This is a genomic window from Pseudomonas sp. MDV22-iso1 (assembly GCF_058145095.1).
The window spans coordinates 1-105931 of the sequence record NZ_JBYVMF010000023.1; the positions used below are offsets into that span (position 1 = coordinate 1).

A 105931-nucleotide genomic window follows, 5' to 3' on the forward strand; every position below is an offset into this window, starting at 1 on the left:
GCACCGCACGCGATGGTGATGAACAGGAACGGGAACAGACCGCCCTTCCACACCGGCCCGGTGCCGTCGATGAACTGGGTCAGGGCTGGCATTTTCAGGTCTGGCATGGTCACCAGGATGCCGATTGCCAGGGCAATGATGGTGCCGATTTTCAAGAAGGTCGACAGGTAGTCACGGGGCGCCAGGATCAGCCACACCGGCAGCACAGCGGCCACAAAACCATAACCGATCAGCATCCAGGTGATCTGGATCCCGGTAAAGGTGAAGGCTTTGGCCCACACCGGATCAGCGGCGATCTGCCCGCCGAGCCAGATCGAGCCCAGCAGCAACAGCACGCCAATGACGGAAATTTCACCGATGCGGCCCGGGCGGATGTAGCGCATGTAAATGCCCATGAACATCGCAATCGGGATGGTCGCCATCACGGTGAAAATGCCCCAAGGGCTTTCGGCCAGCGCTTTAACCACGATCAACGCCAGCACCGCGAGGATGATGATCATGATCAGGAAGCAGCCAAACAGCGCGATGGTGCCAGGAATACGGCCCATTTCCTCACGGACCATGTCGCCCAATGAGCGGCCGTTGCGACGAGTGGACAAGAACAGGATCATGAAGTCCTGAACCGCGCCCGCCAGCACCACACCGGCAATCAGCCACAGCGTGCCGGGCAGGTAACCCATCTGCGCCGCCAACACCGGACCGACCAGAGGCCCCGCGCCAGCGATGGCAGCGAAGTGGTGACCGAAGAGAATGTGTTTGTTGGTTGGAACATAGTCCAGACCATCATTGTTGAGTACGGCGGGGGTGGCCCGTCGCGGGTCGAGTTGCATCACATTGTTAGCGATGAACAGACTGTAGTAGCGGTACGCCACCAGATAGATGGCCACTGCCGCGACCACAATCCACAAGGCGTTGATCGCCTCGCCTCGGCGCAATGCCACTACGCCCAGGGCGCACGCTCCTACGATTGCCAGCAGCAGCCAGGGTAGATGGCGTAGCAGGCTATTATTATTTTTCATTTTATGATTCCAGCCAGGGTGGACAAGAAAGACAGCCACCCCGAGTTTAGCTCTCCTGACGGCAAAGACCATACCCCGACATTGGTCTAGAGGCCTGTCCGTGCTGGCGGCCTAAGACAATGCGGGTCTATAGTCAGCGAACATTTCGAGGATTGCCCCATGAGCGACCACGCTGCCGATCGCCGCCGCTTCAAACGAATCGCGTTCGATGCAAAAACCGAGCTGGGCCAAGGGGAAATGATCTGGCCCGTGAAGCTGATCGATCTTTCACTGAAAGGGTTGTTGATCGAACGACCAGTGCCGTGGCTTGGGGATCAAGCGAAGGATTTCTTCGTGAATATTCATCTGACCGATGACATCGACATCGCCATGGACGTACAGCTGACCCACCAAGAAAACGGTCAGCTTGGTTTCGTCTGCCGACACATCAGCCTTGAATCCATTGAACGCCTTCGGCGGTTGATCGAGTTCAACCTGGGAGATCCGCAGGAGCTGGAGCGGGAGTTGGGGGCACTGATCGAAGTTTGACCGCTTCCTGTAGGAGCTGCCGCAGGCTGCGATCTTTTGATCTTGTTCCTGAACAACAAGATCAAAAGATCGCAGCCTGCGGCAGCTCCTACAGGGAGATTGTATTCACTCAAATAGAGCGTCGAGGGCCTGCTCCAGACGCGTCACGGCAATGATCTGCAATCCGGCCGGCGCTTCCTTCGGCGCATTGCCCTTGGGCACGATGGCGCGCTTGAACCCGTGCTTGGCTGCTTCCTTCAAGCGTTCCTGACCGCTGGGTACCGGCCGCACTTCACCTGACAAGCCCACTTCACCGAACACCAGCAGATCGTGGGGCAACGGCCGATTACGCAAACTGGACATGACCGCCGCCATCAGCGCCAGGTCGGAAGCAGTCTCCAACACCTTCACGCCGCCCACCACGTTGAGGAACACATCCTGATCGTGGGTCGGAATGCCGCCGTGACGGTGCAGCACCGCCAACAACATTGCCAGGCGGTTCTGATCCAGCCCCAACGTGACCCGGCGCGGGTTGGCGAGATGACTGTCATCCACCAGGGCCTGGACTTCCACCAGCATCGGCCGGGTCCCCTCCCACGTGGCCATGACCACACTGCCAGGTACTTCTTCCTGCGCGCGCGTCAGAAAAATCGCCGAAGGGTTGGAGACTTCTTTAAGCCCCTTGTCGGTCATGCCGAACACACCCAGTTCGTTAACCGCCCCAAAACGGTTTTTCACCGCACGCAGCAAGCGCAACCGCCCATCCGACTCGCCTTCGAAATACAGTACGGTGTCCACCATGTGCTCCAGCACACGAGGGCCGGCAAGCGCGCCTTCCTTGGTGACATGACCGACCAGAAAAATGGCCGTGCCACTCTGCTTGGCATAGCGCACCAGCAATGCCGCACTTTCCCGGACCTGGGAGACACCGCCGGGAGCCGATTGCAGCTGTTCAGTGAAGATGGTCTGGATGGAGTCGATCACCATGACTTTGGGCTTTTCGACCCGCGCCGTGGCGATGATTGTTTCGATGCAGGTTTCAGTCATCACCCGCAGCTGATCCTGAGGCAGTCCCAGGCGCCGGGCCCGCATCGCCACCTGCTGCTGGGACTCCTCGCCGGTCACGTACAGCGCAGGCATGGTTTTGGCGAGGTTGCATAAGGTTTGCAACAGAATGGTCGATTTGCCGATGCCCGGATCACCGCCGATCAACACCACCGAGCCGTCCACCAGACCACCGCCCAGCACCCGATCGAGTTCGCTGGAGGCCGTGGAGAAGCGCGGGATTTCTTCAACGCTGACTTCGGCCAACGTCCTGATCTGCGCCTGCTGGCCAGTCCACCCGGTGCGACCGCTGGGAGGCGCGGCGCCGCCACTCTCGACCATGGTTTCGGTCAGGGTGTTCCAGGCACCACACTCGCCACACTGGCCGGCCCACTTGGGGAAGGTCGAGCCGCACTCGGTGCAGCCGTACATGCGCTTGGCCTTGGCCATTTTAACTCCCGACAAAAAAACGCGATGATAGCGCAGTTGAGCCGGATCAGTTGCCAATGGGTTTGAGCACTTGCCTGATCGAACGACGAGGTTTTATTCACGCAGTGGCTATTAAGAAAAACCTGTACAAACTAATAAACAGATCGGCACTGTACTCAACAATTAATACACAAACCCTGTACAGCTCTTTATCGAACAAAACAACCTTGTACAACTTCAATTAACATCGATATTAGAATGCCACCAATCGTCATTATTGATACACATCTGACATGCCGACTATCACAGCATTTGCTAATCGTTATCAAACTTACCCTGTGAAAGTACGACTTTAATCCAAGCCATTCGACTTCCTTCCGGCAGCTGTTTTTCCGCCGGATAATAATGGCATCAGTCCTCCCAACTCCTCGCAGGCGAGCATCACATCATTCCGCGAAACGATCGCAGATCGCACAGCGGTGATGGCCTTTTATAAACTTTTTCCGGCTAGCCCGGTCGATAGCAGGTAAGCTCTGTAAGCAGTTGTTTCGGGCAGAACGCACTCTGCTGATTTACACTGCCTTCACCAACCTCATCTGTAACAAGGAAAAAACCTATGGGCGTGATCAGTGAGTTCAAGGCCTTCGCGGTCAAAGGGAACGTGATCGACATGGCAGTCGGTATCATTATCGGCGCCGCGTTCGGCAAAATCGTGTCATCGTTCGTCGGCGACGTCATCATGCCGCCAATCGGTTTGCTGATTGGCGGAGTGGATTTCAGTGATCTGGCGATTACGCTCAAGGCAGCGAACGGCGATATCCCTGCGGTGGTGATGGCTTACGGTAAATTCATCCAGACCATCATTGACTTCGTCATCGTCGCTTTCGCGATCTTCATGGGCGTCAAAGCCATCAATCGTCTGAAGCGCGAGGAAGCCGCGGCGCCAACACTGCCGCCGGTTCCGACCAAGGAAGAAGTGCTGCTGGGCGAGATTCGCGATCTGCTCAAAGCCCGGAACGATCGACCCGGAACGCAGGATTGAAAACAGAAACGGCGCCTTCCCGGCGCCGTTTTTTTTCACCAGTACGTTTCTACTGCCACCTGTCCGGGCCGTCGACTGAGGCTCAGGTTCATGTCGCGCAGCTTCAATACCTTTCGGGTGTCATCGATCATCTGCGGATTGCCGCAAAGCATGACCCGCGAATGCTCCGGCGTAAGCGCCACACCCGCTGCGCGCTCCAGTTCACCGTTCTCGATGAGCGTGGTGATTCGCCCGTTCAACGCTCCGGGGTAAGACTCGCGGGTGACGGTGGGGACAAACTGCAGCTTGTGAGCGAATTCAACCAGGTAGTCACGCCGAGCAAGCCCCTCAATCAAATCCCGATAAGCCAGCTCCCGGGCTTCGCGCACGCTGTAAACCAGGATGATGCGCTCGAATTTCTCCCATACTTCGAAGTCCTGCAGGATCGACAAAAACGGTGCCAGGCCGGTGCCGGTGGCGAGCAGCCAGAGATCACGCCCATCAACGAACCGATCAAGGGTCAGGTAACCGAAGGCTTGGCGGTCGACCAGCAGCGTATCGCCAACTTCAAGCCGACTCAGCTCACTGGTGAACTCGCCACCCGGCACAACAATCGAAAAAAATTCGAGAAACTCGTCATGAGGTGACGAAACCATCGAATACGCGCGCCATACGGTGCTGCCGTCCGCCTTGGTGACCCCCAGCCGAGCGAATTGGCCTGCACGAAAACGAAAGCCGGGATCCCTCGTAGTCCGTAATGTGAACAGACTCGGAGTCAACGAATGGACGTCGAGCAGGGTTTGGCGAGTGAATTTTTCTGCACTGGCGGTCATGGGGCGCTCCGATCAACAGGTACCCCAGTGTCCCGCAAAGCACAAAAATTAAACACCGACGGTTTGTAATGACTTTAACTTATTCGGCCTGTATTAACCGACTAGTTCAAACTTCTCACAGAGTAAAATTAAAGATGACATTCAATAAATCAAACTCACTCCATACTGTATTAGAACCGAATCTTCACTTCTAAAGCACTAACAACAGCCAAATAATAACTACCCATCTGAAGGAAATATCCTACACTTTTCGGGGTGCAGGATCTTGGATCCACTACGCACCCCCTCGTGTACCCGCAGCCGTAACTGGAGCTTCACTATGGACCAGTGGAAAGAAACACAAATGAAACAGTTGTCTGCTACGACGGACATTCAAAACGCGTACCAGATTTCGCTGACTTTTGCCAAGAATACCGGTTTCAAATTTTGTGCCTTTTCAACTGGTTACTTGGACAAAATAACGACTTCCAGCGTGATTCAGTTCGACAACTATCCAGGCGAATTGAACGCGAAGTATAAGCAAAAAGTCCTGGGTGCACTTAACCCGATAGTGGCGCATTGCAATCAATCGATGTTTCCGATTCTCTGGTCGCAGGAGCTGTTTTCCGAAGCCACCTGGATCTGGGACGCACTCGAGCAGCATGGTTCGCAGTACGGGTGGTCTCAATCGTTCCACGATGAAAGAAGTGGTCTGTGCAGCATCTTGAGCCTGGCCCGAAGCCATCAACCGATCACGACGTATGAGCTTTACGATAATCTGGGTTTTTCGGTGTTCATCGGGCGCCATCTGCACGCGCTGGCCGTAGAAACGTTGCCCAAACAGGTCGCCGATCACGAAGTACCGCACTTGTCGGAACGTGAAATCGATGTCTTGAAGCTGGCAGCAGCGGGCAAGACGGCGGGAGAAAGCGCCAAAATTCTCAACGTCACCCCGCGCACCGTCAATTTCCATGTGCAAAGCGCAATTATGAAATTCGGCGTCAATAACAAAATTTCAGCAGTGATTGCGGCTGCCAAGGTCGGAATCCTCACCAACACCTTGGGCCGCTGACAAAACCTGCGAGTAATTCAATAGAAAAAATCGTACCATTTGCAGCCTTTCCGAGTGTTGACCTGTAAACCTCTACAGCGCAGTACACTCGGCCGGATTCGCCCGCAACAATGCCCCTGGCGGCGAGAATTCGTTGATTACCAAGAGCCCCTCGCCCATGCCTTTGCTTGAAACCCCCTTTGCCCAACTCGATCTGATCCGCCAGCCCGAGCAGCCGAACGAGCCGCTACAAGCATTCGATGCTGCAGACGAGTATCTGCTTAACTACCTGGCCGAACAGCAACCCACCGTGCAAACCCGGGTGCTGGTGCTCAACGACAGCTTCGGAGCATTGGCCGCAAGCCTGGTCGGCAAAACTCAAGTCACCAGCAGCGGCGACTCGTTCCTGGCGTTTCAGGGGCTGGAAAAGAACCTGCTGCGTAACGACCATGCATTTGATGCCGTGCCGAGGGTGCCCGCCAACCAGCCATTCACCGGGCCGTTTGACCGGGTACTGATCAGGGTGCCAAAGACCCTGGCCTTGCTCGAAGAGCAACTGATACGCCTTCAGGGACAATTGGCACCGGGCGCACAAGTGGTCGCCGCCGCCATGATCAAGCACCTGCCCCGCGCAGCCGGCGACCTGCTTGAGCGTTACATCGGCCCGGTCCATGCCTCGCTGGCCGTCAAGAAGGCACGTCTACTGATCGCGACCGCTGAAGCCAGGGTCGCAGCGGTATCGCCCTACCCGACCCGTTATCAGCTCGACACTCCCGCTATCGAACTGCTCAACCACGCCAACGTGTTCTGCCGTGAAGGCCTGGATATCGGCACCCGAGCGTTCCTGCCGCATCTGCCAATGAACCTGGGCGCCGCTCGTGTCGCGGATCTTGGCTGTGGCAACGGCGTTCTTGCCATTGCCAGCGCCCTGCAAAATCCTGACGCGCAGTACACGCTGGTCGACGAGTCGTTCATGGCGGTGCAATCGGCTGCAGAAAATTGGCGTGCAGCGCTGGGTGACAGGGATGTGATCGTGCGGGCCGGTGATGGCCTGGCCGAACAGGAATCACAATCGCTGGACGTGGTGCTGTGCAATCCACCGTTCCACCAACAGCAAGTCGTGGGCGATTTCCTCGCCTGGCGCATGTTCCAGCAAGCCCGGGAGGCGCTCGTGGTGGGCGGTGCGCTGTACATCGTGGGCAACCGTCATCTGGGTTATCACAGCAAACTGGCCCGGCTGTTCCGTGGCGTCGAGCAAGTGGCGGCCACGCCCAAGTTCGTGATCCTCAAAGCCCGCAAGTAAATCGCAGGCAAAAAAAACCTCCATACGCTGGAGGTTTTTTATTGAGGGGCTGCAGCACCTCAATGTGTGCTCAGCCCTGCTGCGTTCATGAACATGCGCATCAGGCTCGCGACGATAAACAGCGCGCCCACGCTACCCACCCAGATCATCGCCAGCCATCCGAGTCGCTGCCACAGAGGCTTTTTCTCTGCGGCTTCAATTTCCTCCAATGAATGCTTACCAGTCATGGCTTTAAACCCTCCTCTTCAAGGTTGACGGCGTCTGTCTCGACGCCATCGCGAGCAAGCTTTGCGCCCACAGGCCGTGCGCTAGTGGTAGCCATCTTCATGGGTGACCTTGCCGCGGAACACGTAGTAGCTCCAGAAGGTGTAGCCCAGGATGAATGGGATGATAAACAGTGTGCCCACCAGCATGAAGCCTTGGCTTTGCGGCGGTGCGGCGGCGTCCCAGATCGAAATCGACGGCGGCACGATGTTCGGCCACAGGCTGATGCCCAGACCGCTGTAGCCCAGTAAGATCAACACCAGGGTCAACAGGAATGGCGTGTAGTTCGCATTGCGCGCCACGGCCCGGATCAAACCGTACATGGTGACCAGCACCAGGATCGGCACCGGCAGGAACCAGAACAGATTCGGTAAGGTGAACCAGCGCGAGGCGATCTCAGGATGAGCCAGCGGCGTCCACAGGCTGACAATACCGATCACCGCCAACACCACGAACGCCAATGGCCGCGCGAGGTTGTGCATCTGTTCCTGCAATTTGCCTTCGGTTTTCATGATCAGCCAGGTGCAACCCAGCAGCGCATACGCCACCACCAAAGCAACACCACAGAACAGAGTGAACGGCGTCAGCCAGTCCAGCGAACCACCGGCGAATTGACGGTTGACCACCGGTAGCCCATCAATGAATGCGCCCAGTGCCACACCCTGGAAAAACGTTGCAGCCACCGAACCACCAATGAACGCTTTGTCCCACAGGTGACGCTTGTCGTCTTTGGCCTTGAAACGGAACTCGAAAGCCACGCCGCGAAAAATCAGCCCGATCAGCATGAAGATCAGCGGCAGATACAGCGCCGACAGCACGACCGAATAGGCCAGCGGGAAGGCGCCGAACAATGCCGCGCCCCCGAGTACCAACCAGGTTTCGTTGCCGTCCCAGACGGGCGCGACGGTGTTCATCATCACGTCCCGATCCGTCTTGCCCTTGATGAACGGGAAGAGAATCCCGATACCCAGGTCGAAACCGTCCATGACCACGTACATCATGATGCCGAAGATGATGATCACGGCCCAGATCAGCGGAAGATCAATACCCATGATTCAAATCTCCTTGGTCAGGCTGTGGTCGGCGTCAGCGTCAGCATCGTCGTCCGCTGCGGACAGCGGACGGGCGGGTGTACGTTTCTTGCCAGGACCGCCATCGTTGGTTTCCTTGCCTTCGTCGATCTTCGGTCCTTTGCGCACCAGACGCATCATGTAGCCCAGACCGGCACCGAACAGCGCGAAATACACCACGACGAACATGATCAGGGTGATGCTCATCTGCAGGAAGCTATGGTTGGAGGACGCATCCGCCGTTCGCATCAAGCCGTAAACCACCCAGGGCTGGCGACCGATTTCAGTCGTGAACCACCCGGCGAGGATTGCGATCAGCCCCGAAGGCCCCATCCACAATGCCAGGTAAAGGAACGGACGCGAGGTGTACAGCTTGTCGCTCTTGCGCAGCCACAGGCTCCACAGACCGGTGAAGATCATCAGGAAACCCAGGCCAACCATGACCCGGAACGACCAGAACACGATGGTCGAATTGGGCCTGTCTTCAGGCGGGAAATCCTTCAGCGCCGGGACCTGTTTGTCCAGCGAGTGCGTGAGAATCAAGCTGCCGAGGTACGGAATTTCGACGGCGTACTTGGTTTTTTCGGCCTTCATGTCTGGCCAGCCAAAGAGGATCAACGGGGTCGGTTCATCACCGACGTTTTCCCAGTGCCCTTCAATTGCAGCGATTTTCGCTGGCTGATGTTCGAGCGTATTAAGGCCGTGGAAGTCGCCTATGACCGCCTGAATCGGCGCAACAATCAATGCCATCCACATGGCCATCGAGAGCATGGTACGGATCGCCGGATTGTCCTTGCCGCGGAGCAAATGCCAGGCCGCCGAGGAGCCGACGAAGAAGGCGGTCGCGACGAACGCAGCGGTTGCCATGTGCGCCAGGCGGTACGGGAACGACGGATTGAAAATCACCGCCAGCCAGTCAACCGGAATCACCTGCCCATTGATGATTTCGTAACCTTGCGGGGTTTGCATCCAGCTGTTGGAGGCGAGAATCCAGAAGGTCGAGATCAGGGTGCCGATGGCAACCATGACCGTCGAGAAGAAGTGCAGGTTGCGCCCGACCTTGTTCCAGCCGAACAACATGACGCCCAGGAAGCCGGCTTCCAGGAAGAATGCAGTCAGGACTTCATAGGTGAGTAACGGACCTGTCACGGCACCGGCGAAGTCCGAGAAACGGCTCCAGTTCGTGCCGAACTGATAAGCCATCACCAGGCCGGATACCACACCCATGCCGAAGTTGACGGCAAAGATCTTCGACCAGAAGTGGTACAGGTCGCGGTAGGTATCGTTATTGGTTTTCAGCCACAGGCCTTCGAGCACCGCCAGGTAACTCGCCAGGCCAATGGTGATGGCCGGGAACAGAATGTGGAATGAGATGGTGAACGCGAACTGAATTCGGGCGAGATCAAGCGCCTCCAAACCGAACATAAGTCTTCCTCTGTCAGGTAATACCGGCTGTAGGCCTGCGGCCTGCACCCACTGCCCCCACGGATATGGAGTGTGGCGAATTCAAATTCGTTCTTTTTTTACAATCATCACAGCGTAGGGAGTCTGGCCATCTGGCCGCCGGATCATTTCCACAAAAGGTTTTGATCTGGATCAAGCATGGTTGAAAGAGTAGTCCCATTTTTGAGGGGGACCCGTGTGGTCTTTTGCCGCGTGACAGGTTGCCTCATGGCTCTGCACGGTCCCTTGTAGCAGCTGGCGAAGCCTGCGTTCGGCTGCGCAGCAGTCGTGAATTCAGGTTGGACGGTATGACTGATACATCGAGAGCGCCCATTTACGACTGCTTCGCAGCCGAACGCAGGCTTCGCCAGCTGCTACACAGGGCGAGCGCGAGATCGGTGTCTTGCTAACTAAATTTGCCGTGGTCGCAACTTCCAGTTACAGGTTGGTGATAATCTCGGGACTACCCCGCTCAAGATTCGCCTCAGATGCCCAGCCAAGCGCCCCTGCTGTTACGTCATCACCGCCCTTTCATCGCGTTCTGGCTGGCCCGTGTATTCACGGCCAGCGGCTTTCAGATGCTCACCGTCGCCATCGGCTGGAATCTGTATCAACTGACTGGAAATGTGCTCGATCTCGGTCTCGTGGGCCTGGTGGAATTTGCGCCAAGGGTGCTGTTCATGTTGCACACCGGTCATGTGGCGGACCGTTATGACCGACGCAAAGTTGCGGCGATCTGTCAGTCACTGCAAGCGCTGATCGCGCTGTCACTGGCTATCGGCAGCGCCACCGATCATGTCACCCGGGAGATGATCTTCATCCTCGCGTTCCTGCTGGGGGCCGCGCGTTCCTTTGAAATGCCGACCACTCAAGCGTTGCTGCCCAGCATTGTGCCCAGCGCCCTGTTTCCCCGGGCGGTTGCCGCCGCACAGTCTGCCCAGCAATCGGCCACCATCGTCGCCCCGGCCCTCGGCGGTTTGCTCTACGCCTTCGGCAGCGTCTGGGTCTATGGTCCGACGGTCATTCTCTACCTCATTGCCTGCGCACTGATGCTCAACCTGCCGGCACGCCAGACACCGTTGAACAAGGGTAAAGCCACGCTGGACTCGCTGTTGGCCGGCATCCGTTTCATTCGCAGTCGCCCGGATATCCTCGGGGCGATTTCTCTGGATCTGTTCGCGGTTTTACTGGGGGGCGCGACGGCGTTGCTGCCGGTGTTCGCCAAAGACATTCTGCTGACGGGGCCGTGGGGGCTGGGCCTGTTGCGTTCTGCACCCGCTGTGGGCGCATTGATGATGTCGCTTTGGCTCGCACGGTTCTCCGTGGACCGCAAGGTCGGGCGAGTCATGTTCACTGCCGTGGGCGTGTTCGGTGTCGCGACGATCGCGTTCGGCCTGTCGACTTCATTCTGGTTTTCCCTCGCGGTACTGGTGGTGCTGGGCGCGGCGGACATGATCAGCATGGTGATTCGCGCCTCCTTCGTGCAACTGGAGACCCCGGACGAAATGCGTGGCCGGGTGAGCGCCGTGAACGGACTGTTCATCGGCGCTTCGAACCAGTTAGGCGAATTTGAATCCGGCCTGACCGCTCACTGGTTCGGCACCGTACCGGCCGTTGTGATGGGCGGTATTGGCACCCTCGTGGTGACCGGCGTCTGGATCAAACTATTCCCGACCCTGGCCAACCGCGATCGCATGCATGTGCCTGTCGAAGAAGCCAAGGTCTAAAGCAGTTTGTCGAGGGTGACGGGAAAGTCCCGCACCCGCTTGCCGGTGGCGTGATAGATCGCGTTGGCCACCGCCGCGGCCACGCCAACGATGCCGATCTCACCCACGCCTTTCGAACCGAGGGCGTTGACGATCTCGTCGTGTTCTTCGACGAACAGCACTTCAATGTCACCGATATCGGCATTCACCGGGATGTGATACTCGGCCAGGCTGTGGTTCATGTGACGGCCCAGCGCATGATCGGTTTGCGTCTCTTCGTGCAGCGCCATTCCGATTCCCCACACCACGCCGCCGAGAATCTGGCTGCGCGCCATTTTCGGGTTAACCACCCTGCCTGCCGCGATGGCGCTGACCACGCGATTGACCTTCACCGTTCCCAGGTCCTCATCGACAAACACCTCGACGAACACTGCCGAGTGAGTCGCCGTCGCATACGCCTCGCGTTTTTTGTCCGGCTCGGCATCCACCTGGACCTCCAGCGTGGCTTCGCCACTGTCCTGGACAAGTTCAGCCAGTGACACCTTCGCCTCACCGAACACTAACTGTCCGTCTTCGAAAACCGCCTGCTCCGTCGTCACTGCACTGAACGCCGGGTGCGTCTGCCGCGCCACGGCGAGCAGTTTTTCCTTCAACGCCTCGCAAGACTGTTGCACAGCAGTACCCACCGACGAGACGGTGAACGAACCACCCTGCAACGGCGCCGTGGGCAATGAGGAGTCGCCGAGGATAAACGTGACGTCCTTCACCGAAACGCCTGACGCTTGCGCGGCAATTTGCGTCATCACGGTGTAGGTTCCGGTGCCAATGTCCGTCGTCGCGCTGCTGACGGTTAAATGGCCCGTGTGGTCCAGGCTGGCCTTGGCACTGGCTTTCTGCTGCATCGCCTCCCAGACACCGCCGGCCATCCCCCAGCCCACCAATTGGCGGCCATGGCGCATGCTGCGTGGTTCGGGGTTACGCGCATCCCAACCAAAACGCTCGGCACCCTGTGCATAACAGGCGCGTAATTCCTTACTGGAATACGGCTTGTCTTCGTTCTGATTGCGTTCCGAATAGTTGATCAAACGCAGCTGCACCGGGTCGATCGCCAGCGCGCACGCCAGCTCGTCCATGGCGCACTCGAGACCGATCAGTCCGAGCGCGGCCCCGGGTGCTCGCATGTCCAGCGGGGTGAACACGTCGAGAGGGACTAACTTGTAAGTCAGTTGCACGTTGTCGCAGTGGTAGAGCATGCCGCTCCACTCCACGACATGTTCGGTAAAGTCCTCGAAGTGCGAGGTCTGGCCAATTGCAGTGTGCGCGACCGCCAGCAAGCGCCCGTTGGCTGCCGCGCCCAATTGCAGTCGTTGCAACGTGCGAGGCCGATAACCGAAGGTGAACATCTGCTGACGGGTCAACGTCACGCGCACCGAGCGCTTCAGTTTGAGCGCGGCCATGACGGCGAGTGGCAGTTGATATTGAGGGCGCAAGCCCGAGCCGAACGCACCGCCGACATAGGCCGCGAAAATCCTGACCTGCTCTTTCTCGAGGCCGAAGACTTTTTGCACGTAGGACTGACAGTTTTGCGGCCCTTGAGTCTTGTCATGAATGTGCAGGCTGCCATCGGACTGGTACAGCACCGTGCTGGCGTGCGGCTCCATCGGATTGTGATGTTCAATCGGGGTGCTGTAATTCAGATCCAGGCTGATAGCCGCACCGGCGAACTCGGCCTGAAAATTCCCACGGGGCTTGGGCAGTTCGGCGGGCGCGGGATGCGCTTCTTCCTGCGTCGACAACAGATCGGTCTGATGGGCTTCGCTTTCGTATTCGATCACCACCAGGAAACCGGCATGGCGCGCCAGTTCAAGGTTGTCCGCCACCACCAGCGCAAGTGGCTGGCCACTGTAGAGCACCCGGTCGTTGTACAGCGGACGAAACGGTGAGCCTTCGGCGGAGTCGGCGTCGTCGTAATCCTTGTCGTAACTGGCGATCTTCGGCCGGCTCACATGATCGATCACCGCGATGACACCGGGCAGTGCCAGTGCTTTCGAGGCATCAATGCTGATCACCCGACCACGGGCGATGCGGCTGGAAACAACACTGCCATGCAGCAGGCCTTCCTCTGGATACTCACCGGCGTAACGCGCTTGCCCCGTGACTTTGAGTTTGCCGTCAACACGGTCCAGCGGTTGGCCCATGGGTTGAGTAAAAGTAGTCATCAGGCTTGCCCTCCCAGCGCGGCATCGCTCAGGGCGCGGACGATTGCCCGACGCGCCAGTTTGACCTTGAAAGCGTTGTGTTCCAGGGGTTCTGCGTGTTGCAGCAAGGCATCGGCGGCGGCGCTGAAGGTCTCGCGGCTGACGGCTTTGCCCACCAGAAAACTTTCCACGGCCTTGTCGCGCCAGGGTTTGTGCGCCACGCCACCGAGTACCAGACGCGCCTCGCGGATGATCGGCCCGGTCATATCGAGTGCCGCAGCCACCGAGACCAGTGCAAAGGCATAGGACGCACGATCGCGGATCTTCAGGTAATGGCTGTACTGGGCAAAACCGGCCGCTGGCAACTCGATGGCGGTGATTAACTCGTCATCGGCCAACTGGTTGTCACGCTCCGGCGACTCGCCTGGCAGGCGGTGGAAGTCGGCGAACTCGATGACTCGCGAGCCTGCGCGTCCTTGAACGTGGACCAGCGCCTCCAGTGCGGCCAGCGCGACACACATGTCCGAAGGATGAGTGGCGACGCACTGCACGCTGGCGCCGAAGATGGCATGAATGCGGTTCAATCCGTCCTTCGCCGGGCAACCGCTGCCGGGTTCGCGTTTGTTGCACGGCACGCTGGCGTCGTAGAAGTAGTAGCAGCGCGTGCGTTGCAACAGGTTGCCGCCCGTGCTGGCCATGTTGCGCAGCTGCGGCGAGGCGCCCGCCAGTATGGCCTGGGACAACAGCGGGTAACGCTGTTCGATCAGGGGATGCCAGGCCAGGTCGGCATTGCTGACCAGGGCGCCGATCATCAACCCGCCCGTCTCGGTTTCGCGGACCTCTCGCAGGGGCAGCCCGGTGATATCGATCAGGTGCTCAGGACGGGTGACGTTTTCCTTCATCAAGTCCAGCAGATTGGTACCGCCGGCAATGAACCGTGACGCGGGACCGGCGAGATGAACGGCGTCCTGCACCGAATCGGGCTTGCTGTAATGAAAGGGGTTCATTGGCCACCTCCTTGCCCGTCTTGCTGGCGACAGGCGGGAAGCGCCTCTTCGATGGCATCGCGAATGTTGCTGTACGCGCCACAGCGGCAGAGATTGCCACTCATCAGTTCCTGGATTTGTTCCGTGGTCTGCGCCCGACCTTCGTTGGCCATTCCCACGGCAGAGCAGATCTGCCCCGGCGTGCAGTAACCGCACTGGAAAGCGTCGTGCTTGATGAAGGCCTGCTGCATCGGATGCAGTTGATCGCCGTCGGCCAAACCTTCGATGGTGGTCAGTTCGGCACCGTCGCACATGACGGCCAGCGTCAGGCAGGCATTCACGCGCTTGCCGTTGAGCAACACCGTACAGGCGCCGCACTGGCCGTGGTCGCAGCCCTTTTTCGTGCCAATCAGGTCCAGCTGTTCACGCAGCAAATCCAGCAGCGTGGTCCAGGGCAGCACATCAAGCTCACGCCTTTGACCATTGAGGGTGATGCGCAACGGATATCGGGCAAAGGCCGGCTGCGCTGCGTCGGGAGTGGTCGCGCTCATATACACCTCACGGTTGATCGTACGTTCGCGGCGTTTTGGCAAACCGCCGTCATAAGGGGTACGACTTCAGGGGGTGCGGAGCGTTCAAGGAAGTTGATCTGTGGCGCGTGCTCGACTGCACAGCCTGATCAGGCCAGCGGGAGCAAGCTCCCTCGCCACAGGATCGGTTCTAAATGACTAACTCCACGGCCACAGATGCACGCGTGGCTTTGCCGCAGAGTTGTTCCACAAGCGCCAGGGCAAATGGTAGCGCAGCGCCCGAACCTTGCGCGGTGATGCAATTACCGTCGATCACTACCGGTTGATCGACGAAGTTGCAGCCTGACAATTGGTGGCTGGCCGAAGGCAGGCAGGTCATGCGTCGCTGACGCAGGACACCAAAGGCCTGCAATGCCACCGCAGGGGCCTCGGCAATACCGGCAAACAGTCGGCCGGCAGACGCCTGGTCCTTGATCAGTTGTTGCAACGGTTGATGCGCCGCCAGGTGCTGCGCCCCGACTGAGCCGCCGGGCAGCGCGATCAGGTCAAACGTCTGGGCGAGCAAGTCAACGAGCATGGCATCGGCCGTCAGGCGAGTGCCGCGCGCACAGGTGAGCATGCGCCGTCCCTCGATGCTGGCCACCACCACTTCGACTTTGGCGCGGCGCAGCACATCGATCAGGGTCACGGTTTGCAGATCGTCGATGCCCTCGGCGAGGGTAATCAGGGCTCTAAAGGTCATGAAGGGCGTTCCACAGAATGATCTCTAAAGCGTAGTCAGCTTTCTCGAGCCCTGTTCTGGCTGGCCGTTACTTGATGTAAAGCTGGGTCGACATCGTGTTGCCCGGTGCATTGATCGAGGTGTTGCTGAAGGTGAAAGTACCCTCCTGCTTGCCGGCCAGATCAAACACGTACAGATAGCCGACCGTTTTTTTTCCGACGGTGCATTCCGTCAGGTTGCCGTTATCAAACGCGCAGATGGGGGTTCGGGTGCCGTTCACTTCGAAACCATCCAGACCGACTTGAGCCGTACGCCCGTAGCCGACTTCCAGCACATACACCTTGATACTCGGCCCACTGTGATTGCAGCGCGTCTGTTCCTGCCCCTGTGCAATGTCTTCAAAGCCGCAGGCCGGCGATTCGACCTTGAGTACCTTCACCTGGCTCAAGGGGGGCGCCGATGCCGCCGACACCGTTTGTGCCCCAAGGAACACGGCCAAAGCCGTTCCAGACACTCTAAACAGATGCTTTTTCATGCAGCCCTCATGTCACCGCAAATTCAGCGCGCAGTATGGCTCACTTGGCTTTAACGCAAAACATCGACGACGATCGCAGCCATAAGCAGCCACAGCCCCACGCTGCTGGTATGATGCGCGGCTTTTTCCGACCCACAGAAAATTACCAGGCGCCTGCAGCGGTCTGTGCTTTGCTGTTGAGGTCGATACATTCACGGCGCCGGGCGCGCCACGGGGAGCAGACATGCTGGAAAGGCTGTTTCAACTCAAGGCACACAACACCAACGTGCGGACCGAGATTCTTGCGGGCGTAACGACCTTTTTGGCCATGGCCTACATTCTGTTCGTCAACCCGAGCATCCTCGGCGAGACCGGCATGGACAAGGGTGCGGTGTTTGTCGCAACGTGTCTGGCAGCGGCCATTGGCTCGACGGTCATGGGCCTGATCGCCAACTACCCGATCGCGCTGGCACCGGGCATGGGCCTGAACGCCTTCTTCACCTACACCGTGGTCCTGCACATGGGCCACACCTGGCAAGTGGCGCTGGGCGCGGTGTTCATCTCGGCAGTGCTGTTCTTCCTGCTGTCGATCTTCCGCATTCGTGAATGGATCATCAACAGTATCCCGCTGCCGCTGCGTTCGGCGATTGCGGCCGGTATCGGCCTGTTCCTGGCACTGATTGCCCTGCACAACGCCGGCATCGTGGTCAGCAACCCGGCAACAATGGTCGGCCTCGGCGACTTGAAGCAACCGGCTCCGATCCTCGCGACCCTCGGCTTTGCGCTGATCGTGGCCCTCGAAGCCATGAAGATACGCGGCGCTGTGCTGATCGGCATTCTGGTGGTGACCATCGCCTCCATTGCGCTGGGCTTTACCCCGTTCGGTGGCGTGATGTCGATGCCGCCGTCCCTGGCCCCGACGTTCCTGCAACTCGATATCAAAGGCGCGCTGGACATCGGTCTGGTCAGCGTGATTTTTGCCTTCCTGTTCGTAGATCTGTTCGACAACTCCGGCACATTGATTGGCGTTGCCAAGCGTGCCGGGCTGATGGGCAAGGACGGCCACATGCCGAAAATGGGTCGCGCGCTCATCGCCGACAGCACGGCGGCCATGGCCGGTTCGCTGCTGGGCACATCGACGACGACCAGCTACATCGAATCCGCCGCCGGCGTGAGCGCGGGGGGCCGCACAGGCCTGACCGCGGTGGTGGTGGCGATCCTGTTCCTGCTGGCGCTGTTCTTCTCGCCACTGGCCGCCAGCGTTCCGGCGTTCGCGACTGCACCGGCCCTGCTGTTCGTCGCGGTATTGATGACATCCGGCCTGGCCGAAATAGACTGGGACGACATCACCGTTGCCGCGCCGGTCGTTGTCACCGCCCTGGCAATGCCATTCACGTACTCCATCGCCAACGGCATCGCCTTCGGTTTCATTTCCTGGACCGTGATCAAGCTGCTGTCCGGCCGCGCCCGTGAGTTGAATCCGGCGCTGGTGATTCTGTCGATTCTGTTCGTGATCAAGTTGGGTTGGTTCAACGCATGACTTTTGATTCCCAGGCTTACGCCACTCAGCTCGAAGAAAAGGTCACGCGCCTGCGCGACCTGCTGGCCCCGTTCGACGCGCCCGAGCCGACCGTGTTCGACTCGCCTTTGAAGAACTTTCGCCTGCGTGCGGAATTTCGCCTGTGGCGCGAAGGCGGCGAGCGTCACTACGCGATGTTTTCCCAGGAAGACAAACGCACGCCGATCCTGATCGAAGAGTTCCCGATCGCCAGCCTGCGCATCAACCAGTTGATGCCGCAGCTCAAGGCGGCGTGGAAGGCCAGTGCGGCACTGAGCCACAAACTGTTTCAGGTGGAGTTCCTGACCACCCTGGCCGGCGACGCGATGATCACCCTGTGTTATCACCGCCCGCTGGACGAGCATTGGCACACCGCCGCGTCGAAACTGGCAGCCGACCTTAACGTCAGCGTGATCGGTCGCTCCAAGGGCAGACGCGAAGTCATCGGTCACGATTATGTGGTCGAGAAGCTTGAAGTGGGCGGTCGCACCTTCAGCTATCGCCAACCGGAAGGCGCGTTCACTCAGCCCAACGGCACCGTGAATCAGAAGATGCTCAACTGGGCGTACGACTCACTGGGCGATCGTGCGGATGATTTGTTGGAGCTGTATTGCGGCAACGGCAACTTCACCCTGCCCCTCGCCACCCGCGTGCGCAAAGTGCTGGCCACCGAAATCAGCAAGGCTTCGGTCAATGCGGCCTTGAGCAACCTCAGCGAAAACGCTGTGGATAACGTCACCCTGGTGCGTTTGTCCGCCGAAGAACTGACCCAAGCGCTGAACGAAGTGCGTCCGTTCCGTCGTCTGCAAGGCATTGATCTGAAGCGCTACGAATTCGGCAGCGTCTTCGTCGATCCGCCTCGCGCCGGCATGGACCCGGACACCTGCGAACTGACCCGGCGCTTTGACAACATCCTCTACATTTCCTGTAATCCGGAAACACTGGCGGCCAACATCGCCCAGTTGCACGACACGCACCGCATCACCCGCTGCGCGATGTTCGACCAGTTCCCGTGGACGCATCACATGGAATCCGGAGTGATGCTGACCCGTCGCTGATTGCAGCAGCCATAAACAGAAAAGCCGTCTTCACGACGGCTTTTTTGTGGGTGCTCAGTGGGGGACATCGGCTTTGCGCGGCCGGCCACCCTTACGACCATTCGCCCGCGCAGCTTCGGACTTTGCCGCACTGCTCTGACTACCATTGCGCGAGGCGATAACCGAGGCAGCCATATGCATCAGCGACTCGCTCGACGAAATCATCCCCGCGATAGAGACGTGCCGATCCTTGCCTTCATGGCATAACGCACTTCCGGAAAAGCCGACTTTCAACTCGGCGAAGTCCTCGGTGTCGAAATCATCAAACTCCGGATAGTTCCGAACGGGCAGCAGCACGCCACTGCCATCAACGAAACTGAGCGCCAGGCACGGATTCATAAAGGTCACCGACGCCACTTGCAAACCACTTTTATGGCGTAGCTGCCCACGCTGGACGGCGTCATCCAGCACAGCGTCGGTAACAGGCTGATCGGGCAGCATTCCTGCCTTTAACGTTTTCATAGCTGAATCTCCACGCCCTCCGGGATGCCCATGAGCGCCAGCAGGGTCTTGTTCGTCTCGGGCTCATAGCAAGCCGAATGGATCATGCAAGTCGTACTCGCGATCTTTTGTACCACCACGACTTCGTTTGTCTGCCAATTCCATATCTGCCGGTTGAGGCAGACCGTGCGCAGCTTTTCCCACCAAATTGCCCGGGCTCTGCGCAGGTGGGCGGGTTGTCTGAGTGCATGACGCAGGCCTTCCAGCACTGCTGAAGGCGGCCGTTTTGCGTGTGCAACCACGTCCCGCAGTTCGACACTGTTGTGCCAAAAGCTGAATTTAAAACGCGCACTCCAACTTCCACCATCCACATGCGCGTGTGCCGGGCAATGCTCATCGCGCAGCATGATCACCACCGAAATCCCTTTGTAGCGGAACAATTTCATAGTAACCCATCCGTTAGGTTATTGAGCTGATTGGCTGGACAATCCTTGAAAAACCGATAGCCGGCTCCCATCGTCAGACGAGAGTCCTGGTTTCAGCCTAGTGCTTGAACTCGTTCCGGACGCAGCAGCCACCCTGCAAATGAGTAAGCAATGCTTTCACCGCACCCTATGAAATCGTCCGATCACCGCACACAAACGTCTGCGATCCCGCCTCTTCAATTGACCAAACTAACCATCTAGTACAATTTATCTCCACAGGCTGAAAAATCGGCCAATGCTAAAAATAATAAGTGGAGAGACCCCATGCCCCCTATCGTTCTGGTGCTGAACGGCCCGAACCTGAACCTGCTTGGTACCCGTGAACCGGCCACTTACGGGCACGAAACCCTGGCGGATATCTCAGCGCTGTGTGGACGTACCGCTGAAGAATTCGGCCTCACCGTGGAATTTCGCCAGACCAATCATGAAGGCGAGCTGCTCGACTGGATTCATGCCGCTCGCAAGCGTTGCGCCGGCATCGTCATCAATCCGGCCGCCTGGACACACACCTCGGTTGCGATTCGTGATGCATTGGTTGCCAGTGAGCTGCCGGTTATTGAAGTGCACCTGTCCAACGTTCACGCCCGTGAGCCTTTTCGCCACCACTCGTTCGTATCGGCTGTGGCGACAGCGGTAATGGCCGGTTTTGGCAGCCATGGTTATCGCCTGGCGCTGGAGCATTTCAGTCTGCGTTTGAAGGGGTGAGCAGCATGGACCAGCACAACGTGGTACTGGCCGGCCTGATCGGCGCTGGCATTCAGGCGTCACGCACTCCGGCGCTGCACGAGCATGAAGGCGATGCGCAGGGCATGCGGTATCTCTATCGCCTGATCGATCTCGACCAGTTGAAACTCGATAGCGCTGCCCTGCCCGAGCTGCTGATGGCAGCCGAGTGCATGAACTTCACCGGCCTCAACATCACATTTCCCTGCAAGCAGACAATTATCCCGTTACTCGACGAATTGTCTCCGGAGGCCCGTGGCATTGGGGCGGTCAATACGGTGGTGCTTAGAGACGGTAAACGAATCGGCCACAACACCGATTGCCTGGGTTTTGCCGAAGGATTTCGGCGTGGCTTGCAGGACGTTTCCGTTGAACACGTCGTACAAATGGGCGCGGGGGGTGCCGGCGCGGCGGTCGCCCATGCGCTATTGAGCGAAGGCGTACAACGGCTGAGCATTTTCGATATGGAAATCAGCCGCGCGGAAGCCTTGGCGCAGAATCTCAACCAACACTTCGGCGCCCGTCGTGCGGTGGCCGGGCATGATTTGCCGAGTGCGCTGGCTCAGGCGAACGGGCTGGTCAATACCACGCCCATGGGCATGAAGAAACTGCCGGGCATGCCTGTTCCCGTGGAACTGCTTCGCAAGGAGCTATGGGTGGCAGAGATCGTCTACTTTCCGCTGGAAACCGAACTGCTGCGCAACGCCCGCGCCTTGGGCTGCCGGACGCTGGATGGCGGCAACATGGCGGTGTTTCAAGCGGTAAAGGCGTTTGAGCTGTTCAGCGGCGTGGTGCCGGATGCGCAGCGAATGCTCGCGCATTTTCAAAGCATGAACGGGTAAAGATCAAAAAATCGCAGCCGGCGGCAATGCCTGCAGGCTGCGATCTCAAGGGTGAGATCAAGCCTGCAGATAGCGCAAAACCGACTCGCAGATCATTTCCCGATGACGCTGCTTGATGCGCTCGTTCGGCAAATCGATCTGGAACATTTCACTGAGCGTGTGGCGGTTCGATACGCGATAGAAGCAGAACGAGCTCATCAGCAAATGCACATCCAGCGGATCGAGGCCGGGGCGGAACACACCTTCGTCTGCACCCCGTCGCAGGGTCACGCCCAATGCGTCGAGAACGGTGTTGTTCATTGCCTTGATGGCATCTGAACGCTTCACGTACTCGGCGTTGTGGATATTCTCGATGCTGACGATACGCACGAAGTCGACGTTGCGGTCATGGTGATCGAAGGTAAATTCCACCAGGCGGCGAATCGCGTCCACGGGCGCCAGCTCGGACAGGTTCAAACGGTTTTCAGTGTTGCGGATGTCACCGTACAGCTTTTCCAGAACCTCGACGTAGAGCTGCTCTTTACTGCCGAAGTAGTAATAGATCATGCGCTTCGAGGTGTGGATCCGGTCAGCGATCGCGTCGACGCGAGCGCCGGAAAGCCCCTGCTGGACGAACTCGACAATGGCCTCTTGAAGAATATTCTCGCGGGTCTTTTCCGGATTGTTCTTGCGACTCTTGCGCGGCCCCGCCACGGGTTCGTCGGGCACTACGGAGAGTTCTTGAGATATTGTCATTGCGGGCTCACGGCCATCACTGAACAGGCTGGCGATTATGAGCCGCGCCGCACGGCGAAGGAAGCTGTGCGGTAGCGGTTTAACCTCGCGCTTACCAATTTCCTACAACTTTGCCTGACGGACGGCGCCAATACGTGATTTGGCCATCGCCGCCAGCCGTACCGCTACGTTGGCAGCACCGTAACCTGCGTAGCCGTCCTTACGCTGGATGATTTCAAAGAAGAAACGCCCTTCGAACGGCTCGGTGTAGACGTGAAACAGCTCGCCGCCCTGGGAATCCCGGTCGTAAAGCACATTGTAATAGGCCAGTTCGCTGAGGAATTCGTCGTCAAAATCGAAGCGCGCCGCAAGGTCGTCGTAATAATTGAGCGGGATGTCCAGCAGCGGTACGCCCGCCTCTTTGGCGCGACTGACTTCAGCGAAGATGTCGTCACAATCGAAGGCGATGTGATGCACGCCCGAGCCGCGATAGCTCGACAGTGCGTGTGAAATCGCGGTGTTACGGTTCTCGGAGATGTTCAACGGCAAGCGGATCGAACTGTCACGACTGCGCAGGGCCCGGCTCTTCACCAGACCATACGGGTCAGGAAGCACCACTTCATCGTCGGCTTCGAAGTCCAGCAGGCTTTTGTAAAAAAGCACCCAGCTGTCGAGGCTGTCGGCGGGCAATGCAATGGCCATATGGTCGATGCGTTTGAGGCCGCCGCGAGCCACCGCATCGGGGCGCACATTGAAATCGGTCCCGTAGACATCGGCGTCCTGATCCACCAGATAGATCAGGCTGCCATCCGGTGCGCGCACGGCGGCCAGCTCCAGCTCGTTCGGGCCTACCAGCCCGCGATAGGGTTGACCTTTATAGGCGACGGCGCGGGCCAGCGCACTGCTGCTGTCCTTGACCCGCACGGCCATGGCGCACAGTGAAGGACCGTGAGCTTCGAAAAAGCTGTTGGCGAAGGAGTAAGGCTCGCAATTGAGGATCAGGTTGATATCACCCTGTCGCAGCAAGCTCACGCTCTTGGAGCGATGTTGCCCCGCCTTCACGAACCCCAGGCGTTCCAGCCAGTTGGAAAGCTTCGCGCCCAGGCTTTCGTCCACCGCGAATTCGAGAAACTCGATCCCGTTGTACTCGCTGGCCTTGGGGGTCTCGAACAGAATCTCGGGATTAACCGCTGGCTTGGCTTCCTGCGCCAGCCGTTCACGGGTTTTCTCTTCCAGGTACAGCAGCGAACGCAACCCGTCAGCGGCGTTGGCTCGAGGCGGTGCGGCGCGGAAGCCATCGTTGAAGATCTCAAGCGACAGCGGTCCGGTGTAACCGCTCTTGATGATGGGTGCGAGGAAACCGGCCAGATCGAATTCGCCCTGCCCCGGGAAACAGCGGAAGTGCCGGCTCCACTCCAGCACGTCCATGGCCAGGATCGGAGCGTCAGCCATTTGGACGAAGAAAATCTTGTCGCCGGGAATATCGGCGATTGCGCTGGGATCGCCCTTGAGCGACAGGGTGTGAAAACTGTCCAGCAGCACGCCGAGACTCGGGTGATCAGCCTGGCGGACGATGTTCCACACCTGTTGCCACGTGTTGACATGCCGGCCCCACGCCAGCGCTTCATAACCGATACGCAGGCCACGCGCCCCGGCGTGCTCGGCGAGCAGACGCAAATCGTCGACCAGAATCTGTTCGTCACCGATGGCATCGGCAGAGGCGTTGCTGCACACCAGCACGAGGTCAGTGCCCAGTTCCTGCATCAGGTCAAACTTGCGTTCGGCCCGTTCCAGGTTGCGTGGCAAGCGATCGCGGCGGCAGCCCTCGAAATCCCGGAAAGGCTGAAACAGGGTGATCGCGATCCCGAGATCGGCGCACATCTGTTTGATTTCCCGTGGACTACCGTCGAAGTAGAGCAGGTCATTTTCGAAAATCTCCACCCCGTCAAAGCCGGCGGCGGCAATGGCTTCGAGTTTTTCCGGCAGGGTACCGCTCAAGGAAACGGTGGCAATGGAACGCTGCATATTCAGACTCCCGGTGGTGGAGACAATCTTGTTATCGACATCGCGGTAACCGCATTTGTAGCAGCTGGCGAAGCCTGCGTCCGGCTGCGAAGCAGTCGTGAAATCAGCCGAAGCGCTGTATCAGGAAAACCTTACATTCAGCTTTTACGACTGCTTCGCAGTCGGACGGGGATAAATCCCCTCACCACAGGCTTCGCCAGCTGCTACAGAGGTTGCATTGAGCAACGAGTGATGATTTGACGCTGGATGAATTATTGGCCGAGCACCTCCACACAGCAATCCAAAGTGTACTACCCGGTTAGTTTTTCGTTCGATTATCGAACACTATGGCCGTTGGTGAATTGACGATTTTTTGTCCACTGCGCAACATCAACTGCACATTGAGTCCGGTCATGAACCACCGGGTTCGGTAACCAACGACACAGCACACCCTATAAAAACAATCGGTGGCCTACATGATTCCTTCTCAGAGCTCTTCCATGGAGCGTCCCTCCATGACCCCTGCCAGCAGTGGTGTCGGCGACAAGATCCGCGGTGCCATGGCGGTCGGCAAGACCCGCTGGGGCATGCTGGCGCTGGTGTTTTTCGCCACCACCCTGAACTACATCGACCGTGCAGCACTGGGCGTGATGCAGCCGATCCTGGCCAAGGAAATGAGCTGGACGGCGATGGATTACGCCAACATCAATTTCTGGTTCCAGGTCGGTTACGCCATCGGCTTCGTGCTGCAAGGTCGATTGATCGACAAAGTCGGTGTGAAGCGCGTGTTCTTCTGCGCGGTGTTGCTCTGGAGCCTGGCCACCGGCGCTCATGGTCTGGCCACTTCGGCGGTCGGCTTCATGGTCTGCCGGTTCATTCTCGGACTGACCGAAGCCGCTAACTACCCGGCCTGTGTCAAAACCACGCGGCTGTGGTTTCCGGCCGGCGAACGCGCTGTGGCCACGGGGATTTTCAACGCAGGTACCAACGTCGGCGCGATGTTCACCCCGATGCTGTTGCCGCTGATCCTCCACGTGTGGGGATGGCAGGCCGCGTTCCTGTGCATGTCGGCATTGGGTGGGATCTGGCTGTTGTTCTGGGGTTTGAAGTATTTCAACCCGGAAGATCATCCGAGCGTTAAACAAACGGAACTCGACTACATCCAGAATGAAGTCGAGCCGGAACAAACCCGCGTACCTTTTTCGAAAATCCTGCGCATGCGCGGCACGTGGGCATTTGCCCTCGCTTATTCGATGACCGCACCGGTGTTCTGGTTTTACCTTTACTGGCTGCCGCCCTTCCTCAACCAGCAATACAACCTGGGAATCAACGTCACCCAGATGGGTATCCCGTTGATCATCATCTACGTGACCGCTGACTTCGGCAGCGTGGGTGGCGGGATCCTGTCCTCGTTCCTGATCGGTCGCGGCATGAATTCCATCAAGGCACGCCTGTTGTCCATGTTCCTGTTCGCCTGCTGCATCGTCGGCGTGATCATGGCAGCGGGGTCCAGCAATCTGTGGGTCGCCGTGTTCGCGATCTCGCTGGCCATCGGTGCGCATCAAGCCTGGACCGCGAACATCTGGAGCCTGGTGATGGACTACACGCCCAAGCACATGATGAGCACCGTGTTCGGCTTTGGTGGCATGTGCGCCGCCATTGGCGGGATGTTCATGACCCAGTTGGTGGGCCATATCCTGACAGTGACGAACAACAACTACACCGTGCTGTTTACCATGATCCCGGCGATGTACTTCATCGCGCTGATCTGGATGTACTTCATGGCACCGCGCAAGATTCCTACCGTCACTGACTGATATTCCTTCCTCTTGCGGGCCTGATTCCAGGCTCGCTTTTCTACGTCACCGCTTGCGCTGCTGCCACACCGCGGCCAACCCGCTGCAGCAGATCACCGCGATCCCGACCACCGTGGTCAGGGTCGGCGTGTGAGAAAACAGCAGCCATCCCAACAAGCCTGCAAAGACGATCTGGCAATAGCCGAAAGGTGCCAACAAGGCCGGTGCGGCGTATCGGAATGCCTGGGTCAGCAACAGGTGAGCCGTCATCCCGCAGGCCCCGAGCGCCACCATCAAACACCCATGAAACAACGTGGGCACCTGCCAGAAAAACGGTACCAGCGCGCTCATCACCAAGGTGTTGCACAGACCGGCGAAAAAGTTACTGGTCGTCGGGCTGTCGATTTCACTGAGCTTGCGCGTGAGCAACTGATAGAAGCAGAAGAACAGCGCCGAACACAAAGGCAGCAACACCGCCGGCGTGAACAACTCCCCACCGGGATGGACAATGATCAATACACCGATGAACCCGCAGATGACCGCGATCCATTGGCCACGGGTCACATGCTCTTTCAACAACGGCACCGACAGCGCAGTCACCAGCACCGGGGCGAGAAAGTTGACAGCCGTGGCTTCGGCCAAGGGGATGTATTGCAAGCCGGTGGTGAAAAACAGACTGGTGCCCAGCAGGCACAACGCCCTGACCAGCTGCAGCATCGGTCGCTTGGTACGCAGGACACGCAACCCCGATTGCGGCAGGAAAATACCCGCCATCAGCAAGGTATGAACCACATAGCGGGCCCAGACCACCATGACGATCGGATAGAAACCCGACAGGTACTTCGACAAGGCGTCATGGCTCGAGAAGAGAAAGGTGGCGATGACGATCAGCAAAATCCCTTTCAAGGGATGGTTAACGCCGGAGAGCGGTGTGCTGACGGTCATGAATATCCCTTACGTCCTGAAATCAAAAACATCGTCGTATCGTCCTCTCGTGATTATCGTCAGGATAGATCCATCTCGACAATTTAGAACCTGATTCCATTTTCCTTCATGGACGTACGACGAAACTGTGCGAACAACGCACAGCTTTTTCCTCGCATCAGTCTAGCTAAACAACTCGGAGGCCAGACTCGCCGCCGACAACTCCTCTGTAAATCTCAGCAAGACCGGCGCCAATTCATGCAACCGCGCTCCCGGCATCCGCGCGCTGGGGCCGGCGATGCTCAATACACCAATGACTCGCCCATCACCGGGATGGCGCACCACCGCCGCAATCGCCGACGTGCCCACGGCCGAGCTTTCCTCGACCCACGCATACCCTTGTTCCCGCGCCAGACGCAAGCGCTCCAGCAGTTCAATGTTGGAACGCGGCGCGTTCGGACCGAGATCCTTGGGTTGTTCCGCGCCTTGACGCTCGACCAGTGACAAGGCTTCGGCATCGCTCATGCACGCCAGCCACGCATGCCCGGAAGCCGTGTAAAACAGCGGCGCATCACGGCCCATGTCGGGGTCATAGCGCAGCCCGGACCGAGCGCCCTGGGCTTTGGCAATCCAGGTCTGGCGCTCGCCTTCGATCACGCCCAGGCGCACCAGTTCACCGGTTTCCTGGGCGAGACGATCAAGCACAGGCTGAACGATATCGGCACCGCTGCTCGACAGATAACGAAACCCCATCGCCACCAGTTTGGTCGACAGCTGATAGCGCAGGTTCTCCGGGTTTTGCCGGACGTAACCCAATCGAATCAGTTCGGCGAGCAAGCGGTGCGTCGCACTTTTCGGGATGTCCAATTGCTCCGCGAGCAGCTGCAGGGGTACGCCGCGGGGGTCACTGGTGAGGCTCTCCAGGACGCTGAAAACTCGTTCGATCTGACTGCCGGCCATGGGGGGGGTCCACAAAAATTTGATCGATTCTAAAAGACAACGATGTTTATGCAAAATCTGGAACACCCTCCCCGTCAAGCCTACCCACATCCGCTGCGCCAGCTGCTACAAAGAGCGTGTTTCGTCCCCTTACACATTCAGCCCGCACGCCCGGGCCGATGCGGTTATTCATGGACAGGGCGATTACCCGCCTTCATCAATCCATGAGAGACCACAACCATGTTATGGAACAAGGCAAGACGCAGCACCAACGTTAACGACACTCGCGAGGGCAAGGATGCCCGTAAACCTACAGGGTTAGTACTCGGCGCAGGACTGGCGTTCGCACTCACAGGCGCCGGCGTGTACACGGCGCTGAGTCCAACACAAGAAACGCCATCCGAGCAAAACACCTCGAGGTTCCCCGTACCCGCCGTCGACCCGCAATTGACGTTCGTTCAGGCCGTGCTGGGCGATACCGAAGACACCTGGAAGGACCTCTTTGCCCAAAAAGGGAAACACTACCCCGAACCGACATTGATCCTGTTCGGCAACGGCGTGAATTCGGGATGCGGTTACGTCGGTTCCGGGGGCGGCCCGTTTTATTGCCCCACAAACAAACAGGTTTACCTCGATCTCGAATTTTTCCGAATTATGGCCGAACGCTATTCGGTGGCGGGCGATTTTGCCCAGGCCTACATCATCGCTCACGAGGTTGGTCATCATGTGCAGCTTGAGCTGGGCCTGTCCGAGCCCTTGGAGAAAGCCCTCAACGAAGACCGGCCCGTGATAGGTGACGGTGGCCTCGAGGTTCGCGGCGAACTGCAAGCCGACTGCCTGGCAGGAGTCTGGGCGCACCATGCACAAAAACGGCACGAGTGGCTGGAACCGGGGGATATCGACGTCGCGCTGAACGCCGCGTCAACCTTCGGCGACGACTACCTGCAGGCGCTGAGTAAAGGCAACGTGTTGCCTGAGACGTTCAGCCACGGCACCTCGCAGCAGCGCCAGCACTGGTTCACCCAAGGTTTTACCGTGGGTGCCGTAGACGCCTGCGACACCTTTACTGCCGAGACCCTGTAATCCCCTTCGTCAGCTCAAATCGCTGATATCACCCCAGGCACAGAACCGCCGCGCCATAAGGCTGTCAGACGACCGGACTGGCGCGGCACCTGCTCACCAGCAACACTCATCACCACGCTTCTTCATCACGCAAGGAAAGAGGGTTCCCACATGCTATGGAAAAAAGGCCGACGCAGCGACAACGTGGTAGATGCCCGTGGAGATAATGTCGGCGGTGGTGGCGGTGGGATGCGCTTTGGTGGCGGCAAAGGTTTGAGCCTGACGGCAATCATCTTGATTGTCGGCATCGGCTGGATTACGGGACAGGATCCCTTGCAGATACTCGGGCAACTGACCGGGCAGATGAGTGAGCAATCGGCACCGGCGACCACCCAGACGCGCAAGGCGCCACCGGCCAATGATGAGAGTGCCGAGTTCGTGCGCTCGATTCTGGGTGATACCGAAGATACGTGGGGCCAGATTTTTCAGCAGGCGGGACGGCAGTATAAAAACCCGGCGTTGGTATTGTTCAGCAACCGCGTCAACTCGGCGTGTGGTTTGGCGACATCGGCGACCGGCCCGTTTTATTGCCCGGCAGACCAGAAAGTTTACCTGGACATGAGTTTCTTCCAGGAAATGTCCCAACGCTTTTCCGCAGCCGGCGACTTTGCTCAGGCTTATGTGATCGCTCACGAAGTCGGGCACCACGTTCAGACGTTGCTCGGGGTGTCGGCGAAAATTCAGGCTGCGCGCCAGCAAGGTCGACAGATGGAAGGTGACGGCGGCTTATTGGTCCGTCAGGAGCTTCAGGCCGATTGCCTGGCCGGTGTCTGGGCGAACAATGCACAGAACCGCCTGAACTGGCTCGAGCCAGGTGATATCGAAGAAGCCTTGAACGCCGCCAACGCCATCGGCGACGACCGCTTGCAACAGCAAGGCCAGGGTCGCGTGGTGCCAGACTCGTTTACCCATGGCACGTCAGCGCAAAGGGTGCGCTGGTTTAAAACCGGATTTGCACAAGGCCAGGTTGGCCAGTGCGATACCTTTGCGGCGAAAAATCTGTAAATGAAAAATTGGCTGTTGATGCTGTTGTTTACCTGCGCAAGTACCCTGGCCGCCGAGCATGGCGTGAAAGAAATCAGCCCCGGGCGGTTGTTGTTGAAAGAGGGTGAGATGGCCGTCGGCATTGGCCCGGCGCCCGCGAAGATCGAACGCGTACTGATCATCCTGCATGGTCGGTTACGCAATGCTGAAACCTATCGCCAGAGCGGCGAACACGCAGCCGAACTGGCCGGACAAACGTCCACCACGCTGGTGGTCGCCCCCCAGTTCCTCAACGAAACAGACCTCGCCCTGCACCCATTGCCCGACACCGTGTTGCGTTGGCAGGGCAATGAGTGGATGGCGGGCGGTTTATCCACCGCGCCGTTTCCTCTCAGTTCCTACGCAGCGCTCGACCAAATCGTCGGCCGGTTTGCCGACCGTCGACAGTTCCCAGACGTGAAGGAAATCATTATTGCCGGGCACTCCGGCGGTGCTCAGGTGGTGCAACGGTATGCCTTGCTGAGCAGCGATCAACCGGACCTGGAAGCGGCCGGCGTGCACGTGCGTTACGTGATCGCCAATCCTTCTTCCTATGCGTATTTCGATGAGCGACGGCCCGTGGCGTTCAACCATGCGGGCTGCCCTGGTTTCAATCGCTGGAAGTATGGGCTCGCGGATTTGCCTGCTTACGCACAAGCACAAACCCCCGCGGCGCTTGCGCAGCAATACGCCAAACGAGACATCGTTTACCTGTTGGGCCAGCAGGACACTGATCCGAATCATCCGGCGCTGGACAAGGGGTGTGAGGCGAAAGCTCAGGGCCCGAATCGGCTGATGCGCGGGCGCAATTATTTCGAGTACTTGAAGCGCGAGCATCCTGAGGGGCTGAACCAGCAGCTGATCGAGGTGCCCGGGGTTGGGCATGATGGGGATGGGATGTTTACGTCACCGGAGGGGCTGAAGGTGTTGTTTGGTCAATAAACAATGGCGCCCAGGTTGACGCCATCGCTAGCAGGTCGAATCGTCGCACCGTAGCTCCCACAGGGTTCTGTGTTGAATGACAGACCTGAGGTTGACCCAGTCAATGTGGGAGCGGGCTTGCCCGCGAAAGCGGTGGCAGCGACGACCCATCACTTAAACTGAAAGCATCTGCCTGAGTTCAACACAATCCGCCGCATGCCAGTCCGTCAACTCCGGCCACGGATTGTCCGGCAGGTTCACCAACACCGTCCGCGCCCCCGCAGCCCGGCCGCAATCCAGATCAAAGCGGTAATCGCCCACCATCACCATCTCGCTGGCCGGCACGTTCCAGGCTTCAGCCAGTTTCAGCAACCCGCCCGGATGAGGTTTCGGTGGTGCTTCATCGCGCCCCAGCACATCCTCCACCGCGAAACAGTCCGCCAGGCCGATGGCCTCCAGCGTTACGTGCGCCAGTTCCCGCGCGTTACGCGTAAGGATACCCAGACGGTAGCCGCGTCCTGCCAGTTCACGCACCAGTTCCACCGCGCCCGGCGCTGGTGTTGAACCTAGCGCCAGATCACGTTCGTGCTCCAGCAGCCACGCATGTTTCGTGGCCGCTTCCTCAGCCGGCAGCGCGGCGAGGTGGGTCAGGATGTCGTCCTCGGCCGGGATCGACAGCGCCACACGAATCGCCGCGAAGTCGTGCACGGCCACGGTCAGGGTGCCGTCCATGTCGAACACCCAGTGCCGCACCTCGCCCAGACTCATGCCCAATCCTTGCGGTAGCGAATCAGGCCTTCCTGCGTGACCGACGCCACCAGTTGCCCGGCGCGATTGAACACGCTGCCACGGGTAAATCCACGGGAATTACCGGCCCACGGGCTGTCCATCGCGTACAGCAACCAGTCATCGGCGCGCAGATCCGCGTGGAACCACAGCGCGTGGTCCAGGCTGGCGACCTGCATGTCCTTGTGCCAGACCGATTTGCCATGGGGCTGCATCGAGGTGGTCAACAAGCCGAAATCCGACGCGTAGGCCAACAGGTATTTATGCAATGCCGGCGAATCGGCCAAGGCACCGTCGGCGCGAAACCAGACGTACTTGATCGGATCCGACGGTGTCGGGTTGTAGGGGTCTTTCTCGGTAATCGGCCGGAATTCGATGGGCTTGGGGCACAACAGTTTTTCGCGCATGTGTTCCGGGATCAGGTGCGCACGCTGCTGGGCCAATTCGAGTTCTGAAGGCAAGTTTTCCGGGCCGACCACGACCGGCATCTCGGCCTGGTGCTGGAAGCCTTCTTCGTCATATTGAAACGACGCGCTGCAGGTGAAGATCGGGTTGCCCTTCTGAATCGCCGTCACCCGGCGCGTACTGAAACTGCCACCGTCACGCACCCGGTCCACCTGGTAAACCACTGGCAGCGCGGAATCGCCCGGACGCAGAAAATAGCCGTGCATCGAATGCACATGGCGCGCTTCTTCTACCGTCTGACTGGCCGCCGACAGCGACTGACCGATGACCTGACCGCCGAACAACTGGCGAAAGCCCAAATCCTGACTGCGGCCACGGAACAGGTTTTCCTCGATCGGCTCCAGGGTCAGCAGGTCGACCAGATCATCCAACACTTGGCTCATTCAGACTCTCCTAACACAACGCAATGCCGCGCAGTCTTGGCTGCGGCGGTCGATTCAGTTTCTGGCCAGCGCCATCATGGGAGCCATTGTAAACATCCCGGCCGGCTTAGCCATGCAAGGTTTGCAGCCATTGTTCACGGGTGATGCGGTACAGCACATGGTGACGCAGCGGATGGCCGACGGCGAGCTTGGGATGCTCAAAGTCATCGGCTGAATCATGGTGCATGCCGATGGCCTGCATGACTTTCTCCGACGGCAGATTGGATTGCGCCGTGAAGGCCACGACTTCGTTCAGCGCCAACCGGTCAAACCCGCAGCGCAGAGCGGTCCAGGCCGCTTCACTGGCATAACCCAGCCCCCAGTGTTCACGCGCCAGGCGCCAGCCGATCTCGATAGCTGGCGTGAAAGGCGCGTCGAACCCGACCACGCCCAGCCCGGTAAAACCGATAAAAGCACCCGTGTCCTTGCGCTGCAGCGCCCAGAGGCCGAAACCATGCTCGGCAAAATGTCCACGAATGCGACCGATCAACGAGGCGCTTTCCAGCCGACTCAAGGGCGCTGGAAAATAACGCATCACTTGTGGGTCGGCGCACATCGCCGCAAATTCCGGCAAATCCTCATCGCGCCATTGTCGCAACAGCAGACGTGCGCTCTCGAGTTCCAGTATCGGCTCCATCGTGCTCCCCCTTTCCATGCCTCAAGTTTACATCGCTGGTAGGATCCTTCATTCATTCCTACACGCGTCCAAGATAAATCAGCCATGCCCCTGCCGTTGATCTACCACGAAGACTACAGTCCCGAGTTCCCGGCGGATCACCGCTTTCCCATGGACAAATTTCGCCTGCTGCGCGATCACCTGGTAGACAGCGGGTTGACCCGGGACGCCGACCTGTTGCGTCCGAAACTCTGCCCGCCAGAGATTCTCGCCCTCGCTCATGACCCTGCGTATATCGAACGCTATATGAGTGGCGAGTTGTCCCGTGAAGACCAGCGGCGTCTCGGCCTGCCCTGGAGCGAAGCCCTGGCCCGACGGACGATACGGGCGGTTGGCGGTTCACTGCTGGCGGCCGAGCAGGCGCTGGAACACGGATTGGCCTGCCACCTGGCGGGCGGCACACACCATGCGCATTACGATCACCCTGCCGGTTTCTGCATCTTCAATGACCTGGCCGTCATCAGCCATTTCCTACTACAAAGCGGTCGGGTGAACCGGGTGTTGATCTTCGATTGCGATGTGCATCAGGGCGACGGGACGGCGCGGATCCTGCACAACACCCCTGAAGCGGTCACCGTTTCCCTGCACTGCGAGAAGAACTTTCCTGCACGCAAAGCTGAAAGCGACTGGGACATTCCCTTGCCAATGGGCATGGGCGACGCTGATTACCTGAAAGTCGTCGACGATGCGCTCAACTATTTACTGCCGCTGTACCAACCCGACCTGGTGTTGTACGACGCCGGCGTCGATGTGCATAAGGATGACGCGCTCGGCTACCTGAAGCTGACAGACGAAGGCGTCGCCGCACGGGACGAAAGCGTGATGCGGCATTGCCTCGGCAGGGATATTCCGGTGGTCGGGGTAATCGGCGGCGGCTACAGCAAAGACCGCAAGGCCCTGGTGCGTCGACACGGGATTCTGCACCACAGCGCGCAACGGGTCTGGCTGTCATCAGGGTGTCATTGAGCTGTGGATGCTTTACCCACAATGCCTGTGGAGCTGCCTGTGGATAACCTGAGTGAAAGGGACTGCAGGCCTTGATGTGTATAGCCTGCAAAGTGGTGGTTGTTTTTTGATCAGCTTTCGAAGCATCCCCACTCCCTGCGGGAGCTGGCTTGCCAGCGATGAAAGTTGCACATCCAGCATCTTCGATAACCGGCAGACTGCTATCGCTGGCAAGCCAGCTCCCACAGGGAATATGTGCTGATAGAATGCGCGCCCTATTCCGCCACACCGCAGCGCTCGCCATGACCAAACCATCGCCCTCCTCTTCCTCTCATGTCGCCATCATCGGCGGCGGCCCCGCGGGGCTGATGGCGGCCGAAGTACTGAGCCAGGCCGGGATCAAGGTCGACCTGTACGACGGCATGCCTTCGGTAGGGCGAAAATTCCTGTTGGCCGGGGTCGGCGGCATGAACATCACCCATTCCGAAGCCTACCCGGCGTTTCTCTCCCGTTATGCCGAACGCGCTCCGCAGATCGCCCCACTGCTGCGCTCATTCGGTGCTGATGCCTTGTGCCAGTGGATTCATGATCTGGGCATCGAAACCTTTGTCGGCAGCTCGGGCCGCGTGTTTCCCACCGACATGAAAGCCGCTCCCCTGCTGCGCGCCTGGCTCAAGCGCTTGCGCGAGGCTGGCGTAGTTATCCACACCCGCCACCGCTGGCTGGGCTGGGATAACAGCGGCAGCTTGCGCATTGACAGCCCCGAAGGCGAAAAAACGATCAAGCCCGACGCCACCTTGCTGGCACTGGGCGGTGGCAGCTGGTCGCGCCTGGGTTCCGATGGCGCGTGGATGCTGCCACTTGAGCAGCGCGGCGTCGGACTGGCGCCTCTGCAGCCGAGTAATTGTGGCTTCGAGGTGCAGGCCTGGAGTGATTTGATGGTCAGTAAATTCGCTGGCGCGCCGCTGAAAAATATCGCCATCGGCCTCAATGACGACGTCCCGCGGCTTGGCGAATGCGTGATTACCGCGACCGGGATTGAAGGCAGCTTGATCTATGCCCTGTCGGCTCCGACCCGTGAAGCCATCAATCAGCACGGCTCAGCGACCCTTCACCTGGACCTGTTGCCGGGCCGGCCTGTGGATAAAGTCCAGGCTGCACTGGATAAACCACGGGGTTCACGCTCCCTGTCCAAACACCTGCACAGTCAGCTCGGGATTGATGGCGTCAAAGCGGCGCTGTTGCGAGAACTCACACCGACTGAGACGTTTGCCGATATGGCACTGCTGGCCAAAGCGATCAAAGCGCTGCCACTGACCCTGGTGAAAACCCGCCCACTGGACGAGGCCATCAGCAGTGCGGGTGGTGTGTTGTTCGAAGCGATGGATGAACGCTTGATGCTCAAGCAAGTGCCTGGCGTGTTTTGCGCGGGGGAAATGCTCGATTGGGAGGCGCCGACCGGGGGCTATCTGCTGACGGCGTGTTTCGCCAGTGGGCGTGCGGCGGGGTTGGGGATGGTGGACTGGCTCAAGGGCAGCGGCAAGCCTGCTGCGTTTTGATCGTTCCCACGCTCTGCGTGGGAACGATCACTCAAACAGCGAATTAAGGCTTCTTCTTACGCGGCCCGGTATTGAACACCGGCACTTTTCGCACAGGCTTGATCGAAGGTTCCGGCGCCGAAGCATCCCCACTCTCGACCCACTTGCCCAGGTTGCGCTTGCCGCCGCCGGAGGTTTTTGGCTTCTTCGGCTTTTTCGGTTTCTTCACGACCTGACCGCTGGCATCAGTGTCCGGCACGCGGTGTTCAGGTTCAAAATCGTGCTCCACCTGCCGAGGCAATGTCTGACGCGTCAGCGTTTCAATGGCCGACAGCAGATTCACTTCATCCGCGCAGACCAGCGAAATCGCCTGCCCGGTTGCACCCGCACGACCGGTACGACCAATGCGGTGAATGTAGTCTTCCGCCACGATCGGCAGGTCGAAGTTGACCACCAACGGCAAATCTTCGATATCCAGACCGCGGGCCGCCACGTCGGTTGCCACCAGGATCTGTACTTCACTGGCCTTGAAACGGTCCAGTGCGCGCTGGCGCGTCGCCTGTGGTTTATCCCCGTGGATGCCGTCGGCGTTGATGCCCAGGCCCTGGAGTTTTTCCACCAGCGCGTCCACGCCGTTACGGGTTTTCGCGAACACCAGGACCTGCTTCCACTTGCCCTTGCGCAACAAATGGATGAACAGTTCCGGCTTGCGCTTTTTGTCGACCGTCACCACCCACTGCTTGACCGTGTTGGCGGCAACGTTGCGCGGGCTGACCTCGATGGTTAGAGGGTCGTTGAGCATTTGCCCGGCCAACAAACGGATGGCGTCGGAGAAGGTCGCGGAAAACAACAGCGTCTGACGTTGTTTCGGCAGCACGCGGTAAATATTCCCCAGCTCTTCCGAAAAACCCAGATCGAGCATGCGGTCAGCTTCGTCAAGAATCAGGGTTTGCAGCTGATTGAACTTGAGGGCCTTCTGGCGATACAGGTCGAGCAAACGACCCGGGGTCGCCACCAGCACGTCGACACCTTTGCGCAGCTTCATCATCTGCGGGTTGATGCTGACGCCGCCGTATACCGCGTAAGTGCTCAACGGCAGATTCTCGGCGTACTGACGCACGGCTTCGTGAACCTGTTCCGCCAATTCACGAGTCGGCACCAGGATCAGCGCGCGCACCGAGTTTGACGCCACTTTCGGCCCTTCCATGGCCAGCAATTGCAGGAGTGGCAGCGCGAAACCGGCGGTCTTGCCTGTCCCCGTCTGGGCGGCGGCCATCAGGTCGCGACCGGCCAGCACCGCTGGAATGGCCTGCGCCTGAACCGGCGTCGGGGTCTGGTAGCCGAGCGTCTCAAGAGAGCGCAGCAAGGGTTCGATCAGGCCAAGGGTGGCGAAAGTCATGGGATTACCGTAGGAAAATTCAGCGCGGTTGTGCAATGCCGCGCAGTTTACCCTAATTCACGCGGGATTCTGTCGGCACCGCTGCAGCGGGTTTGACCGGAGCCCGTCGCCACTGCGGCAACCCGATCAGGACCACGGCGCTGATGATCACGGCCATGGCCAACGCTTCTTCAATTCCGATGGTCTCACCGACAAACACAATCCCGAGCAATACCGCGACCGCCGGGTTCACGTAGGCATAGCTTGTAGCCGCCGCTGGCCGCACGTTTTTCAACAGGTACATGTACGCGTTGAACGCGATGATCGAGCCGAAGAAGATCAGATAAGCCAGGGCCACCCAACCTTCAACCGGTGGCAGGCTTTCCAGGCGTTCGCCGCTCACGGCGCTGCCGATCAACAACACAACGCCGCCCACCAGCATTTCCACCGCGCTGGCCATCGCGCCCTGAGGCAACGGCAGGTGTCTGCTCCAGACCGACCCAAAAGCCCAGGCCGCTGCGGCGAAGACCAGCAACGCTGCGCCCGTCGGGCTCGATTGCAGGTTGGAGCCGAGGTTCAACATGCCAATGCCGATCAACCCGAGCACAATCCCGGCCCATTCGAGACGGGTATTTCGCGCGCCCCAGAAGTATCCGCAGAGCAAGGTAAACAAGGGCACCGTCGCCACTGCCAACGCGGCAACACCCGAAGCAACGCCTGTATGTTCGGCAATACTGACCGCACCGTTACCACAGCTCAGCAGCAATATTCCGATGATGCCCGCCGCTTTCCACTGCGCCCACGTCGGTGCAGGTGCCCCGCGCCAGCGCAGGAACGCGTACATCAGCGTGCCCGCAATCACGAAGCGAATACCGGCGAGCAGCAGCGGCGGCCAGTATTCCACGCCGATTCGAATCACCAGGTAGGTCGAACCCCAAATCACGTACAGCGCGAAAAAGGCGGCGATCAACGGTAAGGGGAAGCGACGTAAGCCAGGCATGGGGCAGCTCGAAGGCAAGACAAAAGAACGGTTATTCTAGAAAGGCGAATGGGTAAAAATAAGTTACAAAACCGGTTTTTCGCACCGGTACACTTTGAAAACATGGTCTCTGTCCGGCCTGCAGAAACTATGTAGGAGCTGTGTAGGAGCTGTGTAGGAGCTGTCGAGTGAAACGAGGCTGCGATCTTTTGATTTTGCCTTTAAAAATCAAGATCAAAAGATCGCAGCCTCGTTTCACTCGGCAGCTCCTACAGGGCTCAGGGTGTGGGAGTTCGAGGGATCAAGCGTTCAGCATATTTACGGTGTTCCCGTCAGAACCCGCGATGCCGCTTCAAATGCTCATTGATCTTCGCCGCCGGCACTTTCTGCAAACTGCACAGCAAATCATGAGACAACTCCCGCAGCCCATGCTTCTGCCGTAATTCCTGGGCCAGGTGCGCCGTCAGGTTGGCCGCCATTTCGGCATCAGCCATGGCCCGGTGAGCCTGGCCCGTGTGGGGCAGTTGCGCGAAGGTGGTGAGGGTGCCGAGTTTATGGTTCGGCGCCGCGGGCATCAGACGACGGGCGAGCAGCAGTGAACAGGCAAAGTTCTGCAAGCGGGTGCGCTTGATGCGCCCCATCTCGAAGTCCCAGAACTTCTGGTCGAACGCTGCGTTGTGCGCTAGCAGAGGCGTGATGCCAACGAACTCGTTGACCTCATTCATCACTTTCTCGGCCGAGGGTGCGGTGCGCAACATGGCGTTGCTGATGCCGGTGAGTTGTTCGATGAATCCCGGTACGCGCACGCCGGCGTTCATCAGGCTCTGGTAACGCTCGACGATGCGCCCCTGTTCAAGGATCACCACGGCGATTTCCGTGGCCCGGCAACTGCTGCTCGGTGAGATCCCGGTGGTTTCAAAGTCGATGACTGCTATGCGTTCCAAACCTGTTTCAACTCCGTAAAAATCAATTCTTGAGCAGCAACGCGCCTTCGATCGGCACGTAGCGGCTGGCGGCGCGGATCAGCGAGTTGGCGGTCAGGCCAGGCACGCCGTAAGCCACGGCTTGCACGCCATGCTTGCTGATGATGCGCTCGAGCAGCATGTCGAAATCACCGTCGCCGGAAGCCAAAACGACTTCGTCGACGTGATCGGCGGCGTCCATGATATCGAGGGTGATGCCCACGTCCCAATCACCCTTGGCCGAGCCGTCGCTGCGCTGGATGTAGGGTTTCAGCTTCACGACGAAGCCCAGGTTGCGCAGGATCTGCTGGAACTGCTGCTGTTTGCTGTCGCCACGATCGATCGCGTAGGCATAGGCCTCGACAATCTCGCCCTGCTTGCTGATATCAGCCCACAGCGCGGCGTAGTTGAAGTGGCAACCATAAGCCTGACGCACGGTGTAATAGAGGTTCTGGACATCGGCGAACACTGCGATTTTTTTCACCGTTCATCCTCGTTCGCGCGCAGACGCGCAGGCTGGATCAGGCACCAGGCCCGAAAGGGAGCCCAGTATGCCAGCACGAAGGAATGTTCCGCGAATAATCAGCCATGCGGCGAGGGAGGTTGCCCCCTCGCCGCAACGTAATCAGACGAAGGAGTCGTCATCTGCGCCAAAGAATGACGAACTGTCGTCACTGTAATCAGCATCGGCATAACCGCCCTGATCACTGGCGCTGTTGTCAGCGACACGCTGGTCATCGCCCCAACCATTGTCGCCACCGCTCTGGTCGTTGACCTGAGCCGGTTCTTCCTTGATCACTTCAACCACTTCGGGCTGCTGATTGTGATTGAACAGGCTGCTGATGCCTTGTGCCAGCATCACGCCACCCGCCACGCCGGCTGCCGTTTTCAGGGCGCCACCGAGAAAACTGCCGCCCGCCGGCTGCTGCGCGGCGTAATTCTGCTGAGGGGGTGCAGCACCGAAGTTTTGCTGAGCGGGCTGCGAATTGAACGAAGGACGCGCCGGCTCACGCCAGCCTCCACCACTCGAAACCGGTGCCGATTGAGTGGGCGCGGGCTGCGTATCACGGGAACCACCGCCAAAGATGCTCGACAGGAAGCCACCACTCGCCGGTGCTGAGGGCTGTGCTTTGGCTTGCTGCAGCTCGGCCTGCAATTGCTGGACTTGCTGGGTGAGTTGCTTGTTCTGCTGGTCGAGGCTCTTGAGAGCTGCCTCTTGCACCAGAATCGCCTGGGTCATGAAATAGCCTGCTGCGGGCTGGCGAGTCAGGTGTTCCTTGATCCGCGCCTCGGCCTGAGCGTCACGCGGGGCTGAATCCGTTTCGGCCTGCTGCAGCCGGGAAAACAGTCCATCGATCAGGGTTTGTTCTTCGCTGTTCATGGCGACCTCGTAGATTGCCGGGAATTTCGTCGTCTCATCCGCTGTGGATAAGCTGCTCACTGGTAATGGAGGCTGATACGGGATGTTTCAATGACCTTTACCGAACGTTTACGTTTGCGCCCCCAAGCGCATCATCGGTTAAAGTGAGCCACTGCTTTCAATCTGCGATACCGACTGATGAATTCCTTCGATGTACTGCGTGACTCTCTGTATTTCTTCAAGCGCAATCTGGGCCAGATCGTGCGGCTGTGCCTGCCGCTGGTGATCTTCGAGGCGCTGTTGCAACAAGTCGTTGACTACTCCACTGAGCCGGACAGCTTTCCTGGCATCAGCGTGATCGTCGGTTTGTTGATCTACCCGCTCTACACCGCCGCACTGATCCTGTTTCTCGACGCCCGCAGTCGTGGCGAATCGCCGCGCACCCGTGACCTGCTGGCAATGTCTGCGACCCTGTGGCCGCGTTTCGCCCTGCTGACGGCCCTTAACACGCTGCTGATCCTGCTCGGCTTGTCGCTCTATTTCCTGCCAGGCATCTGGCTGATGGTGACCCTGGCCTTCGGCGAATACCTGCTGGTGCTGCGTGGATTGGCCCCGCTTGCCGCCATGAAGGAAAGCCTGCGCCTGACACGGGGACATTTCCTGAGAATCCTGGTGTGCATCCTGTGTGTGATGGGCCCGTTGTGGGTACTCAAGGGCGCGACACTGACGATCTACCCGGACCCGCAAAACCCTGTCATTTCACTGCTGATCGACAGCGCCCACAGCTTCCTGCAACTGTTCACCAGCGTGGTGCTGTTCCGTTTGTTCATGTTGATCAGCGAACAACCGGCCAAAACCGATGGGCCGCTGTAACTGACGCCGCAGCCCTCTGCGTTGACTGACACCGCGCCACCTGGAGCAGCTGGCGTCCGATTGAGATGTGGCGAGGGGATTTAGCGAACGTCGCACCGCCCCGTTCGGCTGCGCAGCAGTCGTAAAGATTTTGGGGCCGCTGCGCGACCCAACGGGGATAAATCCCCTCGCCACATAGGGTTTCGTTAGCTGCTACAGGGGGGGGAACGCTATTTGCGTAGACATCCTTGGGATTACGCCCGACGCTCGGTTATGCTCGGGCTCATCTTTTGTAACGCGATAAAAGCCGAGTCATGACCCGTCTACTGCGCTACACCTTGCTGGGCCTGCTGATCGCGATCGCCCTGGTCGCCCTGCTGATCTACAACCTGACCTGGCGCCCCGAGGCCAAGGAAATGTTGCCCGTCAGTTGCAACGCACAGGCCCCCACGCTGGTGTCTGGCCAAGCGCTGAAGATAATGACCTGGAACGTCCAGTACCTGGCAGGCAAGCGCTATGTGTTCTGGAACGACCTGGCCCAAGGCAATGACGAAAATCCCACGCCGGAGGACATGGCATTCAGCCTCGATGAAGTCGCGCGGGTGATCCGTGACGAGCAGCCGGACATTGTGCTGTTGCAGGAGCTGGATGACGGCGCCAAAGCCAGCGACTACCAGAACCAGCTCAAACTGCTCCAGGAACGGCTCGCCGACCTCTACCCCTGCAGCGCCCACGCATTTGACTGGAAGGCCGAATTCGTTCCCGTGCCCCACATCTTTGGCGCCGTCGGCCGGCAACTCGCCACCCTCAGCCGCTACCAGATCGAACACGCCGAACGCCTGCAATTGCCCATCGAGCCCGCCACCTTCATCAGCCGTCAGTTCAAACCGAAAAACGCTCTGCTGGTCACGTATCTGCCGCTAAGCGATGGCGGCCAGATCGCCGCGCTCAATACGCATCTGGACCGCGCCACCCAACCGGATGAAACGCTGCAAGACCAGGTGAGCGCCGTGGGCAAGGTGCTCGACCGATACGAAAGCCGAGGCACGCCCTGGCTGATTGGCGGTGATTTCAATCTATTGCCGTTGGGGCAATTCCAGCGCCTGCCCAACGAACAACGCACGCCCTACTCCGCCGACAGCGCACTGCATCTGCTGTGGGACAAGTACCCGATGATCCCCACCAACAACGAAGCCAGCGGTGCCGACCGGGCGCTGTGGCTGACGCATTACCCGAACGATCCGGGCTTGAACGGCCCGGACCGGACGGTTGATTACCTGTTCTACAGCCCGCGAATCAAACGGGTCGAGGCCATGGTGAGGCAGGACGATACGTTGCGTATTTCCGATCACTTGCCGGTGATTGCGCGGTTTTTGTTGCCGGTAGCACCATAATTGAACGCAAACCTGTGGCGAGGGGATTTATCCCCGTTCGGCTGCGCAGCAGTCGTAAACCAGCGTACGCGGTGCAATTGATGCACCTCGGTTACAGTTCACGGGGCTGCTCCGCAGCCCAACGGGGATAAATCCCCTCGCCACAGATGTATGCGTAACGTTTAAGCGATCAGCATTCGCTTTCACAAAGGGGATTGCGTATGACCGGCAATCAGCTTAATGCCCCTCTTCCAGCTCATCATGCAGCAACCCGAAAATCTCGCGTTTCATCTCGATAAACGAGCGTTCCATGACCATGTCCAGGTGGCGTGGGCGTTCGATCGGTACATCCAGAATCTGCTTGATGCGCCCCGGCCGCGCGCCCATCACATAGACCCGATCCCCCAACAGAATCGCCTCGTCGATATCGTGGGTCACGAACAGCACGGTTTTTTTGCTGTTGCCCCAGACCCGCAATAACAGCTGCTGCATTTGCAGGCGCGTCTGGCTATCGAGGGCGCCGAACGGTTCGTCCATCAGCAGAATCTGCGGATCGTTGGCCAGCGCCCGAGCAATCGCCACACGTTGCATCATGCCGCCGGACAGCTGCTTGGCGTAGTTGTCGGCAAAGCCGGTCAGGCCCACTTCATTGACGTAGTAGTCGACGATTTCCTTGCGCTGCGCGGCCGCCATGCCACGCCGTTTGAGACCGAACTCGACGTTCTGGCGCACGGTCAGCCAGGGAAACAGGGTGTAGCTCTGGAACACCATGCCGCGGTCCGCACCCGGCCCCTGCACTTGCTGGCCGCCCACGTAGATCTCGCCTTCGGTGGGTTCGTTGAGCCCGGCGGTGAGGTACAACAGGCTCGACTTGCCACAGCCTGACGGCCCGACCAGCACCGCGAATTGTTGATCGGGCACCTCAAACGACACTTTCTCCAGCGCGGTAAACATCCCGCCGTCGGGCTTCTGGTAGCGCAGACTGACCTTGTCCACTTGCAACCGTGGCGCGGCCTGTACCGGAGCCGACTGGGACGTGACGAAACGAGGGTTGACTGCGGTTACTGAGCCCATGCGGCGATCCTCAGACGTAGGAAGCGGAACAGTTGATCGGTGAACAGGCCCAGCAGGCCGATGATCGCGATAGCCAGGAAGATCACGTCAACCTGAAAGCCGCGCATGGCTTTGAGACTCAGGTAACCCAGGCCACTGGACGCCGCCACCAGCTCGGCGACCACCAGGTAAGTCCAGGCCCAGCCCATGGTCACGCGCAAGGTGTCGAGGACACCGGGCAACGACGCTGGCGCGATCACGTGCAGCACCGCATCGCGGCGATTTGAACCGAGGGTGTAGGACGCGTTGATCAGGTCCTTGGAGATGCCTTTCGACACGTCAGCGATCATCACCAGTTGCTGGAAGAACACGCCGAAGATGATCACCGAAACCCGTTGCTCCAGGCCGATGCCGATCCACAGAATGAACAGCGGCACGAACGACGTCACCGGCAAGTAGCGAATGAAATTGACCATCGGTTCGAGGAACGCTTGAACGATGCGGAAGCTGCCCATCAGCAACCCCAGCGGCACGGCCACCAGCGACGAGATAATAAACCCGACCATCACCACTTCGAGACTGGCCCACACATGCAGACCGAGGGTGCCGTCGCGGCTCAGGCGCACGGCGGCTTCAACCACCGCACCCGGTGTCGGCAGGAACATCCCCGGTACCACACCGCCGTAAGACAAGCCGGCCCACAAGCCCACCAACAACACCCAGGCCAGCCCACTGGCGCTCCAGATCACCTGCACCGGCAGACCGGTCTTGGGCGTGATGCAGCGGCTCAGCCATGAATTGCGCTTGAACATGCGAACCTCCTACAGCGGGGTGACGAAGCGGTTGTCGATCAGATCGTCATTGCTGACGTTGTAGGGTTTGCCCTGCAATTCACTGGCGGTTTCGTTGGCCAGTTTGATCAACGCTTCGCTGTCGCCCGGCGCACCCGGCGCGCCCAGGAGTTTCTCGCTCATCGCCTGATCGTAGAACCGCACGCCTTTCGCGGCGGCGGCCAGTTCCTTCGGATCGGCCAGGTAACCACCGACGCCCTTGGCCATGATCTTGTAGGCTTCTTCCGGATGATCCTTGGTGTACTGGACGGCCTTGTACAAACCAGCGACCAGCGCCTTGACGTCTTCCGGCTGCTTCTCGATGACCGAACAGTTGAGCGCCACCACGTCGACGATCACACCCGGAGTGCTGCTGCTGTCGATCAGCACCTTGCCTTGCTGTTTGCTGCGCACCATCGACAGATGCGGTTCCCAGGTCACGGCAGCCGGCACGCGCCCGGCGATGAACGCGGTGGCGGCATCGTCAGCCGTCATGTTCTGCACGGTGATGTCGCTCATGGTCATACCGTGTTTTTTCAGCAGATAAGACAACCAGAACTGCGACGTCGACCCTTCGTTCACTGCCACCGCTTTGCCTTTGAGCTCCTGCAGACTCTTGACGTCCTTGCCCACCAGCACGCCGTCGCCACCATGGCTGTCGTCCAGTGCAGCCACGGCCTTGAAGCAAAATTGCGGACGGTATTTCAGCACTTCGTCGATGGTCGACGCCGAGCCCGACAACTCGCCGGAAGCCTGCGCGGCCATGTACATGGAGGCTTCTTCGACGACGGGCAATTCGACGGTCAGGCCGTTTTCCTTGAAGTAACCCAGGTCCCGGGCCAGGTAGAGCGTGCCGTAGCCCACCCAGGTGGTGTGACCGATAGAGAGGGTGCCGGCCTGGGCGCTGGTGGCGACCGTGGCGGCAATGGCGGTGAGCGCCAGTGGATGGGCGAGACGGGTAAGCAAGGACTTGATCATGGAGCACTCCCAAAGCTGTTGATTTAGTTTTGATGGGCAGTACGGCCAGCGGCTCTGGACATCAGCTGTCACCTCGGGTCTCTGATGGACCTTGCGGTGGGCAGCATCGGGCTGACTGGTGAAGTCGATGTTGGCCCAGTGCGGGGAGAAGGAAAATTAGGAAATATGTCGCCGGGAGTGATGAAAAAACTGGGTAGCGTGCCCGGTAAAAGGGCGGTGTTGGAGGGGGTGCACGGGGTGGGTGCAAAACATGAATTGTGTTGGATCGGCTATCGCAACCGCGAGCAGGCTCACTCCCACATGAGGGCTGTATCGGCCACAAAAATAGTGATCAACACAAATCCCCTGTGGGAGTGAGCCTGCTCGCGATAAGGTCCGCAGGACCTTCCTGCGATGTCAGAGCCGGCCGTATTCCTGCGCCGTACGATCCAGCGCTTTCAAGGTCTTGCCGACCAACTCATCAATTTCCTCACGACTGGCAATCAGCGCCGGCGCCATGATCATCCGTCCCAACGTCGAGCGAATGATCACCCCTTCTTCAAAACCAATCGTGCGGCAACGCCAGGCAATGTCGTTCTCATTGGCGAAGCGCTTGCGGCTGGTCTTGTCCTCGGCCAGTTGCAACGCCGCGACCATGCCCACGCCTTGAATATCACCCACCAACGGGTGATTGCCGAACACCTCGCGCAAGCACTGTTGCAGGTACGGGCCGATGTCATCCTTGACGCGCGTGACCACGCCTTCATCGCGCAATGCCTTGAGATTGGCAATCGCCACCGCCGCCGCCACCGGGTGTCCGGAATAGGTCAGGCCGTGGGCAAATACCCCGCCCTGCTCCACCAGCACCTGGGCCATTTTCTTCGACAGGATCAACCCGCCCATGGGGATGTAGCCGGAGGTCAAACCCTTGGCGATGGACAAGGTGTCCGGTTCAAAACCGAAGTACTCATGGGCGAACCATTCGCCGGTACGACCGAAGCCGCCGATCACTTCATCAGCACACAACAGCACGTCGTATTGGCGGCAGATGCGCTGGATTTCCGGCCAGTAACTTTCCGGTGGAAAGATCATGCCGCCCGCACCCTGGAACGGTTCGGCGATGAAGCCCGCGACCTTGTCCGCACCCAGTTCGAGAATCTTCGCTTCCAGTTGCTGCGCCGCTCGCAGGCCGAATTCCGCCGGCGTGAGATTGCCCTCATGGGCGAAGAAATACGGCTCGTCGATGTGTTCGATGTCCGGGATCATGCCGCCCATTTCATGCATGAATTTCATCCCGCCCAGCGCCGTCGCGGCCAGGGTAGAACCGTGGTAGCCGTTCCAGCGACCGATCATGATTTTCTTCTCGGGCTTGCCGAGCACCTGCCAGTAACGGCGCACGGTGCGGATCAGCACCTCGTTGGCCTCAGACCCGGAATTGGTGTAGATCGCATGGCTGTAGTGCCCCGGCAACAGGCTAAACAGCAGCTCCGAGAGCTCGATCACCTGCGGGTGGGTGGTGTGGAAAAACATGTTGTAGTACGGCAACTGCTCAAGCTGCCGGGTCGCCGCCGCAGCCAGATCCTTGCGCCCGTAACCGAGATTGGTGCACCACAAACCGGACATGCCATCCAGGTAACGCCGACCATCGTTGTCCCACAGATGCAGACGCTCACCGTGGACCATCACGCGCGGTCCTTCGTCGTTCAGGGCTTTTTGATCGACGAAGGCGTGGATGTGGTGCGCAGCGTCGGCGGCCTGATAGTCGCGGGTTTCACGTGGTGTGGTCATCGCCAGTTCTCCGTTTTGTTGTGAGCGGCTGTTATCAGCGCAGCTGAAACCAGGTGGTCTTCAGCTGGGTGTATTTATCGAATGAGTGCAGCGACAGGTCACGGCCGAATCCCGACTGTTTGCCGCCACCAAAAGGCACCGTCACGTCCAGCGCATCAACGCTGTTGACCGACACCGTGCCCGCTCGCAATTGCCGCGCCACGCGGTGGGCGCGGTTGAGGTCGTCGGTCCACAGCGAAGCCGCCAGACCGTAGACGCTGTCGTTGGCCAGTTGCAAGGCCTGTGCCTCGTCATCGAACGCCGTCACCGCCAGCACCGGCCCGAACACTTCATCGCGAAACAGCGGCATGTCCGGGCGCACACCGGTGAAGATCGTCGGTTGAATGAAGTTGTCGGAACCGTTGAAGATCGACTGGCGACCGCCACACACCTTCGTCGCGCCCTGGCGTTCGGCCTGTTCGATAAACGTCATGATGCGCGCGGTCTGGCGGCTGTCGACGATCGCTCCGGCGCTGCTCGACGGGTCCAGTGGATCCCCCGGTAGCCAGCGTTCAGCCTGGGCTTTGAGGCGCTCGACAAAGGCGTCGTGAATCGAGCGCTCGACTAACAACCGCGAGTTGGCCGAGCACACTTCGCCCTGATTGAAGAAGATCCCGAACGCGGCTTTCTCGGCGGCCAGATCAAGGTCCTGGCAATCGGCGAACACCAGGTTGGCGCTCTTGCCGCCGCACTCCAGCCACACCTGTTTCAGGTTCGATTGTGCGGAATACTGCATGAAGTATTTGCCGACTTCCGTGGAACCGGTGAATACCAGGCAATCGACGTCCGGGTGCAAGCCGAGGGCTTTACCGGTCTGCTCGCCAAGCCCGGGCAACACGTTGAGCACGCCTGCTGGCAAGCCGGCTTCCAGCGCCAGTTCGGCCAGACGCAGGGCAGAAAAGGGTGATTGTTCAGCGGGTTTGAGGATCACCGAATTGCCCGCCGCCAGCGCCGGCGCCAGTTTCCATGCCGCCATGTCCAGCGGGAAGTTCCACGGCACGACGGCCGCGACCACGCCCAACGCTTCACGGGTGATCGTGGCGAGGACGTTTTGCGCGCTGGGGGCGATCTGATCGTAGAGTTTATCGAGGCTCTCGGCGTACCAGCGGAACACTCCGGCGGCGCCGGGGACGTCGATGTTGTAGGCATCCATCACGGGTTTGCCCATGTTCAGCGAATCCAGCAGTGCCAGCTCTTCACGATAGATCATGAGCAGGTCAGCCAGACGCAGCAGCACTTGCTTGCGCTCAGCCGGTGATCGGCCCGACCACGTGCCGGCCTCGAACACCTGCCGTGCATTACGCACCGCCGCGTCTACCTCTGCTTCGCCGCACGCGGTCACGTTCGCCAGGCACTGGCCGGTGGCCGGATTGATTGCCGCAAAGGTCTGCCCTGTCTGTGCCGTACCGTGTTTACCGTCGATGACGGCCTGATCGGGAAACCGCAGGGCAGCGGCTTTATTTTGCCAATATGCAAGCTCGAACACGTTCAGACGCTCCAAAGGCTTTCTTGTGTTCTGGATGTTGGCTCAGGTACGAGTCCAGCAAAAATAGTAAAAATGTCTTCGCAGACGATAAAAAAACGGGGTAGTCATTCTCCCCAGCCGGGTTGCTTGTGGTTATTGTTCAAGCAACAAAAACACCGTCGTCAGAACGGATGCAGGCGGCTCGCAATTTGCTTGGATGTCGACATCATCCACCCCGAGGTTTGCCGTGGCTGCCTACAACCTGCGTCAACTGAAATACTTCATCACCACCGTCGAGTGCGGCAGCGTCGCCGAGGCTTCGCGCAAGCTGTACATCGCCCAGCCGGCGATCTCCACGGCAATCAAAGGCCTGGAGGACAGCTTCGGTGTGCAACTGCTGATCCGGCACCACGCTCAAGGTGTGTCGCTGACGCCCAGCGGCGCGCGCTTTTATCGCAAGGCCCAGGAACTGCTGCGCATGGCCAAGGAGTTCGAACAGAACGCCCTGGCCGACAACGATGTGGTGTCCGGACAAATCGATATCGGCTGCTTTGAAACGGTCGCGCCGTTGTACTTGCCGCAGCTGATCGCCGGGTTTTCGGCGCTGTACCCCGGGGTGAAGATCCGCATCCGCGACGGTGAGCAACAAGAGCTGGTGCAAGGCCTGACATCGGGCGCCTTCGACCTGGCCATCCTGTATGAACACGATCTGGACGCCACCATCGAAACCGAGCCGTTGATGCCGGCGCAACGACCCTATGCGTTACTGCCGGCGGACCATCGCTTCGCCCAGCTCAAGCAAGTGTCGCTGCGGGATTTGTGCCTGGAGCCGATGATTCTGCTGGACGTGCAACCGAGCCGGACCTACTTCGTCAGCCTGTTTGAAGAGTTGGGCCTGACCCCGCACATCGCGTTCAGCTCACCGTCGATCGAGATGGTCCGGGGCATGGTCGGGCAAGGGTTTGGTTTCTCGATCCTGGTCACGCGGCCGCACTCGGAATGCACGTATGACGGCAAGAAAGTAGTGTGCGTGGACATCGTTGAGGATGTCACGGGGTCGGGGTTGGTGGCGGCGTGGCTCAAGCGCGGGCAGTTGACCAAACCGGCGCAGATGTTTGCCGATTATTGTCGGGAGCAGCTCACCGTGAAGGCCGGCGCCTGAACCTGGTGCTTATGATCGTTCCCATGCTCCGCGTGGGAACGATCAAAGCTTCAGGTTTTACGAGGCTTGATCCGCGCAGTAGCCTCGGCCACCAGTGGATCATCCGGCCAGTAGTGCTTCGGATACCGCCCCTTCAAATCCTTCTTCACCTCGGCATACGTGCTGCGCCAGAAGTTCGCCAGGTCCTGGGTCACTTGCACCGGACGACGCGCCGGGGACAATAAATGCAGCTTCACTACTTGGCGACCACCGGCGATACGCGGGGTGTCGGACAGGCCAAACAGTTCCTGCAACCGCACCGCCAGAATTGGCGGATGCTCGCTGTAATCCAGACGAATCGACGAGCCCGATGGCACGGACAAGTGATGGGGTGCCAGTTCGTCCAGCCGTTGCGGGAGTGGCCAGGGCAGCAGGTTATGGACGATGCTCGACAGGTCCAGATTGGCGAAGTGACTGAGGCGCGAGACCTTTCCCAGATACGGCATCAGCCAGTGTTCGAGGTTTTTATTCAACGCCCCGTCGCTGACATCCGGCCATTCACTCTCGCCTTTGCTACCCAGATCCAGTTGGCGCAGGAGCGCCACACGCGCCTGCCACTGGCGCAGCTCCGGGGTCCAGGGCAACAGCTCCAGCCCCTTGCGTCGCACCAGATTGACCAGCGCCTGACTGCGCGCGGTTTCATCCAGACCGGTCAGTGGTTCACGGCTGAGGATCAACTCCCCGACCTTGCGCTGCCGCTCGGCGCGCAGCACACCTTCGCGCTCATCCCAATCCAGCTGATCGACCACGCGCACTTGTTCGGCCAACACCGAGTCGAACAACGCCGGATCGAAATCCGCCGCCAGATAAATCCGCTCCTCGCGCTGCCCCTGTCGACTGCCGAGGTCGGCGATCACCAGCCAGGGTTGCTTCATCAGACTGTCGGCCTCGGCAAACAGCGCGGCGCGACCGTTGGCCAGACGATACTCAGCGCCCCCGGCACGCCGCTGCTGGGCGACGCGGTCGGGATAGGCCAGCGCCAGCAGTGCGCCCAGCCAGCGCGGATGATCCGGGTTGCTGACCGGTTCCGACGCTTTGCCCCGCAGATAACCGCGATACTGCCGCGCCAGTTGCCGGGCACGCTGCACGCCGCCCTGAGCCCCACGAGCGGCGCGTTCTTCGCCAGACAACAGCACCAGCCGACTGTGCAGATCCGCTCCGGCACCGCGCAAGATGTCCCGCTCACCGAGCAATGCCGCGACATCGCAAGCCATGTCCGCCAAGCCCAGCGCCTGGCCACGCAATAACAAATGCGCGATACGCGGATGCGCCGGCAGCTCGGCCATGGCCTGGCCGTGACGGGTCAACGCCTCACCCTCCAAGGCACCCAGGCGGCCGAGCAGGTCCTGCGCTTGTGCATAGGCTGCAGCTGGCGGTACGTCGAGCCAAACCAGTTGCGTCGGTACCACACCCCAGCGCCCGAGTTGCAACGCCAATCCGGCAAGGTCCGCTGAAAGAATTTCCGCGCTGGCGTATGCCGCCAGCTGTTCGTGCTGATCCTGGGACCACAGGCGATAACACACACCCGGCTCCAGTCGCCCGGCCCGGCCCGCGCGTTGAGTGGCACTGGCGCGGGAGATGCGTTGAGTATCGAGGCGAGTCATGCCGCTGCCGGGATCGAAGCGCGGCACCCGTGCCAGCCCTGCATCGATCACCACGCGCACGCCGTCGATGGTCAGGCTGGTTTCGGCGATGTTGGTTGCCAGGACCACTTTGCGCTTGCCCGCAGGCGCGGGGTCAATGGCAGCGCGCTGCGCAGCCAGGTCCAGCTCACCGTGTAACGGGCAAAGCAGTACCGGCGTGTGATCACCCAGCGCGTCGATCAACTGCTGGTGCACCCGACGGATTTCCGCCTGCCCCGGCAAGAACACCAGCACACTGCCGGTTTCATCGTTCAATGCTTCGAGAATGGTCTGCACCACCCGCGGCTCGATGAATTCACCGGGCTGGAACGGCCGACCCCAACGCATCGCCACCGGGTACATGCGGCCTTCGCTGCGCAGGATCGGTGCGTCATCGAGCAATCCGGCCAGACGCTCGCCTTCCAGAGTTGCCGACATCAACAGGATTTTCAGCGGTTGATCATCGCGGAACAGCTCCCGGCCGTTCAGGCTCAGGGCCAATGCCAGGTCAGCGTCGAGGCTGCGTTCGTGGAATTCATCGAAGATCAGCAGGCCTACGCCTTCCAGTGCAGGATCGTCCTGCAAGCGCCGGGTCAGAATGCCTTCGGTGACCACTTCGATGCGGGTGTTGGGGCCTACCTTGCTGTCCAGCCGAATACGATAACCCACGGTTTCGCCGACCTTCTCGCCCAGCTCGCTGGCCAGACGCTCCGCCGCTGCCCGCGCCGCCAGACGACGCGGTTCAAGCATCAGAATGGTCTGCCCGGCCAGCCATGGCTCGTTGAGCAAGGCCAAGGGAACGCGAGTCGTCTTACCAGCGCCGGGCGGTGCTTCGAGCACAGCTTCGTGGCGTGTAGCCAGGGCTTCACGCAGGGCGGGTAAAACATCATCGATCGGTAAAGAAATCATGCTGGCTCCAAAACAGAGCGGCGAGTATAACGGCGAACTGCATCGCGTTTATCACGGTCCTAATTCATACCGACGACGCTTCGTTTCCAGATGACCCAAGGAGGTTTCCCATGCGTGTTCCCTTTCGCCTGATTGGCGGTGTTTTGGTGGCGACTCTGCTGACACAAGTCACCGCGTGCGGATCGATCTTCTACCCCGATCGCCGCGGGCAGATCGACGGCAAGATCGACCCGGCCATTGCTGTGCTCGATGCCGTCGGTTTGCTGTTCTATGTCATTCCCGGGCTGATCGCATTTGCCGTCGACTTCGCCACCGGCGCGATTTACTTCGAACCGGGCAAGACGGCCCAGGTGGCACCGGAAAAACTTCAGGAAGCCATCGGCGCTGACGGCAAGGTCGATAACCGCAAATTGCAGACTATTCTGGAAACCGAACTGGGCCGCAGCTTCCCGCTGGACGATCCACGCCTGATCCAGCACAAGGGCAGCACCCAGCAACTGGCCATGTTCGGTCTGCAACCTGCCGCCTGAAAACCTGTATTGAAAGGAATCGCCGGACTCATGATCTCCAGCGCAGAACACGCCCGCCTGTTGCGGCTGGCGACCCGAGCCTCGGTGGCGGTGGCGTGCACGCTGATCGTCGCCAAAGCGATTGCCTGGTGGTTGAGTGGTTCGGTGAGCATGCTCGCCGGCCTCACCGACTCGGCACTCGACGGTGTGACGTCGTTGCTCAATCTGCTGGCGGTGCATTACGCCCTGCGCCCGGCGGATGACGATCACCGTTACGGGCATGGCAAGGCTGAATCACTGGCGGGCATGGCTCAGGCGCTGTTCATTGGCGGCAGTGCGGTGCTGATCGCCCTGCAGGCGTTTGAGCGGTTAAAAAATCCGGAGCCGGTGGGAGCGCCCTGGATCAGCATCGGAGTGATTATCTTCTCTCTGGGGCTGACCCTGGCGCTACTGATTCTTCAGCACCGGGTCGTCAAGGCGACCGGCTCCAATGCCGTGCACGCCGACTCGCTGCACTACCGCTCGGACATGCTGCTCAACGGCAGCATTCTGGTGGCACTGATACTGGCAGGATTTGGCTGGCATCAGGTGGATGCTTGGTTTGGCTTGGGCATCGCCGTCTACATACTCTGGAGCGCGATTCAGATCGCCCGGCAAAGCTTTACCGTGCTGATGGACGAAGAGCTGCCGGCGGATGTCAGCCAGCACATGCTCGAACTGGCCTGCAACGTGCCGGGCGTTCTGGGTGCGCATGACTTGCGCACGCGGGTCTCCGGCAACCAGTGGTTTGTGCAACTGCACCTGGAGTTGCCGGGGGACCTGACCCTGTCAGTCGCCCACGGCATCAGCGACCAGGCCGCCGATGCCATTCATGCCGTCTACCCCAAAGCCGAAGTGCTGGTGCACGCCGACCCGCAGGAAGTGGTGCAGGCCGCCCGGTCTCAGAACGTTACCCGGTAACCGCGACTGCTCAGGCAGTTGCCCTGGGCCTGTCGGTACGCTTGCACGGCCGACGGGTCTGGCTGATAAGTGTCGGCCCGGGGATCAAAGCCGCTCTGCTCGACGGCGAATCGATAACACTCGTAGCCATCCTGATTAACCACTTCTGGTGGCTGCCCATTCGCCGGATACGCTTCCACGTCGTAACTGTTGCTGGCCGATTGCGGCAGCGGCTGGCCCGCAGGCTCGACCACGACGTAATCCTGAGTGTCCTCCTGATAGGCGTAGTACGAACCTGCCGCCAGGAACAGCAACGAACCGCCAATCCACACTTCCCGTGCGTAGTCGGGCAGGTAACTGACGCGAATGCCACGCGGTGGCTGCACCACCACATAACGCGGTCCCTGCGGGCGATACCAGTAGCCACCGGAATAAAAGTAATCCCGACCACCGTAAGGCACTCGATAATCACGGTCCGGGAAGCGGTCGATCACGTGACCTGGACGATACTGTGGTCCTGGGCCCCAACCGTTGCCGTGGCCATCCGGACGACCCGGCCAGCGATGGTCATCGGGACGTGATCCCGGACCGCCCGCCTGCCAGTGCTGGTTGTTATTGTTGCGCTGTGGAACATCCTGGTAGTAACCACGCTGCGGCTGCTGAGTCTGGCGCACGCTGTCGGGCCGGCCCTGTATCGGCAGATCATTGGCTGGCAGCTGAGGCGGCGGAGGTGGCGATCGAACCCGGCTGTTGTAGTCGGGTTGCGGACGGTTTTGCCCGTTCTGATGCTGGCCGTTCTGTTCGAATTGACGGCTGTTGTCGCCACGAATGATCTCGTTGTTTTGCGGGCGCGGTTGATTCTGCTGCGGAGCGTTCTGCCCATGCGGCTGATTATTCTGTTGAGGATTGTTCTGCGGGCGCTGCTGGTTATTGTTGCCACCATGCCCCTGATTGTTGCCCTGACGACCATCCCCCCCGCGTTGCCCGCCATCGGGGCCGTGGTTTGGCGGGTCATCGGCCAGCGATTGCGCAGTGACACTGATACACAGCAAACCAACACCGGCCAACTGCCAGATGCGCGACTTCATGCTTTTCCTCACTGCGGGTTAGGGCTTGTACATAAGACTGGGAAAGCACAGGCCGGTTCTGCGACAGGTTATCAGTCACGCAACTTATTTATTGAGGGGCTGGCGATAAATAGCGGGCAAAAGAAAAGGGAGACCCGTCGGCCTCCCTTTGAGAACTTCGTCCGTGCTCGACGCTTTTGACGTCGGCTCACCTCACGCCGTCTTCTGGACAGTGTGTAGCTCGGGGGCCGGCACATCCCCTGTGGGGGTGGCGACCGCAGCTGGCCTGATTGGGCGAGCCGCACTGGACTGTTTGTCCGAGCAGTGATTCTGGTGATAAGAATAGGCTCGTGACCCCGGCAGAGGATTGCGAAGATTGCTGAATTAAACATCACTTGCGCAATTTTTAACCCTGGATAGATAATCCGCCGCAATAGTTATGACAAAGGCCTGACTGATGAGCAAACTCGACAGATACGACTTGAGCATTTTGGCGGAATTGCAGCGTGACGCGCGCATCTCCAATCAGGAGCTGGCCGAACGCATCGGCCTGTCGCCTTCGCCCTGCTCCCGTCGGGTCAAGCAACTGGAAGACGACGGCTACATCTCGCGCCAGGTCGCTTTGCTGGATCGCAAGATGCTGGGCCTGAGCCTGACCGCGTACGTGCTGATCGGCATGGATCGCCACACGCCTGAGCGGTTCGAAAACTTTGAAGCCGCGATTCGCACCTTGCCCCAGGTGCTTGAATGCAGCCTGGTGACCGGGATGGATGCCGACTATCAGCTGAAGGTCGTTGTGCCGGACATGGACCACTATCAGAAATTGCTGCTGGGGCATCTGACGCGGATTGAAGGCGTGACGAGCGTGCGGTCGAGTTTTGTGTTGAATCAGGTGTTGAACAGCACTGAGTTGCCGTTGACTCATCTGCGCAGCTGATTGGTGTGTGTGTGTTTTCTGTGGCGAGGGGATTTATCGGAATGCCGCACCACTTCGTTCCAGTGCGTAGCGCTGTTAGACAATACTGGGGTCGCTGCGCAACCCAACGGGGATAAATCCCCTCGCCACACAATGCTCCGCCAATCCCCCTGGCGTATACTCGCCCCCGCCCTTATTAGCCCCGCCCGCGCTGGAGATGTTCGATGGATCCTGCAGTATTCGAAGAGTGGATGATGACCGGCCTGGTCTCCATCCTGATCATTTTCATGGGTTTCATCGTTTGGGATCTGGCGAAAAAGTCCAAGGCCGGACGCTTCGGCTCGATGATTCTGTTCTTCGTGCTGGGCCTGGGCGTGGCTGCGTTCATCATCAAAAGCGTCGTGATCGGCCTGATTGAATCCGGCGCCTTATAAACGCGCGGGCACTTCCTTCCACTGGCCCTGATCGAGCCCTTCGATCGTCCAGTTACCGATCCTGACCCGCACCAGCCACAATGTCGGCAAGCCGACGGCCGCAGTCATGCGCCGCACCTGGCGGTTGCGCCCCTCGCGGATGACCAACTCCAGCCAACTCGTCGGCACGCTTTTACGAAAGCGTACGGGCGGGTGGCGAGGCCACAATTCTGGCTCTTCAAGTAGCCGTGCCTCGGCGGGCAAGGTCATGCCGTCGTTCAGTTCAACGCCATCGCGCAAACGCTGCAACTGCTCGGGGCTCGGCTCGCCTTCCACTTGCACCCAGTAGGTCTTGGCCAGTTTGTGTTTCGGATCGGCGATGCGTGCCTGAAGCTGTCCGTCGTTGGTCAGCAACAACAAGCCTTCACTGTCACGGTCCAGGCGTCCTGCCGGATAAATCCCGGGAACATCGATGTAATCCTTGAGCGTCGCGCGCCCTTCTGCGTCGCTGAATTGCGTCAGCACATCAAAAGGTTTGTTGAACAGAATCAGTTTCGGCTCGGCAGGCGGCGCTTTGGCAACCCGGCGAGGGGCTGAGGAGGATGGTGCAGGCTTCACGCCAGGGCGGTGTGAAACAGGACGAGGTGGACGGGGCATGGCGAAATGAACATCTAACGGTCAGGGCTGCTAATGCTAGTAGCCCGACCGTTAAATAACCATCGGCAAATCAGCGGAACGGCGGCTCGTCGAAGCTGCGCAGTTTGCGCGAGTGCAGCGAGTTGAGTTCGGTGCGCAACAAATCCACCGCCTCGATGCCGATCTTCAAGTGCTGACTGACCGCGCGCTCGTAGAAAGCGTTGGCCGATCCCGGCAACTTGATTTCGCTGTGCAGCGGTTTGTCCGAGACGCACAGCAACGTGCCATAGGGCACCCGCAAACGATAACCCTGGGCGGCGATGGTGCCGCTTTCCATGTCTACCGCCACGGCGCGAGACAGGTTGATCAGCGGACGCTCCTGAGCCCAGCGCAGTTCCCAGTTACGGTCGTCGTAGGTCAACACGGTGCCGGTGCGCAGACGCTTTTTCAGCTCGTCGCCCTTCTCACCGGTGATGTTCGCCGCCGCTTGCTGCAGGGCCATCTGCACTTCGGCGAGGGCGGGAATCGGGATGTTGGGCGGCACGACCCGGTCAAGAATCCCGTCGCGGCGCATATAGGCGTGAGCCAGGACGTAGTCGCCGATGGTCTGGGACTGACGCAAGCCGCCGCAGTGGCCGATCATCAACCAGCAATGCGGGCGCAGTACGGCCAGGTGATCGGTGATGTTCTTGGCGTTGGACGGGCCGACGCCGATGTTCACCAGCGTCACGCCATGGCCATCGCTGGCGATCAGGTGATAGGCCGGCATCTGGTAACGATGCCAGACAACGCCTGCGGCAATCGCCGAGGCTTCGCCGTGGTCCATGCTCTTTTCGATGATCACATTGCCCGGCAGGACCATACGTACGAAGCGCGGGTCACTGCGCAACTGTTCCAGGCCATGGACGATGAACTGGTCGACATAACGGTGGTAGTTGGTCAGCAGAATCCACGGCTGCACATGACGCCAGTCGCTGCCGGTGTAATGCACCAGACGACGCAGGGAGAAATCCACCCGTGCCGCATCGAACAGCGCCAGGGGCAACGGATCGGTGTTTTCCCAATCGTACAAACCATCGGCAATGCCGTCGGTAGCGGCGGACAGGTCGGTACTCGGGAACACGCGCGCCAGCACGGCGGCTGTCACACCGGAGCCGGCCAGCTCATCGCCCTGTTCAACGACATACGGATAAGGAATGTTCTGCTGACTGACGCCGACTTCCACGGTCACGGTAAAGTCGTGCATCAGGGGAACGAGTTGTTCCAGCAAGTACTTACGGAAGGCGGCCGGATGAGTCACGGTGACGCTGTAGGTCCCTGGCAGTTGAACCTTGGCGTAGGCGCGAGTGGTTTGCGGGACTTCGCCCTGACAGTGATAGGTCAGGCGCAGCTCAGGATAACGAAACATCGCACGCTGTTCGGCATCCGGCTCGACACGATCCTTGAGGTAACGCTTGAGCGCCTGGTTCAGCGCGGTGGTTGCACGATTGTGCAAGAGCGCAAGCCGGTCCACGGCTTGCTCGGCGGTTTGAACGACAATAAAAGCTTCGGTCACGATCAGCATCCTGTGTTCTGACTTGCAGAGCTTCATCTTGCCTGTATCGGTGCTTCACGGGAACAGTGGCCTCAACACAAATGCCAAGTCCAGCGCAGATCCATTGTGGGAGTGAGCCTGCTCGCGATAGCGGCGTGTCAGCCAACAATTGCGTTGACTGACACACCGCTATCGCGAGCAGGCTCACTCCTACAATAGGTTTTTGGTGGTCAGAACCTTTGCGGAGTCGAACGCGCCACAATCGCTTCCACATCCAGACCCCGCGGTAACGCACCGTACACCCGCCCCGCCGAACCCAGGCGGCTGGCGATGAATGCGTCACTGACCGCGGCATTGCCGGCCTCCAGCAACAGCTTGGCCTGCAACCCCAACGCAATGTCCTCGGTGAGCTGCCGCGCACGGTATTGAATGTCGCCAGTGTCCTTGAACGCCGCCTGCAATTGGTTGATGTGCGCGGCCAGACGCTTGTCGCCATGACCGTCACCCAACTCGCTGAACAGCACATCAAGCACGCCCGGCTCTTTCGACAAGGCGCGCAGCACATCGAGGCATTGCACGTTGCCGGAGCCTTCCCACGTCGAATTCACGGGCGCCTCACGGTACAGCCGCGGCAGGATGCTTTCCTCGACATAACCCGCGCCGCCCATGCATTCGGCCGCTTCGTTGATCATCGCCGGCGCGCGTTTGCAGATCCAGTACTTGCCCACCGCGGTCACCAGTCGGGCGAATTTCGCTTCATGACCGTCGTCCAGATGGTCCAGCGCGCGCCCCATGCGCAGACTCAAGGCCAGGGCCGCTTCGCTTTCCAGGGCCAGGTCGGCCAGGACGTTCTGCATCAAGGGCTGCTCGCTGAGCAGTTTGCCACCGACACTGCGGTGAGCGCAGTGATGGCTGGCCTGGGTCAGGGCCTGACGCATCAGCGAGCTGGAACCGACCATGCAATCGAAACGGGTCATGGCGACCATTTCGATAATGGTCGGCACGCCGCGCCCCTCTTCGCCGACCATCCAGGCCAGCGCTCCCCGAAACTCCACTTCGCTGGACGCGTTGGAACAATTGCCGAGCTTGTTCTTCAGGCGCTGTATGTAGAACTGGTTTCGCGTGTCGTCCGGACGATGCCGTGGCAGCAGAAAGCAAGTCAGTCCCTTGTCGGTCTGGGCCAGCGTCAGGAATGCATCACACATGGGCGCCGAGCAGAACCACTTGTGCCCCACCAGTTCATAGGCCTGGCCCGGACCGCTCGCGCCGACCGGATAAGCCTTGGTGGTGTTCGCCCGAACATCCGTGCCGCCCTGCTTCTCGGTCATGGCCATGCCAATGGTGACACCCGCCTTGTGGGCCATGCCGACGTTGCGCGGGTCATATTCGGTGGCGAGGATTTTAGGCAGCCATTGATCCGCCAGGTCCGGCTGCAGACGCATCGCCGGAACGCTGGCGAAGGTCATGGTGAGCGGGCAACCGCTGCCGGCTTCGGCCTGGCTGTGCAGATAGGTCATCGACGCGCGAGCAACGTGGGCACCGGCCTGAGGATGCGCCCAAGGCAATGAGGTCAATCCGTGTTCGACTGCTGTGCGCATCAACTCGTGATAGACCGGGTGAAACTCCACCAGGTCGATGCGATGGCCGTAACGGTCATGACTGACAAACACCGGTTTGTTCTGATTGGCCAGAAACCCTGCTTCCATCAGCGGCCCGCCGGCCAATGCGCCATACGCGTCGATTCGCGACTCGGCCCAACCCGCGCCAAACCGCCGCGACCACTCCTGCAACGGCAGGTCGATGCGGTACAGGTTGGTACCGTCCAGCGACGGGGGCTGGTTGGTGACTTCGTGGGTTTCGGCGAACTGATGCAAGTTCATGACGGGGCTCCTTTGGGTCAGCCAAGGGGTTTAGTTAAGCACCGCCCCATGGCCGATCAAAGTGTCATATCCGCCTAACTGCCGGCGCTTTCGCCTTGTTGCGGACTGAGCACACGACGATAGAGGGCTGCTTGCAACACCTCGAATTTCACCGGCTTGCTCAGATAATCGATCAAATCGCCCGCTGGGCAGCGCTCCCGATCATTGCTCAGCGCCAGCATGAAGACGGGCAATTGCGCACAGCCTGGCAAGGCCCGAATCTGGCAGCAGACAGAGATACCGTCAGAGGCAGGTAACTGACAATCCAGCAGCACCGCATCAAAAGTTTCACGCTGCAGGTAATCGATCGCTGCAGCTTCATTGTCGGCGGTACGCACCTGGAACCCGAGTTTGAGCAACATGCCGCGCATCACCAGCTGGTTGATGCTGTTGTCATCCACCACCAACACCGTGCAATCGCGAGGCAAACGCAGGCGTGGGAAATGACGGTCCTGCATTGGCGGCTCTATTTCCGGCAGTTCGAACTCGACGTCGAGCTGGAAGCGACTTCCGCGCCCTGGTTCGGAACGATGAGTGAGCCGTCCACCGAGCAATTCGACCAGTTGCCGACAGATCGCCAGCCCCACACCCAGACCGCCGTGTTCGCGCGTCATCGAGCCGTCGAGCTGGAAAAACCGCTGGTACATCGTTGCTTCGCCCAAATCGGTGAAGCCGATGCCGGTATCGATCACGGCGAACGAGAGCGCCAATCGACCCGGCTCTGCAGGTTTGCCTGTCACTCGCAGTGCCAGCCCGCCAATCCGGGTGAATTTGATCGCGTTGTCCAGCAGGCATTCCAGGCATTGGGTCAATTTGGCGCTGTCGCCGTGCAACCGGTCTGGCAATCCGGTTGCGATATCCACTTTGAAATCCAGAGACTTGCTCAACGCGTTGCCTTCGAACTGCACGCGCAGGGCTTCAACCACGCTGCGCAGGCTGAATGACGACGCAGTGGCCTTCAGTTTGCCGGCCTGCAATTCAGTCAGGGTAAGGATGCCGTTGACCATGCGCATCATGTCGCGCGCAGACCCGGCGGCTGTCTGCTGATACTGCGCCAGCTCCTGATCCATCTCGACGGTCTGCATCAACTCCAGCGAACCGATGACACCATTCATTGGCGTGCGCAGTTCATGGGTCAGGGTGGCGAGGAATTCATCCTTGAGCTGGTTGCTGTGCGCCAGTTGCTGGTTCAGTACTTCGAGCTTTTGACCGGCATCGAACAGGGTCTGTGCCTGCTGCTCGCGCATGGAATTGATGCGGTCAGCCAGGGCCAGGGACAGCAGCGCCACTTCGATGGCCGAACCGATCTGGCTGGAATACATGGTCAGGAAAACATTCGGCAGGTAACCCAGCACCATCAAGGTGTTGATGATGCCGCCGAGCAAAAAAGCCGACCAGGCGATGATGAAATAACGCGCGACGCGCAGTCCGCGGACCCAGGCGAAAATACCGGCTGCGAAAATCACCACGGTGAAGGTCAGCGCCAGCGCCGTCGCCAACCGCAGGGCCAGGGCGTAACTGGTCATCAATGAGAGCCCGACCACCACCGCCCCAAAGGTCACCAGTGCCAACAGCAAGCGGTCGAGCCAGCGACTGTGCACCGCCGTCTGCAGGAAGCTGCGGGCGAACTGACTGCCAAACAGGCCGGCACATCCAATGAAGAAAGGTGTCGAAGCGTTGGCCCACCAGGGGTTGTTCGGCCAGAAGTACTGTACCGCCGCACCGTTCACCGACAGCTGATACAGGCCGAACGAGGCGATGTAGAAAATGTAATAGAGGTAGCTGGTGTCGCGCACGCTGAGATAGATGAACAGGTTGTAGACCAGCATCCCGAGCAATACGCCATAGATCAGCCCAAGTACATAAAGGCGCAAAGGCTGTTCTTCGAGGAACGCGGTGCTCGACCACAACGTGACAGGGGCCTGAATGGAGCCTTCACTTTGCAGACGCAGGTACAGGGTTTGCACTTGGTCCGGGGTGAAGTTCAGATCAAACAAATAGTTGTTCTGGCGAATTTCGCGACTGTCGAACGGTAATGCGTCACCCGTCTGTCGGGCCAACTGGTAGGTGCCGGCAGCATCGGGCAAGTACAGATCAAGGTGATCGAGAGGTGGATAGGCCAGTTCGAGTAACCAGGTCCGTTGCGCAGCCGGATCATGCGGACGGTAATGCAGGTCGATTTTCAGCCAGAACACCGAACGCGAATAACCGGCGTTCAAGGTGTCTTTATCGTGGGGTTTGAAGTTCCCGGCCGCCGCTTGCGCACGTACGTCGGCAATGGTCGCCTGACCACTCGGGTCTTCGAACACTTGCAAGGCGCGACCCAATGGCAGGCTTTGGGTGGACTCGTCGAACTCGACTGCGCTCGCCAAAAGGGGCAAGCAAAGCAGCAACATCAGCAAATAGCGCATTTAAGCCCCAGCGTGGCCGCTCCGGTTATCCAAGGAAGCCCCTCATTCCTTTTGAGTAGACGTAAAACCGGTATTACCTGTTATTGGTTTGGATCCACTCTAGCATGGCGTTGATGGCCTTTGAACACCATTGTAAAAATTCGTACAAAGGCTCTAGTACGGGCGTTTCAGCACGATAGATTGAAATAGCGCTGATTACTCGGTGAGATTGCCTCCCCCGAACCCTGTAGCAGCTGGCGGAGCCTGCGTCCGGCTGCGAAGCAGTCGTAAATTTGGCATCGACGATGTACCTGAAGCACCGCAGTGCCAGGTTTGACGACTGCTTCGCAGCCGGACGCAGGCTTCGCCAGCTGCTACAGGACCGTGTTGATACGCAGGCAGCTGCTACAGGAGGGTGTTCGACGCAGGTGTCATTCGAAGCCAAATGGACCTTCATGACTGATGGGTCGACTGGTGGTAAGCTCGCGCACCATGAATATCTACAGCTCTCGCCCCGTTGTCCTCTGTCTCTCCGGCCACGACCCCAGTGGTGGCGCCGGCTTGCAGGCAGATATCGAAGCCTTGCTCGCGCAGGGTTGTCATGCGGCTCCGGCCGTCACCGCCCTGACCGTGCAAAACACGGTCAACGTCACTGACTTCCGCGTCCTCGACCGCGAATGGGTGTTGGCCCAGGCCAATGCCGTGCTCGACGATTCCGAAGTCGCCGCCGTCAAACTGGGCATGCTCGGTTCTCTGGAAATGGTCGACACCGTCGTCGAACTGCTTCAGGCGCACCCGCATTTGCCGATGGTCTGTGACCCGGTGCTGCGCGCAGGTGGCGGAGGACGACTGGGCAAGGATGAAGTCGGTTACGCCATGCGCGAGCGCTTGCTGCCGCTGGCAATCATTGCCACCCCTAACCTTCCCGAAGCCCGCATCCTCGCCGAACTGCCGGAAGGCACCGCGGACGAGTGCGCTGAAAAACTCCTGCCGTTCGTTAAACACCTGTTGATCACTGGCGGTCACGGCGATGAACAGGACATCCACAACCGTCTGTACAGCCGCGATGGGCTTCGCAAGACGTTTACCTGCCAGCGCCTGCCCGGTAGCTACCACGGTTCGGGCTGCACATTGGCGAGCACACTGGCCGGTCGTCTGGCCCTGGGTGAAAACCTCGTCAGCGCTGTGCAGACCGCGCTTAACTACACGTGGCGCACCCTGCGCGATGCAGAGCAGTTGGGTAAAGGGCAGTTCGTACCGCGGCGTCTACCGCTGGATTTCTGCTCGTAACTTCCTATTGGTTAGTAATGCGGTGAGGCTTGTCCGATGAAATTACGTGGCCTTTACGCCATTACCGACAGCCAGTTGCTGGCCGGGAAATTCCTGTCGTATGTGGAGGCGGCGCTGGAAGGCGGTCTCACCCTGCTGCAGTACCGCGACAAGAGCAGCGACGAGGCCCGCCGCCTGCGTGAGGCCGAAGCCCTGCGCGACCTGTGCGATCGCTACAAGACCCGGCTGATCATCAATGACGATGCCGAATTGGCTGCGCGCCTGAACGTCGGCGTCCACCTGGGACAGACCGACGGCCCACTGACCCCGGCCCGCGCCCTGCTGGGTCGTTCGGCGATCATTGGTTCGACGTGTCATGCCCAACTCGATCTTGCCGAACAAGCGGCCAAGGAAGGCGCCAGTTACGTCGCCTTCGGCCGCTTTTTCAACTCCAGTACCAAACCCGGCGCGCCGGCGTGCGATCTCGAACTGCTCGACCAGGCCCGCAGCAAACTGCACCTGCCGATCTGCGTCATCGGCGGTATCACCCTGGAAAACGCCGCGCCATTGGTTGCCCACGGGGCCGATCTGCTGGCGGTCGTTCACGGTCTGTTTGGTGCCGAGAATACGGCGCAAGTGACCCGCCGCGCCCGCGCCTTTAACGAATTGTTCAAATCCTGATTTTTGAGAGCCCGATCATGTCTCGTTCCGAAACCCTGTTTGCCAACGCCCAGAAACACATTCCCGGCGGCGTGAATTCGCCTGTTCGCGCGTTCAAGAGCGTGGGTGGCACGCCACTGTTTTTCAAACACGCTGAAGGCGCCTACGTCACTGACGAAGACGACAAGCGTTATGTGGATTACGTCGGTTCCTGGGGCCCGATGATTCTCGGCCACAGCCACCCTGACGTGCTGGACGCCGTGCGCAAGCAACTTGAACACGGGCTTTCCTACGGCGCACCGACCGAAATGGAAACCCAGATGGCTGATCTGGTGTGCTCGCTCGTGCCGTCGATGGAAATGGTGCGCATGGTCAGCTCCGGCACCGAAGCGACCATGAGCGCCATTCGCCTCGCCCGTGGTTTCACCGGTCGCGACAGCATCATCAAATTTGAAGGCTGCTATCACGGCCACTCCGACAGCTTGCTGGTAAAAGCCGGCTCCGGTGCGCTGACCCAAGGTGTGCCGAGCTCGGCCGGTGTGCCGGCAGCATTTGCCAAACACACACTCACCCTGCCGTTCAACGACATCGAAGCGGTCGAAACGATGCTCGCCGACGTCGGCCAGGACGTAGCGTGCATCATCGTCGAGCCGGTTGCCGGCAACATGAACTGCGTGCCTCCGGCCCCCGGTTTCCTCGAAGGCCTGCGCACATTGTGCGACAAGCACGGTGTGGTGCTGATTTTTGACGAAGTGATGACCGGTTTCCGCGTGGCCCTCGGCGGCGCGCAGGCGCACTACGGTGTCACGCCGGACCTGACGACCTTCGGCAAGATCATCGGCGGCGGCATGCCGGTGGGCTGCTTTGGCGGCAAGCGTGAAATCATGTCGCACATCGCACCGCTGGGCCCTGTGTATCAGGCCGGCACATTGTCGGGTAACCCGCTGGCGATGGCGGCCGGTTTGACCACCCTGCGCCTGATCAGCCGCCCTGGTTTCCACGCAGAATTGACTGACTACACCAGCCGTCTGCTCGATGGTCTGCAACAGCGCGCCGATGCAGCAGGCATTCCGTTCGTGACGACCCAGGCAGGTGGCATGTTTGGTCTGTACTTCAGCGGTGCCGACGACATCGTGACCTTCGATGATGTGATGGCCAGCGACGCGAAACTGTTCGGACGCTTCTTCCATCTGATGCTGGAAGGTGGTGTGTACCTGGCGCCGAGTGCATTCGAAGCCGGCTTCACCTCGATCGCTCATGGCGAAGCCGAGTTGAAACTGACGCTGGATGCCGCCGAACGCGCATTCGCTGCATTGAAATAACGCAGTGCCGCTGACGTTGGCGAGTGCCAGCGTCAGCTTTTACCTACATCCGTGCCCATTTTCCTACTCATCTGCCAGGAATCACCCATAAAGTGGGCGATATATTCCCCGTGCAGCAGAAAAACGAGTAAAGACTTTGTAAGGTTGGCCCTGCTTATTTCATAATGCGCGCTTATTGGATCCCCTCGATGGGTCCGCGTGCCCTTCAGAGGTAAGTCGATTCCCATGAACCGCACCGGCCGCGCCCTTGCATTGGGCTGCCTGTTGCTCCTTCAGCCCTTGCTTGTACAAGCAGGCGGCAACTCGTTGTTAATCCCAGCGATGGGTCGTTGCACCCTCAATACTCAGCCGCAAGATCTGGCACAGGCCCTCGCTGCCTGCCAGAAGGCGTCGGATGAAGGGGATGCGCAGGCACAATACGAGTTGGGTGAGTTCTACTACGACGGCAAAAATGCGCCGCGCGACCTCAATCAAGCCCTGAGCTATTTCGAAAAAGCCTCGCTGCAAGGCCATGCCCAGGCGCAATTCAAGCTCGGCACCATGTTCTTCCACGGTGAAGGCGTGACGGCCAATAATGTTCAGGCGTATATCGTGCTGAAGATGGCGGCGGTCAATGGCGCAGAAGATGCGCTGGACACCGCGGATGAAGTGGCCGAGAAAATGCCGCGCGAAGAACTTGAGGTTGCCACTCAGGTGCTCGGGCAGATCTTTCGTAAATACCTGATGGAATTGCAAAGCGCGGACGGGCGTACGCCGTTTTCGCCGCTGCCTTGATCCCGACTCGACCATTGTGTTGAGGGGATTCTGTGACCAGAAGAGAGCTCTGTCAGCTTTCTGTTACTTCTCAGGCATCGGCATCGGGAACGGCATGACATTGCCGACCGCGCCGCGGGCTTCGCTGATTTTCGGCGTACCGAGACGTTCCACTTCATCGATGCGCACAATCGAGTGCATCGGCACAAAACTGCGAACTACACCCTCGAACTGAGCCTTGAGCTTCTCTTCGCTCGGATCGACGACCACTTGCGTGCGCTCGCCAAAGACGAATTCTTCCACTTCCAGGAAGCCCCACAGATCACTTTGATAGATCTGCTTGGCATACATTTCGTACACCTGGCCCTGGTTAAGAAAAATCACCTTGTAGATTGGAGCTTCACGTTTGGTCATGGCGGGCGAGCAACACATCGGGGGATAAAAATGAGGGCGCGAACTATAGCATAGCCGCCGGACGCACAGCGGTAGGAACCTTGGAACATGTTCCCTATAATGCGCGGTTCTTTGAATCACGTGATGACTCTGTCCATGGCCAAGAAGCTTTACATCGAAACCCACGGTTGCCAGATGAACGAGTACGACAGCTCGCGCATGGTCGACTTGCTGGGCGAACACCAGGCCCTGGAAGTCACCGCTCGCGCTGAAGATGCCGACGTGATCCTGCTGAACACCTGCTCCATTCGCGAACGCGCCCAGGATCGGGTGTATTCCCAGCTCGGCCGCTGGCGCGAACTCAAACTGGCCAACCCGGACATGGTGATCGCCGTCGGCGGTTGCGTGGCCAGTCAGGAAGGCGCCGCCATCCGCGATCGCGCGCCGTACGTCGACGTGGTGTTCGGCCCGCAAACACTGCACCGTTTGCCGGAAATGATCGACGCCGCGCGCGCCACCAAGCTCCCGCAAGTTGATGTCTCGTTCCCGGAAATTGAAAAATTCGACCATTTGCCCGAGCCACGCATTGATGGCCCGAGCGCTTATGTGTCGGTGATGGAAGGCTGCAGCAAGTACTGCACGTTCTGCGTCGTGCCTTATACACGCGGCGAAGAAGTCAGCCGCCCGTTCGACGACGTGATTGCCGAGATCATCCACCTCGCCGAGAACGGCGTGCGCGAAGTGACCCTGCTGGGTCAGAACGTCAACGGCTACCGTGGCAACACCCATGATGGTCGCCTGGCTGATCTGGCCGAGTTGATTCGGGTTGTCGCCGCTGTCGATGGCATCGATCGCATCCGCTACACCACCTCGCACCCGCTGGAATTCTCCGACAGCCTGATACAGGCCCACGCCGATGTCCCGGAACTGGTGAAACACCTGCATTTGCCGGTGCAATCGGGTTCCGACCGGATTCTCTCGGCGATGAAGCGCAACCACACGGCGCTGGAGTACAAGTCCAAGCTGCGCAAACTGCGCGCGGCCGTGCCGGGAATCTGCATCAGTTCGGACTTTATCGTCGGTTTCCCGGGCGAGACCGAAAAAGACTTCGAACAGACCATGAAGTTGATTGAAGACGTCGGCTTCGACTTCTCCTACTCGTTTGTCTATAGCCAGCGTCCGGGCACCCCGGCCGCTGATCTGGCGGACGAGACCCCGGAAGCGCTGAAGAAAGAACGCCTGAATGCGCTGCAACATCGCCTGAACCAGCAAGGTTTCGAGATCAGCCGACAGATGGTCGGTTCGATCCAGCGGATCCTGGTGACCGATTACTCGAAAAAAGACCCTGGCGAGCTGCAAGGCCGGACCGAGAATAACCGAATCGTCAACTTCCGCTGCGACAATCCAACCTTGATCGGCCAGTTCGCCGACGTGCACATCGATGCCGCGCAGCCGCACTCGCTGCGGGGCTCGTTGATTCAATAAGCCGCAACGCCCTATAAGAGCTAGCGTCTGTGGCGAGGGGATTTATCCCCGCTGGGTTGCGAGGCAGCCTAAAAAAACAGGACTGCTACGCAGCCCAACGGGGATAAATCCCCTCGCCACAGTCAAAGCGTCAAAATCAGGCGCTTATTTAAGAGCTTTCGCACCTGCTCCACTGGCGTTATCCTTGATTTCATCTTAATTGCCCCAGGGCGGCTAAATACGACCTTGAACGCACCCATCGAACCACATCGTTTCATGCTCGAGCCCTTTGAGGCTCGCCGCTTCGCCAATCTGTGCGGGCAATTCGACGAGCATTTGCGCTTGATCGAACAGCGCCTGACCATCGAGATCCGCAACCGCGGAAACCAGTTCGAACTGATCGGCGACCCCAAGCACACCACCTCCGCGGAAAACCTCCTGCGCCGCCTGTACCGGGAAACCAAAGGTACCGAGCTGTCGCCGGACATGGTTCACCTGTTCCTGCAGGAATCGGCCGTCGAAGAGCTGGACAACGTTTCCCCGTCCGAACCCTCCGTTGCCCTGCGCACCAAGAAAGGCATGATTCGCCCTCGCGGCTTGAATCAGCTGCGCTACGTGAAGGAAATTCTCGGTAACGACATCAATTTCGGCATCGGCCCGGCCGGTACCGGCAAGACTTATCTGGCCGTTGCCTGCGCGGTAGACGCGCTGGAACGCGAGCAGATCCGCCGCATTTTGCTGGTGCGTCCGGCGGTTGAAGCGGGCGAAAAGCTCGGTTTCCTGCCCGGCGACCTGTCGCAGAAAATCGATCCGTACCTGCGCCCACTCTACGACGCACTCTACGAAATGCTCGGCTTCGAACACGTCGCCAAGCTGATCGAGCGCCAGGTGATCGAAGTTGCACCGCTGGCTTACATGCGCGGCCGGACCCTGAACAACAGCTTCATCATTCTCGATGAAAGCCAGAACACCACCGTTGAGCAGATGAAGATGTTCCTGACGCGGATCGGTTTCGGCTCGACGGCGGTCATTACCGGTGACATCACCCAGGTCGACCTGCCGAAAGGCACCAAGTCCGGGCTGCACCATGTCATCGAAGTGTTGAAAGACGTTCCGGGCATCAGCTTCACCCATTTCAAGCCCAAAGACGTAGTGCGCCATCCATTGGTGCAACGCATCGTCGAAGCCTACGAGCGCTTCGAAAATCGCGTGGCCGACGAAGCCCCCAAGGACAGCCGCCGCGATGCTTGAGCTTGATCTGCAACTGGCTACCCAAGCGTCTGCCCCGAGCGAAGCCGAGTTCCGCCAATGGTGCGAACTGGCCCTGCGCCAGCGCACAGCCGACTCGGAAGTGACCATTCGCCTGGTCGATGAAGAAGAAGCCCGGGAGCTCAACCACACCTGGCGGCAAAAGGATTACGCCACCAACGTCCTGTCGTTTCCGGCCGATGTGCCAGACGAATTCCTCGACATTCCACTGCTGGGCGATCTGGTGATCTGCGTGGCGGTGGTCGAGCGCGAAGCGGCTGAACAAGGCAAGGAACTAAAGGCCCACTGGGCGCATCTGGTGATTCATGGCTGCTTGCATCTACTCGGTTACGACCATATAGATGACGACGAAGCCGAAGAAATGGAAGCACTGGAACGAACGTTGCTTGCCGAACTGGGTCATCCGGACCCATACGCGGACGACGAAATTGAAACATCCCCTATCGTTACAACAAAGGATTCAGAGTAATCGCTATGAGCGAAGATCGATCGAGCAACGGGCAGAAGTCATGGCTGGGTAAGCTCACCCAGGCTTTTGCCCACGAGCCGAAAAACCGCCAGGAGCTGCTTGAGCTACTGCGCGATGCACACCAAAACAAGTTGCTGGACAGCGAAGCGCTGGCCATTGTCGAAGGCGCCATTCAGGTGGCTGACTTGCAAGTACGGGACATCATGGTTCCGCGCTCGCAGATGATCAGCATCAAGGCGACCCAGACCCCTCGCGAGTTCCTGCCCGCCGTGGTCGATTCAGCCCACTCCCGCTACCCGGTAATCGGCGAAAGCCACGATGACGTGATGGGCGTATTGCTGGCCAAGGACTTGCTGCCGCTGATCCTCAAGGAGAACGGCGACAGCTTCAACATCAAGGACCTGCTGCGCCCGGCCACGTTCGTGCCAGAGTCCAAGCGCCTGAATGTGCTGCTGCGTGAGTTCCGCGCCAACCACAACCACATGGCCATCGTCATTGACGAATACGGCGGCGTGGCCGGTCTGGTGACCATCGAAGACGTGCTGGAACAGATCGTCGGCGACATCGAAGACGAGCACGACGTCGAAGAAGACAGCTACATCAAGCCGCTGCCAAGCGGTGATTTCCTGATCAAGGCCCTGACGCCGATCGAGAACTTCAACGAGTTCTTCGACAGCGAATTCTCCGACGACGAGTTCGACACCGTCGGCGGTTTGGTGATGAGCGCGTTCGGGCACTTGCCTAAACGCAACGAAATCACTGAGATCGGCCCTTATCGCTTCCGCATCCTGAATGCCGACAGCCGTCGGATTCATCTGCTTCGCCTGACGCCCATTGCCCGTTAAGGAATGACATGCCCCGCGTAACCCGCCCCGGCTGGCCCGGTAACCTGCTGGCCGTGGTGGCCGGTGCACTGACTACCCTGGCCCTGGCGCCGTTTGATATCTGGCCGCTGGCGTTGCTGGCGGTCGGGTTCTTTTATGCCGGGTTACGCGAACTGAATCCCCGCCAGGCCTTGGGTCGTGGCTGGTGTTACGGTTTTGGCCTGTTTGGCGCCGGCACCAGCTGGATCTACTACAGCATTCACCACTTCGGTGGTGCTTCTGTGCTGCTCGCCGGCTTCCTGATGCTGATTTTCACGGCGGCCATTGCCTGGTTCTTCGCCCTGCCCGCCTGGATCTGGGCGCGCTGGCTGCGGCGTAACGAAGCGCCGCTGGCCGACGCACTGGCGTTCGCAGCGCTGTGGGTCGGCCAGGAAGCCTTTCGCGGCTGGTTCCTGACCGGTTTCCCATGGCTCTATTCCGGTTACAGCCAGCTGGACGGCCCCTTGTCCGGACTTGCACCACTCGGTGGCATGTGGCTGATCTCGTTCACTCTGGCACTCACCGCCGCGCTCCTCTACAACGCGTTGCCGTTGGTTCGTACCGGGCGCAAGGGTTTCATTGCTGCTGGCGCAGTGCTGCTGATTGGGCCTTGGGTGGCGGGCATGGCGCTCAAGGAACACGCCTGGACCAGCCCCTCGGGCGCGCCGCTGACCGTGGCAGCAATTCAGGGCAACATCGAACAAAGCATGAAATGGGACCCTGCGCAGTTGAACGCGCAACTGGCCCTGTACCGCGACATGAGCCTCAGCTCCAAGCGCGTGGACCTGCTGATCTGGCCGGAAACGGCCGTCCCGGTGCTCAAGGAGTCCGCCGAGGGCTACCTCACCATGATGGGCAAGTTTGCGGCGGAACGTGATTCGGCGTTGATTACCGGCATACCTATTCGCGAAGAAGTCCGGCACGAGAAACGTTTTTTCAACGGGATTACCGTGGTCGGTGAAGGCGACGGTACGTACCTGAAGCAGAAGCTCGTGCCATTTGGCGAATACGTACCGCTGCAGGACGTGCTGCGTGGTCTGATCGCTTTCTTCGACTTGCCGATGTCCGACTTCGCCCGAGGCCCGGCTGATCAGGCTCTGTTGCAGGCGAAGGGCTATCAGATTGCCCCGTTCATTTGTTACGAAGTGGTGTACCCGGACTTCGCCGCCAGCCTTTCGGCGCGCAGCGATCTGCTGCTGACCATCAGCAACGACACCTGGTTCGGCACGTCAATCGGCCCGCTGCAACACTTGCAGATGGCGCAGATGCGCGCGTTGGAAGCCGGCCGCTGGATGATCCGTGCGACGAACAACGGCGTGACTGGCTTGATCAATCCGTTTGGCCAGATCACCGCTCAGATCCCGCAATTCGAACGCGGCATCCTGTACGGCGAAGTGGTGCCGATGCACAACCTGACGCCGTATTTGCAGTGGCGCTCGTGGCCACTGGTCATCGTCTGCGTGCTGTTGTTTGGTTGGGCGTTGATTGCGAGCCGGATAGCCAAGACCGTCTGATTGCGGTGCCTTTGAAAGATCGCAGCCTCGTTTCACTCGACAGCTCCTACAGTGGATTGCGTGCTCTGTAGGAGCTGTCGAGTGAAACGAGGCTGCGATCTTTTGCCTTTCAGCGATAAAACAACGAATACCCCACCTGCCCCACCGCCTCGTTCATCAACTGGCCGCTCTGCCAGATCGACTTGAACTCCGGCATCCAGCCGCCCAACGGTCGGGCATTGTCGCCGCCCAGAAACCCAACCGGCGCCGGCACTACCTCAAACCCGGCCTTCTCAAAACTCCAGACCGATCGCGGCATGTGGGCAGCTTGAGTCACGACCACCACGCGCTTGATGCCCTGCGGTAATAAAACCTGCGCACTCAGCTGCGCGTTCTCCCAAGTGGTGCGGCTACGCCCTTCCTGCCAACGCACAGTCACGCCGAAATCATCCAATAACGAATCGGCCATCATTTTGGCTTCACTGGGTGGTGTGCCGTAGTGCAATCCGCCACTGGTCAGAATCGGCAGCCCCGAGGCCTTGGCAAGTCGCGCCGCATAACGCTCACGCTCCAGCCCAATGCCCGTAGGTTGATCCGAGCCCCAAGCCGGATCACCCCTTTCGCGCCCCGAACCCAGCACCACGATGGCGTCCGCTCGCTGCCCAAGCGTCGCCCATTCATCGCGCGCCAATGGGGGCACTCGCTCCAGGGCATTCGCGCTCCATTGCACAACGACCGGCAAGCTCATCAACCAGAAACCGCCAAGGCCCAGTGCAAAACACACGCCGGCAAAGCGCGGTCTAGAGCGGCGGAACCACCAGGCAAGCGCCAGCAACAGCAGAAGAATGCCGGGCGGCAGCAGAAGTTGTTTCACAAAATAACGAAAAGGCATCGAGCATCTCCAAAGATGCCCGAAGCCTAAGTGCGTTGACGCCTTGCGACAACATATTCGAAAGGACTGTGCGTTGAACTACAGTTGAAAAAGCAGTCGGGACATCGTCTCAAGTGCCCTTATTTGAATTGCAGTGACCGGACCTTTACCGCGTCCCTGCCAGGTGCCTTGTCCTTGAGCCAGATGATCTTGGCCGAACGTGGTGCGTCGAGTTGCTTCACTGCATCTGACAAGCATCCCTGTGTTTCACGTTCACTACGGTCCAGATACGCTTTGACCAATGCAAACTCTGCAGGACTCAGGCCACGTAGTTCCAACTCCAGGGGGCGCTCATCGCGCAGCCGGTCAGCAGTTTTTGCCGCGTCCAGAGCCATCCCCAGACGATCGATCAGTCTTTCATACAGCTCCGGTTTTGTGACTTTCCGCTGTGACTCAACCATCCCTCACCTCATTGAAGATAAGTCTTGCTCCCCATTTAGAGCTTAGCTTCCATGATCAAACCAGCTGAGTGCTGCGACCAACGGCCCTCGCAGCGTGTTTCACAAGACCTGCGGCAGCAATCAGGGTTTCCCTCGGTAGAGCGCGGTCATGTATGCTACGGCGCTTCCTGTAACTCCACTTCCAGCTCGTCTGGACACCGAAACGCCGATTTGGCGTGCTCACCGTCCAGCGTCGCATTGAAGAGGATTAGGCCACCCCTATTCAGTTCAAAAGTAGCCATGCACGAACAATATCAGCCCCGTGAAATCGAAGCCGCCGCCCAGTCGTTCTGGGACGAGCAAAAGTCCTTTGAAGTCAGTGAACAGCCAGGCAAGGAGACGTTCTATTGCCTGTCGATGTTCCCTTACCCCAGCGGCAAGCTACACATGGGGCATGTGCGCAACTACACCATCGGCGACGTGATCTCCCGCTATCAGCGCATGCAAGGCAAGAACGTCCTGCAACCCATGGGTTGGGACGCCTTCGGCATGCCGGCAGAAAACGCCGCCATGAAGAACAACGTAGCGCCCGCCAAGTGGACCTACGAAAACATCGCCTACATGAAAACCCAGCTGCGCAGCCTGGGCCTGGCGGTGGACTGGTCCCGTGAAGTGACCACCTGCAAGCCGGATTACTACCGCTGGGAACAATGGCTGTTCACCCGCCTGTTCGAAAAAGGCGTGATCTACAAGAAAAGCGGCACCGTGAACTGGGACCCGGTCGACCAGACCGTTCTGGCCAACGAGCAAGTGATCGACGGTCGCGGCTGGCGTTCCGGCGCGCTGATCGAAAAGCGCGAAATTCCGATGTACTACTTCAAGATCACCGCGTATGCGGATGAGCTGCTGGAGAGCCTCGACGATCTGCCGGGCTGGCCTGAACAGGTCAAGACCATGCAGCGCAACTGGATCGGCAAGTCCCGCGGCATGGAAGTGCAGTTCCCGTACAACGTCGATTCCATCGGCGAAGCCGGTACGCTGAAAGTCTTCACCACCCGTCCAGACACCCTGATGGGCGCGACTTACGTGGCCGTGGCCGCCGAACACCCGTTGGCCACCCTGGCCGCGCAGAACAACCCTGAGCTGCAAGCGTTTATCGCTGAATGCAAAGGCGGCAGTGTGGCCGAGGCCGACGTTGCCACCCAGGAAAAGAAAGGCCTGCCGACCTCGCTGTTCGTCGAGCACCCGCTGACCGGTGAGAAACTCCCGGTGTGGGTCGCCAACTATGTGCTGATGCACTACGGCGATGGCGCAGTAATGGCAGTTCCGGCTCACGACGAACGCGATTTCGAGTTCGCCACCAAGTACAACCTGCCGATCAAGTCCGTGGTGCGCACCAGCTCCGGCGATACCAACCCGGCACCTTGGCAGGACGCGTACGGCGAGCACGGCACGCTGATCAATTCCGGCGAATTCGACGGCCTCGACTTCGCAGGCGCTTTCGACGCCATGGAAGTTGCGCTGATCAAGAAAGAACTCGGCGCCTCGCGCACCCAGTTCCGCCTGCGCGATTGGGGCATCAGCCGTCAGCGCTACTGGGGTTGCCCGATTCCGATCATCCACTGCAAAACCTGCGGTGATGTACCGGTCCCGGAAGACCAACTGCCGGTCGTACTGCCAGAAGACGTCGTTCCGGACGGCGCCGGTTCGCCACTGGCCCGCATGCCCGAGTTCTACGAGTGCCAGTGCCCGAAATGTGGCGCACCGGCCAAGCGTGAAACCGACACCATGGACACCTTCGTCGAGTCCTCGTGGTACTACGCCCGCTACGCCTCGCCGCACTATGAAGGCGGCCTGGTGGAGAAGTCCGCAGCTGACCACTGGTTGCCAGTGGATCAGTACATCGGCGGTATCGAACACGCGATTCTTCACCTGCTCTACGCGCGCTTCTTCCACAAGCTGATGCGCGACGAAGGCCTGGTGAGCTCCAACGAGCCGTTCAAGAACCTGCTGACCCAAGGCATGGTGATCGCCGAGACTTACTACCGTCGCGAAGCCAACGGTGCTTACACCTGGTTCAACCCGGCGGACGTCGAACTCGAGCGCGACAGCAAGGCCAAGGTGATTAGCGCCAAGCTGATCGCAGACGGTCTGCCGGTGGAAATCGGCGGCACCGAGAAGATGGCCAAGTCCAAGAACAACGGCGTCGACCCACAGTCGATGATTGACCAGTTCGGCGCAGACACCTGCCGCCTGTTCATGATGTTCGCCTCGCCACCTGACATGAGCGCGGAATGGTCCGACTCCGGCGTGGAAGGCTCGCACCGCTTCCTCAAGCGCGTCTGGCGTCTGGCTCAAGCGCACGTTACCCAGGGCCTGCCGGGCAAACTGGACGTTGCCAGCCTGAACGACGAACAGAAAGCCGTTCGCCGCTCGATCCACCTGGCCATCAAGCAAGCCAGCCACGACGTCGGCCAGAACCACAAATTCAACACGGCCATCGCCCAGGTGATGACGCTGATGAACGTGCTGGAAAAAGCCGCACAAGGCACCGATCAGGATCGCGCTCTGGTTCACGAAGGTCTGGAAGCCGTGACGCTGCTGCTGGCTCCGATCACCCCGCACATCAGCCACGAGCTGTGGAATCAACTGGGTCACGCTGAACCCGTGATCGACGCTGGTTGGCCGGTGCTGGACGAGACCGCTTTGGTACAGGACAGCCTGACGCTGGTGATCCAGGTCAACGGCAAGCTGCGTGGCCAGATCGAAATGCCGGCCAGCGCAACGCGCGAAGAAGTCGAAGCCGCTGCCCGTACGAATGAGAACGTGCTGCGCTTTGTCGACGGCCTGACCATTCGTAAAGTGATTGTCGTGCCCGGGAAACTGGTCAATATCGTCGCCAGCTAAATTGGATCAGGCGCCAGGTGAGCCTGGCGCCGAGTAAAACCTTTCGGGCCGCATGATCGGCCCACCTGGTTTCAAGGGGAGCAACAAGATGATCAAACGCAATTTGCTGGTGATGGGCCTGGCAGTCCTGTTGAGCGCCTGCGGTTTCCAGCTGCGCGGCACTGGCAACACTGAACTGGCGATCAAGGAGCTCGATCTGAGCGCCCGTAACGCTTACGGCCCAACCGTGACCCAATTGCGTCAGGTGCTTGAGGGCAGCGGCGTCAAAGTCGTCACCGGTGCACCCTACAAGCTGGTGCTGACCGATGAGCAGGAAACCCAGCGCATTCTCAGCTACGCCGGTGCCGGCCGTACTGGCGAGTATCAGCTGAGCACGGTGCTCAAATACGACATCCGTGGCCAGGGCGGCGTGGACCTGCTGAACGACAAAATCGAAGTGCAGAAAGTGTTCATCCACGACGGTAACAACCTGGTGGGATCCGAACAGGAAGCCGACACTGCTCGCGTGGAAATGCGCCGTGACCTGGTCCAACGCATGATGGTCCGTCTGCAACAGCTCACGCCGGCTCAGCTGGATCAGCTGCAACAGACCGCCGACGCCAAAGCCAAGGCTGAAGCCGCGGCCATTGAAGCAGCACAGAAGGCTGAGGCGCAAACACCGCGCCAGTCGCCTCTCGAACTGCCTCAGCAGTAAGACTTACGGGGCGCTCCGGCGCCCCGTTCGCCCTTTCCTATGAAACTCGCCCCCGCCCAACTCGGTAAACACCTGCAAGGCGCACTTGCGCCGGTCTACATCATCAGTGGCGATGACCCGCTGTTGTGCCAGGAAGCCGCCGACGCCATCCGTGCCGCTGCCCGCCAGCAAGGCTTCGACGAACGACAAGTGTTTGCCGCCGACGCCAGTTTCGACTGGGGGACGCTACTGCAAGCAGGCGCGAGCATGTCGCTGTTCGCTGAAAAGCGTTTGCTGGAGCTGCGCCTGCCCTCCGGCAAGCCTGGCGACAAAGGGGCTGCCGCCTTTATCGAATACTGCTCACGACCGGCTGAAGACACGGTATTGCTGATCAGCTTGCCGAAGCTCGATGGCAGTGCTCAGAAAACCAAGTGGGGCAAGGCGCTGGTCGAAGGTCAGCAGACCCAGTTCGTGCAGATCTGGCCAGTGGATGCCAATCAGCTACCAAGCTGGATACGTCAACGGTTGTCCCAGGCCGGGCTGTCTGCCAGCCAGGACGCCGTTGAGCTGATTGCTGCACGGGTCGAGGGCAACCTGTTGGCCGCGGCGCAGGAAATCGAGAAACTCAAGCTGATGGCCGAAGGTGGCCAGATCACTGTTGAAACCGTTCAGGCCGCGGTGGCTGACAGTGCGCGTTTTGACGTATTCGGCCTGACTGATGCGATTCTAAATGGCGAAGCCGCCCACGCCCTGCGCATGCTCGAAGGTCTTCGAGGCGAAGGCGTCGAACCACCGGTGATTCTCTGGGCCTTGGCTCGAGAGTTGCGTTTGCTGGCCAACCTGTCGCTGCAATACAGTCAGGGCGTGCCTTTGGACAAGGCGTTCAGCTCCGCCCGACCGCCCGTCTGGGACAAGCGCAAGCCACTGATGAGCAAAGCCCTGCAACGTTACTCGGCGCAACGCTGGGCGCAGCTGTTGCTGGAAGCGCAACGCATCGATGCGCAGATCAAAGGCCAGGCCGCTGGTTCGCCCTGGATGAGTTTGAGTCGGTTGTCTTTGTTGATGGCGGGTCAGCGGCTCACATTGCCTGCTGAATAAGATCAAAAGATCGCAGTCTGCGGCCCCTCCTACAGGGTATGCAATCTCCTGTAGGAGGGGCCGCAGGCTGCGATCTTTTGACGTTTCTTCCTACACAAAACACATCCATTTGCACTATAGACACTGAACCGGCTTCGGCCGATGATTCGCCCCGCAAAACTCACTCAATTGCGAGAACCATCATGAGCAAAAAGCCATCAAAAAATGGCCCGAACAAGGCCAAATCCATCATCGCCCAGCCACTGTTCCGCAGCCGTCAGGAACGCGCCGGCAAGGGCAAAGGCAGCTACCGCCGCGAAGCCTTCCAGTCTAATAGCTGGGAGGCTTCTTACTTTCTGGCGGCCTGAAAGGCAAGCGCGCGCTCAACATGTTAAGGTCTGCACCTGATTCGTATTCCCTGGACCTGTGCATGCCCCCTAGTCTTTCCCGTCGTTGGCACCTACGCCAATTGATTGCTGCCTCCAGCCTCGTACTGCTTGTCGCCTGCGCGGAAAAACCGACCGCCGCCGACGCCGAACCGCTTCAAACCCGTCCCGTAGCGACAGCCCCAGCGGTGATTCCTCCCGTTGTGCCGACCGGCGAAAACCTTGATATTCAGCCGACGCAGACCTTTGCCGAATGGCAAGCAGGTTTCCGCAAGGACGCACTGGCTGCCGGCATCCGCGCCGATCTTTTCGACCGCGCGTTCGCCAATGTCAGCCTGGACCCAAGCATCATCCGCGCCGATCGCAGCCAGCCCGAATTCTCCCGCCCCGTATGGGAATACCTCGATGGCGCCCTGTCGCCATTGCGCGTACGTAGAGGCCAGGCCCTGGTTGGCCAATACGCCGACATCTTGCAAAGCATCGAACAGCGTTACGGTGTCGATCGCCAGGCACTGGTCGCGGTGTGGGGCATGGAGAGTAACTTCGGGCAATTCCAGGGCAGCAAGTCAGTGATCAATTCCCTGGCGACGCTGGCCTATGAGGGGCGCCGTCCAGGTTTTGCTCACGCACAATTGATTGCTGCGCTGCAGATCCTGCAACAGGGCGATATCGAGCCAGACAAGATGCTCGGCTCGTGGGCCGGCGCCATGGGTCAGACCCAGTTCATCCCGACGACCTACAACACCCACGCCGTCGACTTCGATGGCGATGGTCGCCGCGACATCTGGGGCAGCCCCGCCGACGCCCTGGCATCGACCGCACATTACTTGCAAAGCTCCGGCTGGCAGAAAGGCCAGCCGTGGGGTTTTGAAGTGCAGCTGGCGAGCGGCTTCGACTACGTTCTGGCCGATGGCACGATTCGCAAGAGTGTCGCCGAATGGCTGCAGCTGGGTGTGACTTTACCTGGTGGTGCTCAGGCGCCAGCCGGCTCTGAACACCTGTCTGCCGCCCTGCTGCTGCCGGCAGGTTATCGTGGCCCGGCGTTCCTGGTGCTCGACAACTTCCGCGCGATCCTCAAGTACAACAATTCGTCGTCCTACGCATTGGCGGTGAGCTTGTTGTCGGAACGCTTCAGCGGTGGGGGCCTGATCAGCGGGACTTGGCCGAAAGACGATTTGCCATTGAGCCGCACTGAGCGGATCGAATTGCAAAGCCTGTTGAGCGCGCAGAACTATGATGCGGGCACGGCTGACGGGATTATCGGTGCCAACACCCGCAAGGCGATTCGCAGTGCGCAACAGTCATTTGGCTGGCCGGCGGATGGGTATCCGACGCACAAGTTGCTGGAAGGGCTTCGCAACCGTTAAAAGCATCGCGGGCAAGCCTTGCCCCCACAATGGATCTACGCGAACCACAAACAGTGTGTTCACTTCAGATTATTGTGGGATCAAGGCTTGCCCGCGATGACTGACTGTCAGGCGAAAAAACCTACCGTTTGACAACCACATCCTGCTCCAACACCAGTTCCTTGTTCCCCGCATCGAGCCTCACCAGAGCCCCCATTGGCAACGTCAGGTTCGGATCGCAATGCCCGCTGCGCCACCCGGCCAATACCGGAATCCGCAACGGTTCAAAGGTCTGCTTGAGCAAGCGTGCCAGCGCATCGGCGTCCACACCCGCCACATCCCCCACCAGAACCCCTCGAAGCTTGCCCAGCGTGCCCGCAAGGCGCAGGTGGGTGAGCAGTCGGTCGATGCGATAAAGCGGCTCATTGATGTCCTCGATGAACAGGATGACGCCTTCGGCATCAATCTCGTAAGGCGTGCCCATGGTCGCGGCAATCATCGACAGATTGCCCCCCAGCAAACGCCCGTGGGCGATGCCCGGCTCAATGGTTGTCAATGGGTTAGCCACCGGGTGCGCGAGCACGCTGCCAGCCTTTACCTGCCCTCTGAGCATGTTGAAAAACGAAGACTCGGTCGGCTTTTGCTTGTCCCCCAACAAATCGGCATTCAGCAGCGGTCCATGAAACGTCACAAACCCGGCGTACCGACTGATCGCCAAATGCAGGGCGGTGATATCGCTATAGCCTATGAATGGCTTGGCGTTATTGCGTAGCAACTCGAAATCAATCCGGTCGAGTAAGCGTGGCGTACCGTATCCACCACGAAGACAAACGATGGCATCGACTTCGCTGTCAGCGAACGCCGCATGCAAATCATTGAGCCGCACATCGTCGGTGCCAGCCAGGTAGCCATCCTTTTCATACACCCCTGCAAACACCCGCAGCGAATAACCGCGAGCGCGCATCCAGCCGATGGCTTTATCCGTATCCAGCCTCGCAGGGCCGGCGGGTGCAATAACGCCAATCAACCCTTGCGCTGGCAGCGCCGGGACAGGCGTGTGAGGAAAGAGAGTGTGGTGCGGTCTAGCGGTCATCCTTGAATCTCCCTGCGTGAACACATCAAACACACAGTAGTCAGGAACGGGGACAAACAGAAGAGGTTCGATTGCCCCGAGGGTTGCGGGAAAAGGCAGCGGCCACTGTGAGACAGGCAAAAAAAGCCCGCAAGGCCGGATAAGCCATGCGGGCGTTTTATTTCTTGCACCGGCAAATTACAAGGCGGCTATCAACTCGGCCTTAACCAGTTTCGCCTGCTCGTCGGCATGGTACGAAGAACGCACCAGCGGGCCGGAAGCGACGTTCTTGAAGCCCATCTTGTAACCTTCCTCGGCGAACCAGGCGAAGGTGTCCGGGTGCACGAAGCGCTCGACCGGCAAGTGGCTGCGGGACGGTTGCAGGTATTGGCCCAGGGTCAGCATGTCGATGTCGTGCTCACGCATGCGCTTCATGACTTCGATGACTTCGTCGTCGGTCTCGCCCAGACCCAGCATCAAGCCGGACTTGGTCGGAATGTGCGGCATCATCTGCTTGAAGCGTTGCAGCAGGGTCAGCGACCACTGGTAGTCCGAACCCGGGCGCGCGGCCTTGTACAGGCGCGGTACGGTTTCCAGGTTGTGGTTGAACACATCCGGTGGCTCGGCAGCGGTGATTTCCAGCGCAACGTCCATGCGACCACGGTAATCGGGAACCAGTGTTTCAAGCTGTACGTTTGGCGACAGTTTGCGAATCTCGCGGATGCAGTCGGCAAAGTGCTGGGCACCGCCGTCACGCAGATCGTCGCGGTCCACAGAGGTGATCACCACATACTTCAGCTTCAGGTCGGCAATCGCGATGGCCAGGCTTTCCGGCTCGTTGACGTCCAATGGCTTCGGACGACCGTGGCCCACGTCGCAGAACGGGCAGCGACGGGTGCAGATGTCACCCATGATCATGAACGTCGCAGTGCCGCCGGAGAAGCACTCGCCCAGGTTCGGGCAGGACGCTTCTTCGCACACGCTGTGCAGCTTGTGTTTGCGCAGCAGGGCCTTGATACGGTCGACTTCCGGAGATACCGGGATGCGCACGCGAATCCAGTCAGGTTTCTTCGGCAGTTCGGTCGTCGGAATGATCTTTACCGGGATGCGTGCAACCTTCTCGGCGCCGCGCAGCTTAACGCCGGCTTCAACCTTGGCACGCGGGGCCGGGCGCTCGGTGACATCCAGCGTCGGGATCATGGTTTGCACTGCATCAGTAGTCATATCAGTCGATTCCGCCCGTTAGGGTCGTCTGCTCAGCATAGTCGAGGTGTTTGACGAGCTGCGCGCGCAGCCGGGCACTTACCTCGGCAAATTCAATCGATCCTGCGTGATCGCTCAGCTGGGTCATCGCCAGCCCGGCGTAGCCGCAGGGATTAATCCGTCGAAACGGTTCCAGGTTCATGTCCACATTCAGGGCCAGGCCATGAAAGGAACACCCGTGGCGAATACGCAGCCCCAGGGACGCTATTTTCGCCCCGTTGACGTAGACACCCGGTGCATCCGGCTTGGCCGCTGCCGTGACGCCATAGCTGGCCAGCAGCTCAATCAGGCAGTGCTCCATGCGGGTGACCAGGTCACGCACACCGAAACCGAGCTTGCGAACATCAAGCAACAGGTAGGCTACCAGTTGACCGGGACCGTGGTAGGTCACCTGTCCGCCGCGATCAACCTGCACCACCGGAATATCACCCGGAAGCAACAAGTGTTCGGCTTTACCGGCCTGACCCTGGGTAAACACCGGCGGGTGCTCGACCAGCCAGATTTCGTCGGCGGCATCGGTGCCGCGTTCGTTGGTGAAGCGTTGCATGGCATGCCAGACCGGCTCGTAAGCCATCTGGCCGAGCTCGCGAAAGCCCAGCGTGCCAGACATCACAGCACCATGTGCACGAAACCGGTAGCCCGCAACTCGCTGTTGATGTCGTACAGCTGTTCTTGACCGGTGGCGATGATGTGCAGCTGGATGGTCGTGTACTTGCCGTTGGTGCTCTGGCGTTCAGCAAACGTCTTGAGGTCAACGGTCGCGTGTTTCTCAAGGATCGCGATGATCTTGTCCTTGAAACCCACGCCGGTGTCGCCGATTACTTTAATCGGGTAATCCGCGCAGGGAAATTCGATCTTTGGCGCCTTTACTTCGGTATCGGTCATGGCGTAACGGCCTCGTGAGCGTAAGCCGTGGCAACGAACATGGCCCCGCTCCTTATTGGAACGAGGCCATGCAGGTCCACACTAAATCAGTTGAACAAGCCGTAGAAGAATAGACGGATGCTATCCCACATGCGACGGAAGATACCACCCTCGTCGACCGCGTCCAGAGCGATCAGGTCTGCGCTGTGCACAACCTTTTCGTCCAGTTTCACTTCGACTTTACCGATCACGTCGCCCTTGGCGATTGGCGCAATCAGCTGTGGGTTCATGGTCATGCTGGCGACGAGCTTTTTCAGCTGGCCTTTTGGCAGGGTCATGGTCAGGTCTTCAGCCAGGCCGGCCTTGACTTGATTGGTGGTGCCTTTCCAGACAGGAGCCTGAGCCAGCTCGGCGCCTTTCTGATAGAAGGTCTGTGTTTCGAAGAAACGGAAGCCATAAGTCAGCAGCTTCTGGGTTTCGGAAGCACGGGCCACGTCGCTGTTGGTGCCGAACACTACCGCGATCAGGCGCATGCCATCACGGACAGCCGAGGACACCATGCAATAGCCGGCTTCATCGGTGTGACCGGTTTTCAGGCCGTCGACGGTCTTGTCGCGCCACAACAACAGGTTGCGGTTCGGTTGCTTGATGCCGTTCCAGAAGAACTCTTTCTGCGAGTAGATCGCGTAATGAGCCGGGTCTTCGTGGATGATCGCGCGAGCCAGCACGGCCATGTCATGAGCCGACGAGTAATGCTCCGGGTTCGGCAGGCCGGTCGGGTTCATGAAGTGGGAGTTGGTCAGGCCCAGATCGGTGGCGGTTTTGTTCATCATGTCGGCGAATGCGTCTTCGCTGCCCGCGATGTGCTCGGAGAGCGCAACACTGGCGTCGTTACCCGACTGAATGATGATGCCGTGCAGCAGGTCGCTGACAGTCACCTGCGAGCCAACCTTGATGAACATCCGCGAACCACCGGTACGCCAGGCGTTTTCGCTGACCGTTACCGGATCGTTTTCGCCGATCTGGCCACGACGGATTTCCAGGGTCGCGATGTAGGCGGTCATCAGCTTGGTCAGGCTGGCCGGAGGCAGACGCTGGTCACCGTTGTTCTCTACCAGCACGTTACCGCTGCTGGCGTCCATGAGCACATAGGATTTAGCGGCCAGTTGGGGTGGCGAAGGCATCATCTCAACCGCGAACGCGGCAGGCGAGATGAGCAGCGGTACTAGCAGGCACAGTCGTTTGGCAAAGGTGGTGATGTTCATCCGTCTCTCGAAATCGCTAATGGTACTGCCCAGAGGCAAATCTAATCAGACAACCTTCTAACGGGTCGTCGCGTGTTCAGTTGTTCACTCAGAGCCCTTGCCGGGCTTTTGTTCTTCAACGAGCCAACAACCAGGTCCACCCCCCAAATAGCAAGTGAACCGTCATTCAAGTACTGCGTACTACTCGGCAGTGACCAGGCTCGGCGAACCGAGATTGGCCAGCCGCACGCTGTTCTGCACTTGCTGGATTTCACCCTGTGAGCCGATTGGCCCCAGGCGAACCCGATGCAGTGTCTGTTGATTGCGCACGATCGAACTGATGAACACCGGAGCGCTCACCATTCCGCTCAGCTTCGATCTCAGGAGTTCTGCAGCGTCCGGGTTGGCGAACGCGCCCACCTGCAGATACTGGCCAGACGCTGGTACAGAAGCGTTTTTTTTTGCATCGATCTGCACGGGCACTACGGCCGCTGCGTGCTGCTGCGGCGGTGGCGTCCATTGTTCGACCGTACCGGCCGACGCGGTTATGACCGGGGCCTTGTTCTGTGCAACCTGCGGTTCGTTAAGCATCAACGGCGCCGGACGCCCCTTCGCGGCCCACCACTGCTGCGGATCGATACCTTCGACCTTGACACGCGCCGTGCCGGTTTCGGCATAGCCGAGCTTCTTGGCAGCCGCGTAGGACAGGTCGATGATCCGGTCCGAATAGAAGGGGCCACGATCATTGACCCGCAGGACTACCGACTTGTTATTGTCCAGGTTGGTCACCCGAACGTAACTTGGCAGTGGCAGGGTCTTATGAGCGGCGCTCATGCCGTACAGGTCATACACTTCGCCGTTGGCGGTGTTCTGCCCATGGAACTTGGTGCCGTACCAGGACGCCGTGCCCGAGGCCACATAGGTCTTGGACTCTTGCAGCGGGAAGTAAGTCTTGCCCAGCACGGTGTACGGGTTGGCCTTGTAGGGGCCGGTATGCAGGGTTGGCGTGGCATCCGGGATGCGCGATACGTCGACGTCCCACCATGGCGCGCCGTCCTTGTGAGCACGGTTAATGTCCAGCCCCGGCGTCGAGCGCACGGCAGTGGATGAGGATTTCTGAGCCGGCGCGCGGCTGGTCGAACAACTGGCGACCAGCACTGCCAACGCGGCGAATGCCATCAGCTTCAGGGGTTTATTCATAGGCAATGCCCGCATTACTTGACGCCCCGTGCTTGGACCAGCTGTTCAGACAGTTGATGTACGGCCATGGCGTACATCACGCTGCGGTTATAACGCGTGATCGCGTAAAAATTCTTCAGGCCCATCCAGTATTCAGGGCCGTTGTCACCTTCCAGGCGGAAAGCGGTGACCGGCATATCATCGCGCAGCGCATCATGACTTGACCACCCCAACGCTCGCAACTCCCCGACGGTTTTAGTCGGTTCAATGCCAGTGGTCAAACCTTCCTCTACCTGATCGCCACGAACATCGGCGCGACTGACCACCGGCTCACCGGCGACCCAGCCATGACGCTTGAAATAACTGGCGACGCTGCCGATGGCGTCATCCGGGTTGTTCCAGATATTGATGTGGCCGTCACCGTCAAAGTCCACTGCATAGGCGCGAAAGCTGCTGGGCATGAACTGCGGCAGGCCCATTGCGCCGGCGTAGGAGCCCTTGAGGGTCAACGGATCGACCTGCTCTTCACGGGCCAGCAGCAGGAACTCACGCAGTTCCTTGCGGAAAAATTCGGCACGAGGAGGATAGTCGAAACCCAGGGTCGACAACGCGTCGATCACCCGGAAATTTCCGGTATTGCGTCCGAAAAAGGTCTCAACCCCGATGATGGACACGATGACCTGCGCCGGCACGCCATATTCCTGCTCCGCGCGGGCCAGCACGGCCTCGTGCTGACGCCAGAAATCCACGCCCCGGGCGATACGCGCATCGGAGATGAACATTGGCCGGTACTCGTTCCACTGCTTGACCCGCTCGGCAGGTTTCGAGATCGCGTCCAGAATCGACTGCTTGCGCTCGGCTTCGCGGAACACGCCCATCAGCTGCTCACCAGCGAAACCGTAGTCGCGGGTCATTTCACCGACGAATTCAGCCACCTGGGGTGAGCCTTCGTAATCGCCGGCCAGCGCGTCTTGCGCTGTGCCAAGGATGCTTACCAGGCCGACCCACGGCGCGTATCGAGTCGCCCAGCCACGCATTACTTGCATTGAAATCTTCACCTTATTCAAACTTGTGCGATCCACTTACGATGGGTATGGATCGACATCAAAACCCCAAACGCTGACAGCAGCGTCACCAACGAAGTTCCTCCGTAGCTAATGAACGGCAACGGCACCCCTACAACCGGCAACAGGCCACTGACCATACCGATGTTGACGAAAACGTAAACAAAAAACGTCATGGTCAGGCTGCCCGCGAGCAATTTGCCGAACAATGTCTGGGCCTGGGCGGTAATTACCAGCCCGCGACCGATCAATAAAAGGTAAATCAGTAGCAGCGCACAAATGCCCACCAGGCCGAATTCTTCGCCCATTACCGCGATGATGAAGTCGGTGTGGCTTTCCGGCAGGAAGTCCAGGTGGGACTGGGTGCCCAGCAACCAGCCTTTGCCGAATACACCGCCGGAACCGATGGCCGCTTTCGACTGAATGATGTTCCAGCCAGTGCCAAGCGGATCGCTCTCAGGGTCGAGAAACGTCAGGATTCGCTGCTTCTGGTAGTCGTGCATGATGAAAAACCACATGGCGATGGCCACAGGCACTGCAGCGGCCAGCACACTGATAATCCAGCGCCAGCGCAGTCCGCCCATGAACAGCACGAAGGCGCCGCCCGCAAGAATCAGCAGCGAGGTGCCCAGGTCGGGCTGGCGCACGATCAGGATGAAGGGCAATCCGATCAGGAACAGACTGACGCCCACATGTTTGAGCTGCGGCGGCAAGGTGCGCTTGGACAGGTACCAGGCGATGGTCGCCGGCATCAGGATCTTCATGAATTCCGAGGGCTGGAAGCGAATCACCCCGGGAATGTTGATCCAGCGCGTCGCACCCATGGCGTTATGGCCCATGACGTCCACCACCACCAGCAAGAGCACGCCGACCACATAACCGACTGGCACCCAGCGAGCCATGAAACGCGGTTCGAACTGGGCGATGACAACCATGGACACCAGGCCGATGCCAAACGACGTGGCTTGTTTGGCCAGCAGATCCCAGCTCTTGCCACTGGCTGAATAGAGGACGAACAGGCTGCCGGCGGCCAGGGTCAGCAACAGGATCAGCAACGGGCCATCGATGTGCAGTCGTTGCAACAGCGTCGCCCGGCGACGCATCACATCCTCACTGGAGAGCATGCGATCAAAATTATTCATCACGGGCCGTAGCCTCCGCACTGATAGGGCTGGCGTACTCGGCTTTCAATCGGCCGTCCTGACCCAGAAGCCAGGCATCCATCACTTGGCGTACCACGGGTGCGGCGACGCCAGAACCGGACTCGCCGTTCTCGACCATCACCGACACGACGATTTTCGGGTTATCGGCCGGCGCAAAGCCCACGAACAAGGCGTGGTCACGGTGACGTTCCTGAACCTTCGAGCGGTCGTACTTCTCACCCTGCTTGATGGCGACCACCTGGGCCGTACCACTCTTGCCGGCGATTCGGTACTGGGAACCAGCAGCAGCCTTGCGCGCGGTACCCCGAGCGCCGTGCATCACCTGCTGCATGCCGTGGTTGACCTTGTTCCAGTCGGACGGGTCACGCAGGACGATGTTCGGCATCGGGTTGTCATCTTTCGGCCTCTCACCTTCGACGGTCTTGGCCAGGTGCGGGCGGTTCCAGATGCCTTTGTTGGCGACCAGCGCCGTGGCTTGCGCCAATTGCAGCGGTGTCGACTGCATATAGCCCTGACCGATCCCGAGAATCAGTGTTTCGCCCGGGAACCACGCCTGACGACGGGTTGCACGCTTCCATTCACGGGACGGCATCAAGCCCGGTGACTCCTCGAACATGTCCAGGGAGACCTTCTGGCCGATGCCGAACTTGCCCATGTAGGCGGACAGTCGATCGATGCCCAACTTGTGAGCCAGGTCATAGAAGTAGGTGTCGTTGGACCGCATGATTGCCGTATCGAGGTCCACGAAGCCGTCGCCGCTGCGGTTCCAGTTACGGTACTTGTGATCGTAATTGGGCAGCTGGTAATAGCCGGGGTCGAAGACTCGGGTCGACGCGGTGACCACACCGGAATCAAGGCCTGCAATGGCCACGGCGGGCTTGATGGTCGAGCCAGGCGGGTACAGGCCTCGCAGGACACGGTTGAACAGCGGGCGATCAATGGAGTCACGCAGCTCCGCATACGCCTTGAAGCTGATGCCTGTGACAAACAGGTTCGGATCGAAACTCGGCTGGCTGACCATCGCCAGCACTTCGCCGGTCGCCGGGTCCAACGCCACAACGGCGCCACGCCGACCGCCCAGCGCCGCTTCTGCGGCTTCCTGCAATTTGATGTCCAGGCTCAGGACGATGTCCTTGCCGGGAATCGGATCGGTACGCTTGAGCACACGCAACACGCGGCCTCGAGCGTTGGTCTCTACTTCCTCGTAGCCCACCTGACCGTGCAACTCGGGCTCGTAGAAGCGCTCGATGCCGGTTTTGCCAATTTGATGGGTGCCGCTGTAACTCACCGGGTCCAGAGTCTTCAGCTCTTTCTCGTTGATCCGCCCCATGTAACCCACCGAGTGCGCAAAGTGCGCACCCTGCGGGTAGTGACGGACCAGTTGCGCGACCACTTCAACCCCTGGCAGGCGGAACTGGTTCACGGCGATTCGTGCTATCTGCTCTTCGGTCAACTCGAACAGGATCGGCACCGGCTCGAACGGCCGACGCCCCTGCCGCATGCGCTTCTCGAAAATCACCCGATCCTCAGGCGTCAGCTCCAGCACCTGGACGATCACGTCGAGCACTTGTTGCCAATCGCCAGAGCGCTCACGGGTCATACTCAGGCTGAAGCTGGGCCGGTTGTCGGCAATGACCACACCATTGCGGTCGAAAATCAGCCCACGGGGAGGCGGAATCGGCTGCACATGGACGCGGTTGTTTTCCGAAAGGGTCGAGTGGTACTCGTACTGAATCACCTGGAGGAAATACAGCCGCGCGATCAGCACACAAATCAGCACCACCACCGCAATAGCCCCGAACACGACGCGGCCACGCACCAGACGGGCGTCTTTTTCGTGGTCCTTGATGCGGATCGGCTGAGGCATGAGGGCAGAACTACTTGTGGTAAGGGTGGCCGGACAGCACTGTCCAGGCACGATACAGCTGTTCGCCGATCAGGATCCGCACCAGCGGGTGCGGCAACGTCAACGGCGAGAGTGACCAGCGCTGATCCGCCCGCGCACACACTTCCGGCGCCAGCCCTTCCGGGCCACCGACCATGAAATTCACTGTGCGCGAGTCCAGCCGCCAGCGATCGAGCTCGACCGCCAGTTGCTCGGTGCTCCAGGGCTTGCCGTGGACTTCGAGTGTGACAATCCGCTCGTTCGGCCCGACCTTGGCCAGCATGGCTTCGCCTTCCTGGCGGATGAAACGAGCCACGTCGGCGTTTTTGCCACGGGTGTTGAGCGGTATTTCCACCAGTTCCAGCGCCAGCTCGGAAGGAAGACGCTTGGCATATTCATGCCAGCCTTCTTCCACCCATTTGGGCATGCGTGAACCGACGGCGATCAGTCGCAGTCGCACAGCGAACCCTTATTGCTGGTCTTTGTTGAGCTTGGTGAAATGCTCATGGGTGTTCTCTGGGCTGTGGTGTGCAGCGCTGGCCGAACGGCTTTGCTCGGCACCGGCCCACAGACGCTCCAGGTCATAGAACTGACGGGCAGAGGCAGTCATCATGTGCACGATGACATCATCCATGTCCAACAAGACCCAATCGCTGTCGCCCTTGCCTTCTTCACCCAGTGGCTTGACGCCTTGGGCTTTGACGGCTTCGCGGACTTTGTCGAGCATCGCGCCGATCTGGCGGTTGGACGTACCGGTCGCGATGATCATGAAGTCGGTGATGCTCTGCTTTTCACGAACATCGATGACCTGGATGTCCTGGCCCTTCACGTCTTCCAGGGCTGCTACGGCAACCTTGACCAGTTCTTCGCCACGCAGCTCCGGCCCGGTTTGGACTTCTACTGGCAGCGGGGCGCTCTTGAACGTGCCTTTGCGCTTTACTTTGGTTTGGTCTTTGTCAGTCATATAAAACTCGTTTTGCTCGTATGTTCAGGCGCTTCAATACACGTTGTTGCACGTGCCTTGAGGCACTCCTATTCAGTTCGACGCACGGTAAAGTCCGTGCGCATCGATGTAGGCCAGGACCGCGTCGGGCACCAGGAAACGTACCGACTTACCGCTGGCCAGCAGTTGACGGATCTGGGTGGCGGATACCGCAAGCGGTGTCTGCCAGACGAATGCAATCTGTCCGCTCGGCCCTTTGAGGGCCAGCGGGTCGCTCACCGAGCGCGCTGCCAGCAGGTTGCGCAAGGCATCCGGCGGTTCGCTGTCGGCATCCGGGCGTTGCAGCACCAGGATGTGGCAATGCTGGAGCAACTCTTCCCAGCGGTGCCAAGTGGGCAGGCCGCAAAAAGCGTCCCAGCCCAAAAGTAGAAAAACCTGGTCTTCAGCGGCCAGCTCGGCACGCATCAGTTCCAGGGTATCGATGGTGTAGGACGGTTTGTCCCGCTGCAATTCGCGGGCATCCACTACCAACGGCGCCACACCGGCCACCGCGCACTCAACCATTGCCAGACGGTCTTTTGCCGACACTTGCGGCGTGCCGCGATGAGGCGGCCGGGCACTCGGCGTCAGTCGCAACTCATCCAGCGCCAGCGATTCGGCGACTTCCAGTGCACCGCGCAAATGGCCGATGTGCACCGGGTCGAACGTCCCACCCAGCATGCCAATGCGTCGCGGGGCGGGCTCGCGGGCAGGGACCGGCGTTGTCAGACCGAGGTCGCCCAAGTCAAACAGACGCCTGGCCGCGCAACTGGCCATCACCGACCACGATGTACTTCTCGCAGGTCAGACCTTCGAGACCCACCGGGCCACGGGCGTGCAGCTTATCAGTAGAAATGCCAATCTCGGCACCCAATCCGTATTCGAAGCCATCGGCGAAGCACGTCGGAGTGTTGATCATCACCGACGCCGAATCGACTTCCGCCACAAAACGCCGGGTATCGCCGACGTTTTCACTGACGATCGAATCGGTGTGATGGGAGCCGTACTGATTGATGTGTTCGATCGCCTGGTCCAGGCCATCAACGACACGGATCGACAGAACCGGCGCCAGGTATTCGGTATTCCAGTCTTCTTCCGTCGCCGCTACCGCATCGATGATCGCCCGGGTGCGCTCACAACCGCGCAATTCAACGCCTTTCTCGCGGAACTGTGCAGCCATGGACGGCAGGAAATCCCCGGCAACGGCTTGATCCACCAGCAGCGTTTCCATCGCGCCGCAAATGCCATAACGGTAGGTCTTGGCATTGAAAGCGATGCGCTGGGCTTTCGGCAGATCGGCATGAGCACTGACATAAACGTGGCAGATGCCGTCCAGATGCTTGATCACGGGTACACGGGCATCGCGGCTGACACGCTCGATCAGGCCACGGCCGCCACGGGGCACGATGACGTCGACGTATTCCGGCATGGTGATCAATGCACCAACGGCGGCACGGTCGGTGGTCTCGACCACTTGTACAACGGCGGCCGGCAGTTCTGCCTCGGCCAGACCGCGCTGGATGCAAGCGGCAATCGCCCGGTTGGAATGAATCGCCTCGGAGCCGCCGCGCAGAATGGTCGCGTTACCGGACTTCAGGCACAGGCTTGCAGCATCGATGGTCACGTTGGGGCGGGATTCATAGATGATCCCGATCACACCCAGCGGTACGCGCATCTTGCCGACCTGAATACCTGAGGGCCGAAAACTCATGTCGCGTATGGCACCCACCGGGTCTGGCAGGGCCGCGACCTGGCGCAAGCCGACGATCATGCCGTCGATGCGATCCGGCGTCAGCGCCAGGCGCTCAAGCAGCGCGGGCTCAAGACCATTGGCGCGACCAGCAGCCAGATCCAGTTCATTGGCAGCGGTCAGCTCGGCGCGTGCAGCGTCCAGCGCATTGGCGGCAGCTTGCAAGGCGCGGTTTTTCTGCGCGGTGCTGGCACGGCCGATGACGCGGGACGCTTCGCGAGCAGCGCGACCCAGGCGGGTCATGTAGTCAAGAACGGACTCAGTCATGGTCTTGGCGAGGTCTTAGATAAGGTTTGATAAAGAGTAAAGCGGCAGATTATAGCTGTCGTGTCTCCTGACTAACAGCAGTGACGGGCGGATGGTCGAAATGGAAGGCGATTTGCCGACGTTCAGACGTGATTAAGCTTCAAATTGTTATCATCACGACTCATTCACCGCTGATAAACGCTACTGATCATGACCAATCTGACTCTTCGAGCGTCCGCTACGCGGCAGCCCAAGGCGCTTCCAGATGCGTTTTTCAACCGCGACGCCCAAACGCTGGCCCGGGATTTACTCGGCAAAGTTATCCGTCATCGGGTCGGTGATCTATGGCTCAGTGCCCGAATCATCGAAACCGAGGCCTATTATTTCGACGAAAAAGGCAGCCACGCCTCACTCGGCTACACAGAAAAGCGTAAGGCTTTGTTTCTGGATGGCGGCCACATCTATATGTACTACGCCCGAGGTGGCGACTCCCTGAATTTCAGCGCCCACGGTCCCGGCAACGCCGTACTGATTAAATCGGCCTATCCCTGGACTGATGACCTGAGTGGACCGGCAAGCCTGGCGCAGATGCTGCTCAACAGCCCCGACGCCCAGGGACGCCCTCGCCCCTCGCAAAAGCTGTGTGCCGGCCAGACCCTGCTGTGCAAGGCACTCGGGCTGAAAGTCCCCGTCTGGGATGCCAAACGCTTCGATCATGAGATATTGCTGGTGGAAGATGCCGGCCCTGCTCCCACCCACATCATTCAAACCACACGACTGGGCATCCCCCATGGACGTGACGAACACCTGATGTACCGCTTCGTTGATGGCGCCTACGCGCCCTATTGCACGCGGAACCCGTTGCGACGCGGACAGGTCGAAGGGCGGGATTATTTTTTGCTGACTTGAACGATGGACGCCCCACTTGTGGGAGCGAGCCTGCTCGCGATAGCAGACGGACAGTCGACGCAGATGTCACCCGACACTCCGCCATCGCGAGCAGGCGCGCTCCCACAAGGAGATGAAATCAATTGAACATTCAATGGAGTTGTATGTATGGGCCCATGGCTCGATAGCGTGACCGGTTGGTTGACGGTGAACCCACAATGGCTGGCTGCGGCGGTGTTCATCGTGGCGTTTGTGGAATGCCTGGCGATTGCCGGCCTGATCGTGCCTGGCACGGTGCTGCTGTTTGCCGTCGCGGTGTTGGCGGGCAGTGGAGCACTGTCATTGAGCGAAACGCTGCTGCTGGGTTTCCTGGCCGGCGTTCTGGGCGACATCGTTTCCTACTTCATTGGACGTCATTTCCATCAGAACATCCGGCGCCTTCCAGGGCTGCGTCATCATCCAGAATGGATCGCCGGGGCCGAGACCTATTTCCAGCGCTACGGTATCGCCAGCCTGTTAGTCGGACGTTTTATCGGCCCTCTACGCCCCATGCTGCCAATGGTCGCCGGGATGTTCGACATGCCCTTCCCGCGCTTTCTTGCCATCAGCTTGCTGGCCGCTGCGGGCTGGAGCGTCGCCTATCTTCTGCCCGGCTGGGCCACGGGCGCGGCAATTCGCTTGCCACTGCCGGAAGGGTTCTGGCCTGAAGCGGGTATCGTCGCGGGGAGCATTGCGGCAATGGTCGGCCTGAGTATCACTAGCAGTATGCGCCGCCACCGCAAAGCAACGGTGCTGATTGCCGGCATGAGCTGTTTGATTCTTGCAGGCCTGTTCATCGGTTACCCGTACCTGACAGCCCTTGATCAGGGGGTGATGACGCTCATCCAGGAACATCGCAAGCCGATGCTCGATGAGGTCGCCGTCACGTTCACGCTGATCGGCGAATTCCGCAACATGCTGATGTTCAGCGCCCTGCTGACGGTACTGTTGCTGCTTACCCGACAGTGGCGACAAGCGATATTCGCCGGCAGCACTCTGCTCTTCACGGCACTGGCCAATACCGCGACGAAGCAATTTTTCGCCCGGGTGCGTCCTGAGGTGCTGAGTGATCCGCTGGTGAGCTACAGCATGCCCAGCGGGCACGCCTCTGGCGCTTTCGCGTTGTTCCTGACCCTGGCTGTGCTGGCCGGGCGCGGACAACCGCCGCGGCTGCGTCTGACGTGGTTGCTGTTGGGATGCTTGCCCGCGCTGTCGATCGCCCTGTCTCGGGTGTATCTGGGCGCGCATTGGCCGACCGATGTGGTGGCTGGTGCGATGCTCGCGGCGTGCGTATGTGCTGCAAGCCTTTGGCTGATTCAGCGCAAGGAACCGCTCAACGCCATGCCACCCCGGGTCTGGTGGCTGGTACTGCCGGCCCTGACGATACTATTCGGCTTTTTCGCGCTGAGGCATTTGCCCCACGCGATGTTGAGGTATGCCTACTGAAGCCCAGCCGCGATTCTGTAGTAGCTGCCGAGCTTGCGAGGCTGCGTTCGGTGGCGAAGCCGCCGCCAGGGAAAACTGCGAGGACTGCGTCCTCGAACGCAGCCTCGCAGGCTCGGCAGCTGCTACACGTGCTACAGCGATTAACGATGCATGATGATTTCAGGCAAACAACTCGCCTTGCAACTCATCCAGCAGCGCTTGAATGGCATCCAGCCGCTGCTGCGGATCATCAAGTTGCAGCAAATCAATCTTGTCCACTTCGGCGAACGGCAGCAGATAAGCAAGCTGATTGGCCAGAGACTGCTGACCGGTGGCTTCGGTGCCCATGTTCAATGCTTCAACCATCGGATGTTCGGCCAGGGCCTTGAGCAAGGCGACCAGATCGGCATCCTCATCCTGCAAAGGTTGTTCTGGCTCGTCTTCCAGCCACTCGACCTCGGCAATCGTCAACTGATCGCGCTGGACCTCGGTGCGCAACACATTGAAACGCCTTCCGCCCTGCACGCGAATACCCAACAAGCCATTTTCTTGCTGCTTGAAGTCAGTGATCAGTGCTTCACAGCCCACCAGTGCATAGCCCTCGGGGGCTAGACCGACCTCTTCGCCGTCGAGGATGCACACCACGCCAAAGCCGCCGCCCTGCTTCATGCAGCGGCCGATCATGTCCAGGTAGCGCGCCTCGAAGATCTGCAAATCGAGAATGCAGCCGGGAAACAGCACTGTGTTCAGCGGAAAAAGCGGCAAGCTCATAGACATTTCCTTACACCACCATCGACACCGCCAACGGCAGGAACACCGCCGTGGCCACGCCCATCAGACTCATCGCCAACGCCGCGAAGGCGCCGCACTCTTCACTTTCCTGCATCGCCACCGCCGTGCCGACCGCGTGGGCGGTCATGCCCAGGGCCATGCCGCGGGCTTCGGCGCTGTGCACACCCAGTCGGGTCAGCAGGCTTGGCCCGAAGATCGCCCCGATCACCCCGGTGATCAGCACAAACACCGCCGCCAACGCTGCGACACCACCAATCTGCTCAGCCACCAACATGGCGATCGGCGACGTCACCGACTTCGGCGCCATCGTCATCAGGATCATGTGTTCGGCGCCAAACCACCAGCCCAGCAACACGCCCATCCCCGTGGCGACGACACCGCCTATCACCAGCGTAGTAAATATCGGCCAGAACAACTGCCGAATCCGTCGCAGATTCAGGTAAAGCGGAACGGCCAGTGCAACCGTCGCCGGCCCTAGCAGGATGCTGAGAATCTCGGTGCTTTTGCGGTATTCGGCGTAGGTCAGACCACAACTTATCAATACACCGATCACCAACAGCATGGAGACCAGCACCGGCTGCAAAAAGATCCAGCGGGTTTTCTCGAACGCCGCCAACACCAACTGATAGGCGCCCAGCGTGATCCCGATACCAAACAACGGATGGTGAATTACCGACGCCCAGGCGCCGTGCCAATCGAAAATCATTGGCTGTCCTCGGGATGGGCGTGACGCTTGACCATGCGCTGCATCAGCACGCCGGCAAACGCCATGGACAGCAGGAGCGACAACACCAGGGCGCCAACGATGGCCCAGAAGTCAGCGGCAATGTCCTTGGCATACACCATCACGCCCACGGCCGGCGGTACCAGCAGCAACGGCAGATAACGCAGCAGACTGCTGGCTGCCAGGTTCAGAGGTTCGCCCACCTGGCCACGGAATATCAGAAACACCAGCAGCAACAGCAGGCCGACGATAGGCCCCGGCAGCACCGGCAAAAACAGGTGATTGATCGCTGTGCCGAGCAATTGGAACAGCACCAGCCAGGTTAAACCTCGTAACAACATCCTTAAATCTCCTGCAGAACCCGTCCCCGCGGTAGCGGGCCGAGCATTATAAGCACGTCATCGCTATAGATCGGCATTCGCCAAAAGCATGGTCAGTTGACCTTGGCCCATTGCCATGTTGATCTAAAGTGGTAATTCGGGAGGTCAAATCCCCCCACCTAAAAACTATAAAACCGATGAACCCAAGGAGAGTCTCAATGCCCTATGTTCCCGTTGCAGAGCTCAAAGATTATGTCGGCAAGGAACTTGGATGTTCCGAATGGCTCACCATCGATCAGGAGCGCATCAACCTGTTCGCCGAAGCCACCGGGGATTATCAGTTCATCCACGTCGACCCGGTCAAAGCCGCGCAAACGCCTTTCGGCAGCACTATCGCCCACGGCTTCCTGTCGCTGTCACTGATCCCCAAACTGATGGAAGACATCCTCGTCCTGCCTGAAGGCCTGAAGATGGTGGTCAATTACGGCCTCGACAGCGTGCGGTTCATTCAACCGGTCAAGGTCAACTCCAAAGTAAGACTCAAGGTCGAACTGAGCGAAGTCAACGAGAAGAAACCCGGCCAATGGCTGCTCAAAGCCACCGCCACGCTTGAGATTGAAGGCTCGGACAAGCCGGCGTACATCGCCGAACCACTGTCACTCTGCTTCGTGTAAACCATCCCGGATGCGAAGCAGCTCATGCTGTTTCGCGCCCCCTCTCTATATATAAGTGATAGAGCTGCGGCATACTCGGTCGCCTAATTGCCCGGATCCCGCTATGCGCTCGATTGCCCTCCTCGTCTTGACCCTGATGCTGACCGCTTGCGGCGACGGTGAATCACTGTTGCCGCCTGACGCTCGTCTCCCGGACGGTGGGCGTTATCGCGGCGATCTGGTCAACGGACTGCTGCAAGGCCAGGGTCGCATCGACTACCCGAACAGCAGCTGGTACGCCGGCGAGTTCGACAAAGGGCAATGGCATGGCCAGGGGGAATGGCACGGTAGCAACGGCGAGGTCTATCGCGGGCAATTCAATCAAGGCCTGTTCGACGGCCAGGGCACGCTGACCACCAACGGCAGCAGCTACACCGGCGGGTTCAAGGCGGGTCGGCGGGACGGCGAAGGCACCCTCAAAGAAAACGGCATGACCTACCGTGGCGAATTCAAGGCCGACCTGTATTCCGGGCTCGGTCGACTCGAACTCGACGACGGCAGTTCGTATCAAGGTCAGTTCGCGCACGGCAAACCCAACGGTGAAGGTCAGCGCGGCGACGCCAGCGGCAATCAATTCACCGGGCATTTCGTCGACGGACAGCTGGAAGGCAACGGAACATTCAACAGTGCAGACGGCGACATTTATGTCGGCAGCTTCAAAAACAATCAATTGCACGGCAAGGGTCGCTACGAAAATGCCGACGGCGATGTCTGGCTTGGGCAATTCAAGGAAGGATCGCTGAACGGCAAGGGCGAGTTGATCGGCGCCGACGGCAGCCATTACATCGGCCACTTCAGCGACTGGCGCTTTAGCGGCGCAGGTCGACTGAACCTGCCAGACGGCAGTTTCTACATTGGCCAGTTCGACAACGACAGTTACTCTGGCCGCGGCACCCTGGTATTGACCGACGGCACCGTGCAAAGCGGCGCCTGGATCAATGGCCAGCGAGTCCGCGACGCCGACGGCAAGCTGCTGCCCGACAGCCTCGAACTCGGTCTTTTGGCCCAGGGCCGCTTGCTCGAAGAAACGCTGGCCAGCGTGCCCGCCTCGACCCCGGCGATCGAACTCTACACCTTGACCCTCGGCGGTGATGGCAAGCAGAGCGTGTTCCTGCGTGAATCCGACTATGTCAGCAACATGCTCAGCAGCCGCTTTGGTGCTTATGGTCAGATTCGCCTGGTGAACCATCGCGACCATCTCGTCGATCGGCCAATGGCCACCCGGGAAAACCTGCGCCGTGCCGCCGCGACACTGGCCGAACGCAGTGGACCGGAAGACTTGATCTTCATCTACCTGACCAGCCACGGCAGCAGTGAGCACGAACTGGTGCTCGACCAGCCGCGCATGGAGCTGTCAGACCTGCCGGCCGACGAACTCGCCGCCGTGCTGGCCCCGCTGAAAAACCGCGACAAGATCATTGTCATTTCGTCGTGCTATTCCGGTGGTTTCATCCCGATGCTCAAGGATGAACGCACCCTGATCATGACGGCGTCCCGCGCCGACCGTGTGTCGTTCGGATGCTCGGAAGAAGCCAACTTCACCTACTTCGGTGACGCCCTGTTCGCCCAGGCACTGAACCAGACAGACGACCTTGAACAGGCGTTCAAGCTGGCCAAGGCTACGGTGGCCGAGCGTGAGCTCGCGGACAACTTCGAGGCCTCTGAACCGCAGATCTGGGCGCCGAAGACGGTCCTGTCCCACTGGCAGTTGTTGCGTAAACAACAAGCACGCAAGGCACTGCAAAGTGTCTCTATCAGCAGCAAGGATGCAAAGAGCAACTAAGCTGAACAGTATCAAGGGAGAAACACTATGTACTTGACGCCTCAGCACGTACTGCTTGCCGGAGCTACCGGGTTAACCGGTGAACACCTGCTTGACCGCCTGCTTAACGAACCCACGATTACCCGGGTTTTGGCCCCTTCACGCCGACCATTGGCCAAACATCCCCATCTGGAAAACCCCGTCGGCGACCCGGCCGTGTTCCTGCCACAACTCAACGGCCGCGTAGACATTGCCTACTGCTGCCTGGGCACCACAATCAAACAGGCCGGCTCGGAAGAGGCGTTCCGCGCAGTGGACCTGGACATGGTGGTGGCCTTCGCCAAACGTGCCCGAGAGATGGGTGCACGACACCTGATCGTGATCAGCGCGCTGGGGGCCGATCGCAGATCCTCGGTTTTCTATAACCGGGTTAAAGGCGAGATGGAATACGCCCTGCGTGAGCAAAACTGGCCGCAACTGACCATTTGTCGCCCATCACTGCTGCTGGGTGATCGTCTGGAACCGCGTTTTGCCGAGAAAGTGGCAGGCCCTTTGTCTCGACTGATCCCGGGTAAATATCACGGCATCGAAGCTTGTCAGCTGGCCCGCGCAATGTGGCGGTTGGCATTGGAAGAGCAGGATGGGGTGCGGGTGGTTGAATCGGATGAGTTACGCAAGTTAGGTAAGTAATTCGCAGACATGTGGCGAGGGAGCTTGCTCCCGCTGGACTGCGCAGCAGCCCCATTTTTTTGGGGCCCCTTCGCGGCCCAGCGGGACGGTGCGACGATTCGACAAGCTCCCTCGCCACAAGAGTCGCTCTGCGGCTTACAATCCGCCAGTCGCCTGAAAACCCACGCCGAGCACCGTCAACACAGACAACGGCAACAACAGCGTATCGAGCAGCGCACTCGCCGGCAGATCAATACCCGGATAGCTCGGCGCCTCAGCGCCAAAGCGGTCCATCGCACAGCAACCGCCGTTCATGGCATACAAATCCAGTCGAGTCCCCGAGTACACAACCGGAGCCCCTGGCTTGGCGGCATCCAGCGTGCGCGCCGTGGCACAGCCTGCCAATTGCAACGCCAGGATAATCATCAGCAGTCTATTCATCGCTGGTCAAATGGTGCTCACCCCAACGCGGCAACATGTCCTGGGGAATGTTCAGCAGATTGAGGATCCGCGCCACCACGAAGTCGATCAGGTCATCGATGGTCTGTGGCTGATGGTAGAAGCCCGGCGACGCCGGCAAAATCGTCACGCCCATGTTCGACAACTTGAGCATGTGCTCCAGATGAATGCTCGAATACGGCGCCTCACGCGGCACCAGAATCAACTGGCGGCGCTCCTTCAACGTCACGTCGGCGGCACGCTCGATCAAGTTGTTGCAGGCTCCCGTCGCGATTGCCGACAAGGTCCCGGTCGAACAGGGCACGACCACCATCGCCGCCGGTGCGCCAGAACCAGAGGCCACGGGCGACATCCAGTCTTCCTTGCCGTACACGCGAATTTGCCCGGCGGCAGCGCCGGTGTATTCGGTGAGGAAGGCCTGCATCATCTGGGTTTTGGGTGGCAGCAAAACGTCCGTTTCAGTGGCCATCACCAGCTGCGCGGCCTTGGAAATGAGGAAGTGCACCTCGCGGTCCTCGCGCACCAGGCAGTCCAGCAGGCGCAAACCATACTGGGCGCCCGAAGCGCCGGTCATTGCCAGCGTGATGCGTTCCGGACCGTTGTTCATTGCAGGGCCTCGGCGAGTTTGCCGTGCAGGCCGCCGAAGCCGCCATTGCTCATGATCACCACGTGAGTGCCTGGCTGGGCCTGGCTTTTCACGCGCTCGATGATGCCTTCCAGCGTATCGCTGACGATCGAGGGCACGGTGCACAGCGCGGCAGTGCCCGCCAGATCCCAACCGAGGTTGGCCGGCGCGTACCAGATCACCTGATCGGCATCGTTCACACTTTCCGGCAAGCCATCGCGGTGCGCGCCAAGCTTCATGGAGTTGGAGCGGGGTTCAATGATCGCAATCAGCGGAGCGTCACCGATGCGCTTGCGCAGGCCGTCGAGCGTCGTGGCAATCGCAGTCGGGTGGTGAGCGAAGTCGTCGTAAATAGTAATGCCACGGACTTCGGCAACTTTCTCCATCCGACGCTTCACGCTTTTGAATGCGCTCAATGCAGCAATCCCCATGGACGGGACAACACCGACATGCCGCGCCGCAGCTAACGTCGCCAGCGCGTTGGCAACGTTGTGCTGACCGGTCATGTCCCACTCGACCACGCCTTGAACCACACCTTCGAACATCACTTCGAAGGCAGAACCGTCTTCGCTGAGCAACTTGACCTGCCACTGACCACCCGCACCGGTGGTTTGAACCGGCGCCCAGCAACCCATTTCGATCACTCGCTGCAACGCGGGCTCGGTGGTCGGATGGATCACCAGGCCTTCGCTGGGAATGGTGCGCACCAGATGATGGAATTGGCGCTCGATTGCCGGAAGATCCGGGAAGATGTCCGCATGATCGAACTCAAGATTGTTCAGGATCGCGGTGCGCGGACGGTAGTGAACAAACTTCGAGCGCTTGTCGAAGAACGCACTGTCGTATTCATCCGCTTCAATCACGAAGAACGGTGTGTCACCCAGTCGCGCCGACACCGAGAAATTTTGCGGGACACCACCGATCAGGAAGCCCGGGCTCATGCCGGCGTGCTCCAGTACCCAGGCCAGCATGCTGCTGGTGGTGGTCTTGCCATGAGTGCCAGCGACGGCCAGCACCCAGCGGCCTTGCAACACGTGATCCGCCAGCCATTGCGGGCCGGAAACGTAAGGCAGGCCTTTGTTCAGTACATATTCTACGGCCGGGTTGCCGCGGGACATGGCGTTGCCAATCACCACCAGATCCGGTGCCGGATCCAGTTGGGATGGGTCGTAGCCTTGGGTCAGCTCAATGCCTTGAGCCTCAAGCTGAGTGCTCATCGGCGGATAGACGTTAGCATCGGAACCCGTTACGTGATGGCCCAGCTCTTTGGCCAGAACCGCCATCGAACCCATGAAAGTGCCGCAGATACCAAGAATATGAATGTGCATAGTCGACCTCGTAAAACATGGCCGCAGGTTAGCGTAGGGTGGGAAAATTCGCACCTTTGTTTCGCCCGTACCGATGCCATCGCCAGCAGGCTGGCTCCCACAGTGGATTTGAGTAAGCTTCCAAATCGAGAGTCCAGCCCATTACCTTGTGGGAGCTAGCCTGCTGGCGATGGCCGCGCCACGGTTTATCGGGCGATACCGTGTTTACGCAGCTTGCGGTAAAGCGTATTGCGACTCACCCCTAGCTGTTCAGCCGTATGCGTCATATGCCATCTCGTCTGTTCCAGTGCATTGAGTAACGCCAGCCGCTCGGCGTCTTCAAGGGGATGGTCCGATGCCACGTCGTCTGCAACAACCGGTGTCGGGCGAACCTGCCGAATCATCACAGGCAAATCGTCCAGACCGATTCGTCCGCCGTCACACAACGCAGCCAGCGTGCGCAGCACGTTACGTAACTGCCGAACGTTACCGGGCCAGGCGAAATCCAGCAGCGCCTGTCGCGCCAGTCCGTCGATGACCACCGTTTCCCCGCCAGTTTCTTCCGCCAGCAAAAAGTCGAGTAATTCTGATTTATCGGTTCGCTCGCGCAACGCCGGCAATGCGACCTCCAGCCCATTGAGCCGGTAATACAAATCCTCACGGAAACTGCCGTCCTGCACCCGCTCCATCAAATTGCGGTGAGTGGCGCTGATGATCCGCACGTTAACTGACTCCGGCTCACCACCGATCGGCACCACCTGCCGGTCTTCCAGCACTCGTAACAGCCGCGTTTGCATGGCCAGCGGCATGTCGCCGATTTCATCGAGGAACAGCGTGCCGCCATCGGCCTGCTGCAACTTGCCGCGCATGCCTTCCTTGCGTGCGCCCGTGAAGCTGCCGCCGCGGTAACCGAACAATTCACTCTCGATAAGGCTTTCCGGAATGGCCGCGCAGTTGAGGGCCACGAACGCTTTTTCAGCCCGCTGACTGGCGTTGTGCACGGCCTTGGCGAACGCTTCCTTGCCGGAGCCGGTTTCGCCATTGATCAACAGCGGCACGTCCCGCTCGAAGACTCGCAAGGATTTTCGGAAGTCTTCCTGCAGCGATGCATCGCCAAGACAAATGCCAGACAAACGTGGACGGTCGGCAATGATCGGACGCTGTACCACAGGCACCGGAATGCTGCGGGGTTGTCCGCGCAGCAACGCGAACAGGTGCCGCCCGTCACGCGTGCGCAACGGCCAACTCGCACTGGCGTTGATGCTGGCGCGGCCGAGAAGTTCATCTAGCGAGCAGTCGAAAAACGCCTCGACCGGCTTGCCCAGCAGTCCGCCACGTACATGCCCCAACAGATTCAAGGCACTTTGGTTGACGGCGCTGATCCGCCCTTCCCCGTCGAACGCCAGCAACCCTTCGCTGAACAGCCCGACGGATTCGGCCTGCAGGTGAAAACGCAGCAACCATTGGTTGTCGAAGTAGCGCAGGAAATAGCAGCTTTCGATCATTTTCGCCGAAAGATTGACCAGGGCCATGGTATGGAACTGGCTCTGGCGCGAGACGTCGTGACGCGCGGAAGATACGTCCAGCACGGCCAGCAGTTCGCCATGCGGATCGAAGACCGGGCTGGCCGAACAGGTCAAACCGGTGTGGCGACCACGAAAGTGTTCGTCCTGGTGAATGGTCAGTGACTGCCGCTCCACCAGGCAGGTGCCGATACCATTGGTGCCTTCGCAGGCTTCGCTCCAGTCGGCGCCCAGCCACAGGCCGGCGCGTTCGAAAATCTTCCGCTCGGTGGGGGCCGTGACGCAATTGAGGATGACGCCGCGAGCGTCGGTCAGCAGCACCGCATGTCCGGCGCCGGAAAGTTGCTGATGGAGACTGGTCATTTCAGTGCCGGCAATTTGCAGCACTTGCTGCAAACGTTCGCGGCTTTCCAGGACGCGGCCGTGTTCCAGCACGGTCGGCGCAATCGTCAAGGCCGGGTCGAGGTGATAATCCTCAAGACAACGCAGCCAGGAACGGGCGATGGACGGGTCACTGCCAGGACCGCGCAGACGGGATTTCCCCTGGGTCACGGTCAAGACTTGCTGGGCATGGCGACTTAAATGGTTGTCGTGCATTTTGTTGTTCTTCTCCCTGCCGGGTCTGGTTCGCCCCGTGTAGCAGCTGCCGTGGCTGCATTCGGCTGCGGAGCAGTCGTAAAACCGTATTCGATATTTACATGCCAAACCGAGGCAATCGCTTCGCACTCGAACGCAGCCTTCGGCAACTGCTACAGACAACGTGTGGCCGAGCATCCTCCAGCCCGGCGAGTATTGCAATGCTCGCAAGACTGCCTGGTCACACACTGCGCCACAACCGGTACAAACTGTCACACGGGCTGTACCGATACCGTCACAGACGCCGCCCGCCCGTCCGACTGAAACCCGGTAATCCCTTGATTTGACTGACCTCAAAGGCAGTGGCCCGACCTTTGCTCTACGCTTATAACAAGCGCACATGCGCTCTCCCTTATAAGCACAAAAGCCAAGGAGAAATCACTATGCGTTACGCTCACCCCGGTACTGAAGGCGCTATCGTTTCGTTTAAAAGCAAATACGGTAACTACATCGGCGGCGAGTTCGTCGCGCCTGTTAAAGGTCAGTACTTCACCAACACTTCGCCAGTGAATGGCCAACCCATTGCCGAATTCCCACGCTCCACGGCCGAAG

Annotated in this window: 101 protein-coding genes and 1 pseudogene; 43 read left to right on the forward strand and 59 right to left on the reverse strand. The window is 59.6% G+C overall.

What is annotated here, in order from left to right:
* Positions 1-1019 (reverse strand): carbon starvation CstA family protein (locus AC3ZVB_RS22420; protein WP_490147769.1); only part of this gene is annotated, 1019 nt, incomplete at its 3' end.
* A 159-nt stretch (positions 1020-1178) separates the two neighbouring features.
* Between AC3ZVB_RS22420 and AC3ZVB_RS22425 the strand changes: the two genes are divergently transcribed.
* Positions 1179-1547 (forward strand): PilZ domain-containing protein, encoded by a 369-nt coding sequence (locus AC3ZVB_RS22425; RefSeq protein ID WP_490147770.1) that lies wholly within the window; start codon positions 1179-1181, stop codon positions 1545-1547.
* A 105-nt stretch (positions 1548-1652) separates the two neighbouring features.
* On the opposite strand, the gene radA is transcribed toward AC3ZVB_RS22425, so the two are convergent.
* A complete protein-coding gene (gene radA / locus AC3ZVB_RS22430; RefSeq protein ID WP_162439539.1) occupies positions 1653-3020 on the reverse strand; it encodes a DNA repair protein RadA in 1368 nt (455 codons plus the stop codon).
* Positions 3021-3615: 595 nt separating this feature from the next.
* Here radA and mscL point away from each other — a divergent pair.
* The gene (mscL, locus tag AC3ZVB_RS22435) at positions 3616-4041 is read left to right on the forward strand and encodes a large-conductance mechanosensitive channel protein MscL (protein WP_162439540.1); all 426 of its coding nucleotides are present in this window, start codon (positions 3616-3618) and stop codon (positions 4039-4041) included.
* A 35-nt stretch (positions 4042-4076) separates the two neighbouring features.
* Here mscL and AC3ZVB_RS22440 read toward each other — a convergent pair whose 3' ends face one another.
* Positions 4077-4853, reverse strand: coding sequence for a ferredoxin--NADP reductase (locus tag AC3ZVB_RS22440; protein WP_490147771.1), 777 nt, complete (start codon positions 4851-4853; stop codon positions 4077-4079).
* 319 nt (positions 4854-5172) lie between these two features.
* On the opposite strand from AC3ZVB_RS22440, the gene AC3ZVB_RS22445 reads away from it, so the two are divergent.
* Complete coding sequence (locus tag AC3ZVB_RS22445; RefSeq protein ID WP_490147772.1) at positions 5173-5904, forward strand: helix-turn-helix transcriptional regulator; 732 nt, start codon at positions 5173-5175, stop codon at positions 5902-5904.
* A 157-nt stretch (positions 5905-6061) separates the two neighbouring features.
* Positions 6062-7186, forward strand: a complete 1125-nt coding sequence (locus AC3ZVB_RS22450) for a methyltransferase (protein ID WP_490147773.1) — start codon at positions 6062-6064, stop codon at positions 7184-7186.
* 59 nt (positions 7187-7245) lie between these two features.
* Here the strand turns inward: AC3ZVB_RS22450 and AC3ZVB_RS22455 are convergent, their stop codons facing one another.
* The 3 genes from AC3ZVB_RS22455 to AC3ZVB_RS22465 all read right to left on the reverse strand — a co-directional run bounded on the left by AC3ZVB_RS22455 (position 7246) and on the right by AC3ZVB_RS22465 (position 9945).
* Positions 7246-7413 carry a DUF2474 domain-containing protein gene (locus tag AC3ZVB_RS22455; RefSeq protein ID WP_162439544.1) on the reverse strand — a complete coding sequence of 56 codons (168 nt, stop codon included), beginning with the start codon at positions 7411-7413 and terminating at the stop codon, positions 7246-7248.
* Positions 7414-7494: 81 nt separating this feature from the next.
* A complete protein-coding gene (cydB, locus tag AC3ZVB_RS22460) occupies positions 7495-8502 on the reverse strand; it encodes a cytochrome d ubiquinol oxidase subunit II (protein WP_490147774.1) in 1008 nt (335 codons plus the stop codon).
* 3 nt (positions 8503-8505) lie between these two features.
* The gene (locus tag AC3ZVB_RS22465) at positions 8506-9945 is read right to left on the reverse strand and encodes a cytochrome ubiquinol oxidase subunit I (RefSeq protein ID WP_194692818.1); all 1440 of its coding nucleotides are present in this window, start codon (positions 9943-9945) and stop codon (positions 8506-8508) included.
* A gap of 506 nt (positions 9946-10451) precedes the next feature.
* On the opposite strand from AC3ZVB_RS22465, the gene AC3ZVB_RS22470 reads away from it, so the two are divergent.
* The gene (locus tag AC3ZVB_RS22470) at positions 10452-11690 is read left to right on the forward strand and encodes an MFS transporter (protein WP_490147775.1); all 1239 of its coding nucleotides are present in this window, start codon (positions 10452-10454) and stop codon (positions 11688-11690) included.
* On the opposite strand, the gene AC3ZVB_RS22475 is transcribed toward AC3ZVB_RS22470, so the two are convergent.
* The 5 genes from AC3ZVB_RS22475 to AC3ZVB_RS22495 all read right to left on the reverse strand — a co-directional run bounded on the left by AC3ZVB_RS22475 (position 11687) and on the right by AC3ZVB_RS22495 (position 16639).
* Positions 11687-13888, reverse strand: coding sequence for a xanthine dehydrogenase family protein molybdopterin-binding subunit (locus tag AC3ZVB_RS22475; protein ID WP_490147776.1), 2202 nt, complete (start codon positions 13886-13888; stop codon positions 11687-11689). The genes AC3ZVB_RS22470 and AC3ZVB_RS22475 overlap by 4 nt on opposite strands.
* Positions 13888-14874: an FAD binding domain-containing protein gene (locus tag AC3ZVB_RS22480; RefSeq protein ID WP_162439549.1), complete on the reverse strand. Its 987-nt coding sequence runs from the start codon at positions 14872-14874 to the stop codon at positions 13888-13890. Before AC3ZVB_RS22480 ends, AC3ZVB_RS22475 begins: the two co-directional genes overlap by 1 nt.
* Entirely contained in the window at positions 14871-15404 is a 534-nt protein-coding gene (locus AC3ZVB_RS22485) for a (2Fe-2S)-binding protein (protein WP_490147777.1), read from the reverse strand. The genes AC3ZVB_RS22480 and AC3ZVB_RS22485 overlap by 4 nt, the downstream gene beginning before the upstream one ends.
* Positions 15405-15573: 169 nt before the next feature.
* The gene (locus AC3ZVB_RS22490; RefSeq protein WP_490147778.1) at positions 15574-16125 is read right to left on the reverse strand and encodes a DJ-1 family glyoxalase III; all 552 of its coding nucleotides are present in this window, start codon (positions 16123-16125) and stop codon (positions 15574-15576) included.
* 67 nt (positions 16126-16192) lie between these two features.
* Positions 16193-16639: a DUF4879 domain-containing protein gene (locus tag AC3ZVB_RS22495; protein WP_162439552.1), complete on the reverse strand. Its 447-nt coding sequence runs from the start codon at positions 16637-16639 to the stop codon at positions 16193-16195.
* Positions 16640-16862: 223 nt separating this feature from the next.
* Between AC3ZVB_RS22495 and AC3ZVB_RS22500 the strand changes: the two genes are divergently transcribed.
* A complete protein-coding gene (locus tag AC3ZVB_RS22500; RefSeq protein ID WP_162439553.1) occupies positions 16863-18158 on the forward strand; it encodes an NCS2 family permease in 1296 nt (431 codons plus the stop codon).
* Entirely contained in the window at positions 18155-19234 is a 1080-nt protein-coding gene (trmA, locus tag AC3ZVB_RS22505; protein WP_490147779.1) for a tRNA (uridine(54)-C5)-methyltransferase TrmA, read from the forward strand. The genes AC3ZVB_RS22500 and trmA overlap by 4 nt, the downstream gene beginning before the upstream one ends.
* Positions 19235-19288: 54 nt before the next feature.
* On the opposite strand, the gene AC3ZVB_RS22510 is transcribed toward trmA, so the two are convergent.
* On the reverse strand, positions 19289-19735 hold the full coding sequence (locus tag AC3ZVB_RS22510; RefSeq protein WP_490147780.1) for a DUF2442 domain-containing protein: 447 nt from the start codon (positions 19733-19735) through the stop codon (positions 19289-19291).
* Positions 19732-20160, reverse strand: a complete 429-nt coding sequence (locus AC3ZVB_RS22515; RefSeq protein ID WP_490147781.1) for a DUF4160 domain-containing protein — start codon at positions 20158-20160, stop codon at positions 19732-19734. The genes AC3ZVB_RS22510 and AC3ZVB_RS22515 overlap by 4 nt, the downstream gene beginning before the upstream one ends.
* Before the next feature lie 303 nt (positions 20161-20463).
* Between AC3ZVB_RS22515 and aroQ the strand changes: the two genes are divergently transcribed.
* Together aroQ and AC3ZVB_RS22525 are read left to right on the forward strand one after the other, a co-directional pair.
* Positions 20464-20904 carry a type II 3-dehydroquinate dehydratase gene (aroQ, locus tag AC3ZVB_RS22520; RefSeq protein ID WP_194692824.1) on the forward strand — a complete coding sequence of 147 codons (441 nt, stop codon included), beginning with the start codon at positions 20464-20466 and terminating at the stop codon, positions 20902-20904.
* A 5-nt stretch (positions 20905-20909) separates the two neighbouring features.
* Positions 20910-21764: a shikimate dehydrogenase gene (locus tag AC3ZVB_RS22525; RefSeq protein WP_490147782.1), complete on the forward strand. Its 855-nt coding sequence runs from the start codon at positions 20910-20912 to the stop codon at positions 21762-21764.
* Between the two features lie 57 nt (positions 21765-21821).
* Here AC3ZVB_RS22525 and AC3ZVB_RS22530 read toward each other — a convergent pair whose 3' ends face one another.
* Entirely contained in the window at positions 21822-22499 is a 678-nt protein-coding gene (locus AC3ZVB_RS22530; protein WP_162439557.1) for a TetR/AcrR family transcriptional regulator, read from the reverse strand.
* Between the two features lie 102 nt (positions 22500-22601).
* A complete protein-coding gene (quiC, locus tag AC3ZVB_RS22535) occupies positions 22602-24503 on the reverse strand; it encodes a 3-dehydroshikimate dehydratase QuiC (RefSeq protein ID WP_490147783.1) in 1902 nt (633 codons plus the stop codon).
* A 479-nt stretch (positions 24504-24982) separates the two neighbouring features.
* Between quiC and AC3ZVB_RS22540 the strand changes: the two genes are divergently transcribed.
* Positions 24983-26299 carry an MFS transporter gene (locus tag AC3ZVB_RS22540; RefSeq protein WP_442966317.1) on the forward strand — a complete coding sequence of 439 codons (1317 nt, stop codon included), beginning with the start codon at positions 24983-24985 and terminating at the stop codon, positions 26297-26299.
* Between the two features lie 45 nt (positions 26300-26344).
* On the opposite strand, the gene AC3ZVB_RS22545 is transcribed toward AC3ZVB_RS22540, so the two are convergent.
* The gene (locus tag AC3ZVB_RS22545; RefSeq protein WP_162439560.1) at positions 26345-27223 is read right to left on the reverse strand and encodes a DMT family transporter; all 879 of its coding nucleotides are present in this window, start codon (positions 27221-27223) and stop codon (positions 26345-26347) included.
* Between the two features lie 162 nt (positions 27224-27385).
* Entirely contained in the window at positions 27386-28162 is a 777-nt protein-coding gene (locus AC3ZVB_RS22550; RefSeq protein WP_194692828.1) for an IclR family transcriptional regulator, read from the reverse strand.
* Positions 28163-28381: 219 nt separating this feature from the next.
* Between AC3ZVB_RS22550 and ypfJ (AC3ZVB_RS22555) the strand changes: the two genes are divergently transcribed.
* From ypfJ (AC3ZVB_RS22555) to AC3ZVB_RS22565, 3 genes are all read left to right on the forward strand, one after another.
* Positions 28382-29224, forward strand: a complete 843-nt coding sequence (gene ypfJ / locus AC3ZVB_RS22555; protein WP_490147784.1) for a KPN_02809 family neutral zinc metallopeptidase — start codon at positions 28382-28384, stop codon at positions 29222-29224.
* 150 nt (positions 29225-29374) lie between these two features.
* Positions 29375-30268, forward strand: coding sequence for a KPN_02809 family neutral zinc metallopeptidase (gene ypfJ, locus AC3ZVB_RS22560; protein WP_490147785.1), 894 nt, complete (start codon positions 29375-29377; stop codon positions 30266-30268).
* Positions 30269-31228 carry an alpha/beta hydrolase gene (locus AC3ZVB_RS22565; RefSeq protein WP_490147786.1) on the forward strand — a complete coding sequence of 320 codons (960 nt, stop codon included), beginning with the start codon at positions 30269-30271 and terminating at the stop codon, positions 31226-31228.
* Between the two features lie 153 nt (positions 31229-31381).
* Here AC3ZVB_RS22565 and AC3ZVB_RS22570 read toward each other — a convergent pair whose 3' ends face one another.
* From AC3ZVB_RS22570 to AC3ZVB_RS22580, 3 genes are all read right to left on the reverse strand, one after another.
* The gene (locus AC3ZVB_RS22570; RefSeq protein ID WP_490147787.1) at positions 31382-31975 is read right to left on the reverse strand and encodes an HAD family hydrolase; all 594 of its coding nucleotides are present in this window, start codon (positions 31973-31975) and stop codon (positions 31382-31384) included.
* Positions 31972-32841: an acyl-CoA thioesterase II gene (gene tesB, locus AC3ZVB_RS22575; RefSeq protein WP_162439566.1), complete on the reverse strand. Its 870-nt coding sequence runs from the start codon at positions 32839-32841 to the stop codon at positions 31972-31974. The genes AC3ZVB_RS22570 and tesB overlap by 4 nt, the downstream gene beginning before the upstream one ends.
* A 106-nt stretch (positions 32842-32947) precedes the next feature.
* Complete coding sequence (locus AC3ZVB_RS22580; protein ID WP_490147788.1) at positions 32948-33517, reverse strand: GNAT family N-acetyltransferase; 570 nt, start codon at positions 33515-33517, stop codon at positions 32948-32950.
* An 84-nt stretch (positions 33518-33601) separates the two neighbouring features.
* Between AC3ZVB_RS22580 and AC3ZVB_RS22585 the strand changes: the two genes are divergently transcribed.
* Both AC3ZVB_RS22585 and AC3ZVB_RS22590 read left to right on the forward strand, forming a co-directional pair.
* Positions 33602-34522, forward strand: coding sequence for a histone deacetylase family protein (locus AC3ZVB_RS22585; RefSeq protein WP_490147789.1), 921 nt, complete (start codon positions 33602-33604; stop codon positions 34520-34522).
* 281 nt (positions 34523-34803) lie between these two features.
* Positions 34804-36060: a TIGR03862 family flavoprotein gene (locus AC3ZVB_RS22590; RefSeq protein WP_490147809.1), complete on the forward strand. Its 1257-nt coding sequence runs from the start codon at positions 34804-34806 to the stop codon at positions 36058-36060.
* Between the two features lie 43 nt (positions 36061-36103).
* On the opposite strand, the gene rhlE1 is transcribed toward AC3ZVB_RS22590, so the two are convergent.
* The 5 genes from rhlE1 to AC3ZVB_RS22615 form a co-directional block, all read right to left on the reverse strand.
* Positions 36104-37438: an RNA helicase RhlE1 gene (gene rhlE1, locus AC3ZVB_RS22595; protein WP_162439570.1), complete on the reverse strand. Its 1335-nt coding sequence runs from the start codon at positions 37436-37438 to the stop codon at positions 36104-36106.
* Positions 37439-37490: 52 nt separating this feature from the next.
* Positions 37491-38417: a drug/metabolite exporter YedA gene (yedA, locus tag AC3ZVB_RS22600; RefSeq protein ID WP_162439571.1), complete on the reverse strand. Its 927-nt coding sequence runs from the start codon at positions 38415-38417 to the stop codon at positions 37491-37493.
* A 311-nt stretch (positions 38418-38728) separates the two neighbouring features.
* Positions 38729-39340, reverse strand: coding sequence for a 3'-5' exonuclease (locus AC3ZVB_RS22605; RefSeq protein WP_490147790.1), 612 nt, complete (start codon positions 39338-39340; stop codon positions 38729-38731).
* A gap of 22 nt (positions 39341-39362) precedes the next feature.
* On the reverse strand, positions 39363-39842 hold the full coding sequence (locus AC3ZVB_RS22610; protein ID WP_054616703.1) for a LabA-like NYN domain-containing protein: 480 nt from the start codon (positions 39840-39842) through the stop codon (positions 39363-39365).
* Positions 39843-39983: 141 nt separating this feature from the next.
* Positions 39984-40739 carry a DUF2076 domain-containing protein gene (locus AC3ZVB_RS22615; protein ID WP_490147791.1) on the reverse strand — a complete coding sequence of 252 codons (756 nt, stop codon included), beginning with the start codon at positions 40737-40739 and terminating at the stop codon, positions 39984-39986.
* 177 nt (positions 40740-40916) lie between these two features.
* Here AC3ZVB_RS22615 and AC3ZVB_RS22620 point away from each other — a divergent pair, with 177 nt between their 5' ends.
* On the forward strand, positions 40917-41591 hold the full coding sequence (locus AC3ZVB_RS22620; RefSeq protein WP_194692836.1) for a DUF7847 domain-containing protein: 675 nt from the start codon (positions 40917-40919) through the stop codon (positions 41589-41591).
* Positions 41592-41884: 293 nt separating this feature from the next.
* Entirely contained in the window at positions 41885-42964 is a 1080-nt protein-coding gene (locus AC3ZVB_RS22625; RefSeq protein WP_490147792.1) for an endonuclease/exonuclease/phosphatase family protein, read from the forward strand.
* 216 nt (positions 42965-43180) lie between these two features.
* On the opposite strand, the gene AC3ZVB_RS22630 is transcribed toward AC3ZVB_RS22625, so the two are convergent.
* Genes AC3ZVB_RS22630 through AC3ZVB_RS22640 form a run of 3 tightly spaced genes read right to left on the reverse strand, consistent with a single transcriptional unit; the run spans position 43181 to position 45804 of the window.
* Positions 43181-44017 (reverse strand): ABC transporter ATP-binding protein, encoded by an 837-nt coding sequence (locus AC3ZVB_RS22630; RefSeq protein WP_490147793.1) that lies wholly within the window; start codon positions 44015-44017, stop codon positions 43181-43183.
* On the reverse strand, positions 44005-44808 hold the full coding sequence (locus tag AC3ZVB_RS22635; protein WP_162439577.1) for an ABC transporter permease: 804 nt from the start codon (positions 44806-44808) through the stop codon (positions 44005-44007). The genes AC3ZVB_RS22630 and AC3ZVB_RS22635 overlap by 13 nt, the downstream gene beginning before the upstream one ends.
* 9 nt (positions 44809-44817) lie before the next feature.
* Positions 44818-45804 carry an ABC transporter substrate-binding protein gene (locus tag AC3ZVB_RS22640; protein WP_162439578.1) on the reverse strand — a complete coding sequence of 329 codons (987 nt, stop codon included), beginning with the start codon at positions 45802-45804 and terminating at the stop codon, positions 44818-44820.
* A gap of 84 nt (positions 45805-45888) precedes the next feature.
* Here AC3ZVB_RS22640 and AC3ZVB_RS22645 point away from each other — a divergent pair, with 84 nt between their 5' ends.
* The gene (locus tag AC3ZVB_RS22645) at positions 45889-46161 is read left to right on the forward strand and encodes a hypothetical protein (protein WP_490147794.1); all 273 of its coding nucleotides are present in this window, start codon (positions 45889-45891) and stop codon (positions 46159-46161) included.
* 39 nt (positions 46162-46200) lie between these two features.
* On the opposite strand, the gene AC3ZVB_RS22650 is transcribed toward AC3ZVB_RS22645, so the two are convergent.
* Positions 46201-47571 carry an aspartate aminotransferase family protein gene (locus tag AC3ZVB_RS22650; RefSeq protein ID WP_490147795.1) on the reverse strand — a complete coding sequence of 457 codons (1371 nt, stop codon included), beginning with the start codon at positions 47569-47571 and terminating at the stop codon, positions 46201-46203.
* Between the two features lie 34 nt (positions 47572-47605).
* Positions 47606-49096 (reverse strand): aldehyde dehydrogenase, encoded by a 1491-nt coding sequence (locus AC3ZVB_RS22655; RefSeq protein WP_490147796.1) that lies wholly within the window; start codon positions 49094-49096, stop codon positions 47606-47608.
* A gap of 226 nt (positions 49097-49322) precedes the next feature.
* Here AC3ZVB_RS22655 and AC3ZVB_RS22660 point away from each other — a divergent pair, with 226 nt between their 5' ends.
* The gene (locus AC3ZVB_RS22660) at positions 49323-50237 is read left to right on the forward strand and encodes a LysR substrate-binding domain-containing protein (protein WP_194692842.1); all 915 of its coding nucleotides are present in this window, start codon (positions 49323-49325) and stop codon (positions 50235-50237) included.
* A 50-nt stretch (positions 50238-50287) separates the two neighbouring features.
* Here AC3ZVB_RS22660 and hrpB read toward each other — a convergent pair whose 3' ends face one another.
* On the reverse strand, positions 50288-52807 hold the full coding sequence (hrpB, locus tag AC3ZVB_RS22665; protein ID WP_194692843.1) for an ATP-dependent helicase HrpB: 2520 nt from the start codon (positions 52805-52807) through the stop codon (positions 50288-50290).
* A 110-nt stretch (positions 52808-52917) separates the two neighbouring features.
* On the opposite strand from hrpB, the gene AC3ZVB_RS22670 reads away from it, so the two are divergent.
* Both AC3ZVB_RS22670 and AC3ZVB_RS22675 read left to right on the forward strand, forming a co-directional pair.
* Complete coding sequence (locus AC3ZVB_RS22670; protein ID WP_162439954.1) at positions 52918-53337, forward strand: polyribonucleotide nucleotidyltransferase; 420 nt, start codon at positions 52918-52920, stop codon at positions 53335-53337.
* A 30-nt stretch (positions 53338-53367) separates the two neighbouring features.
* The gene (locus AC3ZVB_RS22675) at positions 53368-54276 is read left to right on the forward strand and encodes a cation diffusion facilitator family transporter (protein WP_490147797.1); all 909 of its coding nucleotides are present in this window, start codon (positions 53368-53370) and stop codon (positions 54274-54276) included.
* Here AC3ZVB_RS22675 and AC3ZVB_RS22680 read toward each other — a convergent pair.
* The gene (locus AC3ZVB_RS22680) at positions 54258-55343 is read right to left on the reverse strand and encodes a DUF6515 family protein (protein ID WP_490147798.1); all 1086 of its coding nucleotides are present in this window, start codon (positions 55341-55343) and stop codon (positions 54258-54260) included. The genes AC3ZVB_RS22675 and AC3ZVB_RS22680 overlap by 19 nt on opposite strands.
* Before the next feature lie 436 nt (positions 55344-55779).
* On the opposite strand from AC3ZVB_RS22680, the gene AC3ZVB_RS22685 reads away from it, so the two are divergent.
* The gene (locus AC3ZVB_RS22685) at positions 55780-56259 is read left to right on the forward strand and encodes an Lrp/AsnC family transcriptional regulator (protein WP_007937367.1); all 480 of its coding nucleotides are present in this window, start codon (positions 55780-55782) and stop codon (positions 56257-56259) included.
* Positions 56260-56462: 203 nt separating this feature from the next.
* Positions 56463-56672, forward strand: coding sequence for a DUF2788 domain-containing protein (locus AC3ZVB_RS22690; protein ID WP_026077819.1), 210 nt, complete (start codon positions 56463-56465; stop codon positions 56670-56672).
* Here AC3ZVB_RS22690 and AC3ZVB_RS22695 read toward each other — a convergent pair.
* The 4 genes from AC3ZVB_RS22695 to AC3ZVB_RS22710 all read right to left on the reverse strand — a co-directional run bounded on the left by AC3ZVB_RS22695 (position 56667) and on the right by AC3ZVB_RS22710 (position 63151).
* A complete protein-coding gene (locus tag AC3ZVB_RS22695; protein WP_490147799.1) occupies positions 56667-57308 on the reverse strand; it encodes a pseudouridine synthase in 642 nt (213 codons plus the stop codon). The genes AC3ZVB_RS22690 and AC3ZVB_RS22695 overlap by 6 nt on opposite strands.
* 70 nt (positions 57309-57378) lie before the next feature.
* Positions 57379-58878, reverse strand: coding sequence for an AMP nucleosidase (amn, locus tag AC3ZVB_RS22700; RefSeq protein WP_178114332.1), 1500 nt, complete (start codon positions 58876-58878; stop codon positions 57379-57381).
* 173 nt (positions 58879-59051) lie between these two features.
* Complete coding sequence (locus tag AC3ZVB_RS22705) at positions 59052-60701, reverse strand: acyl-CoA dehydrogenase family protein (protein WP_490147800.1); 1650 nt, start codon at positions 60699-60701, stop codon at positions 59052-59054.
* 74 nt (positions 60702-60775) lie between these two features.
* The gene (locus tag AC3ZVB_RS22710) at positions 60776-63151 is read right to left on the reverse strand and encodes a hybrid sensor histidine kinase/response regulator (protein WP_162439948.1); all 2376 of its coding nucleotides are present in this window, start codon (positions 63149-63151) and stop codon (positions 60776-60778) included.
* Between the two features lie 471 nt (positions 63152-63622).
* Between AC3ZVB_RS22710 and AC3ZVB_RS22715 the strand changes: the two genes are divergently transcribed.
* From AC3ZVB_RS22715 to AC3ZVB_RS22730, 4 genes are all read left to right on the forward strand, one after another.
* A complete protein-coding gene (locus AC3ZVB_RS22715) occupies positions 63623-64420 on the forward strand; it encodes a hydroxymethylpyrimidine/phosphomethylpyrimidine kinase (protein WP_162439947.1) in 798 nt (265 codons plus the stop codon).
* 36 nt (positions 64421-64456) lie between these two features.
* Positions 64457-65080: a thiamine phosphate synthase gene (gene thiE / locus AC3ZVB_RS22720; protein WP_162439946.1), complete on the forward strand. Its 624-nt coding sequence runs from the start codon at positions 64457-64459 to the stop codon at positions 65078-65080.
* 17 nt (positions 65081-65097) lie between these two features.
* Complete coding sequence (gene hemL / locus AC3ZVB_RS22725; RefSeq protein ID WP_194692851.1) at positions 65098-66381, forward strand: glutamate-1-semialdehyde 2,1-aminomutase; 1284 nt, start codon at positions 65098-65100, stop codon at positions 66379-66381.
* Between the two features lie 225 nt (positions 66382-66606).
* Positions 66607-67155 carry a tetratricopeptide repeat protein gene (locus AC3ZVB_RS22730; RefSeq protein ID WP_194692852.1) on the forward strand — a complete coding sequence of 183 codons (549 nt, stop codon included), beginning with the start codon at positions 66607-66609 and terminating at the stop codon, positions 67153-67155.
* A gap of 63 nt (positions 67156-67218) precedes the next feature.
* Here AC3ZVB_RS22730 and AC3ZVB_RS22735 read toward each other — a convergent pair whose 3' ends face one another.
* Entirely contained in the window at positions 67219-67548 is a 330-nt protein-coding gene (locus AC3ZVB_RS22735; RefSeq protein ID WP_007894425.1) for a DUF1820 family protein, read from the reverse strand.
* Positions 67549-67683: 135 nt separating this feature from the next.
* Here AC3ZVB_RS22735 and miaB point away from each other — a divergent pair, with 135 nt between their 5' ends.
* From miaB to lnt, 5 genes are all read left to right on the forward strand, one after another.
* Positions 67684-69012, forward strand: a complete 1329-nt coding sequence (miaB, locus tag AC3ZVB_RS22740; protein ID WP_194692853.1) for a tRNA (N6-isopentenyl adenosine(37)-C2)-methylthiotransferase MiaB — start codon at positions 67684-67686, stop codon at positions 69010-69012.
* A gap of 225 nt (positions 69013-69237) precedes the next feature.
* Entirely contained in the window at positions 69238-70242 is a 1005-nt protein-coding gene (locus AC3ZVB_RS22745; protein ID WP_162439942.1) for a PhoH family protein, read from the forward strand.
* Complete coding sequence (gene ybeY / locus AC3ZVB_RS22750; protein WP_490147801.1) at positions 70235-70729, forward strand: rRNA maturation RNase YbeY; 495 nt, start codon at positions 70235-70237, stop codon at positions 70727-70729. The genes AC3ZVB_RS22745 and ybeY overlap by 8 nt, the downstream gene beginning before the upstream one ends.
* 5 nt (positions 70730-70734) lie before the next feature.
* The gene (locus AC3ZVB_RS22755; RefSeq protein ID WP_045062079.1) at positions 70735-71574 is read left to right on the forward strand and encodes a CorC family transporter; all 840 of its coding nucleotides are present in this window, start codon (positions 70735-70737) and stop codon (positions 71572-71574) included.
* Positions 71575-71582: 8 nt separating this feature from the next.
* Positions 71583-73106 (forward strand): apolipoprotein N-acyltransferase, encoded by a 1524-nt coding sequence (gene lnt, locus AC3ZVB_RS22760; RefSeq protein ID WP_490147802.1) that lies wholly within the window; start codon positions 71583-71585, stop codon positions 73104-73106.
* A 109-nt stretch (positions 73107-73215) separates the two neighbouring features.
* On the opposite strand, the gene AC3ZVB_RS22765 is transcribed toward lnt, so the two are convergent.
* Positions 73216-73977: a YdcF family protein gene (locus AC3ZVB_RS22765; protein ID WP_490147803.1), complete on the reverse strand. Its 762-nt coding sequence runs from the start codon at positions 73975-73977 to the stop codon at positions 73216-73218.
* 119 nt (positions 73978-74096) lie between these two features.
* Positions 74097-74417 (reverse strand): hypothetical protein, encoded by a 321-nt coding sequence (locus tag AC3ZVB_RS22770; RefSeq protein ID WP_162439938.1) that lies wholly within the window; start codon positions 74415-74417, stop codon positions 74097-74099.
* Positions 74418-74696: 279 nt separating this feature from the next.
* Here AC3ZVB_RS22770 and leuS point away from each other — a divergent pair, with 279 nt between their 5' ends.
* The 5 genes from leuS (at position 74697) to AC3ZVB_RS22795 (ending at position 80806) form a co-directional block, all read left to right on the forward strand.
* The gene (gene leuS / locus AC3ZVB_RS22775) at positions 74697-77303 is read left to right on the forward strand and encodes a leucine--tRNA ligase (RefSeq protein ID WP_162439937.1); all 2607 of its coding nucleotides are present in this window, start codon (positions 74697-74699) and stop codon (positions 77301-77303) included.
* A gap of 88 nt (positions 77304-77391) precedes the next feature.
* Entirely contained in the window at positions 77392-77997 is a 606-nt protein-coding gene (locus tag AC3ZVB_RS22780; RefSeq protein ID WP_162439936.1) for an LPS-assembly lipoprotein LptE, read from the forward strand.
* Between the two features lie 39 nt (positions 77998-78036).
* Positions 78037-79074, forward strand: coding sequence for a DNA polymerase III subunit delta (holA, locus tag AC3ZVB_RS22785; RefSeq protein WP_162439935.1), 1038 nt, complete (start codon positions 78037-78039; stop codon positions 79072-79074).
* Between the two features lie 182 nt (positions 79075-79256).
* A complete protein-coding gene (gene arfA, locus AC3ZVB_RS22790; RefSeq protein ID WP_094470475.1) occupies positions 79257-79421 on the forward strand; it encodes an alternative ribosome rescue factor ArfA in 165 nt (54 codons plus the stop codon).
* 62 nt (positions 79422-79483) lie between these two features.
* Complete coding sequence (locus AC3ZVB_RS22795; protein ID WP_194692860.1) at positions 79484-80806, forward strand: lytic murein transglycosylase; 1323 nt, start codon at positions 79484-79486, stop codon at positions 80804-80806.
* A 121-nt stretch (positions 80807-80927) separates the two neighbouring features.
* Here AC3ZVB_RS22795 and AC3ZVB_RS22800 read toward each other — a convergent pair whose 3' ends face one another.
* From AC3ZVB_RS22800 to AC3ZVB_RS22860, 13 genes are all read right to left on the reverse strand, one after another.
* A complete protein-coding gene (locus AC3ZVB_RS22800; protein ID WP_490147804.1) occupies positions 80928-81878 on the reverse strand; it encodes a S66 peptidase family protein in 951 nt (316 codons plus the stop codon).
* 177 nt (positions 81879-82055) lie between these two features.
* The gene (gene lipA, locus AC3ZVB_RS22805; protein ID WP_442966318.1) at positions 82056-83081 is read right to left on the reverse strand and encodes a lipoyl synthase; all 1026 of its coding nucleotides are present in this window, start codon (positions 83079-83081) and stop codon (positions 82056-82058) included.
* Between the two features lies 1 nt (position 83082).
* Positions 83083-83730: a lipoyl(octanoyl) transferase LipB gene (gene lipB, locus AC3ZVB_RS22810; protein ID WP_162439932.1), complete on the reverse strand. Its 648-nt coding sequence runs from the start codon at positions 83728-83730 to the stop codon at positions 83083-83085.
* Positions 83730-84005, reverse strand: coding sequence for a DUF493 domain-containing protein (locus tag AC3ZVB_RS22815; protein ID WP_162439931.1), 276 nt, complete (start codon positions 84003-84005; stop codon positions 83730-83732). The genes lipB and AC3ZVB_RS22815 overlap by 1 nt, the downstream gene beginning before the upstream one ends.
* A gap of 86 nt (positions 84006-84091) precedes the next feature.
* Positions 84092-85249, reverse strand: coding sequence for a D-alanyl-D-alanine carboxypeptidase family protein (locus tag AC3ZVB_RS22820; RefSeq protein WP_162439930.1), 1158 nt, complete (start codon positions 85247-85249; stop codon positions 84092-84094).
* Between the two features lie 180 nt (positions 85250-85429).
* Entirely contained in the window at positions 85430-86443 is a 1014-nt protein-coding gene (locus tag AC3ZVB_RS22825) for a septal ring lytic transglycosylase RlpA family protein (RefSeq protein WP_162439929.1), read from the reverse strand.
* A complete protein-coding gene (mltB, locus tag AC3ZVB_RS22830) occupies positions 86443-87453 on the reverse strand; it encodes a lytic murein transglycosylase B (RefSeq protein ID WP_162439928.1) in 1011 nt (336 codons plus the stop codon). Before mltB ends, AC3ZVB_RS22825 begins: the two co-directional genes overlap by 1 nt.
* Positions 87454-87470: 17 nt before the next feature.
* Positions 87471-88574, reverse strand: coding sequence for a rod shape-determining protein RodA (gene rodA, locus AC3ZVB_RS22835; RefSeq protein ID WP_162439957.1), 1104 nt, complete (start codon positions 88572-88574; stop codon positions 87471-87473).
* Between the two features lie 31 nt (positions 88575-88605).
* Entirely contained in the window at positions 88606-90501 is a 1896-nt protein-coding gene (gene mrdA, locus AC3ZVB_RS22840; protein ID WP_490147805.1) for a penicillin-binding protein 2, read from the reverse strand.
* 10 nt (positions 90502-90511) lie between these two features.
* On the reverse strand, positions 90512-90979 hold the full coding sequence (gene rlmH / locus AC3ZVB_RS22845; protein WP_003185785.1) for a 23S rRNA (pseudouridine(1915)-N(3))-methyltransferase RlmH: 468 nt from the start codon (positions 90977-90979) through the stop codon (positions 90512-90514).
* Between the two features lie 9 nt (positions 90980-90988).
* Positions 90989-91483 carry a ribosome silencing factor gene (rsfS, locus tag AC3ZVB_RS22850; RefSeq protein WP_162439926.1) on the reverse strand — a complete coding sequence of 165 codons (495 nt, stop codon included), beginning with the start codon at positions 91481-91483 and terminating at the stop codon, positions 90989-90991.
* Between the two features lie 72 nt (positions 91484-91555).
* Positions 91556-92278: a nicotinate-nucleotide adenylyltransferase gene (nadD, locus tag AC3ZVB_RS22855; protein ID WP_490147806.1), complete on the reverse strand. Its 723-nt coding sequence runs from the start codon at positions 92276-92278 to the stop codon at positions 91556-91558.
* Positions 92247-93518 (reverse strand): glutamate-5-semialdehyde dehydrogenase, encoded by a 1272-nt coding sequence (locus AC3ZVB_RS22860; protein WP_162439925.1) that lies wholly within the window; start codon positions 93516-93518, stop codon positions 92247-92249. The genes nadD and AC3ZVB_RS22860 overlap by 32 nt, the downstream gene beginning before the upstream one ends.
* A 189-nt stretch (positions 93519-93707) precedes the next feature.
* On the opposite strand from AC3ZVB_RS22860, the gene AC3ZVB_RS22865 reads away from it, so the two are divergent.
* Complete coding sequence (locus AC3ZVB_RS22865; protein WP_194692864.1) at positions 93708-94406, forward strand: DNA-3-methyladenine glycosylase; 699 nt, start codon at positions 93708-93710, stop codon at positions 94404-94406.
* Between the two features lie 147 nt (positions 94407-94553).
* A complete protein-coding gene (locus AC3ZVB_RS22870; protein WP_162441209.1) occupies positions 94554-95870 on the forward strand; it encodes a bifunctional DedA family/phosphatase PAP2 family protein in 1317 nt (438 codons plus the stop codon).
* A gap of 159 nt (positions 95871-96029) precedes the next feature.
* Here AC3ZVB_RS22870 and AC3ZVB_RS22875 read toward each other — a convergent pair whose 3' ends face one another.
* From AC3ZVB_RS22875 to AC3ZVB_RS22885, 3 genes are read right to left on the reverse strand one after another with little or no spacing between them, the layout of a single operon-like run.
* Positions 96030-96620, reverse strand: coding sequence for an LON peptidase substrate-binding domain-containing protein (locus tag AC3ZVB_RS22875; protein WP_162441208.1), 591 nt, complete (start codon positions 96618-96620; stop codon positions 96030-96032).
* A gap of 10 nt (positions 96621-96630) precedes the next feature.
* Positions 96631-97347, reverse strand: a complete 717-nt coding sequence (locus tag AC3ZVB_RS22880) for an LrgB family protein (RefSeq protein WP_194692865.1) — start codon at positions 97345-97347, stop codon at positions 96631-96633.
* Entirely contained in the window at positions 97344-97706 is a 363-nt protein-coding gene (locus AC3ZVB_RS22885; protein ID WP_162439584.1) for a CidA/LrgA family protein, read from the reverse strand. Before AC3ZVB_RS22885 ends, AC3ZVB_RS22880 begins: the two co-directional genes overlap by 4 nt.
* Positions 97707-97903: 197 nt before the next feature.
* Here AC3ZVB_RS22885 and AC3ZVB_RS22890 point away from each other — a divergent pair, with 197 nt between their 5' ends.
* The 3 genes from AC3ZVB_RS22890 to AC3ZVB_RS22900 all read left to right on the forward strand — a co-directional run bounded on the left by AC3ZVB_RS22890 (position 97904) and on the right by AC3ZVB_RS22900 (position 100850).
* On the forward strand, positions 97904-98359 hold the full coding sequence (locus AC3ZVB_RS22890; RefSeq protein ID WP_162439585.1) for a MaoC family dehydratase: 456 nt from the start codon (positions 97904-97906) through the stop codon (positions 98357-98359).
* A gap of 103 nt (positions 98360-98462) precedes the next feature.
* On the forward strand, positions 98463-100181 hold the full coding sequence (locus tag AC3ZVB_RS22895) for a C13 family peptidase (protein WP_490147807.1): 1719 nt from the start codon (positions 98463-98465) through the stop codon (positions 100179-100181).
* A 27-nt stretch (positions 100182-100208) separates the two neighbouring features.
* A complete protein-coding gene (locus tag AC3ZVB_RS22900; RefSeq protein ID WP_162439587.1) occupies positions 100209-100850 on the forward strand; it encodes an oxidoreductase in 642 nt (213 codons plus the stop codon).
* A gap of 135 nt (positions 100851-100985) precedes the next feature.
* Here AC3ZVB_RS22900 and AC3ZVB_RS22905 read toward each other — a convergent pair whose 3' ends face one another.
* The 4 genes from AC3ZVB_RS22905 to AC3ZVB_RS22920 all read right to left on the reverse strand — a co-directional run bounded on the left by AC3ZVB_RS22905 (position 100986) and on the right by AC3ZVB_RS22920 (position 105340).
* Complete coding sequence (locus AC3ZVB_RS22905) at positions 100986-101270, reverse strand: YceK/YidQ family lipoprotein (protein WP_162439588.1); 285 nt, start codon at positions 101268-101270, stop codon at positions 100986-100988.
* Positions 101263-101895 (reverse strand): flavin prenyltransferase UbiX, encoded by a 633-nt coding sequence (gene ubiX, locus AC3ZVB_RS22910; protein ID WP_194692867.1) that lies wholly within the window; start codon positions 101893-101895, stop codon positions 101263-101265. The genes AC3ZVB_RS22905 and ubiX overlap by 8 nt, the downstream gene beginning before the upstream one ends.
* Entirely contained in the window at positions 101892-103241 is a 1350-nt protein-coding gene (mpl, locus tag AC3ZVB_RS22915) for a UDP-N-acetylmuramate:L-alanyl-gamma-D-glutamyl-meso-diaminopimelate ligase (protein ID WP_490147808.1), read from the reverse strand. The genes ubiX and mpl overlap by 4 nt, the downstream gene beginning before the upstream one ends.
* Before the next feature lie 185 nt (positions 103242-103426).
* Positions 103427-105340, reverse strand: coding sequence for a sigma-54-dependent Fis family transcriptional regulator (locus AC3ZVB_RS22920; protein ID WP_162439590.1), 1914 nt, complete (start codon positions 105338-105340; stop codon positions 103427-103429).
* 422 nt (positions 105341-105762) lie between these two features.
* On the opposite strand from AC3ZVB_RS22920, the pseudogene AC3ZVB_RS22925 reads away from it, so the two are divergent.
* Positions 105763-105931 (forward strand): annotated as a pseudogene (locus AC3ZVB_RS22925) (aldehyde dehydrogenase family protein); the annotation flags it as partial.

Bases quoted from the DNA above. Each gene is read 5' to 3' on its own strand.
- AC3ZVB_RS22425 (WP_490147770.1), top strand. From the start codon at position 1,179: ATGAGCGACCACGCTGCCGATCGCCGCCGCTTCAAACGAATCGCGTTC.
- radA (WP_162439539.1), bottom strand. From the start codon at position 3,020: ATGGCCAAGGCCAAGCGCATGTACGGCTGCACCGAGTGCGGCTCGACC.
- mscL (WP_162439540.1), top strand. From the start codon at position 3,616: ATGGGCGTGATCAGTGAGTTCAAGGCCTTCGCGGTCAAAGGGAACGTG.
- AC3ZVB_RS22440 (WP_490147771.1), bottom strand. From the start codon at position 4,853: ATGACCGCCAGTGCAGAAAAATTCACTCGCCAAACCCTGCTCGACGTC.
- AC3ZVB_RS22445 (WP_490147772.1), top strand. From the start codon at position 5,173: ATGGACCAGTGGAAAGAAACACAAATGAAACAGTTGTCTGCTACGACG.
- AC3ZVB_RS22450 (WP_490147773.1), top strand. From the start codon at position 6,062: ATGCCTTTGCTTGAAACCCCCTTTGCCCAACTCGATCTGATCCGCCAG.
- AC3ZVB_RS22455 (WP_162439544.1), bottom strand. From the start codon at position 7,413: ATGACTGGTAAGCATTCATTGGAGGAAATTGAAGCCGCAGAGAAAAAG.
- cydB (WP_490147774.1), bottom strand. From the start codon at position 8,502: ATGGGTATTGATCTTCCGCTGATCTGGGCCGTGATCATCATCTTCGGC.
- AC3ZVB_RS22465 (WP_194692818.1), bottom strand. From the start codon at position 9,945: ATGTTCGGTTTGGAGGCGCTTGATCTCGCCCGAATTCAGTTCGCGTTC.
- AC3ZVB_RS22470 (WP_490147775.1), top strand. From the start codon at position 10,452: ATGCCCAGCCAAGCGCCCCTGCTGTTACGTCATCACCGCCCTTTCATC.
- AC3ZVB_RS22475 (WP_490147776.1), bottom strand. From the start codon at position 13,888: ATGACTACTTTTACTCAACCCATGGGCCAACCGCTGGACCGTGTTGAC.
- AC3ZVB_RS22480 (WP_162439549.1), bottom strand. From the start codon at position 14,874: ATGAACCCCTTTCATTACAGCAAGCCCGATTCGGTGCAGGACGCCGTT.
- AC3ZVB_RS22485 (WP_490147777.1), bottom strand. From the start codon at position 15,404: ATGAGCGCGACCACTCCCGACGCAGCGCAGCCGGCCTTTGCCCGATAT.
- AC3ZVB_RS22490 (WP_490147778.1), bottom strand. From the start codon at position 16,125: ATGACCTTTAGAGCCCTGATTACCCTCGCCGAGGGCATCGACGATCTG.
- AC3ZVB_RS22495 (WP_162439552.1), bottom strand. From the start codon at position 16,639: ATGAAAAAGCATCTGTTTAGAGTGTCTGGAACGGCTTTGGCCGTGTTC.
- AC3ZVB_RS22500 (WP_162439553.1), top strand. From the start codon at position 16,863: ATGCTGGAAAGGCTGTTTCAACTCAAGGCACACAACACCAACGTGCGG.
- trmA (WP_490147779.1), top strand. From the start codon at position 18,155: ATGACTTTTGATTCCCAGGCTTACGCCACTCAGCTCGAAGAAAAGGTC.
- AC3ZVB_RS22510 (WP_490147780.1), bottom strand. From the start codon at position 19,735: ATGAAAACGTTAAAGGCAGGAATGCTGCCCGATCAGCCTGTTACCGAC.
- AC3ZVB_RS22515 (WP_490147781.1), bottom strand. From the start codon at position 20,160: ATGAAATTGTTCCGCTACAAAGGGATTTCGGTGGTGATCATGCTGCGC.
- aroQ (WP_194692824.1), top strand. From the start codon at position 20,464: ATGCCCCCTATCGTTCTGGTGCTGAACGGCCCGAACCTGAACCTGCTT.
- AC3ZVB_RS22525 (WP_490147782.1), top strand. From the start codon at position 20,910: ATGGACCAGCACAACGTGGTACTGGCCGGCCTGATCGGCGCTGGCATT.
- AC3ZVB_RS22530 (WP_162439557.1), bottom strand. From the start codon at position 22,499: ATGACAATATCTCAAGAACTCTCCGTAGTGCCCGACGAACCCGTGGCG.
- quiC (WP_490147783.1), bottom strand. From the start codon at position 24,503: ATGCAGCGTTCCATTGCCACCGTTTCCTTGAGCGGTACCCTGCCGGAA.
- AC3ZVB_RS22540 (WP_442966317.1), top strand. From the start codon at position 24,983: ATGGAGCGTCCCTCCATGACCCCTGCCAGCAGTGGTGTCGGCGACAAG.
- AC3ZVB_RS22545 (WP_162439560.1), bottom strand. From the start codon at position 27,223: ATGACCGTCAGCACACCGCTCTCCGGCGTTAACCATCCCTTGAAAGGG.
- AC3ZVB_RS22550 (WP_194692828.1), bottom strand. From the start codon at position 28,162: ATGGCCGGCAGTCAGATCGAACGAGTTTTCAGCGTCCTGGAGAGCCTC.
- ypfJ (WP_490147784.1), top strand. From the start codon at position 28,382: ATGTTATGGAACAAGGCAAGACGCAGCACCAACGTTAACGACACTCGC.
- ypfJ (WP_490147785.1), top strand. From the start codon at position 29,375: ATGCTATGGAAAAAAGGCCGACGCAGCGACAACGTGGTAGATGCCCGT.
- AC3ZVB_RS22565 (WP_490147786.1), top strand. From the start codon at position 30,269: ATGAAAAATTGGCTGTTGATGCTGTTGTTTACCTGCGCAAGTACCCTG.
- AC3ZVB_RS22570 (WP_490147787.1), bottom strand. From the start codon at position 31,975: ATGAGTCTGGGCGAGGTGCGGCACTGGGTGTTCGACATGGACGGCACC.
- tesB (WP_162439566.1), bottom strand. From the start codon at position 32,841: ATGAGCCAAGTGTTGGATGATCTGGTCGACCTGCTGACCCTGGAGCCG.
- AC3ZVB_RS22580 (WP_490147788.1), bottom strand. From the start codon at position 33,517: ATGGAGCCGATACTGGAACTCGAGAGCGCACGTCTGCTGTTGCGACAA.
- AC3ZVB_RS22585 (WP_490147789.1), top strand. From the start codon at position 33,602: ATGCCCCTGCCGTTGATCTACCACGAAGACTACAGTCCCGAGTTCCCG.
- AC3ZVB_RS22590 (WP_490147809.1), top strand. From the start codon at position 34,804: ATGACCAAACCATCGCCCTCCTCTTCCTCTCATGTCGCCATCATCGGC.
- rhlE1 (WP_162439570.1), bottom strand. From the start codon at position 37,438: ATGACTTTCGCCACCCTTGGCCTGATCGAACCCTTGCTGCGCTCTCTT.
- yedA (WP_162439571.1), bottom strand. From the start codon at position 38,417: ATGCCTGGCTTACGTCGCTTCCCCTTACCGTTGATCGCCGCCTTTTTC.
- AC3ZVB_RS22615 (WP_490147791.1), bottom strand. From the start codon at position 40,739: ATGAACAGCGAAGAACAAACCCTGATCGATGGACTGTTTTCCCGGCTG.
- AC3ZVB_RS22620 (WP_194692836.1), top strand. From the start codon at position 40,917: ATGAATTCCTTCGATGTACTGCGTGACTCTCTGTATTTCTTCAAGCGC.
- AC3ZVB_RS22625 (WP_490147792.1), top strand. From the start codon at position 41,885: ATGACCCGTCTACTGCGCTACACCTTGCTGGGCCTGCTGATCGCGATC.
- AC3ZVB_RS22630 (WP_490147793.1), bottom strand. From the start codon at position 44,017: ATGGGCTCAGTAACCGCAGTCAACCCTCGTTTCGTCACGTCCCAGTCG.
- AC3ZVB_RS22635 (WP_162439577.1), bottom strand. From the start codon at position 44,808: ATGTTCAAGCGCAATTCATGGCTGAGCCGCTGCATCACGCCCAAGACC.
- AC3ZVB_RS22640 (WP_162439578.1), bottom strand. From the start codon at position 45,804: ATGATCAAGTCCTTGCTTACCCGTCTCGCCCATCCACTGGCGCTCACC.
- AC3ZVB_RS22645 (WP_490147794.1), top strand. From the start codon at position 45,889: ATGGACCTTGCGGTGGGCAGCATCGGGCTGACTGGTGAAGTCGATGTT.
- AC3ZVB_RS22650 (WP_490147795.1), bottom strand. From the start codon at position 47,571: ATGACCACACCACGTGAAACCCGCGACTATCAGGCCGCCGACGCTGCG.
- hrpB (WP_194692843.1), bottom strand. From the start codon at position 52,807: ATGATTTCTTTACCGATCGATGATGTTTTACCCGCCCTGCGTGAAGCC.
- AC3ZVB_RS22670 (WP_162439954.1), top strand. From the start codon at position 52,918: ATGCGTGTTCCCTTTCGCCTGATTGGCGGTGTTTTGGTGGCGACTCTG.
- AC3ZVB_RS22675 (WP_490147797.1), top strand. From the start codon at position 53,368: ATGATCTCCAGCGCAGAACACGCCCGCCTGTTGCGGCTGGCGACCCGA.
- AC3ZVB_RS22680 (WP_490147798.1), bottom strand. From the start codon at position 55,343: ATGAAGTCGCGCATCTGGCAGTTGGCCGGTGTTGGTTTGCTGTGTATC.
- AC3ZVB_RS22685 (WP_007937367.1), top strand. From the start codon at position 55,780: ATGAGCAAACTCGACAGATACGACTTGAGCATTTTGGCGGAATTGCAG.
- AC3ZVB_RS22690 (WP_026077819.1), top strand. From the start codon at position 56,463: ATGGATCCTGCAGTATTCGAAGAGTGGATGATGACCGGCCTGGTCTCC.
- AC3ZVB_RS22695 (WP_490147799.1), bottom strand. From the start codon at position 57,308: ATGCCCCGTCCACCTCGTCCTGTTTCACACCGCCCTGGCGTGAAGCCT.
- amn (WP_178114332.1), bottom strand. From the start codon at position 58,878: ATGAAGCTCTGCAAGTCAGAACACAGGATGCTGATCGTGACCGAAGCT.
- AC3ZVB_RS22705 (WP_490147800.1), bottom strand. From the start codon at position 60,701: ATGAACTTGCATCAGTTCGCCGAAACCCACGAAGTCACCAACCAGCCC.
- AC3ZVB_RS22710 (WP_162439948.1), bottom strand. From the start codon at position 63,151: ATGCGCTATTTGCTGATGTTGCTGCTTTGCTTGCCCCTTTTGGCGAGC.
- AC3ZVB_RS22715 (WP_162439947.1), top strand. From the start codon at position 63,623: ATGAATATCTACAGCTCTCGCCCCGTTGTCCTCTGTCTCTCCGGCCAC.
- thiE (WP_162439946.1), top strand. From the start codon at position 64,457: ATGAAATTACGTGGCCTTTACGCCATTACCGACAGCCAGTTGCTGGCC.
- hemL (WP_194692851.1), top strand. From the start codon at position 65,098: ATGTCTCGTTCCGAAACCCTGTTTGCCAACGCCCAGAAACACATTCCC.
- AC3ZVB_RS22730 (WP_194692852.1), top strand. From the start codon at position 66,607: ATGAACCGCACCGGCCGCGCCCTTGCATTGGGCTGCCTGTTGCTCCTT.
- AC3ZVB_RS22735 (WP_007894425.1), bottom strand. From the start codon at position 67,548: ATGACCAAACGTGAAGCTCCAATCTACAAGGTGATTTTTCTTAACCAG.
- miaB (WP_194692853.1), top strand. From the start codon at position 67,684: ATGGCCAAGAAGCTTTACATCGAAACCCACGGTTGCCAGATGAACGAG.
- ybeY (WP_490147801.1), top strand. From the start codon at position 70,235: ATGCTTGAGCTTGATCTGCAACTGGCTACCCAAGCGTCTGCCCCGAGC.
- AC3ZVB_RS22755 (WP_045062079.1), top strand. From the start codon at position 70,735: ATGAGCGAAGATCGATCGAGCAACGGGCAGAAGTCATGGCTGGGTAAG.
- lnt (WP_490147802.1), top strand. From the start codon at position 71,583: ATGCCCCGCGTAACCCGCCCCGGCTGGCCCGGTAACCTGCTGGCCGTG.
- AC3ZVB_RS22765 (WP_490147803.1), bottom strand. From the start codon at position 73,977: ATGCCTTTTCGTTATTTTGTGAAACAACTTCTGCTGCCGCCCGGCATT.
- AC3ZVB_RS22770 (WP_162439938.1), bottom strand. From the start codon at position 74,417: ATGGTTGAGTCACAGCGGAAAGTCACAAAACCGGAGCTGTATGAAAGA.
- leuS (WP_162439937.1), top strand. From the start codon at position 74,697: ATGCACGAACAATATCAGCCCCGTGAAATCGAAGCCGCCGCCCAGTCG.
- AC3ZVB_RS22780 (WP_162439936.1), top strand. From the start codon at position 77,392: ATGATCAAACGCAATTTGCTGGTGATGGGCCTGGCAGTCCTGTTGAGC.
- holA (WP_162439935.1), top strand. From the start codon at position 78,037: ATGAAACTCGCCCCCGCCCAACTCGGTAAACACCTGCAAGGCGCACTT.
- arfA (WP_094470475.1), top strand. From the start codon at position 79,257: ATGAGCAAAAAGCCATCAAAAAATGGCCCGAACAAGGCCAAATCCATC.
- AC3ZVB_RS22795 (WP_194692860.1), top strand. From the start codon at position 79,484: ATGCCCCCTAGTCTTTCCCGTCGTTGGCACCTACGCCAATTGATTGCT.
- AC3ZVB_RS22800 (WP_490147804.1), bottom strand. From the start codon at position 81,878: ATGACCGCTAGACCGCACCACACTCTCTTTCCTCACACGCCTGTCCCG.
- lipA (WP_442966318.1), bottom strand. From the start codon at position 83,081: ATGACTACTGATGCAGTGCAAACCATGATCCCGACGCTGGATGTCACC.
- lipB (WP_162439932.1), bottom strand. From the start codon at position 83,730: ATGTCTGGCACGCTGGGCTTTCGCGAGCTCGGCCAGATGGCTTACGAG.
- AC3ZVB_RS22815 (WP_162439931.1), bottom strand. From the start codon at position 84,005: ATGACCGATACCGAAGTAAAGGCGCCAAAGATCGAATTTCCCTGCGCG.
- AC3ZVB_RS22820 (WP_162439930.1), bottom strand. From the start codon at position 85,249: ATGAACATCACCACCTTTGCCAAACGACTGTGCCTGCTAGTACCGCTG.
- AC3ZVB_RS22825 (WP_162439929.1), bottom strand. From the start codon at position 86,443: ATGCGGGCATTGCCTATGAATAAACCCCTGAAGCTGATGGCATTCGCC.
- mltB (WP_162439928.1), bottom strand. From the start codon at position 87,453: ATGCAAGTAATGCGTGGCTGGGCGACTCGATACGCGCCGTGGGTCGGC.
- rodA (WP_162439957.1), bottom strand. From the start codon at position 88,574: ATGCGTCGCCGGGCGACGCTGTTGCAACGACTGCACATCGATGGCCCG.
- mrdA (WP_490147805.1), bottom strand. From the start codon at position 90,501: ATGCCTCAGCCGATCCGCATCAAGGACCACGAAAAAGACGCCCGTCTG.
- rsfS (WP_162439926.1), bottom strand. From the start codon at position 91,483: ATGACTGACAAAGACCAAACCAAAGTAAAGCGCAAAGGCACGTTCAAG.
- nadD (WP_490147806.1), bottom strand. From the start codon at position 92,278: ATGGCCAGTTGCGCGGCCAGGCGTCTGTTTGACTTGGGCGACCTCGGT.
- AC3ZVB_RS22860 (WP_162439925.1), bottom strand. From the start codon at position 93,518: ATGACTGAGTCCGTTCTTGACTACATGACCCGCCTGGGTCGCGCTGCT.
- AC3ZVB_RS22865 (WP_194692864.1), top strand. From the start codon at position 93,708: ATGACCAATCTGACTCTTCGAGCGTCCGCTACGCGGCAGCCCAAGGCG.
- AC3ZVB_RS22870 (WP_162441209.1), top strand. From the start codon at position 94,554: ATGGGCCCATGGCTCGATAGCGTGACCGGTTGGTTGACGGTGAACCCA.
- AC3ZVB_RS22875 (WP_162441208.1), bottom strand. From the start codon at position 96,620: ATGAGCTTGCCGCTTTTTCCGCTGAACACAGTGCTGTTTCCCGGCTGC.
- AC3ZVB_RS22880 (WP_194692865.1), bottom strand. From the start codon at position 97,347: ATGATTTTCGATTGGCACGGCGCCTGGGCGTCGGTAATTCACCATCCG.
- AC3ZVB_RS22885 (WP_162439584.1), bottom strand. From the start codon at position 97,706: ATGTTGTTACGAGGTTTAACCTGGCTGGTGCTGTTCCAATTGCTCGGC.
- AC3ZVB_RS22890 (WP_162439585.1), top strand. From the start codon at position 97,904: ATGCCCTATGTTCCCGTTGCAGAGCTCAAAGATTATGTCGGCAAGGAA.
- AC3ZVB_RS22895 (WP_490147807.1), top strand. From the start codon at position 98,463: ATGCGCTCGATTGCCCTCCTCGTCTTGACCCTGATGCTGACCGCTTGC.
- AC3ZVB_RS22900 (WP_162439587.1), top strand. From the start codon at position 100,209: ATGTACTTGACGCCTCAGCACGTACTGCTTGCCGGAGCTACCGGGTTA.
- AC3ZVB_RS22905 (WP_162439588.1), bottom strand. From the start codon at position 101,270: ATGAATAGACTGCTGATGATTATCCTGGCGTTGCAATTGGCAGGCTGT.
- ubiX (WP_194692867.1), bottom strand. From the start codon at position 101,895: ATGAACAACGGTCCGGAACGCATCACGCTGGCAATGACCGGCGCTTCG.
- mpl (WP_490147808.1), bottom strand. From the start codon at position 103,241: ATGCACATTCATATTCTTGGTATCTGCGGCACTTTCATGGGTTCGATG.
- AC3ZVB_RS22920 (WP_162439590.1), bottom strand. From the start codon at position 105,340: ATGCACGACAACCATTTAAGTCGCCATGCCCAGCAAGTCTTGACCGTG.